Origin of the sequence: Mesorhizobium sp. M5C.F.Ca.ET.164.01.1.1 (genome assembly GCF_004792125.1) — a bacterium.
GTDB classification, from domain to species: Bacteria; Pseudomonadota; Alphaproteobacteria; order Rhizobiales; family Rhizobiaceae; genus Mesorhizobium; species Mesorhizobium wenxiniae.
Map to the genome: position 1 here is coordinate 3,099,486 of NZ_SRTG01000001.1, position 88,155 is coordinate 3,187,640.

The window sequence follows — 88,155 nt, forward strand, 5'->3', positions numbered from 1 at the left end:
GGTCGAGGCCGGCGCCACCCCGAAGGTGGCGCAGGCATATCACGACCGCTTCGTCTGCTACATGGCCGAGCAGGCCAGGGTGCAGCAGATCGCCCTTGCCCGTTCGGTCGAGGCCACTCACGATGACTTGGTCAGGGATTGGGGACCGACCGACAGCGACGGCTTTCACAGGAGATTGGAGGTCGCCAACCGGGCGATGAAGAAGCTCGGCCTGGTCGATGCCTACAAGGCGAAGGGCATCCTTCTGCCTGACGGCGCCTTGACCGATCCGCAGATCGCCAAGGCCTTCCACGCCATCGGCGAGGCGATGTTCAGGGAAGACACGATCGACGGTGGCGCGGCTTTGATCGGCGGCAATCCGTTCAAGCGCAACGCCGCCGGCGAACGCAACCTGACTGACATCTCGGCCCTCGTCCGAAGCGATCCCGTTCGCGCCCGCCGGCTGGCACGCGAGGCCGGCGAAAACCCCGACCTGTGGATACCCAACAACCCACTCTGAACTTGGACCATGATCTCCAGCGAAAACCGGTTCCACTTTTCACTGCGTGGACCTTCGGTTCGGGATCATGGTCTGCCCCACCCAACCTGAAGGAAGACCAAAATGGCAGACGCCTATACCCGTATCGCGGACGCGATCGTTCCGTCCGTCTATGCACAATACTCGTTCGAGGAGCATGTCCAGTCGCTCGAGATCTACCAGGCCGGGATCCTGTTTTCCGACCCGGCCATCGCCTCGAAGCTCTCCATGGGCGGGCGTTCCGTCGACATGCCCGGCTGGAAGGATCTCGGCAACGATCCGTCCGAGCCGGTCAATGACGATCCGGCCGATTCGATCGAGTTGAAGAAGATCGGCGCGCGCCGCGAGGTCGCCGCCCGCAATGTCCGCGCCCAGGCCTGGGGCATTCCGGACCTGACCAGCATCCTCGCCGGCGACGACCCGCAGAAGCTGATCGTGCGCCGCCAGACCGACTATTGGCAGCGCGCCAACAAGCTGACGCTGCTCGGTGTCCTGAAAGGGGTGCTGGCCGACAACCTCGCCAACGATGCGGGCGACCTGGTGCGCGTCACCGGCGCTTCGATCGTCGACACCGACATCATCGAGGCCGCCTATCTGATGGGCGACCGCGCCGACAAGTTCAAGACGATCTGGATGCACTCCAAGCAGATGAAGGCGCTGAAGCTCGCCGACCTCATCGACTATGTGCCGCCGTCCGAGCAGGGCGGGCCGCTGATCCCCTATTACATGGGGCTGCGGGCCGTCGTCGACGACGACATCCCGGTGGCGGCGGGCGTCTACACGGCGTTCATGTTCAAGGACAAGGCAATCCTGTGGAACGAGCTGCCGGTCAACACCGAAGGCGGGCCGCTGGAGTTCGACCGCAAGCCGCGCCAGGGCCATGGCGGCGGCGTCACCGAAATGGTCGGCCGCAGGCATTTCGTCCCGCATGTGCCCGGCACCCGCTTCCTCGACGCCTCCTCGGCCGGCGAATTCGCCACCGACGCCGAGCTGGCGCTGGCGGCGAACTGGGACCGCACCGCGTCGAGCGTCAAGAACATGACGTTCATCGCGCTGAAGACGACCGAGGCCTGATCGGACCGGAAGGGGCGGGGATAAAAGAACTCCCGCCCTTTCTGGACAAGCGGTTCATCGCCGAACCGCTCTATCTCTTTGTTTATGCGCAATTCCGGACGGAAAACCGTTCACACTTTTCCTGGAATTGCTCTAGATCGCCAATGTGGCGAATCTCAACTTCACCCGCTGCGCTGCACCAGAGTGAAACAAGACTTGGGGTTCGCAACATATTCATGTTGCACTTTAATCAATCGCCGTCACCAAATGGTTACAGAAATGGGCGATGCTGCTTTGTCTTGGCAAGGAGGGTAACCATGAACATGACATACAAGGCAGTTCAGGGAGTGCTCCGAAAAGCGGGCATTGTCATAAGCAAAAAGGGCGAAGTTCACCGCATAAACTTCTTCAGCGGTCTGGAAAACACCGCCTACTATACGACAAGTCTTCAGGAAGCCCTCGACCGGGGTTTGGCGATGGCGAGAGGTGCCGGAAGGCTGCAAGCAAGCGCCGTTGCCAAGTCGGCCGAAACAGGGCGGCCGACGAGCGCGCGCGTCGGCTGATGCCGCAGGAATTCGGGCCGCAAGTGATCGCCGCGTTGCGCGGCGATATCGTGAAACTGCAATAGCCACAATGTCAGGTGGCGCACGCCACCAGTTTCCTGCGGTCGCGTTCCGTCGCCACCCACCATCACTCACCCCAAAAAATCCTCAGCCGCTACGAAGTGGCTTTTTGCCGTGGGCCCATGCCTGCTTTTCCGATCCACACAGACGGAGCCTAAAATCATGGCCATCACCCCGCTCGACATCGCCAACATGGCGCTCGGCGTCCTCGACGAGGCGCCAATCGACAGCCTTGATCAGGACGTGAAACCGGCCCGCCTGCTCAATCTGCATTTCGACCTGACCCGCGAGGCAGAGCTGACGAAACACGCCTGGGTGTTCGCAATCCTGGCGGCCGCCGTCGCCGGGTCCGATACCGGCAGTGGCGCGGGCACGCTGAACTTTGCCTATGAGTTGCCGGTGGACTGCCTGCGGCCTTTGCCGCTGACCGATAATGGCGAGCCGGAGGGCGTGCCGATCGCGTGGCGCCAGGAGGCCGGGCTGATCTATTGCGACCGGTCGGGGCCGCGTCTCATTCGCTACGTCGCCAATCTCACCGATCCGAACGACTGGGACGCGCTTTCACCGAAGTGCTGGTTGCAGCGCTCGCCATCAACCGGCGAACGCGAACCCGTGCGTCTGGCGACCACGGCCAACATCCTCCTTCATGGCCTGAAAACCATCGACGGCGTGCCAGGCGAGGTTGGCGACCGCGTGCTGGTCAAGGACCAGTCCGACCCGACGCAGAACGGGATCTACACGGTGAGCGAAGGCGAATGGTTTCGCGCCGCCGATGCCCGCACCGCCCGGACCTCGCAGAAGGGAACGACGGTCCACACCCAGGTCGGGACAGTCAATGCCGACCTGGTGTTTGAATTTACGGCCGATGAGCCGGTATTGGGCAGCGATGCCATCACCATTGCCCCGTTCGTGCCGCCCGACATTGAAGGCGTTGTCGATGAGGTCGGAGCGCTGAAAGATGCGACAGTCACGGCTGCCGACGCCGCCGCCGGCAGCGCGACGACAGCCGCCACGAATGCTGGACTGACAGCCGCCGACCGCATCGCTACCGCCGCCGATGTCGTGGCGGCTGCCGCCTCTGCCGCCGCCTCTGCCGCTTCCGGCCAGATCTATGCCAACACTACGGCGGGACTTGCTGCCGTTGCCGAAGGCGACTTCTTCAACATCGTCGGCGCCGATTACTACTCAGGTATTGAGGTCTACCGGAAAATTGGCGGCGTCGCGGTGCTGCAAAAGACCCTGCCGTCGGTACCTGCCTCGTTCGCGCAGGCCACCGTGCAGGCGCTCGACGCGATGTTGAGCCTCGACAATTCCGGCGTCGCTCTGATTGCCGATACGGCTATCCCGTCGCTGCGGATCAAAGATACAAAGGCGCCGGCAAAGCGTTTCGTCGGGTCGATCACCACAAAGATCACAACCACGCGGACAACGGCCGGCTGGTATTTCGACGCGCTGGGATTGTTGAAGCAGGCGGCCACGAACGTCGCTCGCTTCACCTGCAATTTTGCCACGCAGCAACCGGCCGGCCTGCTTTGCGAGCCGGCGCGGGCAAACCGGTTGCTGCAGAACCGCTCGCTGCGCATCACGCACCATCTGACCGTCACTGCTGGCGCCGGCGTCTTCGCCGATGGTGAGACAGTCAATGCGACAGGCGGCGGTAGCGGCGTCTATCGCGTCGCCAATTCGGCGTCGTCAATCTACGCGTTGTCAGGCGGCGCTGGCGCCATGACCGGGACGCTGACCGGCGCCACCAGCGGCGCTACTAAGACGATTTCTTCGGCGGCCCTGGTGTGGGCCGCGACCAACTTGACGATTGCGCAGGATCAGGTCGGGCTGGACGGTGTTGCCAATTCGGCATCGTCGATCACCGCGACCGCCGCCGACACAATCATCCTGCAGGCGATCACCATTGCGTCCGCGACCTATTTCCAGACGGCTTACATAAAGCGCCTGGTTGGCACCGGTGCGCTCTACATGACTGAAGATGGCGGCGCCACATGGACCGACATCACGCCCGCCGACACCGATTGGTCGAGGAAGAGCATTCCGGTTCAGAACCTCGCCAATCCCAACGTGGGCCTCAAAATTGCCACCAGCGGCGACAGCTTCGCGATCGACTGTGTGCAAAACGAAAATGGTAGCTACGAAATCAGCCCAATGCTGACGACAACTGCGTTCTTCTCGCGCGGTAGCGATTTGCACTCGGTCACACTTTCCAGCCTGCCTTTTGACGTGACGCTCGGCCACTGTTCATTGAAGGCCGAAGCAAGGCTCCAAACAGCACGCAGCGCACAATGGCGCAGATTGATGATGGAACTACAACGAACACCATTGTCGCGTGCCTTTCGTCGATTGGTGGTGCCCAATTGGCCATCACGACTGCGTCGGCTGTGGTGGCCAACGTTCTCCCAGGCGTCGCAGCGGTCGACAAGGTGTGCCGCGTCGCGGCGTCTTGGGGTCCGAATTACGCGCAAGCGGTACTCGATGGCACGCTCGGCATGCAGGACAATGCCCTGACAGTGCCGAGCGGACTGACTACGCTCCGAATCGGCAGCGGCCTTGCTGGCACTGCGTCATTCGGTGGCGTGATCTCCAACCTTGGCTTGGTGCTGCGCACCATGGACGCCACCGAACTGACGGCGGTCTCGAATTTCGGCCTGCCCGGCAGCGAACCGGCGATTGACATTGCGCCCAATGACGGCCGCATCCTCGACAGCGATTACGCGGGGACGTTGACCGCGACCGCTCAGCAGGTGAGCGGTGTGCGCCCGATCTCCTTCGGCAACTATCAATACGCCAATCCCGGTTGGCGTCGGCGCTTCCGCACGCGGTCGAGATCGCTGGTGTTACATTTCCAGAACCTCAATCTCGTCAGCGGCAGTTACAACGGCAAGGGCGCTATCTACGTTGATGGTGTGCTGAAGACCTATTTCACGTCGCCGCAGGCGCTGGGCAAGTTCCTCGTCAGGCTGGACTTTTCCTCAAATGCCGACCGCGAGATCGAAATCGTCATGCCGCACTCGGCGGCCATCGCGCATCTTGGCGTAACGACCTATGGCGCCCCGATCACGGCGCCAACCTCCAGGGCCGCGCTGCCGCGTGCTGCCTTCCTCGGGGACAGCCGCTTTCAGGGCTTCAACGCTACGGGCATCGACAAAACGTGGATGGAGATACTCTGCCGCGCCAAGGGGTGGCAGCATATCAATCTTGGATATGGCTCATCGGGCGTGACTTCCGCTTGGGGAACGGATCTCGTCAACGCCAACCCGGATGTTGCCTTTGTCATGTTCGACTATAACAACCGCTCCGCGCAGACCTCTCTTCTCGGTTTCAAGAACTCTTACAAGACGCTGATCACCAACTTCCGGGCGGTCAAGCCGACAACCAAGCTCTACGCGGTCACGTCTAACTGGATCGATACGGCACAGGACGCGCTGCCGCTGAAGATAGCAGATTACCGCCAGGCCACGGCGGACGCGCTGACGGAGGTGGCCGACGCCAACAACATTCTGATCGACGGTCTGACGCTGACCGCCAATAGCACCGCCTCGATCGGCGACGGCATCCACCCGAACGATGTCGGCGAGGCCGAGTGGGCGGCAGACATCGCGCCGCTGGTGAGCGTGTAGTGGAACTGCTCTGGACAGCATTTTTGGGCTATGGCACGCTCGGCGTAAGCGGGGGTTATCTGGAGGGATGACCCAATGGCCGATGCCGACAGTATTATTGCTATCTATGACGACTACTACACTGACGGGAAGGTAGCCACAAAACGAGAGATAGCATCCAAGCAATCGGTCAGGCACATCGATGCGATCATCCAGGAACAGTCTTTTGATAAGGTGCTCGACATCGGGGCCGGCGAAGGCGCCGTGCTACACAAGCTGAACAAGAAGGGGCTCGGAAAGACCCTTGGAGCTGTGGAGATATCAACCAGCGGCGTCGAGGCGATCAGGGCCAGGAAAATCGCGAATCTAGCCAGCCTGGACATCTTCGACGGCTATCATATCCCCCATCCCGACAAGTCGTTCGATCTCGGTCTCGCCATCCACGTCGTCGAACATGTCGAGCACGAACGGATGTTTTTGATGGAGGCGGCGAGGGTCTGCAAGAAGCTCTACATCGAGGTGCCGCTGGAGCATACGAGAAACCTCAATCGCGCCATTCGGATGTCCGGGCCGTATGGGCACATCAATTTCTACACGCCGTTGACGTTCGAAAATCTGCTGAAGACTTCTGGTCTCAAGGTTGAGAGGCAAATGACTTTCGCCCATGACCTTGCTTATGAGCAGCACCTGGCCGGCCGATCAAAAGGATGGGTGAAATACAAGTTGCGGACCGAATTTCTCAGGTTCGCGCCCAAGACTGCGGTGCGGAACATGGCGTACATGGCCGGCGCGCTCTGCAGCACTAAATAGTTAATTCTGAAACGTCGCGGACCTTCTTAGCAGGAACGCCGGCAACGACCGTGAAGGGCTCCACGTCCTTCGTGACTACAGACGCTGCGCCGACGACCGCGCCCTTGCCGATCGTGACGCCTTTCAGGATTGTCACGCCAAAGCCGATCCAGACATTCTCCTCGATCGTGACCGGCGCGATGCCGACACCCGACCAGTTTTTTTTGCCCTGATGCCAGTCCGCGATGTCGTTGGCTCGCTGCTTCCAATCCAGGGAATGCGAGTTGTGGTCAACGATCGTCGTACCCCATGAAATAACGACGTCATCGCCGATCCTGATGTGCTCGGCGGCGACTAGGTGGCTCTTGCCGATGAAGCAGCGGCGGCCGATCGTGATTTGGGCTGCCGACCGGTCAAACGAGAAACGGCAGTTGATGATACCGTCCTCGCCGATCGAGTGATGGCCACGGCGGGCAGTGCGGACGCTCTGAATGGCCATCTTCGTGCCGGCGCCGACATTGACGCCCGCTAGGTATTGCAGGAAGCGCGGCACAAAAGGCATGTCAGTGTGTTCCGTATCGTATCTGTTGCTGCCTCTCGGCGACCTGCGATCCGTCGCAGACAATGAGGTTGTGGCATTTGCGCACGAAGCACCCTTCAATGCTGCCCGCGCATAGCGCTCATCGTCGGTTTCCACCATTGGCGCAGGGATGCGCCGATCGCTTGGAGCCGGAAAGCGCTGAGGGTTTATGGCACCGGCAGGTCAGTTCTCATCGTCAGGGGCAGATCCGTTGGACCGCCCACCATTTGCGGCAAGCATCTCCGCTTTGCAAGCGTGATGGTGAGGTGTTCACGCTCTAATTCGTTTGGCTCGACACGGCCCCTGGCAACGAGCCTGTGCAAGTAGCGTTCCGCCAACCGCAGGTAGACTTATACCGAGCGGCTCCGACTGTCAGCCGACAATTCGGCGGCGTCTGCCGGCGCATCTGGCTGCCGGTCGAGTTGGCTTTGTGCATGGATTGAAAGACTTAGAGCGTCCTTGCGCGTCCAAAAAGACACGTCCAACTCCAAGTGGTGCAGGCGAAATGGCTATGGCTAATGACGGCTGTCTTGCGACTTGTCGTGAGGCTGGCTGTTCGACCACCAGACAAAATACAGCGAACCTACCTTCATGACCGGCACGCGGCGCTCGCGTTCGCGCACCCGCAATTCACGATAGACTTTCATCTTGAGGGTGCCACCCGGCAATTTGATACGCACTGCCACCGGTTCAAACTCCCGCCGTGCAACGCAACGATGATGTGCAATGCAGCAAGTAGAGAACTTCCCCAAGGGAAGAGTCAACAGCCGATGGGCACGTTTTGACTGTTTCCGGAGGATTGAGCGCAGGCGCCTGATGACGTTCAGGGCGTCAAGGCGTTGCCCGGGGTCGGTCAGGATCGTCCGGTGCACCCGGCGGGTCGTTCAAGGGACGCTGGCGGTTCGACCACCAGGTGAAATACAGCGAACCCATCCTCAGAACCGGTATCCGGCGGGCGCGCTCGCGCTCGCGCAACTCCCGATACATCTTCACCTTCAAGGTGCCGCCCGGCAACTTGATACGAACCGCCATCAGCCCAACCCCCATTGTGCAGCGCAGCAATTAGAGAGCTTCCGCGGCGGAAGAGTCAACAGCCGGTCATTGACTATTTTAGGGGCTATCTTCTGGGACTGTTTCCAGAAGGGTCGGTGCGGCTCGGGATCATCGTTTTGGCGGGCGCCCTGACGGCGACATGCTGCTCGGCCACCAGACGATGAAGTAATTTCCGACCTGCCAGACCGGAACTTCGCGCTTCTGTTCGCGGCGGCGCAGCTCGTCTTTCGTCTTGATCTTCAAGGTCCCGCCCGGAAGCCTGATCCTTATTGTCACGTCCGCACCCTGTGTCCCACAAGGTACGAACGGTTCATGGGAGCAGTTTCATCCCGGCTAAGCAATTTCGGATCAGGCAGCAAGACGGATCGAGCTGTTTTCAAATGGTCGACACCGTCACTTGAAGAAATCCGCCATGCCCCGGATGGCCAGGAACGCATAGAGGATCGGCCCGGCGACCAGCCCGCAATAGAGGCACAGGATCGCTGCCAGCGCCACAAGCAAGGGCTTGTCGCGGCCGACCGCGCATAGCTCGGCCTTCACCGTCCAGCGCGCCGTTCCTTCATCTTGCGACATGGGCCGCTGTCCTCCCGATCTCCGCTCTTGGGCTCATTTCACACAGTCGGTTGCAAACATCAACCTGCCCGCGACCTGGGCGGAAAGGACAACACCATGGATACCACGTTCAAGGGCGCCGCCAGGCGCCTGGACGACCTCGATCTGCCAAAACTTGGCGCCAGGATCGGCGTCGGCGAGGATGAGATCCACGCCTTTCTCGACGTCGAGACCGGCGGGCATGGCTTCGACGCCCATGGCCGGCCGATCATCCTGTTCGAGCCGCATGTCTTTTTCCGCAACCTGTCGGGGGCGAAGCGGGCGCAAGCAGTCGCGGGCCGGACTTGCCTATGTCAGGTGGGGCGAAAAGCCTTATCCCCGGGACAGCTATCCGCGCCTGAAAGCGGCTATCGCGATCGACGAGACGGCGGCGCTCAGATCGGCGTCGTGGGGGCTCGGCCAGGTTCTCGGCGAGAATTTCAAGGCGGCCGGCTTCCCCACCGTGCAGGCCATGGTCGAAGCCATGATGGAGGACGAGGCGCTGCAGCTGGCGGCGGCGGTCAATTTCATCGCCGCCAACCGGCTCGACGGCAAATTGCGCAAGCATGATTGGGCCGGCTTTGCCAAGGGCTACAACGGCGCATCCTTTGGGAAGAACGCCTACGATATCAGGCTTGCCGACGCGTTCCGCAAATGGTCTGGGATCAGGGACACGCCGTGGCCGCCCGCTGCCCCAGCACAGCCTCCAGCGCCGGTTCCGATCCCGCAGGCTCCGCAGCTGAACGGTTCCCCGACTTCGGAGGCAGAGCCGGGCAGGGCTGGAGTCCGGCCCGGACCGTTGCCCGGATTCTGGGCCGCGGTCCTGGCTCCGCTGGTCGCCGCAATCCTCTCCTTGTTTCGAAAGGTAAAGCCATGACGTGGTTCAATACCAATGCCGCGCACAATCTGATCAATGTGCTGATCCTGCTGCTTACTGGCCTGGTCGGCTTCGACTGGACGATGTTCGGCATCGACGCGGCCCTGGCGCTCAAGATCACCGGGGTGCTGACCCTGCTCAAGATCCTGATGAATGTCGTGCGCGACGGCGTCGCCGGCCTCGTCAGAAGACAGCCCGCCGTGGAGGGCAATTGAGATGTGGGTGCTTTCCATGCTGAGCGCGCTCGCCGGCAACAAGGCGATCATGGCGATCTTCGCAGCACTCGTCGGCGGCATCGGCCTCTTTGTCGCCGGCGGCATCAGCCGGGCCAAGAAGGATACGGCCAGGCGAGCGGCGGAAAAACTCGCCGCCGCGCAGGATCGCCTCGAAATGGACCGCGAGGCCACCGATGCCGAACGCGCGGCGCGCGACCTGCCGGACGAAGCCGCACGGCGGGAGGCGATGCGATGGGCAAGGCACTGATGATCGGTCTGCTGCTCGGGGGCCTGTTGCTCGCCGGATGCACAACGCCGGCTTCGCCGGCGCGTCAGGTCTGGTGCGACCACAATCAGGCGCGGCGTCCGTCCGCCCTCGTCGTCGCCGCGATGTCGCGGCCCGAGCTCGACGAGGTGAATGCCTACAACGCGAAGGGCGCCAGATGGTGCGGGTGGACGCCGTGATGATACAGGAGTTTCTCGATGCTCTCGGCATCAAGGCGCCGGTGGTGGTCGCCGGCCTTTCCGGCGGCATTTTGCGAGCCTTGTCGCGCCACCGCTACAAGGTCCGCGAGATGGTGGCGTCGCCGATCTGCGGCGCGCTGGCGGCGGCCTACCTGACATTGCCAGTGGTGCATTATATCCGCGCCGGCCTGCCGATTCCGTCGCCTGGCGACGACACCACGACGCTGGCCGCGGCGTTCCTCATCGGCGTCTCGGCGATGTGGATTTCGGATATCGTCTTCGAGGTGGTGGTGAGGCGGTTCAAGCCGGAGAAGGAGGAGTGAGATCGCGCCTGTCTTATTGCGCCGCAGTAACAGCCTCTTTTGGGAGACGCTGCTCCGGGTGAAGGTGGGGTGAAGGTGCGGAACCACGGGCGACGGTGCGCGTTACGCACGACCCTTGTGAGGATGCACCATGCCAGCTCGCCCAATCGTCTCGACAGCCGCAGCGATCCTGCTCGGCGCCACAAGCGCGGCTTACGCCCGGCCGGATGCGCGCACCATGACATGCGAACAGACGCAGCAGCTGATCCAGAGCCGGCGCGCGGTCGTCCTGACCACCGGCCGCAACACCTATGATCGATATGTCCGCCAATACGGCAATGAGTGCGACTGGCCCGACGTGCCTGTCGCCTCCTATGTCCGGACGCTTGACGGTCAATGTCGGGTCCATCGATGCGAGGAACCGGTTTTCGATTTCCCAGACTGAGAAGCAGCCGGCCTCTGATCCAAGGTCTGTTCGCGCGACGTCTCTTCGCGCGACATCGAGGGGGCCGATGCCCAAAAGCGCGTCGCGTTCGACAGACCTCACGCGACGCGCTTTAGGCTGTTGATTTATGCATGTCGTTATCGCAAAACCGCTGCACACTTTTGCGCGACATGCATTAGAAGCCGAAGAACTGCCAGCCGATCAGATATCCAAGCGCGACGACCACCAGGGGAAACAAGGCGGGCGCCAGCCGGCTGAGGGCGGAGCTCCTTGCCGGTTCCTTCGGGGCATTCCTGACGGCGTTTCCGAGATTCTTGGTCATGATCCAATATAGTAGCAGTCGCTGATTAACGATTCCACAACATGCTGCGCTGCTCCGGAAGCGGGGCGGTTTTCGCGTCTTCCATGGAACTCGTCGCTCTTGCCGCTCAACTATCGTGTCGGTCGAATAGCAACGGAGATCATGAATTTGCAGGGCGTTTCCTTGAACCAGCATGGAGTCGGGCGTGTTGCCGCATGCGGGAACCAATCGCTGCCAATTGCTTTGGCAAGGAGACGATCCTTCGCAGGAAAGGAGTTCGACATGAAACCTTTCGCATTCTTGCCAAGCACGTTGATGCTGGGCGCACTGATGTTATCGGCCTCGGTTGCCGCCCAGACGGATAGCCAGACACAAGACCAGGCGCCTGCCCAGTCCGGCCCCTGCCAGGCCCAGCCGCAGAACGGCCAGCACCAGAAGCCGCCCGTCAACAACGGTGCCGGCGACAGCCTGACCGACACGCTTGATCCCTGCAACGGCGTGCTGCAGCCGCCGCCGACCGGCGATCAAGGCATGGCCGCACCGCCGCCGGACCAAGGGAAGACACCGGTGCTCAAGCCCGGCGAGGTGCCGGCGCAGCCGCCGAACCAGTAGCCCGTACCCGCCGTCCCGCCGCGGTTCGCAGGCATTCCGCTTGCGGCCGGAACATTAGTTCTTGCTAATTGTTCTTATCGAAGCAGTCGATATCACCCCCCTCCGGTATCGCTGCTGATCGGGAGATCCGATCGGCCCGCGTGCCTGCGGACAGGAACGCGGGCCACTGCGATTTCTCCCAGCAACGCACCAAGGCGGCACCAATGCGGCGATCGATCAGCCGCCGCTCACGGAACAACAAGGTTGCGTGGGCGTTTTGTAACGTGGGCCTGCCGTTCCCGCCAATGGAAGGCGGAGCCCGCTAACCAGACAGGAGAAGACGATGAAAATCCACCTTGTTCCTGCCGCGGCCGGGCTGGCTATGCTCGCCGGTATCGGCGTGGCCACCGCAGACCAGGTGATTATCACGCCCGAGCAGCAAACAGTCGTCCGCGAATATGTGCAGAGGCACCCGCTGGCGTCGATCAGCCTTCTGGGAGTGGAGCTCAATGTCGGTTCCACTTTGCCCGAAACGGTTGAACTTCACCCGATCGAGGTTCCCGACGTCGAATACAGATACGTGGTCGTCGACGATCGCACCGTGCTGGTCGATCCCGGCACCCGCAGGATCGTGCAGGTCATCGACTGACCTTCACCCGCCGCTCTCTCGGGAAGACGCAAGAGGGAGCGGCGGCTCGCCGGCAGGCCGCCGGCCGTTGATCGTCTGTGGCGGGAAGGAGCTTCCATGTTGCCGCATGTCGAGTCACGCAATGTGGCCGCATCTGTCGACAAGCTGCTTGCTGAACGGAGCACTGCACTGTTGTCGATGAAGGAGTTGATTGCAGCGGTGCGTGAGCGAACAGGAACGGAGCGCTCGGACGCGGATCTGGCGGGGCTGATCACCAAAAAAGCGGCACTTCTCGGTGTCGCGGTTCTGTCCGACTAGGGCTGAAGCCGCCCAAGACGCCGATCGAAATTTCAGCTAAAAGTTGTCGCTCACGGAATTGAGCCGATGGAGGCAACAGTGACGGACGACAGGCAGGAACGCATTCGCCAACGGGCCCACGCGATCTGGGAGCAGGCCGGCCGGCCCGACGGCGCGCACCAGCAGCACTGGGATCAGGCCACAGCCGAGATCGACGGTGAGGAGAGCAGGCCGAAAGCGAAGGGTCCCGCGACCGGAAAGGCCACCAAGCCAAAAGCTGTCCGACCGCGCAAGAGTTCAGCAAGCTAGAACATAGCGCTTCGGTAACACAGCGTTTCGGCCGCGGACGAAACTCTGTCCATGCCGCGGCCGAAAGCGCAAGTCCCTGAAATCGATCTCGGCTACTTGCCGCAGTGGTTGTCGTTGACGGTCGGTGAACCCGTGCCGGGAGCCTTGTTCATTGCATCCGGCATCGCGCCCTGCGGGCCTATAGGGCAGTTACGATCGGCATTAGAATTCAAGTCGTCAGGGCCCGCAATAATGCTACCCGTAGTCCCGGGATCGACGGCATTCGGCTCAGCGAGGTTCGGATCGACCGGGGCAGGGTCGGTGACGACGCTTCTGTCGTTGCCGGGACCCATGTCAGCGTCTGGGTCGCTGGTATTCTGGGCCATCGCAGAGGTGGCCAGACCGGCGGCGAGTACGGACGCTGCGAGAATCTTCGTAAGCATGAGTTTTCTCCATTTTTCTCGGTTGTCGCCACATTTACGACTATAGAAAAAACCGCTCGGGGGTGGTGAAGGTTCTCACATAATTCCAGCCTGCGACGAACCGTTCGCGATCAGCAAAGCAATCCTTGCCCCGGTATGGGGAACTCAAAAGCGTGCTGGCCACGAGCCGTTGACATGACTGCCATGTCACGGTATTGAACAGGACTATACAGGTCTACTGAACAGGTATTCCATGGCCCGTCGCACGGCTCTGTCGACTCCCGGTACGGGCAAGCCCGAACGGATCGCCACCGTCCTCGAACACGAAATCCGCTCCGGCGTGCTCGGCTTCGGCGACCGCTTGCAGAGCGAGAACGAGCTCGTCCAGCGCTTTTCCGTCAGCCGCAACACCATCCGCAAGGGTCTCGAGGAACTGTCGAGCCGCGGGCTGATCACCACCAAGGTCGGCATCGGCTCGTTCGTCACCTTCGACGGCATGCCGGTCGACGACGCCGTCGGCTGGTCGCGGGCGCTGGCCAATGCCGGCGCCAATGCCGACACGCGCACGCTCAGGCTCGAAGTCATGCAGGATGCCGAACTCGCTGCTAGACTGGGCGTCGAAAGCCCGTTCTTTATCGCCGTTGACCGGGTGCGCAGCAACGCCGATGACGGCCACGCCATCTCGATCGAGCGCAGCCGCTTGCCGCTGTCGCCCGAGCTGGAGGACGTGCCGCTGCGCGGCCTGCGCGAGGGCTCGCTGCACCAGACGCTGCGAGGGGCGGGGCTCGTCCCCGATCACGGCGAGGAGTGGGTCGATATCGAGATGCTGAGCGCCGAGGACGCGGCCATTCTCGATTGCGCGCCCGGCGCGCCGTTCCTGCGCACGCGGCGGTTGACGCGCGCGGCCGATGGCCGCGCCATCGAATTTGTCACCAGCCTTCTCAATCCGGCGCATTTTGCACTTCACCTGGAGTTCTGAGTATGGACACGGCCGAGGCGATCGACCGGGCGATGGGCGCGCTTATCGGCGGTGCGCTGGGCGATGCGCTCGGCATGCCGACGCAGTTGTTGTCGCCGGCCCGCATCGCCGAGCTCTACGGCCACGTCGAGGATTTCGTCGCGCCCGTCGCCGACCATCCAGTGTCGAAAGGCCTGGCCGCCGGCACTGTTACCGACGACACCGAACAGGCACTGCTGCTCGGCCGTATTCTGGTTGTTTCAGGCAATGGCTTCGATCACACGCGCTGGGTCAATGCGCTGCTCGACTGGGAGCGCGAGGTCAAGGCACGCGGCAGCTACGACCTGCTCGGGCCTTCGACCAAGCGCGCCATCGACGCCATCAATGACGGCGTGCCGGCCGAGGAGGCGGGGCGCAGCGGCGACACCAATGGCGCGGCGATGCGGATCGCGCCGGTTGGCATCATGATGCAGCCGGAGCCGCTAGACGCGCTGGTCGCCAAGGTGGCGGAAACCTGCCGCGCCACGCACAACACATCGATCGCCATTGCTTCGGCCGCCGCCGTCGCTGCCGCCGTCAGCCGCGGCGTTGCCGGCGGCGACTGGCGCGCCGCCGCAGATCGTGCCGTCATGGCGGCCAAGCGCGGCGCAGAACTCGGTCACTGGATCACCGGTGGCGACATTGCCGCACGCATTGAGTGGGCGAGGGGCCTCGTCCGCGGCAAGGCTGTCACGGAGGCGATCCGGCTGATCGTCGATCTGGTCGGGACCGGGGTCGCCAGCCAGGAATCGATTCCGGCGGCCTTCGCGGTGCTGGAAATCGCCGGCGGCGATCCTTGGCGGGCGGCCGTCATCAGCGCCAATCTCGGTGGCGACACCGACACAATCGGCGCCATTGCCGCCGGCATGGCAGGCGCCTGCGCCGGCTTTTCCCGATTGCCGCAGGAACACATCAACCGGCTCAAAGGCCTCGACATTGCGCAGGTGCGCGGGCTCGCCGCCGACCTGGTCGCGGCGCGGATGGCGAAAAGCAGTTCCGGCAAGGATGCGGCGGCATGAGCGAGCGTCTCCTCCATATGGGCAGCGTGGTGGTCGACTATGTCTACCGCATCGACGCCTTGCCGGGGCCCGGCACCGAGAAAACCGCATTGAGCTTTGCCCAGGTCGCCGGCGGCGGCTTCAACATGATGGTCGCGGCCAGCCGCACCGGTATGAAAGTGGCGTTCGGCGGCCAACTCGGCAGCGGACCGAATGGTGACTTCCTGCGTGCCGCCCTTTCGGCGGAAGGCATCGCAACGCTGACCCCGGCATCCACCATGATGGACAGCGGCAATTGCGTCGCCATGATCAGCGGCGACGCCGAGCGCACCTTCGTGTCATGGCCTGGTGCCGAGAGTGTGCTCAGCCCCGGCATGATGGCGCCCGTCCGGGTTGCGCCGGGGGATTGGGTGTTCGCCTCCGGCTACACGCTGAGCTATGTCGGCAGCCGCGATGCACTGGCCGACTGGATCGAGGCGCTGCCGGCGGAAATTCCCTTTGTCTTCGATCCGACTCCGGTCGTATCAGACATCCCGCGCACCATTCTCGACCGGGTGCTGGCGCGCACGAGCTGGCTGAGCTGCAACATCGTAGAAGCGGCCGAGATCGCCGGCCCCGGCGGCGTCGAGGCTATTGCTGCCCGGCTTCTTTCCAATCACTGTCCGAGCGCCGAGGGGGTCGTGATCCGCGCCGGGGCAAAAGGCTGCTTCGTGCGGCTGGCTGACGGCACCGCGCAGGCCGTGCCCGGTTTTAAGGTCGCCGCCGTCGATACCAACGGCGCCGGCGACACCCATATCGGCGCCTTCGTCAGCGCGCTTTCGCGCGGCGTGCCGCCCTTCGAAGCGGCGCGCTACGCCAATGCGGCGGCGGCGGTCTCGGTCACCCGCCATGGCGGGTCGTCGGCGCCGATCGACCAGGAGATCCAGACATTCCTCGGCCATCACGATCGACTGACGACCGTGCATGGCCGGAAGCAAGAGGCCCATTTCTGACAGCCTAAATGACGTAACAAGCTCCACTAACCGGGCAAACAATGAGAGGAACGAACATGCGCATGTCCAAACTGACTGCTTTTCTGACGGCGACTGCCGTCTTCACCTCCGCGCTCACGCTGGCCGCCACTGCCGCCGAAGTGCATGTGCTCAACTGGAAGGGCTACGGGGCCGACGAGCCCTGGGCCATCGCGGCCTTCGAGAAGGCGACCGGCAACAAGGTCGTCAACGACTTCTTCAATTCCGAACAGGAAATGCTGACCAAGCTCAGGACCAATCCCGGTCTCTACGACGTCGTCATGATCAACGCCGCCTTCAACGACCAGGCCATGGCGGAAAAACTGATCCAGCCGATCGATGTCTCGAAGATCCCCAACTATGCCGATATCAGCCCGGACAAGGCAAACTCGCCGATGCTCGCCCGCGACGGCAAGGTCTATGGCGTGCCATGGGTGTGGGGCTTGACCGCGCTCGCCATCAACGAGAAATCCTTCGATACGCCGCCGACCAGCATCACCGAAATGTGGAACGAAGCCCATAAGGGCCGCGTCGTCATCCGCGACGATGCTGTCGAAGCGGTCCAGTTCGGCGCCATCGCCACCGGCCAGAACATCAACGACATCAAGGATATAGAGGCGGTCAAGGCGAAGCTGACCTCGCTCATGCCGCAGATCAAGACATTCTGGAGCTCGGAGAACGATTGGAACCAGATGGTCGCCTCCAACCAGATCGACATCGGCACCTACTGGAGCGGTTCGGCCGACCGCGCCAAGACGCATTTCAAGCTGCCGGTCTCGCTGGTCATCCCGCAGGAAGGCGCCGTCGCCTGGCTCGACGCCTTTTCCATTCCGGTCGGCTCCAAGAATGTCGCCGGCGCCGAGGCGTTCATCAACTACATGATCGATCCCAGCTTCTACGTTGAATGGGTCACCAAGGTCGGCGCGCCGGTCTCGGCCAACACCAAGGCGGTTGCAGCGCTTCCCGAAGATGCGTTCAACCGAAAGGTGATGGGCGATCCCGATGTCGCCAAGCGCATCCAGTTCCAGGCGCCGATCACCGATGCGCAGCGCGAGGCCTATCTGGCGCTGTGGCAAGAGCTCAAGGTCAGCGTGAAGTAGCGGGCGGGCTTTCGGGGATAGGCATATGGCGGAACAGGTCGCGACCGGTTCGAGGAGCGGATTGCGATCGGCTTTGCCCCTGCTTCTGCCGGCTTATCTGTGGCTGACGGTGGCGATCTTCCTGCCGCTGTCGGCCATGGTCTTCTTCTCCTTCATGACCGAGCTGCCGCTGTCGGGGAAGGCGTGGTCGTTCACGCTGGAGAACTACGCCCCCTTCTTCTCAGAGCGGCTGTATTTGACGCTGCTGCTGGCGTCGCTCAGGCTCGGGCTTGAGGTGACGCTGTGGTGCGTCGTCATCGGCTTTCCCGCAGCCTATGTGCTGGCCAAGGTGCTGAAAGGGCGCAGCCGCGAGGCGATCTTCCTGCTCGTCATCCTGCCGTTCTGGTCGAACGGGCTGGTGCGCATCTTCTCCTGGGCGATGGTGCTGCGCGAGGGCGGCATTCTCGACACCGCGCTCAACGCCGTGCTGCCGTTCAAGATCAACATCGACCTGATGTATTCGTATCCGGCCGTCATCGTCGGGCTGGTGCATTCCTACGTGCCCTACATGGTGCTGACCTGTTACCTCACGCTACAGGCCATCGACGACTCCCTGATCGAGGCAGGGCGCTCGCTCGGCGCCTCAAGGCTGCAGATGCTGAGGCGGGTGATCATCCCGCTGTCGATGCCGGGGCTGGTGGCGGGCGCAGCGCTGATCTTCGTGCCCGTCGTCGGCTCCTTCATGGAGCCGCGTATCCTCGGCGGGCGCACCGGCACCTTCTACGGAACGGTCATCGAGGATCAGTTCGTCGCCGTCTTCAACTGGCCGCTGGGCGCAGCGCTGTCCTTCATCCTGCTGGCCGTCGTCCTGGTCATTCTTGCGCTGACATCGCCGGTGCTCAGGAGGGCCGCCTGATGGCGACGACCCGTATCCTCGAATGGCTTGGCCGGCTCTACATCTGGCTGCTGCTCGCCTTCCTCTATCTCCCGATCGTCATCATGGCGCTGATGTCGTTCAACGTCTCGCCCTTCTACCAATTGCCGTTCGAATGGACGACTGAATGGTACGCGTCGCTGTGGCAGAACGACCAGCTGATCTCCGCAACCTGGAACAGCATAGAGATCGCCGTCATCACCACCATCCTTTGCACCGCGCTCGGCACGGCGGCGTCGCTGGCGCTCTATCGCTACGAATTTCGCGGGAAGAAATTCCTGCAAGCGCTGCTGTTTCCGCCGATCGCCATTCCGTGGCTGATCACCGGCACGGCGATGCTGATCTTCTTCTTCGGCGTCGGCATCGGGCGTGGTCTGTTCGCAATCCTGCTCGGCCATGTGGCGCTGGCACTGCCCTATGTCATCGTCGTCGTCTCGGCACGGCTGCAGACCTTTGCGCCGGAACTGGAAGAGGCGGCGCGATCGCTCGGCGCCAACCAGTGGCAGGTGACGCGGCGCGTGACGTTGCCCTGGATCATGCCGGGCGTCATCGCCGGCGGGCTGTTCGCCTTTGCCGTATCGTTCGACCAGTTCGTGGTGTCCTACTTCCTGTCGACGCCGGGTCAGACAACTTTGCCGGTCGAGATCTACGCCGCGATCCGCAAGGGTTTCACGCCCGAGATCAACGCGGTCTCGACGATCATCATCGTCGTCTCGATGGCGCTGATGCTGCTTACGGCACGTTTCTTCAAATTCGGCGGAGAGAAATAATGGCCGGCGTTCAGGTATCGAATTTGTCGCGCAATTTCGGGGCGCACAAGGCACTGGATGACGTCTCCATCGATTTTGCCGACGGTGGTTTCTATGCACTGCTTGGGCCCTCGGGCAGCGGCAAGACCACGCTGCTGCGGCAGATCGCGGGCTTCGATTTCCCTGACTCGGGCCGGATCGCGATCGGCGGCGTGAGCGTCGAGCGGGTGCCGGTCGAGAGGCGGCGCATCGGCATGGTGTTTCAGAACTATGCGCTGTTTCCCAATATGAGCGTGGCCGACAATGTCGCCTTCGGCCTGTCGGTGCGTGGCGAAGCCAAGGCAACTATTGCAAGCGAGGTGCAGCGCGCGCTCGATCTGGTACAACTCAGGAAGCTCGGCGACCGCCGGCCGCACCAGCTGTCCGGCGGTCAGCGCCAGCGGGTTGCGCTGGCCCGCGCCATCGTCACCAAGCCGCGTGTGCTTTTGCTCGACGAACCACTGGGCGCGCTCGACAAGGCGCTGCGGGTCGACATGCAGATCGAACTGAAGCGTATCCAGCGCGAGATCGGCATCACCACCATCTTCGTCACCCACGACCAGGAAGAAGCGCTCACGATGAGCGACCGCATCGGTATCCTGCGCGATGGCCGGCTGGTGCAGGAAGGGCCGCCGGAGGAGATCTACCACAGCCCGAAAAGCGAATTCGCCGCCACCTTCCTCGGCGATGCCAACATCTTTCGCGGCGAGACCACAGGCGTCGGTATCCGGCTGCCCGACGGCACGGCGATCGCCGCCCGGGCAGGGGCGACGCTTGCCGCCGGCGCCAAGGCCAGCTGCGCGGTGCGGCCCGAACGCATCCGCATCGCCATCGATTCCGGAAGCGCGGACCAGGCCAATAGCAATGTGCTCCGTGGCCAAGTCTCCAAGCGTATCTTCGCCGGCAACAACAGTACCTATTTCGTCGAACGCGACGGCCAGACGCTCAAGGTCATCGTGCAGAACACCGGCGCTGACAGGCTGGCGGAAGGCCAGGAGGTGCTGCTGCACTGGTCGCCGAAGAGTACGGTGCTGATCGCCGCGAACTGATCTTGCCAGGCGGACTGCAATCAGTGAGAGCATGGTCGGGCATAGAAAGCGGAACACCCGATGACGCTTGAACTGACGGCGGGCGACCAGTCGATGCTGCAGGGCGAGAACGGCCCGGCCGTGGCCGCAGCGATGAAGATCCTGGTCGCTTTTTCGAAGGCGGTCGGCGCGCGCAAGCTGCTGGATATTGCCGGTGCCCATATCGACGGCTGCCTCTATCACGGCCAGGCCGGCCTCGATTTCGTCGAGAGGCTGGTCGAGGGCGGTGGCAGCGTTCGGGTGCCCACCACATTGAATGTCGGTTCGTTCGACCTCATCCATCCCGGCCTGGTGAAGATGCCGGCCGCCGAAGAAGTGCCGGCGCGGCGGCTGATGAAGGCGCATCTGGAGCTCGGCTGTCAGGCGACCTTCACCTGCGCGCCCTATCAGACGCGGTTCCGGCCGGCTTTCGGCGAGCAGATCGCCTGGGGCGAGTCCAACGCCATCGTCTTTGCCAATTCGGTGATTGGAGCGCGGACCAATCGCTATGGTGATTTCATCGATTTGTGCTGCGCGATAACCGGGCGGGCGCCGACCTGGGGGCTGCATTTGAGCGAAAACCGGCGCGGCCGGATCCTGTTCGAGCTGACCGGTTCTTTCGAGCCTACCGACTCGCTGTTCGTTGGCGTCGGGCTGATCATCGGGCAGGCGAGTGGCGACCGCATCCCGGTGATATCGGGCCTGCCGCAGCCGCGCGACGAGGACCAGCTGAAGGCGCTGGGTGCGGCGGCGGCAACGACGGGCGCGGTGGCACTGTTTCATGCGGTCGGCATCACGCCGGAAGCAAAGACGCTCGACGAGGCGTTTCGCGGCAAGGCGCCGGAGGAGACGATCCGGATCTCTCGCGCCGACATTGATCATGCGCTGGCCAGGCTGTCCAGCGTCCCCGACGGTGCGCCGCTTGCGGCCGTATCGCTCGGCACGCCACATTTTTCCCATCACGAGTGGATGCGCCTGCTGCCGATGCTGCGCCATATCGCGCCGGGCAGGGGCATCCCGATCTATGTCAACACCGGGCGCGCGACGCTGACGCGGCTTCAGGACGAGGGCGAGCTGGAGAGTGTGAAGGCGTTCAACCTCATTCCAGTGACCGATACCTGCACCTATGTCACCACCATCATCGAGCGCCTCGACGGCGTGGTGATGACCAACTCCGGCAAATGGGCGCATTACGCCCCCGGCAATATCGGCGTCTCGGTAGCGTTCGGCGAGATGGAGGACTGCATCCGCTCGGCAGCGGTCGGGCACGTCGTGAGGGGTGCGCCATGAGTGAACAGGAAAGTCGAGCCCTGAAAAGTCGAGCCCTGGACAGAGTTGGCAGGTTCCAGCTTGCCGGCGAGGCACAAGGCCCGGCGCTGGTGCTGTCGCAAGCGCTCAGTTTCTGGGGCGGCCTGGACATCGAGACGGGCGACATCATCGACCGTTCGCATCCTGGTCTTGGCCAAAATGTCGCTGCCAAGATCCTGGTGATGGCTTCCGGGCGGGGATCTTCGTCCTCGTCCTCGGTTCTGGCCGAGGCGATCCGCAGGGGCACGGCGCCGGCCGGCATTATCCTGCAGCGGCCCGACCCGATCCTGGCCGTCGGCGCCATCGTCGCCGAGTTTCTCTACGATGTCAGCATGCCGCTGGTCGTCTGCGACATATCAGGCATTGTTTCCGGCGACCGGATCGCGATCGGCCTTGGCGAGAATGCGCAAGCGATCGTGAGCAGGATCCAGCCGGCCATCGGTCCTGCCGCGCCACGTCGCCAATAGGCCGCAGCCAGCGTCTCGTCGCGGCCAAGGCCTAGCGTGCCGCGCCAGTGTTCGCGAACGATCCTCGCGGCAGCCGCTTCCGCCGCGAACCAGCCGAATGCCGAACCGTTTGGCATGCGGAGGCGATCCCGGTCCCCCTCGTCCCGAAGACAACAGCCCGGTCGGCATCGAGCTCAAGATTACCCTGATCGCCACAGCCCCACAGCCCCACTTTCTGGCGCGACCTCTCTTATCCCGGAACTTCCGTTCAGATCTCCGGGATGCTTTCCCTGAAGATCACCTGCAGCCTTGGCTGGTGCAGTTCGTAGGGCAAGCCCCTGACCGCATGGGTCAAGGTGTTGAGCGCTTCGCGGGCCTCGACGCGCGGATTCTGGTCGATGACCGCGTCGAGCGTGCCGTCGAGCAGAAGCTCCTTGGTGCCTTCCGTCAGCTCATGGCCGAGAAACACGGTCGACAGTGCCCGCCCTCGTTCCCTGAGCGCCCGGGCGATGCCGGTGTTGCCGGCGCCGACATTGTAGATCGCGGCCAGGTCCGGGTGCCGGTCCAGCAGGGCGGAGGCCTCCGAATAGGCCTTTTCCCGATCGTCGAGCATCTCGCGCATCTCGACGATCTGCAGATTGGGCGAGTCTTCCGTCAGGATGTGGCGGAACCCCATCTCGCGTTCCTCATGACCGCGATAGGAGAGCGAGCCGGCGAACAGCGCAACCTTGCCCGGCCGATCGGCGCTCACGAAGCGATTGAGCAGATAGCCGGCGAGCCGGCCAGCGGCACGATTGTCGATGCCGATATAGGCAACCCTCGGCACGTGCAGGATGTCTGACGCAATAGTGACGACCTTGACGCCGCTGGCCGACAGCGAGCGGATCGCCTCGCGGACGGTCGGATGGTCGAGTGCGATGACACCCACGCCTCGCGTCTGGCCGTGCAAGTCCTGCAGCAGGCGGGCGAGCCTGTCGGGATTGAAGCCTTCAATCGTGGCGACGCGCACATCGAGGTCCGGTCGCGACTGCGCTTGCGCCTCGATATGCCGGTGCAGCATCTTGATGAAGGAATTGGTGCCGGCGGGCAGCGCGAAGTCGAGCCGCATGACATCGCCGCGCAGCGCGTTGCGCGTGGTCGGGCCGTTCGAATTTTCAGCGATGTAGCCAAGCCGCTGCGCAGTCTCCAGCACGACTTCGCGGGTGCGCGCCCTGACCCCGGCGCGGTTGTTGAGCACACGGTCGACCGTGGCGGCTGAAACGCCGGCTTCCCGGGCTATGTCAGTCAGGGTGGACCGCACTGTCGATCACCTCATGCTTGTGCGCTACAGGCGCATCAAAAATCGCGGATTGACGGATCGGACGACGGCTTCATCCCCATCCGCGATTCTGATGGGAAATGATGTATCCGGCCTTGGCCGATGCGCAAGCCGGTGGGCTACACCAAATCGTCGAGCCGTGTCCAAAAAAGATCGGCGCGGCACACGGTCCCCTCAAATTCAAGCAGTGAGTGCGGTGTGATGATGTTGGTGGACGGCATTTTTCCTCCCCTTGCGGTAGTATGATGTATTTTGAGTATTTATGATGTTGACAGCCTTCCCATAGTGCCGTCAATATCCATCATGGGCCGTGGAGGAACAAGGCCCGAGGGAGGACTTCCAATGTCTGATATTATCCGCATGTCGCGGCGCCGTTTGCTGGCGTCCGGTGGAAAGGCGGCCGTGCTTGTTGCCGCCGCAGGTATCGCACCGAAATTCATCCGTCCCAGCCGCGCCTATGCAGCCGATGCGCTCGCGCCGGGCATGATCGGCGGCCCGACGGGCTTCGACGGCTCAGAGCGTTATCAGTATGGGCCTGATACGCCGGAAGGCCGCGCCGTCGAGGCGGCAAAGGCGATGAAGGGCGCCGGCAAGGCGCCTGCCAAAATCGTGCTCGGCCTGTCCGACGGCTCGATCGGCCAGTTGACGCAGCCATTTCCTGCCGGCGCGCCCTCGATCAAGGACTTGTGGGAAAAGGAGACCGGCATTCCGCTCGAGATCGTCGGCGTGCCGAATGGCCAGGAGTTCACCAAGACGATGCAGGACATCTCCACCAAGGGTGGGGCCTATGACATCTACGCGGTGGAATGGAACCGTCTCGGCGATCTCGCCGAAACCGGCGGCATACTGAAGCTCGACGACTTTGTCGCCCAGTACAAGCCGGAATGGGATGATCCCGAGCGCGGCTATGTCAACGGCGCCAAGGGCGTCTCGCTGCTCAATCAGTATCGCGGCTCGACCTATGGCGTGTCGCTGGATGGCGATTTCCAGACCTGGGTCTACCGCATCGACCTGTTCGGCGACGCGGCCGAGAAGAAAGTCTTCTCCGACAAATACGGCTACGAGCTGGCGCCGCCGAAGACCTGGAAGCAGCATGACGAGATCGCGGCCTTCTTCCAGCGCCCGGACAAGGGCCTGTTCGGCTCAACCGATCTGCGCAACCAGGGCTGGGGCTACACCAACTGGTATCAGCGTTATGTCTCAATGGCTTCGCCAAATCAGTTCCTGTTCGACGACACCGGCAAGCCGCTGATCAATTCGGAGCAAGGCATAGCTGCGACCAACGAGTACATCGCCTCTCTGGCCCATCATTCGCCGGACGCGATCTCCTGGGGCTGGCCGGAGCAGTACGGCAATTTCGCCAAGGGCGGCGCCGCCATGACCTGCGCCTTCTCCAACCTGCCGAAATTCCTCGACAATGCCGGCAATAAGGATTCGCAGGTCACCGGCAAGATCGGCTCGATGCTGACGCCCGGCCGCGAGATCGACGGGAAGCTGATCAGCCGTTCGGTGCTGTGGCTGAACCTCTCGGCTTCGGTCTCCTCGCAGGCCAAGAATCCGGAGGCCTGTTACCTGTTCCTGCAGTGGCTGGGATCGAGCCGGATCTATGCCTGGATGACCGCCAATCCGGGCGGCTATTTCGATCCGTTCCGGCTGTCGGATTTCTCCGACCCGCTGGTCCGCCAGACCTATCACGCCTACCACATGGATGTGGTACGCGAGACGGTCGCCCGCACCGTGCCGACCATCAACTATCCGGGCGCCACCGCCTTTCACAATGCGCTGGACGAGAACCTCGTCGCCGCGTTGACCAAGGCCAAGACCGCTGAGCAGGCGATGGCTGACACGGAAGCCGAGTGGAAGAAGATCGCGCGGCGCACCGGCGAGGAAAAGCTTCTCGAAGCCATCAAGACCAACAAGGAGGCATGGCCCACCGTTCTAGATCCGATCAGCTGATCCTTGTCTCAGGATCCAATGAGAGGGGAGGAGTGATTGCTCTTCCCTTCCGCAAAAGATGACCCCAGCAAAGCTGCAAGATGAAGCGTTCAGTTCCCTTCGAGATATTCCGCTATGCCGCGATCTTTGCGGCCATGGCGGTGACGCTGGTGCCGATCCTGTGGATGGTATCGATGGCCTTCAAGCCGATCGCCGAATGGTCGGCGACCGGCGCCGACCTGACCTGGTGGCCGAAGAACCCGACGCTCAGCAATTTCCGGTTCGTCTTCGGGGAATCGACCAACAATCTGATAGTCGCGCTCGACCGCACCGCGCTGAAACCGATCCTGTCGTCGCTGCTGTCGGCCACGTTCGGCACGGTGATCGCCATGTCGGCCGGCACGGCCGCAGCCTATGGACTGTCGCGCTTCGGCTCTAACCAGAACCTGCCGCTGGCGCTGATCCAGCTTCGCCTGTTTCCGCCGATGGCGGTGATGACCCCGGTGATGATCATGTGGGCCTTCCTCAATTTCACCGACAGCTGGTGGGGACTGTCGCTGATCTACGGCATCGTCACGCTACCTTTCGCCTTCTGGCTGATGAAGACCTTCTTCGACGACATGCCGCGCGAGATCGAGGAAGCGGCGCTGGTTGAGGGCTGTTCGCGGTGGCGCGTCTTCACCCGCATCACGTTGCCGATGATGCGCGCACCGCTGGCCAGCGCCGCGCTGTTCGTCTTCATTCTCAACTGGTCGGACTATCTGATCGCGCTGCTTCTGACGACGCGCGAATGGGTGACGGTCCCCGTCTACATGGCGTCGTTGTCGTCCTCGATGACCGGGCAGCTCTATGGCGCCAAGGCAGCGCTTGGCCTCATTGCAGCGGTGCCGCCGGTCATCATGGGCATCGCCATCCAGCGCCATCTGGTGCGCGGGCTGACCTTTGGGGCGCTCAAGCAATGAGCGCGGTGACTGCGACGATTTCGGAGGACGTGATGAAGACCGTCCAGGCAAAGCCGGCCTTGCGGGACGAAGGGGCAAAGCTCGGCTTCCGGCTGACGCTGCCGGCGCAGATCCTGGTGCTGTTCATCGCCGTCTTCCCGCTGCTCATGCAGCTCTATATCAGCCTGACCGACTGGTCGCCGCTGTCCGGCCTCGGCTGGTGGAACGCCTGGTCGCTGTGGAACAATTTCGCCAACTACACCGACCTTGCCGCCGACACGCGCTTCTGGAGCGCGCTGAAGCGCACGGCCATCGTCATGATCATCTGCGTGCCTGCGGAATTCCTGCTCGGCCTCGCGCTCGCCACGCTGTTTGCCGACGAGTTTCCGGGCAAGCGGGTATTCTATTCGATCCTGCTAATGCCGATGATGGTGGTGCCGGCGGTGGCCGGCTACATGTTCTTCATGCTGTTCCAGTCGGGCGGCCCGGTCAACGACATCCTGTCGGCGCTATCAGGCTTTCCCGTTACCATCGCCTGGCTTTCGGACCCGACGCTGGCGCTCATCGCCGTCATGGTCGCCGACATCTGGCAGTGGACACCACTGATGTTCCTCATCCTGCTTGCGGGCCTGGTGGGCGTGCCCGAGGACCAGATCAAGGCGGCGACGCTGCTCGGCGCCAATCCCTGGCAGCGCTTCGTCACCATCCTGTTGCCGAAGATGAAGACGATCATCATCATCGCGCTGGCGATCCGGGTGATCGAGAACTTCAAGATCTTCGACACGCTCTACATCATGACCGGCGGCGGTCCCGGCGTCGCAACCGAGACGATCTCCGTCTACATCTACAAGCTCACCACCCAGGACCTGATCTGGGGCTATGTCGCGGCGATCGCGCTGGCCATCCTGATCGTGCTGTCCATCGCAGCGGTATTTGCCATGAAGCGCATGGCGCGGGCGCGGGAGGTGCTGGCATGAGCGCCATCCATCTGCAGAATCTGGTCAAGAAGTTCGGCGACTTCACCGCGCTGAAGACGATGGATCTGGCCATCGCCGACGGCGAGTTCATGGCGCTGCTCGGGCCGTCAGGCTGCGGCAAGTCGACGACCATGAACATGATCGCCGGCATGGAGGAGCCGACCAGCGGCAAGATCCTGTTCGGCGAGCGCGACATGACCGGCGTGCCGATGGGACGGCGCGGCGTCGGCTTCGTCTTCCAGAACTACGCGATCTTCACCCATATGACAGTGTGGCAAAACCTCGCCTACGGCCCGAAAATGCGCGGCGCGCCAAAGGCCGAGATCGAACGTCGCGTCGGAGCCATTGCCGAGAAGCTGCAATTGACGCCGCTGCTCGACCGCAAGGCCGACGGGCTGTCGGTCAACATATTGCAACGCGTGGCCATCGGCCGTTCGGCGATCATGGAGCCGGCGATCTTCCTGCTCGACGAGCCGCTGTCCAATGTCGATGCCGCGTTCCGCGCGGTGATGCGGACCGAGCTGAAGCAGTTGCAGCGGCAGTTCCGGCAGACCATGGTCTACGTCACCCACGATCAGCTCGAAGCGATGACCATGGCCGACCGCATTGCGGTGATGGATCATGGCGTGCTGCAGCAGGTCGGCACGCCGCTCGAGGTCTACAACGATCCGGCCAATGTCTTCGTCGCCCGCTTCATCGGTGCACCGGGCATGAACCTGCTCAAGGGCAGGCCGGCGGAAAGCGATCGTGGCCTTGTCATCGACCTCGGCCCGCTCGGCGTCACGCCGCCGTTGCCAGCCGAAGTCACTGCCGCGGTGCGGGGCTCGCACGGCGACGTGCTTTACGGTTTCCGCCCGGAACAGGCGACGCTGGTCGAAGGCGGCCGCGGTCTCTCCTTGCCGGTGACCTTCGTCGAGCGCATCGGCGCGCGCACCATCGTCCATCTCGGTCAGAGCGAGAGCGCGGTAAAGGCGGTGTTTGACAATGGGGTCGGGCTGGCGATCGGGCAGACAGCAGTCGTCGCACCGGCCGCGCAGTCGGTGCGCGTCTTCGACGCCGCCACCGGCCTTGCCATGAAAGCGGGCTGAGACCATGGCCGATATCGTTTTCCGCAATGTGACGAAACGCTATGGCGCCACGCTCGCCGTCGACGATGCCTCGTTCACGGTCAACGACAATGAGTTCTTCTGCTTCTTCGGTCCGCCGCTGTCGGGCAAGTCGACGGTGCTGCGTCTGGTGCTCGGCTTGGAAACGCCTGACTCGGGCGAGATCCTGATCGGCGGCAGTCCGGTCAATACAATGTCGCCGGCCGAGCGCAACATCGCCATGGTGTTCCAGAACCTGGCGCTGTTTCCGCATATGAGCGCGCGCGACAATGTCCGCTTCCCCTTGGTCGAACGCCGGGTCGCCGAGGCCGAAATCGAAAAGCGTGTCGCCGACGTCGCGGCCAAGCTGCATATCGGCCACATCCTGCACAAGCCGCCGTCGCAGCTTTCCGGTGGCGAGCGGCAGCGCGTGGCGATCGCCCGCGCGCTGGTGCGCGATCCCAATGCCTATCTGATGGACGATCCGATCTCGGCGCTCGACGCCAGGCTGCGCGAGGAGACGCGCGTCGAGCTGAAGCGCATCCAGCGCGAGCTCGGCAAGACGCTGATCTATGTCACGCACGACCAGGAAGAGGCGATGTCGGTTGCCGACCGCATCGCCATCCTGGAGAACGGCAGGATCAGGCAGATCGGCGCGCCGGCCGAGATCTATGACCGGCCGGCGAGCACTTATGTGGCGCGGCTGCTCGGTTCGCCGATGATGAATATCTTGAAGTCGCTGCGCGGCGAGGGCGGCGTCGAGGCGGCTGAAGGCACGATCCGTATCGCGGACAAGGCTGCTCCGGCCGATGCCGTCGAGATCGGGCTCAGGCCGGAAGACATCAAGGTGCGGGCCTGGTCGGATGGGGAAATATCGGAGGGTGGAGTCTCAGATGGGCGCGCGGGCCGCCCGGCGCGAGTGTTCGAGGTCGAGCCGCTCGGCGGCTATACCGTGGTGACACTCGCTGCCGGGCAGGCGCGCCTCAGGGCACTGCTGCGCGGCCAGCCGGATATCAGGCCGGACGCGATGGTGGCGATATCCTGCGAGCCCGGCCGCGTGCATTATTTCGGCCAAAGCGGGGCAGCACTGGGACGATGACAGCGGCCGCAAGAAACGAGCTTCGGGAGAAAGACATGACGAGCAAAGACTTCGAGCCGGACGTTAAAGTCCGCACCAGGGAGTACAAAATCGGCTGTGTCGGCGCCGGCATGATCATGGCCGAATGCCATCTTGCCGCTTACAAGGACGCCGGCTTTCCGGTGGTGGCGATCGCCTCGCGGACCAAAGCCAGTGCCGAGAAGGTCGCCAGGCGTTGGGAGATCCCGACCGTCCACGACACGCCGGAACAATTGATCGAGGACGAAAACGTCGAGATCATCGACCTTGCCTTTCCGCCGGACCAGCAGCCGGCGCTGATCCGCCATGCGCTGAAGCAGAAGCACATCAAGGCGGTCCTGGCGCAGAAGCCGCTGGCGCTGTCGCTCAAGGATGCGATCGAGTTGCGCGACGAGGCGGCCAAGGCGGGCAAGATCCTCTCGGTCAACCAGAACATGCGCTACGATCAGTCGATGCGCGTGCTGAAGCAGATCATGGACAGCGGCGCGCTCGGCGACATCGTCTTCGCGCAGATCGACATGCATGCGATCCCCCACTGGCAGACCTTCCTCGAGGACTACGACCGGCTGACGCTTGCCAATATGAGCGTCCACCATCTCGACGTGCTGCGTTTTCTGTTCGGCGATCCCGACGAGATCACGACGCTGACCCGCAAAGATCCGCGCACGCGCTTCGACCATTCGGACGGCATCACCGTTTCGACGCTGCGGTTCCCGTCCGGCGTCCTCGCCGTTTCGCTGGAGGATGTCTGGTCCGGTCCGCGCCAGGAGGGCTACAAGGACGACCAGCACATCAATTGGCGCGTCGACGGCACAAAGGGCGTCGCCAAGGGCACGATCGGCTGGCCGACGGGCGCTGCCTCGACGCTGACCTATGCTTCGACCGAGACCACCGGGGGCGAATGGATGACGCCCAACTGGGACACGATGTGGTTCCCGCATGCCTTCATCGGCGTGATGGAGCAGCTCCAGCACGCGGTGAAGACCGGCACGCCGCCGGCGCTGTCCGTCGCCGACAACATCAAGACCATGGCGCTGATCGAAGCCGGCTATCGCTCGATCGACGAGGGCCGCACGGTCAAGCTTTCCGAAATCTCGACGCACTCAATCAACTGAATCGCTTACAGGGAGGACTTCACATCATGATGCAGGCAGGTATTTTCACGGGCTATTTCCCGTACAGTCTCAAGGAAACCGCGCAGAAGATCCGCGCGCTCGATTTCAACACGGTGCAGCTCGACCTCCATTTTAAGGATGTTGACCTGTCGGCCGGGCAGATCACCAAGGAAAAGGCCCGGACTGTTCGCGACACCTTCCGCGACCAGAATCTGCCGGTGTGCTGCGTGTCAGGCTACACCAACATCATCCATCCGGACATAGGCGAGCGCGATAGGCGTGTCGGCTATCTCAAGGAGATCATCCGCAATGCGCGCGATTTCGGCTCGCCTTACGTGATCTCGGAAACCGGCACCTACAACACCGAGTCCGATTGGGTGCATCATCCCAAGAACAAGACCGAGGAAGGGTTCGAGGAATGCCGCAAGGTCATCGCCGACCTTGCCCAGACCGCATACGACCACGGCGCGGTCTTCCTGCTCGAAACCTATGTCAACAATGTCGTCGGCTCGGTCGAGGAGACGGTGAAGATGTTCGCGCAGGTCGACCATCCCGGCCTCGGCCTTTTGATGGACCCGACCAACTATTTCGAGACGCACAACATCGACCGCATGGACCAGATCCTGAACCAGGTATTCGACACGCTGACCGACAAGATCAGAATAGCCCATGCCAAGGACGTCAAGCGCTCGGGCGGTGACAAGTCGGAGAAGCACGCCGACATCGGCGACGAGGACGCGCTGGAGAGCCACACTTTCCGCGGTGTCGGCGAGATCGAGCTACCGGCGCCAGGCCTCGGTTCGCTGAACTACGACCTCTATCTCAGGCGGCTGGCCGAAAAGCACCCGAACATCCCGGTTATCATCGAGCATCTTTCGGAAGATGACGTGCCGCGCGCCAAGAAATTCCTCGACGGCAAGTTCCGCGCCAACGGGCTGTGACGGCACGGTTCGGCTACCAAAGAGGGAGGAAGAGAAATGTTGAAATTCGTGTCGAAAATCGCCGTTGCCGCGACCGTGCTCGCCGGCGTGACCATGGGCTCGGCGCTGGCGCAGGATGCTCAAAAGACGTTCTACCTGCTGTCGCATGGCGGCCCATCGGATGCCTTCTGGCTCGACTGGAATGCCGGCGCCACCAAGGCCTGCGACCAGCTCAAGGTGACCTGCAATATCTCCTTCAGCGGCGGCGACATGGCGGCGCAGAAGGAAGCGTTCAACTCGGCGCTCGCCGCCGAGCCCGACGGCATCGCCACCACCTCGGCGCAGCCAGGCCTGTGGACCGAGGAGGTCAAGGCGGCCAAGGCCGCCGGCATCCCGATCGTGTTCTTCAACACCGACGATCCGGCGACCGGACGGCAGGCCTATGTCGGCGCTGACCTCAAGGAGGCCGGCGCCATCTGGGCAAAATACCTGGTCGACCACAAGATGGTGAAGCAGGGCGACAAGGTGTTCCTGCCGGTCGAAGTGCCGGGAGCCAGCTACCAGCAGCTCGAGACCGAAGGCATCGCCAGCGTGTTCGATCCGCTCGGCATCAAATACGACGTCGTCGATTGCGGCACCGATCCGGCCGGTATCATCGCCAAGATGACCGACTATATGGTGGCCAACAATCCGCCGGCGATCATCGCGCTCGGCGATTCCGTGGCGGCCAGCATCAAGCAGGTGTTCGACGGCGCTGGCGTGCCGGCTGGCAAAATCCCGGTCGTCGGCTGGGGCAATTCGAAGGAAACAGCCGAATCCGTCAAGGCCGGGTTCGTCAACGCAGCGGCCTGGCAGTTCCCTTCGGCACAGGGCTTCATGCCGGTTGCATTGCTCGGGCTCGCCGCCTCGGGTGAGCCGATCGGCTACGACATCCACACGTTCAGCCTCTACGACGCCTCGAGCGTCGAACCGATCCTGAAACTCTACAACAAGTGATGGAAACTGACGCCCGCCGCGCAGGCGGCGGGCGTCACCCTGAGATATGGTCCAAGCAGTCATGACAATCGCCGCAGAAGAGGAAATGCCGCGCTCCAAACGCAGGTCGAGCCTGATCCGCTCGCCGCAATTCTCTTCGCTCGTCATCCTGATTGTCCTGCTGGCGGTGTTCGCCGTTGCCGATGCCAACTTCCTGTCGCCGCTCAACATCTCCAATATGATGGCGTTCCTGCCCGAACTCGGCATCATCGCGCTCGGCATGACGCTGCTTCTTACGGCGGGCGAGTTCGACCTTTCGGTCGGAGCCGTGTTCGGGTTGGCGCCGGTCGTGGTCATGCTTCTGGTGCAGAACGGCGGATTTGACATCGGCATCGCGCTGCTTGTCGGCCTGCTGCTCTGCATAGCGATCGGTGCGGTCAACGGGCTGATCGTCACCAAGATCGGCATCTCCTCCTTCCTGGTCACGCTGTCGATGCTGCTCGTGGTGCGCGGGGCTGCGCTCTACATCACGCAAGGCTTTCCGCTGAAATCCTGGGACCAGCCAGGCCTTTTCGTGACGCTGCTGGCCGGCAGCTTCAATATCGGAACGTTCCGTTTCTATACATCCTTGTGGTGGTTCATCGGCCTGTCGCTGCTGGCGATCTACGTCCTGCACTACGCCAAGCTCGGCAACTGGATAAGCGCCATCGGCTCGAACCGTAACGCTGCCGTGGCGCGCGGCGTGCCGGCCGATGCGGTCAAGGTCGGGCTGTTCATCCTGACGTCCGCGCTGGCCGGTCTCGCCGGCATGATCAGCGCGTTCCGCATCTCTGCCGCGTCACCGGTGGCCGGCACCGGCTATGAACTCGAAGTGATCGCTATGGTGGTGGTTGGCGGCACGGCGCTGACCGGCGGGCGCGGCACGATCCTGGGCACGATCGTCGGCGCGCTGATGCTGCGCAGCATCCGCAACGGCATCGTGCTGATCGGCGTGCCGGGGCTCGCCTACAACATCTTCGTCGGCGTCATCATCCTTGCCATGCTCATCCTGCACGCTTTGCTGCAGAAGAACGCCGCCAGGAGCTGACAATGGAAGTGCTTCGGTTGCAGAATCTGCAAAAGTCCTTCGGCAGCGTCCGCGCCCTGAAGAGCGCATCGTTCACACTCAATGAAGGTGAAGTGGTGGCCTTGCTCGGCGACAACGGCGCCGGCAAGTCCACCCTCATCAAGGCGATCTCCGGCGTGTTTCCCGTCGACCGCGGCGACATCTATGTGCGCGGCCAGAAAGTCTCGATCCGCTCGACGCGCGACGCGATGGATCTCGGCATCGAAACCATCCACCAGGACACGTCGCTGGCGCCGGACCTGAGCATCGCGCGCAATCTCTTTCTCGGTCGCGAGCCGGTCAATCTGAAATGGCTGGGCTTGTTCGCGCCGCTCGACCTCGCCAAGCTGCGCGACGCCGCCGCGGCTCTGCTGAAGCGCGTCGGTATTTCGAAAAAGCTCGACGCCGATGCGCTGGTCAGCACGCTTTCGGGCGGCGAGCGCCAGTCGATCGCCATTTCACGGGCGATGCAGTTCGCCGCCAAGGTCATCATCCTCGACGAGCCGACCAATAATCTCGGCGTCGAGGAAACACACGGCGTGCTGCGCTTCGTCAAGGAGGTGCGCGCGGCCGGCCATTCGGTGCTTTTGATCACCCACAACATCCATCACGTCTTTCAGGTCGCCGACCGCATTATCGTCATGCGCCGCGGCGAGATCGTTGCCGAGCAGACGGTCGCCGATACCGATCTGTTGACGGTGGAAAGCATCATTACCGGCGCCGATATGTCGGCCCTGCTCAAGGAGACGAGAGCGAAGTGAAGGAACTGGCCGTCACATGGTAGAGCTTTACGGCAAGACGCTGTCGCGCCGGCAGGTTTCGGAACGATCCGGCATGCTGTCGCAATTCGCCGGCGTGCGGCTGATGACGCTTGGCGACGGCGTGGAGCGCGGGATCCGCATGCTCGAATTCCGCACCGGCTCCGGCCTGCGTTTCACCGCGCTGGTCGATCGGGCGCTCGATATCGCCGATTGCGACTTCAAGGGCCAGGCGATCGGCTGGCATTCGCCGAGCGGCTTCCGCCATCCCGGTCTGCACGAGTACGAAGGTGAGGAGGGGTTGGCCTGGGCCCGGTCGTTTTCCGGCCTGCTGCTGACCTGTGGCCTCGACCATATCCTGTTCATGGATGAAGTGCCGGCCGACACCTACAATTATCCGCCGAAAAAGACGGTGCGCCATTCGCTGCATGGCCGCATCAGCACCATTCCGGCGCGCCTGACCGGTTACGGCGAGACCTGGGACGGCGACCGCTGCGTGCTGTGGGCCGAAGGCATCGTGCAGCAATCGACTGTGTTCGGCGAGGATCTGCATCTGCTGCGGCGGATCGAAGCCGATGTCGGCGGCAACGAGATCCGGCTTTGGGACCGGGTCGTCAATCACGGGTTCAGCCGGACGCCGCATATGTATTTTTACCACATCAATGTCGGCCATCCGCTGCTCGACGAGGGGTCTCGCTATCTGGCGCCGATCCGTGACGTTGTGTGGGCCGGGCATGCCGGCGAGCGCTACGAGGCGCAGAAGGTCGGCTACGGCACAGTGCCGGCGCCGCAATTGGGTTTCAAAGAGCAGGTCTGGCAGCACGAGCTTGGCGCTAACGGCGCCGGGGAAGTGCCGGTGGCGGTGGTCAACGACCGTCTTGGCCTTGGGCTGGAAGTCGTGACCCGCAAGGATCAGTTGCCTTGTGCCTATGAGTGGCAGAGTTTCCAGGCAGGGCACTATGCGCTGGGCATCGAGCCGTCGACGCATCATGTGCTCGGCAATCTGGCTGCGCGCGAACGCGGCGAGATGATCTGGCTGGAGCATGGCGAGAGCCGCTCCTACGATGCGGTGTTCCGGGTTCTCGATGGCACCGGCGACATCGCTGCCGCTGAAAGCCGGATCGCGGCGATCGCCCGGCAACCGCAACAGGATTATCCGCTGCCGTCGGGCAATTTTCCGGTGCTCGGAGGCAGGTCGCGATGATGGCGAAGAGGATGCGAAACACCAGTTGGGAGGCTGAGTCCGGTCGGAGCGGGGAGGGCTCTCGGGCCATCAGGATTTGGAGGTCACAATGGCTGGCACAGTGAAGCGCGACTACAGCCTGGTCGGCGAGAGCACACGCAGGGCGATCGAGACGGGGCTGGCTTCGGCCGAGTGGTATCACACCGACGTCTCCCGCAAGGCGATCAAGGAGTTGATGCAACGGTCGGATGGACCGGCGATCCGCGACACGATCATCTGGATCGTCGCCATCCTGGGTTCAGCTGCCGGCGGCATTTATTTCTGGGGCACCTGGTGGTGCGTGCCGTTCTTCTTCGTCTATGGCGTGCTCTACGGCTCCTCCAGCGACTCGCGCTGGCACGAATGTGGTCATGGCACTGCCTTCCGAACGCGCTGGATGAATGATGTGGTCTACCAGATCGCCAGCTTCATGCTGATGCGCAATCCGGTGACCTGGCGCTGGAGCCATGCCAGACACCACACCGATACGATCATCGTCGGACGCGATGCCGAGATTGCCGTGATGCGCCCGCCGGACCTCTTGCGTGCGGCGCTCGCTTTCACCGGTATCCTCGATTTTCGCTATTCGCTTCCGGCGCTGGTACGCCAAGCGTTCGGCAAGCTGACGCCCGACGAGAAAAGCTACGTCCCCGAGATGGAACAGCACAAGGCCGTCATCGCCGCGCGCTGGCATGTCGCCATCTATATCGCCACGATTGCGCTCGCCCTCACCATGCGGTCATGGGTGCCGCTGGTGCTCATCGGCGTGCCGCGCCTGTACGGCACCTGGCATATGGTGCTGACCGGCCTGCTGCAGCACATCGGCCTGGCCGACAATGTGGTCGACCACCGGCTCAACACCCGTACCGTGTACATGAACCCGATCAGCCGGTTCATCTACTGGAACATGAACTACCATGTGGAGCATCACATGTTCCCGATGGTGCCCTATCACGCGCTGCCCAGGCTGCACGAGTTGATCAAGCACGATCTGCCTGAGCCGAACCCGTCAATATGGCATGCTTATCGCGAGGTCTGGCCGGTCCTGCTCAGGCAGCTCAAGTACGAGGACTATTTCCTCAAGCGCGAGCTGCCGCCGACGGCGCGGCCCTATCGTGGCGAGTTCCACGGGGTGAACATGTCGGCGGCGGCGGAATAGACCCTGCGCACCGCCGCAATGCGGAAATTTCAGGAGAAATAGAGATGGCCGATTGGGTCGAAGCGTGCGCTGTGGACGATGTCGAAGAAGAGGATGTCATCCGCTTCGACCATAGCGGCCGCACCTTCGCGATCTACCGTTCCCCTGATGACGAATTCTTCGCCACAGACGGGTTTTGCACGCATGAGAAGGCCCACCTGGCCGACGGGCTTGTCATGGACGACATCATCGAGTGCCCGAAGCACAATGGCCGCTTCAATTACAAGACCGGCCAGGCCAAAGGGGCTCCCGTCTGCATCAATCTGCAGACCTATCCGGTCAAGATCGAAGCTGGCAAGGTGATGATCCAGATCTAGAGCATGATCCCGAACCGGAGGTCCGCGTCAGCGAAAAGTGGGAACCGGTTCTTGCTTCGCTGACCTTCGGTTCGGAAAAGATCATGCTAATCGAAACCTGACCCGCTTCAATACACGCAACAAAGGGACCAAAATCGATGACCCGTAAAAGACCCACGATCGCCGATCTGCGCGCCATGAAGGGCAAGCGGCAACTGACCATGCTGCGCGTGTTGACGATGGACGAGGCCGAAGCCGCCGAACGGGCGGGGATCGACATCGTCTCGGTGCCGCCGGAATTGGTGCTCAACCCGCAATATCGCGATGCCGCGCCCAGCCTGTTCACCATGCCGGGCGACAATTTCTACGAGATCGGCACGGCCGACGACTTTGTCCGCTGGGCGTTCCGGCTCTACAAGGCGAGTGCCGACGCGGTCTATTGCAGCGCCGGCTTTGCCACCGTTAAGCGCCTTGCCGACGACGCGATACCGGTGATCGGCCATGTCGGCCTGATCCCGTCGCGCGCCACCTGGACCGGCGGCTTCAAGGCCGTCGGCAAGACCGCCGACAGCGCCATGCAGATTTTCGAGGCAGTCAAGCAGTACGAGGCCGCAGGCGCGGTCGGCGCCGAGATCGAAGTGGTGCCGGTCGAGGTGGCCAAGGCGATTTCGGAGCGGACCTCGCTGATCATGCTGTCGATGGGGGCGGGCACCGGCTGCGACGCGCAATATTTGTTCGCCGACGATATCCTTGGCCAGAACCGTGGCCACATGCCTCGCCATTCCAAGGTCTACCGCAATTTCGCCGCCGAATATGACCGCCTGCAGGCGGAACGCGTGGCTGCTTTCTCCGAATATGTCGCCGACGTGAACAGCCTGGCCTATCCCGAAGACAAGCATGTGGTGCATATGGACCCGGACCAACTCGGTCTGTTCATGGAGAAAATCGACGCCGGATGAAACGCGTCAGCTAGGACCTGCTCGACAACATCGTCAGCCGGCAAATGCGACGGCCGGCGCTATGGCAGCCATGTTCCGGTAGCCAGCGCAGCGTAAAGCGCCTCCGCGTCAATACCTAGCGCTCTGTCTTCCTTGAGCGGCGCGACGAGGGCACGCACGGCTGCGTGAATTCCCGCTGTGCCCGGGGCCAGCGTCAGCCCGTCGCGCAAGTCTACGGCCTGTGCGGCCGCCATCAGTTCGAAGGCGATCAGTCGCTGCCACAGTACGATCATGTCGCCGCATTTCGAAACGGCCAGCGGAGCTTGCGTCGCATGGTCCTCGACACCCTCCGAGACCGGCAGGAAGTCGAGCATCACCGGGTTGGCCTTGTGGCGGATGGCGGCGAGAATGGCGGTCACTGTCTTTTGCAGCGGCACGAAGCCAGCCGAAGCGCCGCCGACCGGCGACAGGTATTTGGGCAGGCCGTTGCGGCCTGAGCTGGTGAGCTGGATGAAGCGGGCAGTACAAGCAGCCGCACATTGAGCGATGGCAAGGCCAAGCGTCTCGAAGGCAAGCGACAGCGACGGGGTGTGGAAATTGCCGGTCGACAGCACCATGGCGTCGTCGCCCAGCACCAGCGGGTTGTCGGCGGCGGCGTTGAGCTCGATCTCGACGGCTTGCCTGGCCTGATCGATTGCCTGTAGCAGCGCGCCATGGATCGACGGCATGCAGCGGATCGATAGGGGGTCCTGCAAGGTGGCCGGTGCCGGCGTCTCGTCGCGTGCCAGCAGATCGCGCAAGCCCTTTGCAGCCTGCTGCTGGCCAGCGGCCGGTCGCGCTGCCTGCAAGCGCGGATCGAGGATCGTCTGGTTGGCGCCGATACCTTCGATGGTCAGCGCACCCGCCTGCTGCTGTTGTGCGAAGGCGGACAATGCGTTGGCCACCGCTAGCGCCCCGCTGCCGGCGGACACCGCCGAGGCGCTAATCAGCGACAGCCCGTCCTTGGGAGCGAGGCTGACGGAGGCGAGGCGCGCCATTGCCAGCGCCTTGGCCGCCGGCATGCGGCGGCCTTGAAAGTCGGCTTCGCCGTCGCCGGTCAGCATGCGGCCGAGCGTTGCCATCAGCACCAGGTCGCTGTCGCCGATCGAGCCCAGCGACGGCATCACCGGATGCACGCCGGCATTGAGCGCGTCGATGAGTGCGACGAAGACCTCCAACGAAATGCCCGAACCGCCGGCCGAAAACATCGCCGCGCGGGCAAGCATCGTCGCGCGCACGATGTCTTGCGGCAGCGCGTCTCCCACCGCGCCGCTCCGGCCTTCCAGCAACTGGCGCTGGAAGGCGCTGGCGTCGCCGCTGACCGATACGCCGAGATTGGCGCCGAGCCCGGTGTTGAGCCCATAGATCGGCTGACCAGAAGCGGCGGCGCGGTCGAGCACCTTGCGCGCTCTGTCCAGCCTGTCGATGACAATGGATGCCACTTCCACCTTGCGTCCGTCGCGGGCAACCGCCGCGACATCCTCGACGCTAACGCCGGCTCCGGTGAGGACGAGCGCACTCATGCGAAACGCAGCCGCTGGCCGATGCCTTGCGCCTGCGCCTTGGCCAGCATCGCCTTACCCAGCGCGATATCGGAGAGCGACAGGCCGCGATGCCAGAACAGGATCGTTTCGTCGTCGCTCTGGCGCCCCGGCTTGAGGCCGGCGGCGATCTGGCCAAGTTCGGCGTGCAGCGTCTGCTCGCTCAGGCGTCCGGTCTCGACATGGGCGCGCAGCGAGCCGAATTTGCCGCCCTTGCACTGGCCCCAATCGTCGACGACGATCTTTGCCATGATGTCGGTCAACGACAGCTCCACCGCGCTCATCGTGCCGTAGGGCATCACCAGCCCGCCGGGCTTGATCCATGCGGTCTTCAGCAGCGGCTGCGGCTCCGGCAGCCGCGAGGCCTCGACGACGATGTCGGCGCCCTCGACGCAAGCGCGCCAGTCGGCGACCGCCGTGACCTTCTTGCCGAGATCGGCGGACAGCTTGGCGGCAAAGCTGTCGCGACTTTCCGGCCGGCGCGAATGCACGCGGATCTCGTCGAAGTCGAAGAGATGGTCGAGGAGGCGCACGTTCCAGTAGGCCGTGCCGCGCGCGCCGACATGGCCGAGAACCTTCGACGTTTTTTTCGCCAGATGTTTCGCGCCGATGGCGGTGACGGCACCGGTGCGCATGTCGGTGATCACGGTGGCGTCGAGGATGGCGCGCGGCGTGCCGGTGCGCGGATCGAACAGGTTGAGAATGCCGAATTCTGAAGGCAGGCCGTGCAGGTAGTTGTCCACATAATCTCCGACGATCTTGACTCCCGCCGCATCGAGCGGCGCGACGTAGCCGCGCAGGACGTTGAAATGGCCGTTGAAGGACGGGTCCGGCTCGAGATGGACGCGCGGCTCGATCACGGTCTGGCCGTTGCCCTGCGCCACCAGCCCGGCCTCGACCGCTTCGACGATTTCCGCGTCTGTCATATCAAGCGTTTCAATGTCGAGGGCGTTCAGATAGTCGATGTAGATGGGCTTCATGCGCAGATTGGTCCTGATGAAGAGGGGTTCTGGTCAGAAGAGGCGAAACGAAATCGCGAAGTGTCAAAGGCTGGTTCGATGGGGCCAGTCATCGCATAACAGGTCGCGATACGACACGAAAGTTTGTTGGTCCATGTCCTAGACGGTGCCGCCAAAATGCTGTTCAGACCGAAGCGTCTTCGATTTGCCGGACAATTGCCTGGTTCTCAGTGGCCGGGAAAAACTTTCTCGCACAGTTCTGCGCATGACCGCTATTCCCGAAAACAAAGCCTTGCCCGAACCGCTACGGCAGGCGCGGGGGCGCTGATCGTCGCCGTCGCCTTCTTCATGCAGCTTCTGGATTCGACGATCATCGCCTATGGCGTCTGTCCTGTGTCGGTGACAAAGAAAAACTATTTGCGCAGCCGTGCATTAGCGACGTCTGTTCGCACGAAGAATCAAACGTTTGACGTGAAGGAGCAAAGGGAAACGCCGCGCTACACCGGCCGATATACCTTCTCCGCCGTACTCCAGAAGATGTCGGCCTCTGCCGCCCCGCCATGTCTGCCCACCGCGTCGCGGTGCGCGTTGATCAGTTCGGCGTGGCTGGTCCATAGCTTTTCGATCGGGAAGTTCGAGCCGAACATCAGATGGTCGCTGCCGAGGATGTCGATCACGTTGTCGACGATATAGGCGACCAGCGCCGGGTCGTTGCGGTGGACGAAGGTGCCGAGGCCGGACAACTTGGCATAGAGGTTGGGCGCCGCCGACAGCGTGCGCAGCCCGGCCTTCCACGCCTCGGTCGTCTCCGGCTCCATGCCGGTCAGCATGCCGGCATGGGTCAGGACGAAATTGGTCTCAGGATTCTCGCAGACAAGCGTCAGCCCGTCCTTCATCTGGGCGGGGAAAAGCTGCAGATCGAAGGACAGGCCGTAGTCTTTCAGCCGCGCCACATTGGCCCGCACTTTCGGGTCGATCACCTGATCCGGTGCTGCGGCGAAGCGGAAGGCCGGCGTTTCGTGCCAGTGCAGCTGCATGCGCACACCGCGCAGCAGGGGGTACTTGATCAGCCGGTCGATCTGGGGCCTGATATCGTCCACTGTCATGTCGGCATAGCCGACGATGGCATGCGGCCAGCCGGTCTCGTCGGCTGTCTTCTGCAGGAAGGCGACCTCGGTCTCGAAATCCTCCTTGGCCCAGTTGGTCTGGACATAGACCGCCTTCTCGACGCCTGAGCCTTGCTGATCGGCCAGGAATTCCTCGATCGGATAGTCGCGGCGGATCGGTTCATAGGGTCCGAAGATCCGCGGCACCATCGGGCCGACCAGCCATGGCTGGTCCTTTTGGCGCCAGATGTGGAAGTGTGCGTCGATCGCCTTCTGCATCATGATACCCTTTTCCAGATGGCTGAGGCCGCCGGGGCAGGGCGGGCTAGCGACAGGATGAAATCGGTTAGATCGGCGATCGATGAGCCATCGACCAGATCGTCGAGCACAGGCAGGATGGCGCGAAGCGCTGCCGTGGCCGGCTGGAAACGCGGATCGCCGGCCAGCGGTGTCGCCAGCGAAAGCCGGAAGGCGCGGGCACTCAGCCGGCGCATCGCCGTTTCCAGCTCGGCATGGTCGCCGCGCTCCAGCGCATCCGACAGGATGATGACCGCCGCCCCGCGCGCGAAAGCGGAAAAGCGCGGCACCGACAGGAAGGCGAGCAGCGTCGGCCCCATGCGGGTGCCGCCATCCCAGTCGTCGACCAGTGCTGCCACGTGGGCTAGCGCCTGGTCGCGGTCGCGTATGCGCAACGCCGTCGTGATGCGGTTCAGCCGCGTGCCGAAGGTGAAAATTTCCGCCCGGTCCGCGCCTTGCACCGCGGCGTGCGCCAGTTTGAGATAGTCCGATGTATGCAGCTTCATCGAGCCCGAGACGTCGATCAGGATCAGCAGCTTGCGCGGCACGGTCTGCCGGCGGCGCAGCAACGGCGAGGGGACATCGCCATCGGCGCTAACGATTTCGCGGAGTGAACGGCGCAGATCGAGCTTGCCACGCACGTGCGTGCGCACGGTGCGAAAGGAGCGGCGGGCGGGCAAAGCGGTAGCGAGCTTGCGGCGGAAGGCGGCAAGCCCGTCGCCGTCGCGCCGGAAGTCGCGGGCGCTCAACTGTTCGGCGCCAGACGATAGCTCGCCGCCTTCCTCCTGGTGCGCCACCTCGATCTCTTCATCGCTGGTGCCGCCGTCGTCCTTGATGCGGGTTTCCTCGTCGGCCTCGCCCTCGACCACGGCCGCGGTGTTGCCGTAAAAATGGCTTTGGAAATGCGCCTCGAATTCGTCGCGGCGGTCCGGCGGCGGCGCCAGCGTGGCAAGCGCGGCTTCGTGGATATCGACCATCGAGCGCGGGCCAAGCAGCGTCACCGCCTGCATGAAGCCGGAGATTTGCTCTGGAGCGATCAAAAAGCCGAAGCGGCGCAGCAGCCGGCCAAAGCCGAGGAGAGGTGCAGCCGCCCGCGGCAAGGTCTCCTCTCCCCGTTCACGGGGAGAGGATGCCGGCAGGCAGGTGAGGGGCGGCGTCGACATTCGCGTTTGGCGCTGCCCCTCATCCGCCCCTTCGGGGCACCTTCTCCCCGTGAACGGGGCGAAGGGGTCGTTGACGCCACCCGTCACGCCAGTGCCTCCTCGACGATCCGGCCAAGCTCGGGGGCGATATAGGACAGGTCTTCCTCGTCCTTGATCAGCACGCCAATGGCGCGGCGGAACGCTTCCGGCCAAGGAGTGCCGCCCTTTTCGAGGATCGTCGCGGCGTTCGCCCATTCGACCGCTTCGGCGATGCCCGGCGGTTTGGCCAGCGGGCGGGCGCGGATATCGTGCACGGCAGAAGCCACCGCACGCGCCGTGGCCTCTGCGACGTCACCGGCACGGAGCATGATGATGGCGGCCTCGCGCTCGGCGTCAGGATAGGTGATCCAGTGATAGACGCAGCGGCGGCGCAGCGCCTCGGCCAACTCGCGCGTGCGGTTCGAAGTCAGGATGACGATCGGCTGCGCCTTGGCACGGATGGTGCCGCGCTCGGGAATGCTGATCTGGAAATCGGAAAGGAATTCCAAGAGCAGCGCTTCGAACTCATGATCCGAACGGTCAATCTCGTCGACCAGCAGCACGCGCTTTTCCGGGGCCTTCAGCACCTGCAGCAGCGGCCGCGCGATCAGGAAACGGTCGTCATAGATGTCGACCTCATGCTCGCCGGCGTGGCGGATGGCGAGCAGCTGGCGCTGATAGTTCCATTCGTAGAGCGCATGCGCGGCGTCGATGCCCTCATAGCATTGCAACCGCACCAGATCGCGCCCGAGCAGTTCGGCTGTCGCCTTCGCCGCCTCGGTCTTGCCGACGCCGGGCGCGCCTTCGAGCAGCAACGGCTTGCCCAGCCTTATCGCCAGGAAGACGGCAGTCGCCAGGCTTTCATCGGCCAGATAGTGCGAGGCGGCGAGGTGCGACGCCACCGCCTCCGGCGAGGTCGCGACAGTCTCGGCGCTTCTCTTGGGCATTTCCAGCACTCAGTTCGCGGCGCCGGCTTGCGCCTTCAGCGCGCGCAGGATGCGTTCCGGCGTGATCGGCAGCGCGTCGATGCGCACGCCGACTGCGTCGAAGACGGCATTGGCGACCGCAGGGATTTGGGGGTTGGCGCACATTTCGCCCGGCCCCTTGGCGCCGTACGGGCCGTCGGCCGATGGCCGTTCCAGCACGATGATCTCGGTTTGCGCAAGATCGCCCGGTCCCGGCATCAGATACTGGTTGAAGTCGATGCCGCCATGATCGCGATTGGGATAATATGGTTCGGTCGTCTCGTAGAGCGCATGGCTGATGCCCATCCACGAGCCGCCGACGAGCTGCTGCTCGACCATTTTCGGGTTCAGCGCGCGGCCGATCTCGAAGACGTTCTTGACGGTCAGCACGGTGACCTCGCCGGTCTCGTCGTCGACCTCGACCTCTGCCACCGTGCAGGCGTGGGCGTAGCAGGTCGACGGCTTCATCGCGCCGGTTTCTTTCTCGGGATAGGAGCGGGGGATCAAAAACATGCCGCGACCGGAAATCGAGCGGCCGCGCTTGAAGTGAGCCGACAGCGCGACATCGAAGATCGAAATCGATCTTTGCGGCGCGCCCTTGACCAGGATGTTGCCTTGGCCGTCGGTCTCGAGGTCCGACGCATTCACTTCCAATTCCTCGGCCGCCACTTCCAGCATCACCTGGCGGGCTTCCCTGGCCGCCTGGATAACGGCGTTGCCGGCGCGGTGGGTGCCGCGCGAGGCGAAGGTGCCCATGCAGTGCGGGCCGGTGTCGGTGTCGGCGGTATCGACGACGACGCGGTCGGTCGGCACGCCGATCGTCTCGGCGCAGATCTGCGCCATGATCTGCTTCATGCCCTGGCCGAGATCGACGCTCGACAGCGTCACCATGAAATTGCCGGTCGGTGTCGAATGGACCAGCGCCTGGGTCGGGTCGCCGCCGAGATTCATGCCGGTTGGATAGTTGATCGCGGCGACGCCGCGTCCACGCCTGATCGCCATCTCAAGCTCCCTTCGCGTAGGACGACATCGCCATGAACTTCTCCGCCACCGGCCAGTTGGCGGCGCGCGAGGCTTCCTGCATGCACTCGATCAGCGCAGCGCCCTCGGTCGGCTGGCGGTGTGCCTTCATGTCGCCGTCGCGATAGGCGTTAATGAAGCGGAATTCGAGCGGATCCATGCCGATCAGCCGGGCGAGCTTGTCCATCTGCACCTCCAGCGCGAAATCGCCGATGGTGACGCCGAAGCCGCGCATGGCGGAGGAGGGCGTGCGGTTGGTGTAGACGCAGTAGGTGTCGATCCAGACATTCGGGATCGTATAGGGGCCGGGATAGTGGCCAGCGCCTTTCTGCGAGCCATAGGGCGAGTGGCGCGAATAGGCGCCGGCATCGGTGTAGCCGGTGACCTTGCGGGCGACGATACGGCCGTCCTTCATGACGCCGTCCTTGATGACGACCTTTTCGGCGGCGCGCGGCGAGGAGATCTGCATCTCCTCCTCGCGGCTGTAGATGAAGGAGACCGGCCGCCCGGTCAGCTTGGCGCCGAGGATGGCGATCGGCTCGACGATGACGTCGACCTTGCCGCCAAAACCGCCGCCGACGGTGCCGCCGACGAAATGCAGCCTGTTGCCAGGCATCTGCAGGATGATCGAGGCGTTGTCGAGGGTGAAGAACATCGCCTGCGTGTTGGTGTAGCAGGTGAAGCGGTCATTGCCCTCCGGCGCGACGATACAGCCGGTCGTCTCGGTCGGCGCGTGTTCGATCGGCGAGGATTGGTAGGTCTGTTCGAGCACGTGATCGGCCCCGGCGAAGCCGGCCTCGACATCGCCGAAGCGCACCTTGCGGCATTCGCCGCTGTCATAGAGGTAATAGTTCCGGCCGTGATATTCGTTCACTATCGGCGCGCCGGGCTTCAGCGCCTCCGCCATGTCGAAGACTGCCGGCAGCACCTCGTAATCGACCTTGACCTTGGCCGCCGCTTCCTGCGCGGCACGCTCGGTCTCGGCCAGCACCGCCACCACGGCCTCGCCTTTCCAGCGCACCTTGCCGTCGGCCAGAACCGTCTCGTCTTCCGGCCCGATCTGGATCAGGATCAGGATGGTGTAGACATTGTGCGGCACATCCTTGGCGGTCAGCACCTTGACGACGCCCGGATGTTTCTCGGCCTCTGAAGTGTCGATGCTGCTGATGCGGGCGTGATGATGCGGGCTGCGCACCATCTTCAGATGCAGCATGCCGGGAAAATTGCGGTCGGCGAAATAGGCGGTCTTGCCGGTGACGTGACTGGGGGAATCCGAGCGCGGCCTGGGCTGGCCGATCTCGTGCAGATCGTCCTTGCGCTGGTCGGCGAAGTAGCTCTTGCGGAGTTCCATCTTTTTGACTCCCCTCAAGCCGCGTTCTGCGAATTGGATCGCGCGGCGGTCAGCACAGCCTGGATGATCGGCTCGTAGCCGGTGCAGCGGCAGATATTGCCCGACAGCGCCTCGACCACCTCGTCGCGGCTGGGGTTCGGCGTGTGGTCGAGCAGCACCTTGGCGGCCATGATCATGCCCGTCGTGCAGAAGCCGCATTGGGTGGCGAAGGCGTCGAGGAAGGCCCGCTGCAGCGGATGCAGAACGCCGCCTTCCGAAAGCCCCGATGTCGTGGTGATGGCCGCACCGTTGCAGGTTTCGGCCAGCGTCAGGCAGGAGAGCCGGAGCTCACCGTCGATGATGACCGAGCAGGCGCCGCATGTGCCTTGATGGCAGCCGCCTTTCGGTGAGGTGTCGCCGATCTTGTCGCGCAGTGCGTTGAGCAGCGTCGTGCCGCTATCGATGAATTCGGCCTTCTCCGCGCCGTTGAGCGTGAGCTGAACCGGGACCTTTGCCATGTTTCCTCCTTGCGCGCCTGCTCCCGGGCAAGCGCGCTCCCTGGATGTTTCAGCCGAGTAGCAGCCGGCCGAGATGGACCGGCAGGACTTCGTTGCGATACCAGGCACTGGCGATCGGATCGGTAACAGGCGAGGTGCCGTCGCCGGCCGCAGCAAGCGCCGGCGCGATGCCATCGCAGGTGAGCGTCCTGCCGAACAGCGCCTTCTCCGCCGCCGTCGCACGCATCGGCCGGTCGGCCATGCAGCCAAGCGATATCCGTGCCGAAGACACGGTTCCGTCCGGTGCCTGTTCCAACACGGCGGCGATGCTCAGCACCGAGACGCCCTTCGGCTTGATCCTCGACACTTTCAAGAAGCGAAAGCCTTCCGCCGGAAGCGTAAATCCAACTGCGGTGATGATGGCGTGGTTGCTTTCGCGTTTTGCCAGGAAGGTTTCGATCGGTAGCTCGCCGTCGTCGATATTAACGGTTGCGTCCAGTGCCAGCAGCGCCACGGTGAAGTCGCCATAGGGCGCCGGGGCGAAGAGATTGCCGCCGACGGTCGCCATGTTGCGGATCGCCGGGCCGCCGACGGCGCGCGCCGCGTGGCTGAGGGAAGACAGATCCGGGTGACGGGCGATCGCCGCCATGGTCACTGAAGCGCCGATGCGGACCTTGCCGCCGGAAACGGTGATCGCCGACAGCGCCGGGTCGGTCGACCTGATTAGGCTGGAGACCGAGACATCGCCTTCATTGGCGGCGCGCACGACCAGCGTGCCGCCGCCGAGATATCGGGTACCGGCGGCTTTCAGCGCCGCATTCGCGTCCTTGAGCGTCGAGAAAGTCTGCAGTGCAAGCGCCATGGAACGGTCCCTTTGCTCAACTTTGGCCAGCGAAATGACTTTTCAAAGCGTTGAAGCCGCCTTGGAAGACGTTGTCGCCCATGCCCTCGGCCAGCTTGTCGGCTTCTTCCGGGGGAGCGTCGAAGCTGGCGGTCCATTCGGCATAGGTGCGGTCGCCATCGGTCACCCGCCGCAGCTGCAGCGTCGCCTTGTGGTTGGTCAGCGGCTGCGGTGTCTCCAGGATGGAGTAGCTGACGAGGAAATTGCCGTCGGAGAAGTCGAGCAGCTTTTCGCGGATGCGGGCGCCGCTGGCGAGCTGAAAGTTGCGCACGCAGCCGATCGTGCCGGGATCCTTGCCGTCCTCGATATGGCTTTCGACCATACGCGGATGCCAGCTCGGCAGGCCGTTGAAGTCGCGTATGCGCGCCCAAACCTTTTCGACGGGCGCGTCGATGACGCTGGAGATGGTAACTTTCGCCATATGGTCGTTCCCTTGCAAGCATGTATGTCGCGAGGGTAGGACGGCGGGCCCGGCGGCGCTTATCAATACGTCTTGAACGCCTATCAAATAGTCTGAAAAACGGCTGCCAGGCGGCTCAGGAAATGGCCCGCGCCGCCTCGCGATAGAGTGTCGGCGGAACGCCGACATGATCGCGGAAGAAGCGTGAGAAATTGCCCTGGGTGGTGAAGCCGAGATTGCAGGCGACCGAGATCAGCGGCTCCTGCGACCACTGCAACTGCCGCACGGCTTCCTCCATGCGCAGCGTGTTCCAGTAGACGTTGGGCGTCAGATTGGTCTGCTCCTTGAACAGCGCGAAGAAATGCGGCCGCGAAAGGCCGACGCTGCGTGCCACATCGTCGAAGCAGATACGCTCGCAGACATTGGCCTTCATCAGCTGGATCGCCTTGCGGACACGGAAATCCTGCATGGTGTGGACGCGGGCGCGTGCTACTTGCGGTGCCGAGGCGTCGGCGGCGTCGAGCACGCTGTCGATGAAGCGCTCGATCTCGTAATTGGCGATGTCGTCGATGCTCTCATTGTCGCTGAGATGGTCGAGAAGGTTGGCTGCCGCCTTGTACAGCCAGGGCTCCAGCGTGATCGCCGGTGCTGAAAATAGCGGCGCGGAAGACGGCAGGTCGCGACGCCGGCGCGCCCAGTCCGGATCGATGTAGAAGGCGAGGAACAAGCCGGGCCGGCCGTCGCTGGACAAAGCGTGGCTGTGCGGCTGGAAGGAATTGATGCCGGCGGCGGTGCCGGGCCCAAGCCGCACCGTTTCGCGACCGATGGTCATCTCGCCGGCCGTGCCTTCCAGCCAGATGATGATATGCGCCTCGACATGGGCATGGGTGACGAAGTCGCTGGCGACGTTCAGGACAGAGACATGTCCGAACCGGCCCCAGTAGAGCCTGATCGCTTCCGTCATGGGTATATCCTCCCGCAGGCGACTGGCCTCCCTTCGCCTGCAATTGGGATAGTGCGGCTCAGTCCGGGCCTGCGTCAAGGCACATGCGCACGCCTGGGGCCCGTCATGGGCCGTACCGGCCGATTTTCAGACTGAGCGATAGCAAGGGAAACGAATAGCGTTCGTCACCCCCCGGTCTATTCGTTGCGCCTGAAATTGCGGAGCCGGTCGAACAGGACCGCCAGCAGAATGGCGCCGCCGATGAACACGCCTTGCCAGAAGGCATTGATGCCGAGCAGGCCGAGACTGTTGCGGATCACTTCGATCAGCGCCGCGCCAACGACGGCGCCAAAGGCCGTGCCCATGCCGCCGGCCAGGTTGGCGCCACCGATGACGGTCGCGGCGATGACCTGAAGCTCCATGCCGTTGCCGAGATTGGTGGTGACGGCGCCAAGCCAGCCGGTCTGGATGATGCCGGCGATACCGGCCGCCAGCGCCGAGATCATATAGACCGCGACCTTGATCTGGCGCACCGGAACGCCGGTCAGCGTCGCCGCATGCTCGTTGCCGCCGATGGCGAAGATGTGCCGGCCGAATTTCGTCCAGCGCAGGACGAAGCCGGTGATCAGTGCCAGCACGATCGTGTAGAGCACCGGATTGGCGATGCCGAACACAAAGGCGCCGCCGCCCAGCGCCAGAAGCTTGTCGTGATCCGGCCCGAACTGGAAGACGACGGTGTTGTTGGAGGCGACCATGGCAAGGCTGCGCGCAATCGACAGCATGCCGAGCGTCACCACGAAGGGCGGAAAGCCGAGATAGGCTATCAAGATACCGTTGAAGGCGCCGATGATCAGCGCTGTCGCGATTGCAGCGGCAATGCCGATCTCGATGCCGTAGCCGGCATGCATGGTCACCGCCAGCACCATCGAACACAGGCAAAGCACCGAACCGACCGAAAGGTCGATGCCGCCGGTGATGATGACGAAGGTCATGCCCAGCGCGACGATGGCGACGAAGGTGACGTTACGGGTGATGTTGTAGAGGTTCTTCGTCGTGGCGAAGGAATCCGTGGCGACGGACAGGAACAGACAGGCGAGGATGACCGCGATCACCACCCAGAAAGTCTGGCTGGCAAACACCCTGGTCAGCAAAGTGTGCTGTTTCTGCGCGATCGTCTGGTCAAGAGTTACTGCCATCGTCGACCTTTATCTGCTTGCGTGGTGAACCGCTGACATCAAACCTGTTCGATGGCGCCGGTGATGAGCCCGGTGACTTCCTCGGGCGAACTCGACGCGATCGTCTTGTCGGCAACCTTGCGGCCGCGCCGCATCACGATGACGCGGTCGGCCACGTCAAAGACGTCGGGCATGCGGTGACTGATCAGCACGACCGCTATGCCCTGGTCGCGCAAATGGCGGATCAGGTTCAGCACCTCGGCGACCTGGCGAACCGAGATCGCCGCCGTCGGCTCGTCCATCAGCACGATCTTGGCTTGCGAAAGCATGGTGCGGGCGATCGCCACCGCTTGCCGCTGGCCGCCCGACATCTGCTTGACCAAGTCGCGCGGGCGGGTTTCGGATTTCAGCACGGCAAAAATCTGGCCGGCGCGCTTGTACATCGCGGCATAGTCGAGGATGCGAAACGGCCCGACGCCGCGGCGCAGCTCGCGCCCGAGATAGACGTTGGCGGCGGCCGTCAGATTGTTGCACAGCGCCAGATCCTGATGGACGATCTCGATGCCGTGCTGGCGCGCCTCCACCGGCTTGTGCAGGATCAGCTCCTTGCCGTCCATCTGCATCGTGCCGTGGCTCGGGCGGAAATTGCCGGCGATCATCTTGACCAGCGTCGACTTGCCGGCGCCGTTATCGCCCATCAGGCCGACCACCTGTCCGGCCTCGATCGACAGCGAAACGTCGTTGACGGCCTGGATGGCGCCGAAATGTTTCGAGATGTTGGCGAGTTCGAGAACCGACACCAGACTGCTTCCTCCCCGTGCTTCCGGCCAGCGGTTCTGCCGCTGCCTCGCTCTTCCCAGCTCCTCCCGGGAGCAGCGCTTTCGCCCATTTACGCACATGCCCCCTTGCCGTCAACAGCGGCTTCTTTCGAAAAATCCGTTTTGTAGGACAAATAGCAATTGACGTTGGTCGCAAGCCGATATTAGCTAAGCGTCGGAGGAGATTATGCCGATCTCCTGTTCCGGTGCGCCGGCGGAATCGGCGGAGGGTTTATCGGTCGAGGATCTGGCAGCGTCCGTACCGCGCTGGTCTGCGGCTGCATCTGGAAATACTTATCGGCCCGGCTTGGCGACAAGAGCGCTCGCGAAACGAACCTCTGTCATCGCGCATCCGGGCTGGTCTGTGTGGCGGGCACGCCGTGTCCGTCTGTTTCAAGGGAGGACTGAAATGAGGAAATCACTATTGCTCGCTGCCGTCGCCATGCTGGCGTTGGGCGCCGGGCCGGCTATGGCCAAGAAACAGCTCGTCATCGTGGTGAAGGGGCTCGACAATCCGTTCTTCGAGGCCATCAACCAGGGTTGCCAGAAATGGAACTCGGAAAACGCCAACTCGGAGTATGAATGCTTCTACACCGGCCCGGCGTCGACCTCGGATGAGGCCGGCGAAGCCCAGATCGTTCAGGACATGCTGAGCAAGCCGGACACAGTGGCGATGGCCATTTCGCCGTCCAACGCGCCGCTGATCGCGCAAACGATCAAAAGCGCCAATCCGTCGATCCCGATCATGACGCTCGACGCCGACCTCAGCAAGGAAGATGCGGCGCTGCGCAAGACCTATCTCGGCACCGACAACTACCTGATGGGCTACAAGATCGGTGAGTACATCAAGAAGGGCAAGCCGGAGGGTGGCAAGATCTGCACCATTGAGGGCAATCCGGCGGCTGACAATATCCTGCGGCGCGCCCAGGGCATGCGCGACGCGCTTTCCGGCCAGAAGGATCTCCCGGCGCTCGCCGGCGAGGGCGGCTGGACCGAGGTCGCCGGCTGCCCGGTGTTCACCAATGACGACGGCGCCAAGGGCGTGCAGGCGATGACCGATATCCTCGCCGCCAATCCCGATCTCGACGCTTTCGGCATCATGGGCGGCTGGCCGCTGTTCGGCGCGCCGCAGCCCTATCGCGACTTGTTCAAGCCGATGGCCGATAAGATCGCCAAGAACGAGTTCGTCATCGGTGCGGCCGATACGATCGGTGACGAGGTGGCCATTGCCAAGGAGGGTCTGGTGACCGCACTGGTCGGCCAGCGGCCGTTCGAGATGGGCTACAAGGCACCTTCGGTGATGATCGACCTGATCGAAGGCAAGCCCGTCGCCGATCCGGTCTTCACCGGTCTCGACGAGTGCACCAAGGACACGGTCGATACCTGCATCCAGAAGTAGGTTCGCAGTTTTCGGGGCGTCCGATCGACGGACGCCCCGTCACACCGGTTCACGAAAACGTACGAGGTGACAGTGCTGGGGCGATAAGCTCCTGCTTTGTCGCGCCTTGAGTTCAGCCTGTGCCGGGGAACATGGATGTCGGACGCAAGAACGAGGAAGCGACCCACCAACGTCAAGGCACCGGCTGCCCGTCCGGCCAGCGCGCGCCGTGCCGACGCGGCGCTGATCCCCGGATCGAGCGTGCATGCGTCGCTGGCCAACGAGATCGGCCTCAGGATCGTGCGCGGCGACTATCCGCCGGGAGCCATCCTGCCCAACGAGGCCAAATGGTCCGAGACCTTCAACGTCAGCCGCTCGGCGGTTCGCGAGGCGATCAAGATGCTGATGGCCAAGAGCCTGCTGGCTTCACGCCCCAAGATCGGCAGCTGGGTCGAGCCGAAGGAGCGCTGGAACCTGCTCGATCGCGACGTGCTGGCCTGGTACGCGACGTCGCCCGACCGCGAAGTGTTCCTCAGAACCGTGCAGGAGTTCCGTCATATTATCGAGCCGGAAGCCAGCGCCTTTGCCGCGATCCGGCGTAGCGACGAGCAGATGGCCGAGATCAGCCAGGCCTGCCGTGAGATGGGGGAGGCGGCGACGCTGCCCGAGCGCACCCGCGCCGACACGCGTTTTCATCTCGCCATCCTGCGGGCCTCGGGCAACGACCTCCTGGTACCGCTCGGCGTGCTGATCGAATCGGCGCTCGACCACCTCTTCGTTTTTGTCACGCGCGAAACCAGCGACCAGCCTCGGGCGCAGGCGCTGCATGAGGCGATCGAGAAGAACATCCGGCTCCAGCGGCCGGCTGCAGCCCGTACCGCAGTGCACAGACTGCTCGCCAATACCGACGACGTTATCGGGCGGTCGCGGCGCTGATTCATGCCCAACGTTGGCGCTGCCCCTTATCCGGCTGCCGCCGGGGAGAAGGGTCTGGCCGCAAACAGTCGGCGAATGCGTCCTTCTCCCCGTCACTATACCGGGAGAAGTGCCCGGTAGCGGTGCCAGGCTTGATCAAAAACGGCGGGCGGCAGCCTCAAGTCGTCTGTTTCTTCCCATCTTTCGTCGGTGTCAGGTCGACGCCGTTGACCTTGCCGATATGCGTCGCCAGCATCGGCACATATTGATCGGCCGGCCCAGCGGCGAATGCGCCGGCGAATGCGTTCTTCGTGGCATTGCCAAGCGGGTTGGCGATGCCGGCAGCACCCGCCATCGATTCGAGATAGGTGAGGTCCTTGAAGGCGTTGGCGATGGTGAATTTGTGCGCATCGCGGTCGCCTTCCAGCGTCCAGCGCATGAAGGTCTGGTAGAAGCCGCAATCCATGCGGCCGTTGCGGATGACGCTGTCGAAACGCGGCGGCGAGATGCCGACCTTCTCAGCCAGCGCCAGCGCCTCGGAATAGATCGCCGCATAACCCAGCGAAATAAAATTGTTGAGCAGCTTCATGCGGTGGCCGTCGCCGGTGTCGCCGATATGGACGATACGTCCGGCCCAGGTGTCGAGCACCGGCTTTAGCCGGGCAAAGACCGCGTCCGACGCGCCGACCATGGCGTCGAGCGTGCCTTCCCACGCCTCCTTCGGCGTGCGGCTCAGCGGGGCATCGACATAGTCGACGCCGAGCGGCTTGAGTTCGGCGGCAAGCGTTACCGTCGAGGTGGGATCCGAGGTCGAGCAATCGACGACCGCCGAACCCTTCTTCAGGCCTTCTTTGAGGCCGCCTGGCCCGCGGATGATAGCTTCAACCTCGCGCGAGCCGGTGACGCAGATGAAGACGATATCAGATGCCGCCGCAACGTCGCGCGAGGTCGCGGCTTCCTTCGCACCCCGGCCGAGCAGGTCTTCCGCCGGAGCACGGTTCTTTCGCCCGAGAAACGTCAGGGAATAGCCCTTATCGATGATGTTCTTCGCGATCCCGTGCCCCATCAAGCCAAGTCCGATGAAGCCGATCTTTTCGCTCGCGGCAGTCGTGTTCATGTCGTGTCGTCCTGTGTTGCTGATATCCGATGACGGCGCTGCACTTTGGCAGGCGAATTGTTGAAGCGGGTTTTTGCCGCAGGCGGTTGGCAGGCGATTGCGGAATGCCATATTGTCTGACAATACACATGAATTCCAGGGAATGTGGAGAGCAAAATGACGAAGCGGATCATGTTTACCGGCGGCAGCGGCAAGGCCGGGCGTCATGTCGTGCAGTATCTGGTCGAGCAGGGATGCCAGGTGCTCAACATCGACACCAAGCCGCTCGACAATCCCAAGGTGCGCACGCTGATCACCGACATCACCGACAGCGGGCAGGTGTTCAATGCGCTGTCGAGCTATATGGGCCTGCATGAATTCGACCCGTCGCTGCGCGCGCAGCCGGTCGATGCTGTGGTGCACTTCGCGGCAGTCCCGCGCATCATGATCACGCCCGACAACGAGGTGTTCCGCATCAACGCTCTCGGCACCTACAATGTCATTGAGGCGGCAGTGAAGCTCGGCATCCGCAAGGTGGTGATCGCTTCCAGCGAGACGACCTATGGGCTGGTCTTCGCCAACGAGCCGCGCGATCCGACACATTTCCCGCTTGACGAGGCGTACGATGTCGATCCGATGGATAGCTACGCGCTGTCGAAGATCGTCAACGAGAAGACGGCGCGCGCCTTCGCGCTGCGCAGCGGCATGGACATCTATGCCTTGCGCATCGGCAACGTCATCGAGCCACATGAATATTCGCTGTTCCCGAAATGGTTCGCCGATCCGGGTTTCCGCAAGCGGATCGCCTGGAGCTACATCGACGCGCGCGACCTCGGCCAGATCACGCTGTGCGCCATCGAAAAGGACGGGCTCGGCTATCAGGTGTTCAACGCCGCCAATGACGACACCTCGTCCGATCTGCCGACGGCTGAACTCTTGAAGCGGTTTTATCCCGGCGTGCCGGTCAAGGTTGAGCTCGGCGAATACGAGACGCTGCTTTCGAACCGCAAGGCGCGGGATGTGCTCGGGTTCCGCCCGGAACACAGCTGGCGGAAATACGTCAAGGCGGCATGACGGGGTCGATGCATCCGGACTGATCTGTGCAAGGCGGCCGGGTTTCCAACCCGGCGCCTTTTCCCGTGCTTGACAGCTTTCGGAATCCGGACTTTGTGAGCACATGCGGGACGGCAAGCCGAATAAGGGAAAAACACGGGCCAAGGCGGCGGCCGCCGAGCGCGCGGCAGTCGTTCGCCGTGCCGATGCGGCGCGGATGCCTGGATCGAGCGTGCATGCGTCGCTGGCCAATGAGATTGGTCTCAGGATCGTGCGCGGCGACTATCCGCCGGGCACCATCCTGCCCAATGAAGCGAAATGGTCGGAGACCTTCGACGTCAGTCGCTCGGCGGTGCGCGAAGCGATCAAGATGCTGATGGCCAAGAGCCTGCTGGCCTCGCGCCCGAAGATCGGCAGCTGGGTCGAACCAAAAGAGCGCTGGAACCTGCTCGATCGCGACGTGCTGGCCTGGTACGCGACATCGCCCGACCGCGAGGTGTTCCTGAAAACGGTGCAGGAATTCCGCCACATCATCGAGCCGGAAGCGACCGCCTTTGCCGCGATGCGGCGCACAGACGAGCAGATGGCCGAGATCAGCCAAGCCTGCCGGGAGATGGGCCAAGCGACGACGCTGCAGGAGCGCACACGTGCCGACACCCGTTTTCACCTCGCCATCCTGCGCGCCTCGGGCAACGACCTCCTTGTGCCGCTCGGCGTGCTGATCGAATCGGCATTCGATCATCTGTTCGCCTATACGACGCGGGAACTGGACGATTTGCAGCACGCCCAGAAGCTGCACGAGGCGATCGAAAGGAACATCCGCCTGCAGCGGCCGGATGCGGCGCGCAACGCGGTCCGCAAGCTGTTGGCCAACACCGACGGCGTCATCAAGTCGAGGTAATTCGATCCTCTAATCTTCTCTCGGGCGACCAAAGGCGGCGCGCAGTTCGTCCTTGGCATCCTCCAGCACTTTCTTCTGCTTGGCCGGCAGGTTCTTGCCGGCACGGTTGATGTAGAAATTCAGCATCGACATGGCAGACTGGAACGGCTCGGCCTTGCGCCGGTCGCTGTGCTCGGCCGATCGCTTCAGCGAGGCTGCGATCTTCTTGGGGTCGTGTGATTCGAAGATATGTTCCTCGAGGTCCAGCGCATCGCTGTGCTCGGTCACCTCGGCCGACCATTTCCTTTTCGCGGTCATAACAAACTCCTTCCATTGGTGCGTTGATGGAAAACTCCGGGACGGCAGCCCCTGTTCCACCTCAGCTTACATCCCTGGAACCACGGATTTGAGGGATGTGGCGCTGCACGGCGTCGCCAATGTGCCGGTAGTGATGTCGAACCGGTCGATTTCGCAGAACCCCGACAGGAAACGCCTTGACCACAACCGTCTCCAGCCAGGCAAGCAGCCCCGGCATCGACAGCGCCTATGCCTGGATGCGGCTCGGCATTTCGGTGCTGCTGGCGACCATCGGCGGCGTCGGCATGTGGGCGGTGGTCGTGGTGCTGCCCGCCGTGCAGGCCGAATTCGGCGTCGATCGCGCCGCCGCGTCGATGCCCTATACCGCGACCATGGTCGGCTTCGCAGCCGGAAATGTGCTGGTCGGCCGCGCCATCGACCGCATGGGCTACTGGATCCCGGCGCTCATTGCCTCGGTGGCGCTCGGCGCCGGTTTCCTGCTGGCGTCGCTGACCACTTCGATCCTGCAGTTCACCCTTGTCCAGGGGCTTTTGATCGGCGTCGGCACGTCGGCGATTTTCGGGCCGCTGATCGCCGACATCTCGCACTGGTTCAACCGCCGCCGCGGCGTCGCGGTGACGGCTGCCGCCGCCGGCAACTATCTCGCCGGGGCGATCTGGCCGTTGGCGATGCCCTTTGTCATGCAGGCCGAAGGCTGGCGTTTCACCTATGCCGCGATCGGCATCGTCTGCCTCGCGACCATGGTACCGCTGATCCTGCTGCTCAGGCGTGGCGCACCACGTGCCGCCGCTCCCGGTTCGCCCGGCAGCCGGCCCGTCCAGCCGATCTCATTGTCACCGGCAGCCCTGCAGGTGCTGCTCGTCGTCGCCGGCCTTGGCTGCTGCGTGGCGATGTCGATGCCTCAGGTCCATATCGTCGCCTATTGCATGGACCTCGGCTACGGCGTTGCGCGAGGCGCCGACATGCTGTCGATCATGCTGGCGGCGGGAGTCGTCAGCCGGCTGGCGTCCGGTTTGCTTGCCGATCGCATTGGCGGCGTGAAAACCCTGCTGATCGGCTCGGTGCTGCAAGCCCTGTCGCTGTTGTTCTATATCCCCTTCGACGGGCTCGCGTCGCTTTACGTCGTCTCGCTGGTTTTCGGCCTGTCGCAGGGCGGCATCGTGCCTTGCTATGCCATCATCGTGCGCGAATATATGCCCGCCAAAGAGGCCGGCCAACGCGTCGGCATCGTCATGATGGCGACTATCTTCGGCATGGCGGTCGGCGGCTGGATGTCGGGCTGGATCTACGATCTGACCGGCTCCTACGCCGCCGCATTCCTCAACGGCATTGCCTGGAACCTGCTGAACATAGCGGCCATGGTGCTGCTGCTGTGGAAGGCGCGGCGCAGCGCCGCGGCGATGGCCTGAGCACTGACCCCGCTGGCGGGTGGTGTCCGAGTTTGCTCACGACCCCGAGCGGAATGACATTGCGCAATCGTTGGTAGCAAGACCGGCGGTGGCTCCTGTGCCGCGGATGCCGGTCCATGTTCCTGCTTGACTTATACATATCTCGGCGGTTATTGGATTTATCAAATAGCCAGCGAGTTATCGATTGCCATGTCGCAGCCCCACGAGATCCTCTTCAGAACGCTTGCCGATCCGACCCGACGGGCCATTTTCGAGCGACTGTGTCGCTACGGAGACCAGACAGTCGCGGCCCTGACCGCTCGGGCCGGGGTGTCGCAACCGGCCGTGTCAAAGCATCTTGGGGTCCTGAAGCAGGCCGGGTTGGTGCGCGACCGCCACGAAGGCCGCAACACGCACTATAGCGCGGAGCTCGGCGCCTTGGCGCCGCTGATCGACTGGACAAACCAAATGGCTGGGTTCTGGCAAAGCCGGTTCGACAACCTCGAAGATTTGCTCAAAAGGATGGACCAATGACCAATACTGAGACCGAAACGCGCGCCGTCATTGTCGAACGGGAGGTCGCTTTTCCGCCGGAAAAGATCTGGCGCGCGCTCACGCAATCACACCTGATCGAGGAGTGGCTGATGAAGAACGATTTCAAGCCAGACGAGGGGCACCGTTTCAATCTCAGTGCAGATTGGGGGGCGGTCGACTGCCAGGTCCAGGCAGTCGAACCCAACAAGACGCTGTCTTACACGTGGGATACCAAGGATCTCAAAAGTGTCGTCACGTGGACGCTCACCCCTACGAGCACGGGGACCCATCTGCGCATGGAGCAGTTGGGCTTCCGGCCGGATCAGCATCAGTACTACCAGGGTGCCCAATATGGGTGGCAGCGGTTCTTTGCGAACCTGGAGCAGGTCCTGGCGCGGATAGAGTAAGGCGTGCCGGCGCCAACGGGCAATGGCCAACAAGACGTCATCAAATCAAACAAGCTTGCAAGAAGGCTGGCGCCAAGCGGGTCGCCCGATCCGCTTCAGCTCGTCTTCAGAGGAGGTGCTCATGAACCGGAACACGTGGATTCGGCAACTCCACCGCTGGTTGTCGATCATTTTTACGGCGGTCGTCGCTGCCATCTTCATCACCTTGGGCGTAGGTGTCGAGTCCGCCTACTGGGTGTACCTCATGCCGCTGATCCCGATCGCCTTGCTCATGCTCAGCGGTCTCTACTTGTTCGCGTTGCCGTATGCCACGAGGTGGCGCAGCGGACGACGCACGGCATAGAAGCCTGAGCACGGTGGACGACAAGACGCCCGCTCACCACCCACAGCCGAAATTCAAACTGTGGCGCTACCCGAGTTCGGGTAGCTGTCCTGGCCGGTTAGCTTGACAATGGGGTAAGGCTGCGCGACGCCAGACGGGTGCGGCAAGTCGGGTTGGCATGGCGATAGTGGCAAAGACGCTGAACAGCATTTCGTGGCCGCGCTTCGGCGAAGGCGACGCGGTCGGGACAAGGCTGTGACCAAACCGCGCTCGCGCCGCGGCGGCGGCCGTCCGACGATCGCCGATGTCGCGCGTAAGGCCGGTGTCGGCGCCATCACGGTTTCCCGCGCCTTGCGCGAGCCAGGGCGTGTTTCGGAAGATCTGCGCCGCCAGATCCAGGCGGCTGTCGATGAGCTCGGCTATCTGCCCGACCCGAATGCGCGGGCGCTGGCTTCGGCGCGCGCCGAGGTCTTTGGCGTGCTGGTGCCGTCGCTCACCAACAGCGTCTTTGCCGAAGTGCTGCGCGGCATCTATGACAGCCTGTCCGACAGTTCCTACCGTATCCAGCTCGGCAATACCCATTATTCCGGCCTCGAGGAGGAACGACTGCTGCAGGTGTTCGGCCCGCAGCGCCCGGCGGCGCTGATCGTGGCGGGCATCGACCAGACGCCAACGTCGCGAAGACTGCTCGAGACGGCCGGCTGCCCGGTGGTACAGGTCATGGAGACCGGGCCCGATCCGGTTGACATGATGGTCGGCTTCTCGCATTTCGACGGCGGCAAGGCGGCGACGGAGCACATGATCGAAATGGGCTATCGCCGCATCGGCTTCATCGGCGCGCGCATGGACCCGCGCTCGCAGCGTCGTCTGGCAGGGTATCGCGCGGCGATGGAGGCGGCCAGTCTGTTCGACGCGCGGCTGATCACCACCACGCCGGTGCCGTCCAGCGTGACTCTCGGCCGCGAACTGTTTCGTGACGCGCTGGCCAAGGTGCCGATGCTCGACGGGGTTTTCTGCAACAATGACGACATTGCGCTCGGCGTACTGTTCGAGTGCCACCGCGCCTCGATCGCCGTGCCGAAGACGATCGGCATCACAGGCTTCAACGATCTCGACATGATGGAAGTGGCTTTTCCATCGGTCACCAGCATCCGGACGCCTCGCTACGAGATCGGCCGGCTGTCTGTCGCCATGGCGCTCGGGGCGATTGCAGGCAAGCGGCCGCAAGTGCCGGTCGTCGATCTCGGCTTCGAACTCAAGTGCCGCGAGAGCACTGCCCGCTAAAGGCACTGCCCGTTGAAGCGCTTTGCAGGCATCGCGAAATGCCGCTTTACACCGCGTCATGGTAGCGCTACCATTTATCTCTGGGCGAAAACTCGCCAAAAGATCGGAGTCTGTTTATTATACATAAGCGACAGGTAATGCTTGTTTATTATGTATAATATGATAGTTTTTCCTCCGGTTTACTGATTGACGAGGGAGGAGATCGGGTCGGCATTGGCCACCTGAAAGCGCGTAGGCAAGGCGGGAGGTGCCGGGCCGGACGCGAGACGCGTAAGAACGATCAGAAACTGCAACTGGGAGGAATATCGATGATCAAGTCACTCGTTGGTGGCATCGTTGCCGCCACTGCATTCGTTATGCTGAGTTCGTCGGCGCTCGCCGAAGCCGAAATCGTCAAAGGCCCGTCCGCCGAGCCGGACTGCTTCGCGCCGTGGGCGGCCGACACGCAGTTCTTCAAGTTTCCCAAGAAGGAAGGCCCGTACCGCATCGCGCTCGCCAATGGCTACATCGCAAACACCTGGCGCATCCAGATGGTGCAGACGGCGAAGGCCTATGCGGCGCAGCCGGAGGTCGCGGCGAAACTGAAGGAATTCAAGGTCGTCTCGACCGGCGAAGACGTGCCGGCGCAGATTTCGGCGATCAACAACTTCATCGATTCCGGCTATGACGCGATCGTCGTCAACGCGCAGAATCCGACGGCGTTCGGACCGGTCATCAAGCGCGCCAAGGAAGCCGGCGTCGTGCTGGTCGCCTTCGACAACATTCTCGACACCAAGGACGCCATCAACGTCAATGTCGATCAGAAAGGCCTTGGCGAGTTGTGGGCCAACTGGCTGATCAAGCATATTCCCAATGGTGGCAAGATCCTCGAAGTGCGCGGCGTTGCCGGCACCTCGGTCGACACCGACCGCCATAACGGCATCCACGAGGTCCTCGATGCTTCCGGCAAGAAGTGGGAGGTCACCGAAGTCATCGGCAAATGGGACGATGGCGTGGCGCAAAAGGCCTCGGCCGACGCGATCGCCACCAACGGCCCCTTCGACGGCGTCACCGGGCAGGGCGGCGACACCGGCATCGTCCAGGCGATGATCGACGCCAAGCATCCGTTCGTGCCGTTCGGCGGCGAAACGGAGAACGGCTTCCGCAAATTCTGCGCCAAGTTTGCCGCAGACGGGCTGAAATGTTCGTCGGCCGGAACCGGCCCCGCACAGGTGGCGGTCGCCATCAAGACGGCAATCGCAGCGCTCGAAGGCCAGGTCGTCCCGCAAGCGGTGAAGCTGCCGCTGGCGATCGTCGAGGATCCGAACTTCAAAGAAGGCGAGGACTATTTCCCCGACCAGTCCGACAATTTCTTCGTCGGCAACTCTTTCCCGACCTGCGGCATCAATTTCACGGCGCAGGAAATCATGGGCCAGAGCAAGGAAAACCAATAGACTGACCGCTCGGCGCCGCGGGATAATCCCGCGGCGCCGGTCCCGAAGAACAAGCGCCTTGGGAGGGGCCGATGGACGGTGCGGTTCCGCTCTTCCGCATGGAGGGCATATCCAAGCGCTATGGCGGTGTGCGGGCGCTGGAAAAGGCCGAGCTTTCGGTAACTCCAGGCAGCATTCACGCCATCCTCGGCGAAAACGGCGCCGGCAAATCGACGCTGATCAAGGTCATGGCCGGCGTCGTCGCGCCTGACGAAGGCCGCATGATGCTGGACGGAAGCGAGGTGAGCTTCGCTTCGCCGGCCGCGGCCAACCAGGCCGGCATCGTCTGCATTTTCCAGGAACTGTCGCTCGTCCCCGAACTCAGCGTTGCCGACAACATCGTCATTTCCGATCCGCCGAAACGCTTCGGCATGATCGACCGCAAGGCGCAGCGACGCATCGCGGAAGAAGCCCTGGCGCGCGCGGGCGCTGCCGATATCCACCCGCTGGCGCTGGTCAAAGATCTTCCGCTTTCAAGAAGGCAGATGGTCGAGATCGCCAAGGCGCTGGCACGCAAGCCGCGCATCCTGATCCTCGACGAGGCGACCTCGGCGCTGACCGCGGCCGACGTCGCCAAGATTTTCGGCGTGCTGAAGCGGCTGCGCTGGGAAGGGCTGGCGCTGCTCTACATCTCGCATCGCATGAACGAGATCGTCGAGCTTGCCGACCAGTGCACGGTCTTCCGCAACGGCCGCAATGTCGCCAGCTACGCAGCAGGCACAAAGAGCGACAATGAAGTCGTCGAGCTGATGATCGGCCGCGAATACAGCCATATTTTCCCACCGAAGCCGGTGCGCGCGCCGGCCACCGCCGCGCCCGTGCTGGAGGCGCGCAAGCTTTCCTGGACCGACCGGCTGGACAATATCTCGCTGTCGGTCGGCGCAGGCGAGGTCGTCGGCCTCGGCGGTCTCGACGGCCAGGGCCAGCGCGAATTGCTGCTCGCCTTCTTCGGCGTGCTGCGCGGCCTCAGCGGGCAGATATTGATCGACGGCAAACCGGTGGCGATCGCCAGCCCGGCCAAGGCGCGCGGTGACCGGATCGGCATGGCGCTGATCCCGGAAGACCGCAAGACGGAAGGCCTGATGCTGCCGATGACGGTGCGCGAAAACCTCTCCTTCGCCGCACTCGACCGGCTGTCCAGAGCCGGCATCATCGACCGTGCCGCCGAGCAGCGGCTGATCGACGACATGGTGGCTCTGCTGGCGATCAAGACGGCAGGCCTCGACATTCCGGTCGGCGCACTGTCCGGCGGCAACCAGCAGAAGGTCGTCATCGCCAAATGGCTGATGCGGCAGCCACGCATCATCCTGCTCAACGACCCGACGCGGGGCATCGATGTCGGCACCAAGCAGGAACTGTATCAGCTGATGCGCAAGCTTGCCGACCAAGGCGCGGCGATCCTGTTTTACTCGACCGACTATGACGAGCTGATCGGCTGCTGCGACCGGGTGCTGGTGCTCTATGACGGAGCAGTCAAGCGCGAGCTGGTCGGCTCCGAGATCACCGAGCGGGCGCTGATCGCCAGCGCGCTCAACATCCATGGCGAAGAGATGCCTGTTGGCCAAGGAGCGGACGCGTGAAGGACTGGCGCTACTGGCTTGCCGAACAACGCGGAACGCTGCTGGCGTTCGGCATCTTCATCGTGATGTTTACGATCTACACCTCGAACCATCCGGCGGGCTTTACCGCCAATGTCGTGCAGACGGCCTCGAACAAGGGCGTGCTGCTCGCCTTCGTCGCCATGGCGCAGACGCTGGTGGTGATCACCGCCGGCATCGACCTTTCCGTCGGCATGATCTTTCTGCTGACCAACTGCCTGGCCTCATGGCTGGTCATCGGCACCGGCATCGAAACCGCGTTCGGCGTCGTCGCGGTGCTCGGCACCGGGCTGCTGTGCGGGGCGATCAACGGCGCCATCGTCATCTACGGAAGGCTGCAGCCGATCGTCACCACCATCGCCACCGGTGCGGTCTATTTCGGCATCGCGCTGCTGCTTCGGCCGTTCCCGGGCGGCTCGGTCAACGAGGATCTCGCCGACGCGCTGACCGGGCGGCTGTTCGGCGTGGTGCCGGCGAGCTTGGTGGCGCTGCTGGCCGTCGTGCTCGTGGTCTGGGTGCCGTTCAGCCGATCGGTGCTCGGCCGCGCGGCCTATGCCGCGGGATCGTCGGAGACGGCGGCCTACATGTCCGGCGTGCCGATCCGCCGCGGCAAGTTCGCCGCCTATGCGCTCGCCGGCCTGCTGGCCGCGATCGGCGGGCTGTTCCTGACCTTCTTCACCTATACGGGCGAGGCGGCCTATGCCAGCGGCAATGCCTATACGCTGTTCTCGATCGCCGCCGTGGTGCTTGGCGGCGTCTCATTGTTCGGCGGCAAGGGCAGCGCCATCGGCGCCATCTTCGGCGCGCTCGCATTCCGCACCATCGGCGACCTGCTCTTCGTCTTCGATTTCGATCCGCTCTGGCAGCCGCTGTTCCAGGGCGTCATCCTGCTGATCGCCGTCAGCCTCGGCGCCTTCGCCCTGTTCAGGGTCCGCAACCGGCTGGAGTGGTTCCTGTGAGCGAAACGACCATCGGCGGCATCGCCGGCCGCATGCCGAAATTCATCCGCCGCGCTGATCCCGCGGTGCTGACCGCCTTTGCCTGCATCGTGCTGCTGCTGTTTGTCGGCAGCCTCTATTCGCGCAGCTTTCTGTCGCCGGAATATCTGCTGCAGCAGCTCAAGGTGGCCTCGTTTCTCGGCGTCATCGCCACCGGCATGATGCTGGTCATCCTGCTCGGCCAGATCGACCTGTCGGTGCCGTGGTCGGTGGCGGCGGGCGCAATGATGGCCTGTGCGGCCGCCGCCTACGGCCCGGTCGGCGTGGCGCTGGCGATCCCGTTCGGCATTTTCTGCGGTGTCGCGATCGGCGTCGTCAACGGCATCGGCGTCGCTTATCTGCGCATTCCTTCGATGATCATCACGCTCGCCACCAATGCCGTCGCGCAAGGGCTGATGGTGGTCTATACGGGCGGCTTCTCGCCGCAGGATTCGGCAACCCGGGCGATGCGCTATCTGGCGACCGGCTTCGCCATTCCGGGCGTGCCCAACGCCGTCGTCATCTGGGCGCTGATCGGTGCTGCGACGGTCTTCGTGCTGACCCGCACCGGCTTCGGCCGCACGGTCTACGGCATCGGCAACCGCGAGCGCGCCGCCTATCTCTCCGGCATCGACACGCGGCGCGTGGTGCTGATCGCCTTCGCCGTGTCCGGCGGGCTCTCCGCCTTCGGCGGCGTGCTTCTGGCCGGCTATGCCTCCAAGGCGGCGCAGTCGATGGGCGACGCCTATCTCCTGCCGTCGATCGCGGCGGTCGTGCTTGGCGGCACCTCGATCCTCGGCGGCCGCGGTTCCTATCTCGGCACGGTCGCCGGCGTCATCCTGATCACGCTTTTGCAATCCATTCTTTCGGTCATGCAGATGCCGGAGGCGGGGCGGCAGATCATCTACGGCGTCGTCATTGTCGCCATGCTCCTGCTTTACGGCCGCGCGCCGGCCAGCCGCTGACTCGTGGACGAAAAGGCAGCACAAATGCAGAGGGATGCCGTCCGGTCCGCACCGGCCGTCGTGGTGATGGGCGTCGCCGGTTGTGGCAAGTCGGCCGTCGGCGAAGCGCTGGCCGCAGCGTTGGGCGCCATCTTCGTCGAGGGCGACCGGCTGCACCCGCCGGAAAACGTCGCGCGCATGGCAAGAGGCGAGCCGCTGACCGACGCATTGCGGGAAGGCTGGCTCGACGCGATCGGCCGGCGTATTGCCGGATCGGTCGGCGATGGGCAGGGCGTCGTCGCCGCGTGCTCGGCGCTGAAGCGCAGCTACCGCGAGCGTCTGCGCGGCTTTTGCCAGGACATCGTTTTCCTCTATCTGGAAATCGATCCCGCGACCGCAAAGCGGCGTGTCGGCTCCCGCCAGGGCCATTTCATGCCGGCGAGCCTGGTCGACAGCCAGTTCGCCACGCTAGAAGCTCCGGCAGGCGACGAGAACGCATTGACGCTCGATGCGACGCGCCCGATCGCCGACGTTGTCGGCGACGTCGTGAGCCTGTTCGAGGCGAATTCCTGAGCCGGTGCCGGCGCGGATCCGCTTCAGGGGCGCCTGATCAGATCTGCGATGTCAGCTCGACTGGAAAATCGTCATTGTCGGCATCGCGCATCGCGGCGAGGCTGCGATTGTCCAGCACCTCGGCGATCGCCTGGCGCACCTCCAGCATCATATTCCGGACCTGGCATGTCGCCTCGTCGCAATCCTCGCATCGCTGATATTGGGTGCGGCTGGCGCAAGGGATTGGCGCCAGCGGCCCGTCGAGGACACGCACGACGTGGCCGATCTTGATCTCGGAGGCCGGCCGGGCGAGGCGATAGCCGCCTTCCTTGCCCTTGCGGCTCTGGACGAAGCCGGCATTGCGCAATTCGCCCAGAATGGCATCCAGGAATTTCTTCGGGATGTTGTTGGCGACGGCAATGTCGTTGACGAATGCGAGCTGACCGACCGGCAAGCCTGACAGATGCACGAGGGCCTTGAGGCCGTATTTGCCTTTTTTGGTAAGCATGCCCGATTCAGTTCATGAAAACCCCAACCGCCCGCATCTGGCGGTTGTTTGTGTGTAAATCATGACGTTTGGTCGCACGATGCAGTTTCGCGAAAACAAGCCGTCTGATGGCACAGTAGGCACAAACACGTTGATTCTTCGTGACGTTTTGGATGGTGCGCCCGGAAATGCGCGAAATCACCTTTCCTGACCGCGAAAACGAAGAAAGCCGGCAAAGCCGGCTTTCGCTTCAAGTTCGAAGATCGCTTGCTCAGCGGCTGCCATAAGTCTGGTCGAGCAATCCGCCCGCGGCGAAATGCTCGGCCTGGACCTTGGCCCAGCCGCCGAAGACGTCCTCCACCGTCAGCAGGCGGACATCGGGAAACTCAGCCTTGTATTTGGCGGCGACCGCCGCGTCGCGAGCCCTCAGTCCGTTGCGGGCGGCGATGTCCTGGCCCTGCGGCGTGTAGAGGAAGTCGAGATAAGTCCTGGCGAGATCACGCGTGCCATGCTCGTCGGCGACCGTGTCGACAATCGCCACCGGAAACTCCGCCAGCAGGCTGACCGAAGGCGTCACCTGCTCGAACTTGTCATCGCCATACTCCCTGCGGACGCCGCGCGTTTCCGACTCGAAGGTGATCAGCACGTCGCCGATCTCGCGCTGCACGAAGGTGGTGGTCGCGGCGCGCCCGCCGGAGTCGAAGATCGGGACATTGTTGAACAGTTTGGTGACGAATTCCTTCACCTTGGCGTCGTCGCCCTTGAAGGCTTCCTTTGCGTAGGCGGTGGCCGCAAGATAGGTGTAGCGCGCATTACCCGACGTTTTCGGATTGGGGAAGATCACCTGCACGTCGTCGCGCACGAGATCGTTCCAATCCTTGATGTTCTTCGGGTTGCCGGCGCGCACCAGGAAGGACGGCAGCGAATAGAAAGGCGAGGCGTTGTCGGGAAAATCCTTCTGCCAGTCGGCGGAGATAAGACCCTTCGAGACCAGGAAGTCGATGTCGATGACCTGATTGAAGGTGACGACATCGGCGCCGAGGCCCTCGGCGATGGCACGTGCCTGTGCCGACGTCCCGGCATGCGACTGATCGATGGTCACGCCGGGGTGCTCGGCGACGAAGGCCTTGTTCACCTGCGCAAACAGTTCGCGACCGACATCGTAGGACGCGTTCAGCAATTTGTCGGCCGACCAGGCTTGGGAGGATGCCAGGAGGAACAGGCCGGCCAATGTCGCGACGCCAAGCAAAAATCGCTTCATGAAACAAGCTCCCTAAAATATTGCCGTTCATCGAATGCCGAAGAATAGTCGGGCGGTGCCTGACGCGACGAGGCATGCTAGCCGGATCTACGGCGTCGCTGTGAGAAAAAGCGTTGCCGAAACAGCCTATCGCTAGCATTTTCTTCCAAGCGTAGTCATTTCGGTGCGGGTCTGCCATGCCGCCGGTGCTTTTCCAATCACCTTCCTAGTGAGGTGATGAAGTAGATACACAGGTTGTCGATGCCGCTCAGCATGAAAGAGGCGACCACCGTCAGCCCGGATTCACAATCGCCTTGTGGCTAAGCGGCCGGAAAAAGCTTCCAGCGCCGCGGCCTGAACGCCACCCGGCTTTTCTGCGCCGCCGGATGGTCGACGGGCAGCTCAACCTCGACCCGCTGACGCTCGCCGCCAATTTCGAGCTCCACCCGTCTGGTGCCGGCGACGCGGCGGCTGGCGGCGACCGTGCCGGCGATGCAGCCGTTGCATTCGTCTACCAGTTCGACGTCGTGCGGACGGAAGAACAGCGTCGCTTCGCCTTGCGGCGCCTGCGGCGCGGAGAGCCCGATCGGGCGGTCGGCGATCCAGACCAGGCCGTCCTCGACCTTGACGGGAAGCGAGCTCGATTCGCCGATGAAGCCGTAGACGAAGGGCGAGTTCGGCGTGTCGTAGATTTCATCGGCGGTGCCGACCTGCTCGATGCTGCCCTGGCTCATCACCACCACGCGGTCGGCAAGCTCCAGCGCTTCTTCCTGGTCATGGGTGACGAAGACCGTGGTGTGGCCGGTGGCGTCATGGATGTCGCGCAGCCAGCGGCGCAACTCGCGGCGGACTTGGGCGTCGAGCGCGCCGAACGGCTCGTCGAGCAAAAGCACGGCCGGTTCGATCGCCATCGCGCGGGCAAGCGCCACACGCTGGCGCTGGCCGCCCGAAAGCTGCGCCGGATAGCGCTTCTCCAAGCCGGAAAGCTGGACGAGGTCGAGAAGCTCGGATGCACGGCGGCGGATTTCCTGCGCCGACGGACGTGTCGGCCCGTGCCGAACTTTTAAGCCGAAGCCGATATTGTCGGCGACCGTCATATGGCGAAACAGCGCATAATGCTGGAAAACGAAGCCGACATTGCGCTCCTGGATCGACTTTTGCGACGCATCCTCCTCGCCAAAGAAGATCTTTCCTTTCGTCGGCCGCTCCAGCCCGGCTATCAGCCTGAGCAGCGTCGTCTTGCCGGAGCCGGAAGGCCCGAGCAGCGCGATCAGCTCGCCGGACTTGATGTCGAGCGAAACGTCGTGAAGCGCCGGAAACCGTTCAAACTCCTTGCGCACGTTGGCAACGCGAACTTCCATCAACCGTCCCTTTTTTTCAGTGTCCGCGCGTCGCGGCGAGCTCGGCGCCGTAGCGCATCTCGAGAAGTGTTTTCAAGACCAGCGTGACGAGCGCCAGGCCCGCAAGCAGTGAAGCGACGGCGAAGGCGGCTGCGGCATTGTACTCGTTATAAAGGATTTCGACATGCAGCGGCATGGTGTTGGTCAATCCGCGTATGTGGCCCGACACGACGGAGACCGCGCCGAACTCGCCCATGGCGCGGGCATTGCACAACAAGACGCCGTAGAGCAGCCCCCATTTGACGTTGGGCAGCGTCACGTACCAGAACGCCTGCCAGCCATTGGCGCCGAGCGACAGCGCTGCCTCCTCGTCGCCATTGCCCTGTTCCTGCATCAATGGAATCAGTTCGCGGGCGACGAAGGGGAAGGTGACGAAGATGGTGGCGAGCACGATGCCCGGCACGGCAAACAGGATGACGATGCCATGCGCCTTCAGCCAGGCGCCGAGCAGGCCCTGTGCGCCGAACAAAAGCACATAGACCAGGCCGGAAATGACCGGCGAGACCGAAAACGGCAGGTCGATGAGCGTGGTGAGGAAGGCCTTGCCCTTGAACTCGAACTTGGCGATCGCCCAAGCGGCGGAGATGCCGAAGACGACGTTGAGTGGCACCGAGATCGCCGCCACCAGCAGTGTCAGGTGGATCGCCGAGCGCGTGTCTGGGTTGGTCAGCGCCTCCGTATAAGCACTGAGACCTTTTGCGAAGGCTTCGTTGAAGACGACGATCAGCGGCAAGAGCAGGAAAATGCCGAGGAAGGCAAAGGTCACGATCATCAGCACGGCTTTCGCCGGGCGGCTTTCGGTCACTGCCGCCGACTGACTTTCGTGGTGTGGTGCGTAGGATTTGATCTCCGGATCAGCCATAGCGCTTGCGGCTCCACGTCTGCACCAGATTGATGACCAGCAGCATCACGAACGACAAAGCGAGCATGATCGCCGCGATCGCGGTCGCCGCCGCATAATTGTATTCCTCCAGCCGGATGACGATCAGAAGCGGCGCGATCTCGGATTTGTAGGGCAGATTGCCGGCGATGAAGATGACGGAGCCGTACTCGCCGACACCGCGTGCGAAAGCCAGCGCGAAACCGGTGACGATGGCCGGCGCCAGGCCCGGAAGCAGAACCCGGGCGATGGTCTGGAAGCGGTTGGCGCCGAGCGTCGCGGCCACTTCCTCCACCTCCTTGTCGATCTCCTCCATGATCGGCTGGACGGTGCGCACGACGAAGGGCAGGCCGATGAAGATCAGCGCTATGACGATGCCGAGCGGCGTGTAGGCGACCTTGATGCCGAGCGGCGCCAGCAGGCTGCCGAGCCAGCCATTCGGCGCGTAGAGCGTGGTCAGCGCGATGCCGGCCACCGCCGTCGGCAACGCGAAGGGCAGGTCGACCATGGCATCGACGATGCGGCGGCCAGGAAAGTTGTAGCGCACCAGCACCCAGGCGACGATCGTGCCGAAGACGACATTGACCGCGGCGGCAATGAAGGCGGTGCCAAAACTGATTTCAAGCGCGTTGATGGTGCGGCGATCGGTGGCGATCGCCCAGAAATCGGCCCAGCCGAGCGCGGCCGATCGCCAGATCAGCCCCGACAGGGGAATGAGGATGATGAGCGTGAGGTAGGCAAGCGAGAAGCCGAGTGTCAATCCGAAACCCGGAATGACGCTCGGCTGTCTGAACCGCCACCCCGCCTTGGCGGGTGCTGTGGTCATGTCGTCCTGATCTAGAGTCTAGCTTACTGGGTCTACTGGGCCGGCTTATAGATCTGGTCGAATATACCACCATCGCCGAAATGGTAAGGCTGCGCTTTCTTCCAACCGCCAAAAAGTGGATCGTCGATGGTGATCAGCTTGATCTCCGGCAGTTTGGCGAGGTCCTCCGCCGGCACCAGGTCGGGCTTCGACGGGCGATAATGGTTCTTGGCGATCAGCGTCTGGCCTTCCTTGGAGTAGAGGTAGCTCAGATAGGCTTCGGCGACTTTTCGCGTGCCCTTGGCATCGACATTGGCGTCGACCACAGCGACCGGCGGCTCGGCCAGGATCGAGGTCGGCGGGTAGACTATGTCGAAATTGTCGGCGCCGAACTCATCGAGCGCCAGATAGGCCTCGTTTTCCCAGGCCAGCAGCACGTCGCCCAGGCCCTTTTGCGCGAAGGTTACGGTCGCGCCGCGCGCGCCGGTGTCGAGCACCGGGACATGGGCGTAGAGGTTGCCGACGAATTCCTTGGTCTTGGCCTCGTCACCGCCATCCTTGGCGTTGGCGTAGGCCCAGGCGGCGAGGTAGTTCCAGCGTGCGCCGCCCGAGGTCTTGGGGTTCGGGGTGATCACCTGGACGTCGTCCTTGACCAGATCGCCCCAGTCCTGGATGCCCTTCGGGTTGCCTTTGCGGACGAGGAAGACGATGGTCGAGGTGTAGGGCGCCGAATTGTTCTCGAACTTGGTCCGCCAGTCGGGATTGATCTTCTTCGATTTCGAGACGATGGCGTTGATGTCGCCTTCGAGCGCCAAAGTCACCACGTCGGCGTCAAGGCCGTCGATCACGGCGCGGGCCTGTGCGCCCGACCCGCCATGCGATTGCTGGACGGTTACCGTCTCACCGGTCTCGGCCTTCCAGTGGGCGACAAAGGCCTCGTCGAATTGCTTGTACAGCTCACGCGTCGGATCATAGGACACGTTGAGGATGGTGGTATCGGCAAACGCGAAACCGAGTGTTCCGAATTGGACCGATGCAGCGACCAGGGCGCCGAGCAGTTTCCTGAAATGAGGATTGGTCATTTACGCCTCCGTTGATATCGCTTCAAATCTACTGAATTGGTAGAAATTAGATGCACTCAATGTTGCTTTTTTTGTCCGTTCGAAGCAATTTTCCGCCGATCTTCGGCCTTGTGAAGAAATTCTTTCCTCTCGACGCCGGGGTGCCGAATCCGGGCTCAGAAGCGATCTATCTGGAGAAAGGTCGCGCCTCGGCAATGGCTCGATGTGGTCTGGACGCGATTTGCTTCGGAGCGATCAGTGATTTAGTCGGCGGTGAGGGGAAAATCGAAGCGCTGCGTTGGAAACGGCTCGTTTTCCAGCGTGAAATGCCACCATTCGCGGGCATAATTCCTGAAGCCGCCGGCGCGCATGGCCTCGACAAGCCTCTTGCGATTTGCGGTTGCTTCCCCGGCGAGCGGACGGTGCGCCGTTTCGCTCATCGGATCGAAACAGTCGAAGCCGGTGCCGAAATCGAGCGTGTCGGCATCGGGCGCGCCACAGGCCGGTTTCGGAGCGGTGTTGCGGTCGACTCGCGCGATGGCGACATCGACGGTCGAGCCGCGCGAATGCGTCGACAGTTCACCGACATAGCCTTTGGCGATGAGGTCCTTTCGCTTGACCGCCGGATACCATTGCGGGTCGGGTGCTCCGCCTTCCCTCGTCCATTCGCCCATGTCGGAGACGGCGCGCGCAGGGCGGTAGCAGTCAAAGACCACCAGCGTCAGGCCTTTGGCGGCAATCGCTTTCTGGACGCCGGAGAGCGCTTCCGCCGCTCGCCCGGTGAGGATGCATACTGGCGCGTCGTAGCCGGCCGCCTTGCGGCGCAGGAAATTGTCTGTGCGGGCATAGCGGATGTCCTGCCGGATGGTGGGATCGATGTCGGCCAGCCGAACGAAGCCGGCGGGGAGGTCCGCGGAAAGGACAGGGGCGGTAGCGGCAGCCGACAGCAGGGCGCAAAACGCAATGCGCTGAATCGCTTGGCGCATTCTATTCAACGAATACTTTCACGCTGGCCGCGCGCCCGACCGCGTCGATCACGGTCAGGGTCGAATAGCCGGCGCCGTCCGGCTGCCAGGTCGCGCTGCGCCGCCGGTCGATGCCGACCAGCGGCTTGCCATTGGCCAGCCAGCGGAACGGGGCGCGGCCGCCTTGCAGCTTCAGCACAAGCGGCGAGGCCCTGGCGGCGGTGGTGCCGAGATCGACGCGGGCGCCGTCGGGCGGAAAGATGATCGTCGGCGCAGGCTCGGTCGGCGTCGCCTGGACAAGCCCGTCGGCGCCAGAACCGAAACGCTCCAATGTCACCGGCAGATCGTCGCGCCTGGGTCTGGTGACGCCGGCCGGCTGGCCTGGCAGCGGCACGGGAGCCAGGCCGGAGCGGACAAAGCCCTCGAACAGGATCGGTGCGGCCGAGACATAGCCGGACAGGCCAGGCACCGCGCCGGCATCGGGACGGCCGACCCAGACGCCCAGCACGTAGCGCCCGTCGAAGCCGACCGACCAGGCATCGCGGTAGCCGTAGGAGGTGCCGGTCTTGTAGGCGATGCCGCGCCGGGCGGCACCCTCGGGCGGCTTGACGCCCGACAATATGTCGGTGATCTGCCAGTTCGCCTGATCGTCAAGGATGATAGCTGGGGAGCGTTCGGCATTCGCCGGCTCGGTGCCGTCATGCAGCGTGTGTGCCTTGCCGCCATTGGCAAGCCCGACATAGAGCTGGACGAGGTCGCGCAGCGTCACGCCGACGCCGCCAAGGCCGATGGCGAGGCCCGGCGCCTTGTTGACGGGCAGGATCGGCGTGACGCCGGCCTGCCGGAAGCGCGCGAGCAGCCGCGCCGGCCCGACCGCGTCGAGCACACTGATCGCCGGCACGTTGAGCGACAGTTGCAGCGCCTGCCGGATGCTGACGTCGCCCTGGTAGCCCATGTCGAAATTCTTCGGCCGGTAGCCGGAAAAATCCGTCGGACTGTCGTCGATCAGCGTTTCCTGCGCGACCAATCCCTGTTCGAAGGCGAGCCCGTAGATGAACGGTTTCAACGTCGAACCGGGCGAGCGGACTATTCTGGTCATGTCGATCCAGCCGGAGCGGCTGGCGTCGAAATAGTTGGCAGAGCCGACCTCGCCGAGGATGTCACCGGTGCGGGCGTCGGCCAGCACCATGGCGACGGATAGGCGGGGGCCGAGCCTGGCGGCGGCATCCCTGGCCACCTGTTCCAGCCCTTCCTGGACGCTTTTGCGGATCGTCAGTTGTAGCTTCTGGCCGGGGCCGGTCTTGGAAAGCGCCGCGTAGGCGGCGTGAGCGGCGAGCGCCGGCAGCGTGCGGCGGACGCCTGAAACGTCGTCGAGCGCGGCACGTGCGGCCTCGCGCTCGCCGAGCAGGCCCGATGAAACCATGCGCGCCAGCACCCGGTCGCGGGCGGCATGAGCGATTGCGAGGTTGCGGTCGGGCCGGCGCTTTTCTGGCAATTGCGGCAAGGCGACAAGCAGGGCCGCCTCCGAGACCGTCAGCCGCTTCGGCTCCTTGCCGAAATAAGCCAGCGAGGCGGCGCGCACGCCTTCGAGGTTGCCGCCATAGGGCGCCAGCGTCAAATAGCGTTCGAGGATCTCGCGCTTGGTAAGCCGCTGCTCGATCTGTAGGGCGCGCAGCATCTGCTTGATCTTCGAGCCTAGGCTGCGGCTGTCGCGCGGCTCTGCCAGCCGGGCGAGTTGCATCGACAGCGTCGAGCCGCCGGAGACGATACGGCCAGTGTTTAAGAACTGGCCGGCGGCGCGGGCCAGCGCCAGCACGTCGACGCCTTCATGGTCCCAGAAACGCTTGTCCTCGTAAGTCACCAGCATGTCGACGAGCTGCTTGTCGACCTGGTCGAGGCGGGTGGCGAGCCGCCAATAGCCGTCCGGCGTGGCGAAGGCGCGCAACAGCTGGCCGTTGCGGTCCTGAACTTCGGTCGACACGGTGAGTTCGGCCGGCAGCGGCGGCGGAAAGGCGCGGTCGAGCTGCCAAAGCCCGCCCGCGGCGATTGCTGCAAAGCCGGCGAGGGAGGCGGCGGCGATGGCCGAACGGCGCAGGATTTTTCGGGAGAACATGTTCGCCACCATCGGCGCCTTACGGCGCCTTGACCTCCATCATCCCGGTCGCGGTGCGGGCCGAATATTGCGGCCGGTACATGTCCTCGACCGTTGCAGCCGGATGGGCATAGGTGCCCGGCGTCACCGCGCGCACGACATAGGCGAGCGTGAAGTTGCGGTCGCCGTCGCCATCGTTCGGATTGAAGGCCGCGACGAATCGGTCGTCGCGGAATTCGAGATGGGCGGCGTTGGTCTGAGCCAGCCACGAGAAGTTCGACAACTGGGCGCTGGAAACTAGGCCCGGATTGTCGATTTCGAAGCCGGCCGGCAGCAGATCGGTGATCACAAGCCGTGACGGCCACTTGTTCTGCTCGTAGATATTGAGCACGACGACATAGCGTTCGTTCTGGGTCGCCTCCGTGACATTGGCTTCGGTGCCGTCGAGCTTGTAGTAGGTGCGGCCGATGGTGAAGCCGTTGCCGCTGGCCGGCAGCGGCTGGATCGGCGAGGCCACCGTGGTGACGACCGCCTGAAGCGGGTTGCTGCCGGTGTTGGCGACGGTCAGCGGGCTGTTGGCAATGTCGCTCCCGGCGATCTGGTCCGAATACGCGCCGGCATGCGGCGCGCCGTTGATGGTCAGCGCGATCGAATCGTTGCCGGCCTTCAGTGCACGGGCCGCCAGCAGCATCCAGGACTCGTCCTGCGTGCTGGTCCATCTGACGGCGGCGCGTTCCTGCGTCACCCGCTTGATCAACGCCGGCACGATCGTCGGCACCGGCTTCGATTCGGCGGCAAGCGCCAGCATCGCTGCGCCGTCGCGCAGCGGCGAGCCATAATCGGACCTATAGTAGTCATATGCTGAGCTCGAATTGGCCAGTTGCAATGCCGCCTGGAACGTCGCTTCCGAGCGCTGCGTGTCGCCGTAGAGTGCCAGGCCCGCCGCCAATTGGGCAACGGCCATCGGGCTCGTGAAGGCTTCGAGCTGGGTGTCGGCATAGTAGCGCAGATCGCCGATCGAGGCCTTCTTGTTGCGGGCCAGTACATAGAGCGCATAGGCGATCTGGCTGCCGCGATCCTTGACGTCCTGGTCGTAGCCGATTGCGTTTTGCAGATTGCTCAGCGCCTGGTTCATCGCCTGGGTCGGCACGTCGTATTTCTGCTCGCGCGCCCGGGTCAGGAAGTCGGTGACATAGGCGTCGAGCCACAGGTCGCCGGAGCCCGGGCCCCACAGGCCGAAGCTGCCGGCCGAGGCTTGGTAGCTCAGCACCTTGTAGATGGCGTCCTGGATGCGGCCGTGCAGGTCGGCGTCGCTGGCCATGCCGACTCCCGAGGCCATCTCGTTGACATAGAGAAGCGGCATGGCGCGGCTGGTGGTCTGCTCGGCGCAGCCATAGGGGTAGCGGTCGAGCGTCATCAGGAGCGACGGCACGTCGAAGGCCGCCGCCTGCGAAACGCCGACGCTGACCGAAGCGCCGTCGAGCACGCTTGCCGCCAGGAGCTCCTTGTCGACGCGCAGTGACCCGCCATTGCCCTTGAGGTCGACCACCATGCGGGTGGTCACCGGCAATTGCGCCGGGCGCACCGGAACATACAGCGTCTGCTCGACAGCGGTGCCGTCGGCATGGGCGAGCTTGATGGTGATCGAGGCGTTACCCGGCGTTTCAGCGATCAGCGGCACGGTCAGCGTCTGCCGCTTACCCTCGGCGAGCGTCAGCTTTTCGGGCAGGGCGGCACTGCCGGTCGAAAGATTGGCGGTGGTGTTTATCGACAGTGCATAGTCGCCCTCCGGGCCGTCGGCGTCGGTGACGTCGAGCCGCATGACGGCCGAATCTTCAGGCGCCAGGAATCGCGGCAGGCCGGCGGTGATCACCACCGGATCGCGCACGATCACGTCGGACCGGGCATGGCCGACCCCGTCCTTGGTCCAGGAGACGGCCATGACGCGCACGGTGCCGTTGAATTGCGGGATGTCGAAGTCGATCCGCGCCTTGCCGTCGGCGTCGAGCGGGACCGGACCGGAGAAGAAGGCGACCAGCTTTTCGGTCGGCGGGCTGCCTTGCGATTGTATGTTGGCGCCGTCGCCGCCGGTGCGCAGCTTGCCTGACGTGCCCAGCGAGCCGTCGATCAGACGGCCGTAGAGGTCGCGTACCTCAAGGCCGAGCATGCGCTGGCCGAAGAACCAGGTCTCAGGATCCGGCACCTTGTAATTGGTCAGGTTGAGGATGCCGACATCGACGGCCGCGACCATGACATAGGCGTTGGCACCCGGCTGCACGCCGGCCACGGAGACCGGGATCGACAGCTGCTGGCGCGGCATGGTCTTGTCCGGCGGCGTCAGGGTGACGGCGAGCTTCTTGGAACCCGGATCGACCTTCAGCCATTTGACGCCGATGGCGCGCGCCGGCATGCGCGTTTCCTGCGCATCGCCCGGCCTGAACAGCGTTGCCGTGACATAGGCGCCGGCGCCCCAGTCGTCGCCGACCGGGATGTCGATGGTGCTGCCATCTGCCGGCACGCTGGCGGTGACGGTTTTCAAGAGCTTGTCGGCGCCGATGGTGACGAGCAGCTCGCCGGCAAAATGCGGCGACACTTTTAGTTTGGCCACTTCGCCCGCCGCGTAGTTGTCCTTGTCGAGGGCGATTTCGAGGCCGTCAGGCGTTTCGGTTGTGGTGGAGCTGACATACCAGCCGGCGTCGAATTCGTAGCTGGTCGCCGGGCCTTCCGGGTCCGATGTCTCGATCTCAAGCCGATAGCGGCCCCAGTCGACCGGCAGCGAGACGGTGGCATCGCCGTCGGCGGTCAGGTCGACCTGGCCGTTGGCCACCGACTTGGTGAAGGTGACTGGCTCATAGTTCCAGGAATTGCTTGAGCGGTACCATTGGTAATTGCGTTCGACCTTGACCAGCGACCATTGCGCGCCCTGCAGCGCCTCGCGCCTGCCGTCGGGGTCGACCGCAATCAGGCTGAACTTCGCCGTGCCGCCTTGCGGCACCTCGTCGCCGTCGAAATCCGGGCGGATGCCGATCATGTGGCCCTGCGGCCGGACGCCGATGTTGAGCGAGCGCTCGACGGCGCGGCCGCCGGTCTCGCGCATCCTGACCGTAATCTTGGCATCGACGAGTTTGGTGGTCGAGGGCAACTGGTCGGCGGAAACCGGGAAGGTCGCCTTGCCGTCCTCACCGACCACCGGCAGATCGGTGAACGGCGTGACTGACGGTTCCGCCGACTGCTCGTCGGCGAGGCCGAAGGAATAGCCCTTGAAGCGGTCCCAGTCACGGGTGGTCGACAGCGTTAGTTCGCCTTCGAGCGCCAGCCCGGCGGCCGGCGCGCCATAAAGGAAGCGGCCGTCGACGGTGACATTGGCAGTTTCGCCCTGCGCGATCTCCTGCTTGTCGGAGGACAGGTCCAACTCGATGCGATCCGGCACGAAATCCTCGACCAGGAACATCTGGCTGGCGACCGCCGCCTGCTTGGGGTCGGTGTGGATCGCCACCGTCCAGGTGCCGCGCATGGCGTTGGGTTCGAGCGGCAGGTCGACGGCATGGCCGCCGGCCGATGCGCCGTCGCTGACGATGCGGCGGTTCTCGACGCCGTCGGGACGGGTGAAGATGAAGGTCAGCGGCAGGTTCTCGACGGCCTTGGCGGCGCCGTCGCGGGCAAGCGCCGCGACGTGGACGTCCTCGCCGGCGCGGTAGATGCCGCGTTCGGTCCAGGCATAGACGTCGAGTGCGCCCGGCGCCGGACGCCCGGTGACGCCACGATCGGAAAGGTCGAAGCCGGCGCGGCCCATGTCGAGGAAGACGAAGTCGCTGTCACCTTGCTTGGCTGTCAGCACGGCCGGGACCATGCCGCCGTCGCCGCGCGTCAGTCCGGGGTTGAAGACGGCGCGGCCTTCCGCGTCCGTGGTCGCGGTGCCGAGGATTTCGTTGTTCCTGGCGAGCAGCGTCAGTTCAGCACCTGATATCGGCTTGGCGGTTCCGAGCGAACGGGCAAAGACGTTCAGCCCATCCTGTCCGGTATAGGTCGACAGGCCGATATCGGAGACGACGAACCATTGCGTGGCGCGCGAATCATAGTCGTTGTCATTCTCGTCGACCGGTTGCGCGGTCAGCACATAGACGCCGGGCTTGCGCTGCGGCAGTGCTTCGTCGACCGGGAAGGAGGTGGTGACTTCCTTGTTCAGGTCGTTGGCGATGTCGAGCTGGCCTTGCCAGACCGGCTCGCCCATCTGATCGGAAATGTTGGAGATGTCATAGCCGTCAAGCTGGCGCAGGAACTGGTAGCCGGACAGAAGCTGGGTCAGCGAGCGGTCGCCGATGCGATAGAGCTTCATTTCGGCGGCGTTCATGTTGACGGTGACGACCGGAATACCGCGGCGCGCGCCGGCAGGCAGCACGAAGCTGTCGCCGGTGAAACGGGCGGACGGGGCGCGGTCCTGCACATAAATCGACAGCACCACCGGGGTGGTGATCACCTCGCCGATGGCGGCCGGCAGGCCGGGGCGGAAGGTCACGTCGTAATGCTGGCCGTGCTCGAGCCCCTCGACGCAGATCTGCTTATCCTTGGCCTCGACGCCCTTGGAAGCGGCGTTGTCGACGGTGACGAATTGCGAATAGTCGACGCCGGTATTGACCAGATCCTCGGAAAACTGCGCGCAGATGCGCGGCGCACTGGTGTCGGCTTCGACCGTGTGATCGATGACGCGAAAGCCCTTGCGCGCTTTCAAGTCTTCATAATCGGCCTTGACCGCCGGAGAATTGACCAGCGCGAGGCTCGCTTCGTAAGCCTGCAGGGCGGGCCGGGCGAGGTCGCGGCGATCGAGCGCGGCGCCGAGCAGCGCCAGAACGTCGGCGCGCGTCTTGGCGGTGCGCAGCAATTTGTAGGCGTTGAAGCCGGCGGAGGTGGCGTTCGCAGGCAGGGTAGACGCCTCCGCGCTGTTGGCGGTCGGCTGGACGGCGAGCGTTTCCTGCGCCAGTTCGAACCAGAGCTGGCCATCATCGGGCGATACCGAAACCAAAGCCTCGTATTTCTGCATGGCCGAGCGGTGGTCGCCGGTCAGCGACGCCTGTTCGGCCGCTTCCCTCAGAGCCGTCAACCCTTCGGTGGGCTTGGTGTAGGCCGGGCCTGTGAGCCTGTTGCGGTATTGCTGGGCCTGGTCGGCCATCCAGGCGGGGAAGAAGGCGAGGTCCGGCGGCGCGCCGATATCGGGGTCGCCTTCGATGTTGACGACCTTGCCGGCGACGGCGCCGTTGAAGGATTTCAGCGTGTTAAAGTCGGATTTGAGAAAACACCATTTGGCCTTGGGGTTGTACGTGAAGGCGCGACATGCGGGATCGCCGAGACATGTCGTCCTGCACTGGTCGAGGCTGACATTCTGGTCGGATCTGAGATCAAAGCCGAAATAATCGGAATTGTCCGATGTCACCACCCGGCGTGCTTCGGCCGCTTGCGCGACACTGCCCCAGGCGAAAAACAGAAGAAAAAGAGTCGACAGACCACGAGCCACGCGCATTGCCATAACACCCCTCCAGACACTGCTTTGCGTTACGTCCAGACATGTTCAAGCTCAGTCACGCTTGTCAACACGAGAACGCGGCAGGTTCCGCCTGCCAACGGTTTCCTTTCCGGCCAATGACCGGTAGTACCTCCATAGGACAGGGATCACGCATTCTTGCGGCGACGCAGAAGGTGTGAATTCCAAGCCCTGTCCATTTCAGACAATTGGATTGTGGCCCCTTTACGAGCAATTCAGAACTTCATTCCAATTTTAGCTTTGGGAGTTAGGGTAGAGTTGTAATGTCGGCGTATGAAAGGCAGATGTCGGGAGGAACCGCGCCACGGCGCGTGTTTTCGCTCGCCTTGCTTTTCTCCTTGCTATGCTCGACCGCATTGGTTGCCGCGAGCGGAAATGCGGCCGCTTTCGAGATCTTCGGCATCAAGCTGTGGGGATCGTCGGAGGATGAAGACGCCGACATCGTCGATCCGCTGCGCTATGCGGTAACCATAGAGGCGCCCGACGCCGACGAGGATCTCGCCGAGAAGCTCGAAAACGCCTCGGCGCTGAAGGACGACGAAGAACGTCCAGTCTCCGGTTCGCTCGGCCTGCTGGCCAAGGCGCGTGGCGACCGCGATCAGCTTGTCGCCGCACTTTACGCGGACGCCCGCTACGAGGGCGTCGTCACCATCACCATTGAAGGCAAGCCGCTCGACGATTTGCCGCCCGACGCCGAATTTTCGGGTCCGCAGCCGATTCCGGTGGTGATCAACATTGCGATCGGGCCGAAATTCACGCTTGGCGATATTAGGTTGGCGGGCGATGCGGCGGGGCTGGCGGGCGCCGATTTCGGCCTGATCGCCGGCGGCGATGCGGGTTCCGGTGCCGTGCTCAAGGCCGAGGCGTCTATCGTGCGGGCGCTCAAAGAGGAAGGCAGGCCGCTGGCCAAGGTGACGGCCCGCGAGATCGTTGCCGACCACGCTACCTCGACGCTCGACGTGACGCTGACCGTGGCCGCCGGGCCGATTGCCGGCTACGGCGACACCACGGTCGAGGGCACCGAAAAGGTCGACCGCGATTTCACCGAATATATGACCGGCCTGAAGCGCGGCCGCCAATATTCTCCGGAAGAGATCGACGAAGCGCGCGACCGTCTGCTCGGGCTGGAAGTCTTCAACAGCGTGACGCTGAAGGAGGCCGACGGTCTCGACGCCGACGGCAACATCCCGATCGGCGTCGAAGTGAGCGAGCGCAAGCCGCGGTATTTCGGCCTTGGCGGCACCTTCTCCAACACCGAGGGGCTCGGCCTTGAAGGCTATTGGGGCCACCGCAACCTGTTCGGCCGTGCCGAAAAGCTGCGCATCGAGGGCGCAATCAGCGGTATCGGCAGCAATGAGCTGACCGAGCTCAACTACAATGCCGGCATCATGTTCGAAAAGCCGGGTGTGGTCGGGCCGGCGTCGAAATTCTTCGCCGGCGTCAGCACCGTATTAGAGCATCCCGACGCCTACGACCATTTCTCGGTCAAGGGCAACACAGGCCTGTCTTATGAACTCGACAGACAGCAGACGGTTTCCGCGGAAGTCGCGCTCGACTATTCGAAGATCACCGATTCCTTCGGCAAGCACACCTATCTGATCGCCAGCGTTCCGCTGCGATATGTCTTCGACAACCGCGACAGCCGGCTCAACCCGACGACGGGATTCAGGGCGCTGGCCTATGCCGAGCCGAGCTACGACATTTTGAACGGTGCGGCCTTCGTCAAGCTGAGGGGCGAAGGATCGGCCTATCAGTCGCTCGACGCGGCCTCGAAGTTCGTCTTGGCCGAACGTGTCGCCATCGGCTCGATCATCGGTGCCGGCCTTCAGGATGTTCCGGCCGACCGACGCTTCTATTCCGGCGGCGGCGGCTCGGTGCGCGGTTATGCCTATCAGGGCATCGGTCCCAAGGACATCGACGGAGAGCCGACCGGGGGGTTATCCTTCTTCGAGACCTCGGTCGAGATGCGCATCGCCATCACCGACACGATCGGTGTCGTGCCGTTCGTCGATGTCGGCACCGTCTCGACCAATCAATTCCCGGATTTTTCTGGCATGAAGGTCGGCACCGGCGTCGGCCTGCGCTATATTACGCCGTTCGGACCGCTGCGCATCGATGCGGCGGTGCCGCTCAATCGGGGTCCCGATGACCCGCATTTCGGCATCTATGCCGGCATCGGCCAGGCGTTCTGATGACAATGTTCAAGCGCATCCTTCGCATTGTCCTTTACACGCTGCTCATCCTAGTGGCGGCGGTGGTCGGTGCGCTCGTCGTGCTGACCAAGACCGAGCGCGGCCGCGACAATCTCGCCGGCATCATCTCGACCGTGGCGTCAACCGATGACCGGAAGGTCACGGTCAGCGGCATCGACGGCATCTGGTCCGGCGCGCTGACTGTCGATCATGTCGTGCTGGAGGATCGCCAGGGCGCCTGGCTGGTGGCGCGCAAGGTGGCCGTCGACTGGTCGCCGCTGGCGCTTCTGTCGAAAAACTTCAGCGCCGGCCGCATCGCCGCCGATCGCATCGAGCTGGCGCGGCTGCCGGTGGCCGGCACGCAACCGAGCCGGGGTGGCGCCACCACGCTGCCGGTGTCGCTCGACATCAAGCAGATCGACCTGCCAGAAATCGCGCTTGGGCAGGCTCTGGCCGGCAGCGGTATTGCAGAGCTCGCGGCCAAGGGGGCGTTCAAGGCCGACGCGGCGCCATTGGCGCTAGAAACCAGCCTCAACATCACCCGCCACGACGGCAAGCAAGGCAAGGTCGACGCCAACATCCATTTTGCGCCCGCCGACAACAAGCTCGATCTCGATCTGAAGGCATCCGAGCCGGCCGGCGGCATCATCGCCAATCTGCTCAAATTGCCGGATGCGCCGCCGATCAACGTCGTCGTCACCGGCACGGGGCCGGTCGCCAACTGGAGCGGCATCGGTACCTTCGTCGTCGACGGCCAGATCGTCACCCAGCTCACCGGTCGCCGCCAGCTCACCGACAAGGGCAACTATGTCGAGGCAAAGGGCGATGGCGATTTCCAGCGCTTCTTGCCCGACAATCTGAAATCCTTGTTTGCCGGCAAGACCAGTTTCGACCTTGCCGGAACCGCGATCGTGACGGGCGGCGTCGAAGTCGAGCGCGCCAGCATCGACAGCGATGCCGTGCATGGCACGGCCGCGGGCATCATCGACCCCAACGGCGCCAGCGACCTTTCGGTGGAGCTCGCCGCCAAGGGCCCGCCGATCGTACTCAGCCTCGGCACTGCGGCGCAGCCGGTGACCGTCGCGATCACCGGCGCCACGGCCCGCGCGTTCGGCGGCGGCAAGGCGCCGATAGTCGACATCGGCGCGTCTCTGGTCTCGGTGGTGGCGGGCGGCACGCGGGTGGACGATCTGGCGGCTGAAATCCATTCCGACGGCTTCGATATCCAGGACCGCAGCGGACCGGTCACCATCAAGCTTGCGGCCGGCGGCCTGAACACCGACGTGGCGACGCTGGCGCCGCTGGTGACCGGCAGGGTGACCGCTGATCTCACCGGGTCGGTCAGCAAGGACGAGATCGTCGTCGATCAAGGCACGCTGCGCAGCGATGCGCTCAATGCCTCTGTGACGTCCAGGGTGACGCTGGCCGATTTGGCAATGACGCTCAAGATGAATGCCGATGCCGTCTCGACGGCGCTGCCGCCGCAGATCCGCTCGGTTCTCGGCGAGCGTGTGACATTCTCGGCGACAGCGACCCGCGACCCGCAAGGTTCATTTGCCGCCAATGCACTGCAATTCACTTCGGGCTCGCTCAGCGCCAGCGGCACCGCCAGCGCGACGGGCACCGACATCCAGACCGACATCAAGGGCACACTCGGCGACGTTTCGGTGCTGTCGCCGATGGTTGGCGTAGCGGTCGGCGGGGCCGTCGATTTCGCGCTGACGGCGAGCGGCGCGCGCACGGCGCCGGATTTCTCGGTCTCGGCCGACAGCGACAGCCTGACGGCGTCTGGCCGTACGGTCAAGACGATCAAGCTGGCGGCCACCGGCAAGGCCGACATTGCCAATCCCGTCGCCGATGTCTCACTGACCGGGTCCGTTAACGACCAGCCGCTCGATCTCAGGGCATCGTTGGTCACGCGTGACGGAAAGCGTTCCCTCAACGGGTTTAGCCTGTCGCTGGGCGACAACAAGGTCTCGGGCGATCTCGCTCTCGACGACAGCTTGCTGCCGCTCGGCACGCTGACACTCGAAGCGGCCGATATAGGCCCGCTGGCCGCGCTTGCCGGGCAGACGGCGGCAGGCGACGTGCGTGGCACGATCGCCTTCTCGAATGATGGCGGCGCGCCGGCAGTCGCCGTCGATGCGACGAGCGGGTCTATTTCGCGCGGCGATCTGGCGGCGAAGACCATCGCCGTCAACGCGCTGGTCGCCAACTATCTCAAGGCCCCGGCGATCTCTGGCACGATCAAGGCCGATACGGTCACATCGGGAACGACAATCATCAGCGGCATCGATGTCGATCTCACCCGCGACGGCGACTGGACCGGGTTTTCCGGCGGCGCCACCGTCAAGGACATTCCGGCCACGGCCGAAGGCAGGGTGAAGATCGCCGACGGCACGACAAGCGTCGAGATCGCTTCTGGTGACGCGACCATTCGCGGCATCAAGGCAGCGATCGCGCAGCCGTCGACCCTGAGCATTGCCAATGGCACGGCCAGCATCGAGAAGCTGATGCTCGATGTCGGCGGCGGATCGGTGACCGTGTCCGGCACCGCCGGCCCGACGCTCGACCTCGCGGCAGAGTTCTCCGCATTGCCGGCCGCCCTTGCCAATGATTTTTCATCCGGTCTCGACGCCGCGGGCTCGCTCGGCGGAACAGCGAAAGTGACGGGACCGTCGGCAGCCCCCAACATTCGTTTCAATGCGCAGCTCAGCGGCGCTGAGACCAGCCAGACCCGCCAGGCGGGGCTCGGGCCGCTCACCTTCGATGCGGCAGGCAGCTACTCCTCCGCCGGTGGCATTGCCATCGACCACGCGATGCTTGCCGGTAACAAAATTTCCGGCAAGGCCGCCGGCACCATCAACCCGAACGGCGCCAGCGATTTTGCGCTCGACCTCGCCTCGACCGGCCCGAGCCTGCCGATGGCGCTTGGCAGCACCGAGAGCCCGATCAATCTCGAGTTGCAGGCGCTGTCGGTGGAGGTCGCGGGGCAGGGCATGCAGCCGAAGCTCGATATCTCCGCTGTTCTGCCTTCGGCCGCCACCAGTCTAGCTAAGGTCGAGGGGCTCACCCTGGCATTGCACTCGGACGCCTTCGATCTGAAGGGCCGGACAGGGCCGATCTCCGGCACGGTGACGGCGGACAAGATCGGCCTGGACAACCCGACCATCGCGCCGCTGCTCGCCGGCAGGATCACTGCCAAGGTCGCCGGCGATCTCGCTGCCGATACCATCGTCATCGACAGCGGCTCGGTGACAAGCGAGGCACTAGACAGCGGCTTTAATGGAAGGGTCTCGCTGGCCGACGGCGCCATCGATCTCAACCTTAAGGCGGTTGCGGCTTCCGCAGCATTGCCGGCGGCAGTGCGCGGCGTGCTCGCCGAGCGGACGCAGCTCAGCGCGGCACTGAAGCGCGACGCCAATGGCAATATCACCGCCAACGCCATCAGGCTGGTATCAGGTGCATTCAGCGCCGACGGGCAGGCCAGCCTCGCCGACAACAAGGTCAGCGCCGACGTCAAGGGCGCGCTGGCCGACATCTCGCTTCTGTCCGGGGATGCCAAGGGCGCCATAACGTTCGCGCTGAACGCGCAGGGCGCCGGTACAGCGCCGGACCTGTCGCTGACGGTCGACAGCGACCGGCTTTCGGTGGCGGCGCGAGAAATCACAGGGCTAAAGCTCACCGCGACGGGGAAGGGCGACATCGCCAGCCCGGCCGCCGATATCTCGCTCACCGGATCCGTCAATGACGAGCCACTCGATTTCAAGGCGTCGCTGGTAACGCGCCAGGGAAAGCGGTCCATAAACGGACTAAGCCTGTCGCTGGGCGACAACAAAGTTTCGGGCGATCTTGCTCTCGACGATAGATTCCTGCCGCTCGGCACGGTGGCGCTGGATCTGCCCGATATCAGTCCGCTCGCAGCCCTGGCGCTGGAAGAAGCTAACGGCGACGTGCGTGGCACGATCGCCTTCTCGAATGATGGCGGCGCGCCGGCAGTCGTCGTCGATGCGACGAGCGGGTCTATTTCGCGCGGCGATCTGGCGGCGAAGACCATCGCCGTCAACGCGCTGGTCGCCAACTATCTCAAGGCCCCGGCGATCTCTGGCACGATCAAGGCCGATACGGTCACATCGGGAACGACAATCATCAGCGGCATCGATGTCGATCTCACCCGCGACGGCGACTGGACAGGGTTTTCCGGCGGCGCCACCGTCAAGGACATTCCGGCCAGGGCCGAAGGCAGGGTGAAGATCGCCGACGGCACGACAAGCGTCGAGATCGCTTCTGGTGACGCGACCATTCGCGGCATCAAGGCAGCGATCGCGCAGCCGTCGACCCTGAGCATTGCCAATGGCACGGCCAGCATCGAGAAGCTGATGCTCGATGTCGGCGGCGGATCGGTGACCGTGTCCGGCACCGCCGGCCCGACGCTCGACCTCGCGGCAGAGTTCTCCGCATTGCCGGCCGCCCTTGCCAATGATTTTTCATCCGGTCTCGACGCCGCGGGCTCGCTCGGCGGAACAGCGAAAGTGACGGGACCGTCGGCAGCCCCCAACATTCGTTTCAATGCGCAGCTCAGCGGCGCTGAGACCAGCCAGACCCGCCAGGCGGGGCTCGGGCCGCTCACCTTCGATGCGGCAGGCAGCTACTCCTCCGCCGGTGGCATTGCCATCGACCACGCGATGCTTGCCGGTAACAAAATTTCCGGCAAGGCCGCCGGCACCATCAACCCGAACGGCGCCAGCGATTTTGCGCTCGACCTCGCCTCGACCGGCCCGAGCCTGCCGATGGCGCTTGGCAGCACCGAGAGCCCGATCAATCTCGAGTTGCAGGCGCTGTCGGTGGAGGTCGCGGGGCAGGGCATGCAGCCGAAGCTCGATATCTCCGCTGTTCTGCCTTCGGCCGCCACCAGTCTAGCTAAGGTCGAGGGGCTCACCCTGGCATTGCACTCGGACGCCTTCGATCTGAAGGGCCGGACAGGGCCGATCTCCGGCACGGTGACGGCGGACAAGATCGGCCTGGACAACCCGAC

87 protein-coding genes and 2 pseudogenes (1 of these 89 cut by a window edge) are annotated in these 88,155 nt (G+C 63.5%); 56 read left to right on the plus strand and 33 right to left on the minus strand.

Going from position 1 to position 88,155, the window contains the following annotated elements; all coding sequences use genetic code 11:
* The 6 genes from EN807_RS15300 to EN807_RS15325 form a co-directional block, all read left to right on the plus strand.
* Nucleotides 1–499, plus strand: partial view of a hypothetical protein gene (locus tag EN807_RS15300; RefSeq protein ID WP_135935519.1) — the 3' portion only. It extends 410 nt beyond the left edge of the window; the window shows 499 of its 909 coding nt (coding positions 411–909); its start codon lies beyond the left edge, outside the window; the stop codon is at nucleotides 497–499.
* A gap of 102 nt (nucleotides 500–601) precedes the next feature.
* Complete coding sequence (locus tag EN807_RS15305; protein ID WP_135935520.1) at nucleotides 602–1,591, plus strand: Coat protein; 990 nt, start codon at nucleotides 602–604, stop codon at nucleotides 1,589–1,591.
* 296 nt (nucleotides 1,592–1,887) lie between these two features.
* Nucleotides 1,888–2,133 (plus strand): hypothetical protein, encoded by a 246-nt coding sequence (locus EN807_RS15310; protein WP_135935521.1) that lies wholly within the window; start codon nucleotides 1,888–1,890, stop codon nucleotides 2,131–2,133.
* A gap of 222 nt (nucleotides 2,134–2,355) precedes the next feature.
* The gene (locus EN807_RS35530; protein ID WP_246684113.1) at nucleotides 2,356–4,710 is read left to right on the plus strand and encodes a hypothetical protein; all 2,355 of its coding nucleotides are present in this window, start codon (nucleotides 2,356–2,358) and stop codon (nucleotides 4,708–4,710) included.
* Nucleotides 4,692–5,822 carry an SGNH/GDSL hydrolase family protein gene (locus tag EN807_RS15320; protein WP_189522422.1) on the plus strand — a complete coding sequence of 377 codons (1,131 nt, stop codon included), beginning with the start codon at nucleotides 4,692–4,694 and terminating at the stop codon, nucleotides 5,820–5,822. Before EN807_RS35530 ends, EN807_RS15320 begins: the two co-directional genes overlap by 19 nt.
* Nucleotides 5,823–5,897: 75 nt before the next feature.
* Nucleotides 5,898–6,611 (plus strand): class I SAM-dependent methyltransferase, encoded by a 714-nt coding sequence (locus tag EN807_RS15325; RefSeq protein ID WP_135935523.1) that lies wholly within the window; start codon nucleotides 5,898–5,900, stop codon nucleotides 6,609–6,611.
* Here EN807_RS15325 and EN807_RS15330 read toward each other — a convergent pair.
* From EN807_RS15330 to EN807_RS15340, 5 genes are all read right to left on the minus strand, one after another.
* Nucleotides 6,604–7,152, minus strand: a complete 549-nt coding sequence (locus EN807_RS15330; RefSeq protein WP_135935524.1) for an acyltransferase — start codon at nucleotides 7,150–7,152, stop codon at nucleotides 6,604–6,606. The two genes, EN807_RS15325 and EN807_RS15330, sit on opposite strands and share 8 nt — an antisense overlap.
* 533 nt (nucleotides 7,153–7,685) lie before the next feature.
* Complete coding sequence (locus EN807_RS35535; RefSeq protein ID WP_164759521.1) at nucleotides 7,686–7,856, minus strand: hypothetical protein; 171 nt, start codon at nucleotides 7,854–7,856, stop codon at nucleotides 7,686–7,688.
* A 145-nt stretch (nucleotides 7,857–8,001) separates the two neighbouring features.
* Nucleotides 8,002–8,202 (minus strand): hypothetical protein, encoded by a 201-nt coding sequence (locus EN807_RS15335; protein ID WP_135935525.1) that lies wholly within the window; start codon nucleotides 8,200–8,202, stop codon nucleotides 8,002–8,004.
* Between the two features lie 129 nt (nucleotides 8,203–8,331).
* Complete coding sequence (locus tag EN807_RS37420; protein WP_277569140.1) at nucleotides 8,332–8,466, minus strand: hypothetical protein; 135 nt, start codon at nucleotides 8,464–8,466, stop codon at nucleotides 8,332–8,334.
* Nucleotides 8,467–8,616: 150 nt separating this feature from the next.
* Nucleotides 8,617–8,796: a hypothetical protein gene (locus EN807_RS15340; RefSeq protein WP_135935526.1), complete on the minus strand. Its 180-nt coding sequence runs from the start codon at nucleotides 8,794–8,796 to the stop codon at nucleotides 8,617–8,619.
* Between the two features lie 96 nt (nucleotides 8,797–8,892).
* Between EN807_RS15340 and EN807_RS37425 the strand changes: the two are divergent.
* The 7 genes and pseudogenes from EN807_RS37425 to EN807_RS15370 all read left to right on the plus strand — a co-directional run.
* A pseudogene (locus EN807_RS37425) lies at nucleotides 8,893–9,045 on the plus strand (hypothetical protein); the annotation flags it as partial.
* Between the two features lie 16 nt (nucleotides 9,046–9,061).
* Nucleotides 9,062–9,691: an N-acetylmuramidase domain-containing protein gene (locus EN807_RS15345; RefSeq protein WP_281405199.1), complete on the plus strand. Its 630-nt coding sequence runs from the start codon at nucleotides 9,062–9,064 to the stop codon at nucleotides 9,689–9,691.
* The gene (locus tag EN807_RS15350; RefSeq protein WP_029351719.1) at nucleotides 9,688–9,906 is read left to right on the plus strand and encodes a hypothetical protein; all 219 of its coding nucleotides are present in this window, start codon (nucleotides 9,688–9,690) and stop codon (nucleotides 9,904–9,906) included. Before EN807_RS15345 ends, EN807_RS15350 begins: the two co-directional genes overlap by 4 nt.
* A gap of 1 nt (nucleotide 9,907) precedes the next feature.
* Entirely contained in the window at nucleotides 9,908–10,174 is a 267-nt protein-coding gene (locus EN807_RS15355; protein WP_065009808.1) for a hypothetical protein, read from the plus strand.
* A complete protein-coding gene (locus tag EN807_RS15360) occupies nucleotides 10,159–10,371 on the plus strand; it encodes a hypothetical protein (protein WP_135935527.1) in 213 nt (70 codons plus the stop codon). Before EN807_RS15355 ends, EN807_RS15360 begins: the two co-directional genes overlap by 16 nt.
* Nucleotides 10,350–10,694 (plus strand): hypothetical protein, encoded by a 345-nt coding sequence (locus tag EN807_RS15365; protein ID WP_189522423.1) that lies wholly within the window; start codon nucleotides 10,350–10,352, stop codon nucleotides 10,692–10,694. Before EN807_RS15360 ends, EN807_RS15365 begins: the two co-directional genes overlap by 22 nt.
* A 130-nt stretch (nucleotides 10,695–10,824) precedes the next feature.
* On the plus strand, nucleotides 10,825–11,118 hold the full coding sequence (locus tag EN807_RS15370; RefSeq protein WP_135935528.1) for a hypothetical protein: 294 nt from the start codon (nucleotides 10,825–10,827) through the stop codon (nucleotides 11,116–11,118).
* A 175-nt stretch (nucleotides 11,119–11,293) separates the two neighbouring features.
* Here EN807_RS15370 and EN807_RS35540 read toward each other — a convergent pair whose 3' ends face one another.
* Nucleotides 11,294–11,440, minus strand: a complete 147-nt coding sequence (locus EN807_RS35540) for a hypothetical protein (RefSeq protein ID WP_164783693.1) — start codon at nucleotides 11,438–11,440, stop codon at nucleotides 11,294–11,296.
* A 261-nt stretch (nucleotides 11,441–11,701) separates the two neighbouring features.
* Between EN807_RS35540 and EN807_RS15375 the strand changes: the two genes are divergently transcribed.
* From EN807_RS15375 to EN807_RS15390, 4 genes are all read left to right on the plus strand, one after another.
* Nucleotides 11,702–12,031 carry a hypothetical protein gene (locus tag EN807_RS15375; protein WP_135935529.1) on the plus strand — a complete coding sequence of 110 codons (330 nt, stop codon included), beginning with the start codon at nucleotides 11,702–11,704 and terminating at the stop codon, nucleotides 12,029–12,031.
* Between the two features lie 322 nt (nucleotides 12,032–12,353).
* On the plus strand, nucleotides 12,354–12,659 hold the full coding sequence (locus EN807_RS15380) for a DUF1236 domain-containing protein (protein WP_135935530.1): 306 nt from the start codon (nucleotides 12,354–12,356) through the stop codon (nucleotides 12,657–12,659).
* 96 nt (nucleotides 12,660–12,755) lie between these two features.
* Entirely contained in the window at nucleotides 12,756–12,956 is a 201-nt protein-coding gene (locus EN807_RS15385; protein ID WP_127314997.1) for a hypothetical protein, read from the plus strand.
* A 78-nt stretch (nucleotides 12,957–13,034) separates the two neighbouring features.
* Nucleotides 13,035–13,244, plus strand: coding sequence for a DUF2934 domain-containing protein (locus EN807_RS15390; RefSeq protein ID WP_135935531.1), 210 nt, complete (start codon nucleotides 13,035–13,037; stop codon nucleotides 13,242–13,244).
* A gap of 92 nt (nucleotides 13,245–13,336) precedes the next feature.
* Here EN807_RS15390 and EN807_RS15395 read toward each other — a convergent pair whose 3' ends face one another.
* Nucleotides 13,337–13,666, minus strand: a complete 330-nt coding sequence (locus tag EN807_RS15395; protein WP_135935532.1) for a hypothetical protein — start codon at nucleotides 13,664–13,666, stop codon at nucleotides 13,337–13,339.
* Nucleotides 13,667–13,898: 232 nt separating this feature from the next.
* On the opposite strand from EN807_RS15395, the gene EN807_RS15400 reads away from it, so the two are divergent.
* From EN807_RS15400 to EN807_RS15440, 9 genes are read left to right on the plus strand one after another with little or no spacing between them, the layout of a single operon-like run.
* Complete coding sequence (locus tag EN807_RS15400) at nucleotides 13,899–14,624, plus strand: GntR family transcriptional regulator (protein ID WP_065006706.1); 726 nt, start codon at nucleotides 13,899–13,901, stop codon at nucleotides 14,622–14,624.
* Between the two features lie 2 nt (nucleotides 14,625–14,626).
* Complete coding sequence (locus EN807_RS15405) at nucleotides 14,627–15,661, plus strand: ADP-ribosylglycohydrolase family protein (protein WP_189522424.1); 1,035 nt, start codon at nucleotides 14,627–14,629, stop codon at nucleotides 15,659–15,661.
* Entirely contained in the window at nucleotides 15,658–16,632 is a 975-nt protein-coding gene (locus EN807_RS15410; RefSeq protein WP_135935533.1) for a PfkB family carbohydrate kinase, read from the plus strand. Before EN807_RS15405 ends, EN807_RS15410 begins: the two co-directional genes overlap by 4 nt.
* Before the next feature lie 56 nt (nucleotides 16,633–16,688).
* Nucleotides 16,689–17,750: an ABC transporter substrate-binding protein gene (locus EN807_RS15415; RefSeq protein ID WP_135935534.1), complete on the plus strand. Its 1,062-nt coding sequence runs from the start codon at nucleotides 16,689–16,691 to the stop codon at nucleotides 17,748–17,750.
* Nucleotides 17,751–17,775: 25 nt separating this feature from the next.
* Nucleotides 17,776–18,645, plus strand: a complete 870-nt coding sequence (locus tag EN807_RS15420; RefSeq protein WP_135935535.1) for an ABC transporter permease — start codon at nucleotides 17,776–17,778, stop codon at nucleotides 18,643–18,645.
* Nucleotides 18,645–19,433, plus strand: a complete 789-nt coding sequence (locus EN807_RS15425) for an ABC transporter permease (protein ID WP_135935536.1) — start codon at nucleotides 18,645–18,647, stop codon at nucleotides 19,431–19,433. Before EN807_RS15420 ends, EN807_RS15425 begins: the two co-directional genes overlap by 1 nt.
* Complete coding sequence (locus EN807_RS15430; RefSeq protein WP_135935537.1) at nucleotides 19,433–20,500, plus strand: ABC transporter ATP-binding protein; 1,068 nt, start codon at nucleotides 19,433–19,435, stop codon at nucleotides 20,498–20,500. The genes EN807_RS15425 and EN807_RS15430 overlap by 1 nt, the downstream gene beginning before the upstream one ends.
* Nucleotides 20,501–20,560: 60 nt before the next feature.
* Entirely contained in the window at nucleotides 20,561–21,808 is a 1,248-nt protein-coding gene (locus tag EN807_RS15435; protein ID WP_135935538.1) for an aconitase X, read from the plus strand.
* Nucleotides 21,805–22,293: a DUF126 domain-containing protein gene (locus EN807_RS15440; protein ID WP_135935539.1), complete on the plus strand. Its 489-nt coding sequence runs from the start codon at nucleotides 21,805–21,807 to the stop codon at nucleotides 22,291–22,293. Before EN807_RS15435 ends, EN807_RS15440 begins: the two co-directional genes overlap by 4 nt.
* Nucleotides 22,294–22,337: 44 nt before the next feature.
* Here EN807_RS15440 and EN807_RS36570 read toward each other — a convergent pair.
* Both EN807_RS36570 and EN807_RS15450 read right to left on the minus strand, forming a co-directional pair.
* Nucleotides 22,338–22,409, minus strand: a pseudogene (locus EN807_RS36570) (hypothetical protein); the annotation flags it as partial.
* A gap of 131 nt (nucleotides 22,410–22,540) precedes the next feature.
* Nucleotides 22,541–23,572: a LacI family DNA-binding transcriptional regulator gene (locus EN807_RS15450; protein WP_135935540.1), complete on the minus strand. Its 1,032-nt coding sequence runs from the start codon at nucleotides 23,570–23,572 to the stop codon at nucleotides 22,541–22,543.
* Nucleotides 23,573–23,932: 360 nt separating this feature from the next.
* Between EN807_RS15450 and EN807_RS15455 the strand changes: the two genes are divergently transcribed.
* The 14 genes from EN807_RS15455 (at nucleotide 23,933) to EN807_RS15520 (ending at nucleotide 38,193) form a co-directional block, all read left to right on the plus strand.
* The gene (locus tag EN807_RS15455) at nucleotides 23,933–25,546 is read left to right on the plus strand and encodes an extracellular solute-binding protein (protein WP_135935541.1); all 1,614 of its coding nucleotides are present in this window, start codon (nucleotides 23,933–23,935) and stop codon (nucleotides 25,544–25,546) included.
* A gap of 80 nt (nucleotides 25,547–25,626) precedes the next feature.
* Nucleotides 25,627–26,487, plus strand: a complete 861-nt coding sequence (locus EN807_RS15460) for a carbohydrate ABC transporter permease (protein ID WP_135935542.1) — start codon at nucleotides 25,627–25,629, stop codon at nucleotides 26,485–26,487.
* The gene (locus tag EN807_RS15465; RefSeq protein WP_135935543.1) at nucleotides 26,484–27,443 is read left to right on the plus strand and encodes a sugar ABC transporter permease; all 960 of its coding nucleotides are present in this window, start codon (nucleotides 26,484–26,486) and stop codon (nucleotides 27,441–27,443) included. Before EN807_RS15460 ends, EN807_RS15465 begins: the two co-directional genes overlap by 4 nt.
* Nucleotides 27,440–28,531: an ABC transporter ATP-binding protein gene (locus tag EN807_RS15470; RefSeq protein ID WP_135935544.1), complete on the plus strand. Its 1,092-nt coding sequence runs from the start codon at nucleotides 27,440–27,442 to the stop codon at nucleotides 28,529–28,531. The genes EN807_RS15465 and EN807_RS15470 overlap by 4 nt, the downstream gene beginning before the upstream one ends.
* Nucleotides 28,532–28,535: 4 nt before the next feature.
* Entirely contained in the window at nucleotides 28,536–29,627 is a 1,092-nt protein-coding gene (locus EN807_RS15475) for an ABC transporter ATP-binding protein (RefSeq protein ID WP_135935545.1), read from the plus strand.
* Nucleotides 29,628–29,662: 35 nt separating this feature from the next.
* Nucleotides 29,663–30,760 (plus strand): Gfo/Idh/MocA family oxidoreductase, encoded by a 1,098-nt coding sequence (locus EN807_RS15480; RefSeq protein WP_135935546.1) that lies wholly within the window; start codon nucleotides 29,663–29,665, stop codon nucleotides 30,758–30,760.
* A 26-nt stretch (nucleotides 30,761–30,786) separates the two neighbouring features.
* A complete protein-coding gene (locus EN807_RS15485) occupies nucleotides 30,787–31,701 on the plus strand; it encodes a sugar phosphate isomerase/epimerase (RefSeq protein WP_135935547.1) in 915 nt (304 codons plus the stop codon).
* A gap of 36 nt (nucleotides 31,702–31,737) precedes the next feature.
* On the plus strand, nucleotides 31,738–32,676 hold the full coding sequence (locus tag EN807_RS15490) for a substrate-binding domain-containing protein (RefSeq protein ID WP_135935548.1): 939 nt from the start codon (nucleotides 31,738–31,740) through the stop codon (nucleotides 32,674–32,676).
* A gap of 61 nt (nucleotides 32,677–32,737) precedes the next feature.
* On the plus strand, nucleotides 32,738–33,742 hold the full coding sequence (locus tag EN807_RS15495) for an ABC transporter permease (protein WP_246684115.1): 1,005 nt from the start codon (nucleotides 32,738–32,740) through the stop codon (nucleotides 33,740–33,742).
* The gene (locus tag EN807_RS15500; protein WP_189522471.1) at nucleotides 33,739–34,521 is read left to right on the plus strand and encodes an ATP-binding cassette domain-containing protein; all 783 of its coding nucleotides are present in this window, start codon (nucleotides 33,739–33,741) and stop codon (nucleotides 34,519–34,521) included. The genes EN807_RS15495 and EN807_RS15500 overlap by 4 nt, the downstream gene beginning before the upstream one ends.
* 16 nt (nucleotides 34,522–34,537) lie before the next feature.
* Nucleotides 34,538–35,722, plus strand: a complete 1,185-nt coding sequence (locus tag EN807_RS15505; protein ID WP_127314978.1) for an aldose 1-epimerase family protein — start codon at nucleotides 34,538–34,540, stop codon at nucleotides 35,720–35,722.
* A gap of 88 nt (nucleotides 35,723–35,810) precedes the next feature.
* Nucleotides 35,811–36,899 (plus strand): fatty acid desaturase family protein, encoded by a 1,089-nt coding sequence (locus tag EN807_RS15510; RefSeq protein WP_135935551.1) that lies wholly within the window; start codon nucleotides 35,811–35,813, stop codon nucleotides 36,897–36,899.
* Nucleotides 36,900–36,943: 44 nt separating this feature from the next.
* The gene (locus tag EN807_RS15515; RefSeq protein WP_135935552.1) at nucleotides 36,944–37,255 is read left to right on the plus strand and encodes a MocE family 2Fe-2S type ferredoxin; all 312 of its coding nucleotides are present in this window, start codon (nucleotides 36,944–36,946) and stop codon (nucleotides 37,253–37,255) included.
* 137 nt (nucleotides 37,256–37,392) lie between these two features.
* The gene (locus tag EN807_RS15520) at nucleotides 37,393–38,193 is read left to right on the plus strand and encodes a 3-methyl-2-oxobutanoate hydroxymethyltransferase (protein WP_135935553.1); all 801 of its coding nucleotides are present in this window, start codon (nucleotides 37,393–37,395) and stop codon (nucleotides 38,191–38,193) included.
* A gap of 59 nt (nucleotides 38,194–38,252) precedes the next feature.
* Here EN807_RS15520 and hutH read toward each other — a convergent pair whose 3' ends face one another.
* The 13 genes from hutH to EN807_RS15585 form a co-directional block, all read right to left on the minus strand.
* The gene (hutH, locus tag EN807_RS15525; protein WP_135935554.1) at nucleotides 38,253–39,734 is read right to left on the minus strand and encodes a histidine ammonia-lyase; all 1,482 of its coding nucleotides are present in this window, start codon (nucleotides 39,732–39,734) and stop codon (nucleotides 38,253–38,255) included.
* Nucleotides 39,731–40,732 (minus strand): ornithine cyclodeaminase family protein, encoded by a 1,002-nt coding sequence (locus tag EN807_RS15530; RefSeq protein WP_135935555.1) that lies wholly within the window; start codon nucleotides 40,730–40,732, stop codon nucleotides 39,731–39,733. Before EN807_RS15530 ends, hutH begins: the two co-directional genes overlap by 4 nt.
* Nucleotides 40,733–41,208: 476 nt before the next feature.
* Complete coding sequence (locus EN807_RS15535; RefSeq protein WP_189522472.1) at nucleotides 41,209–42,096, minus strand: amidohydrolase; 888 nt, start codon at nucleotides 42,094–42,096, stop codon at nucleotides 41,209–41,211.
* Entirely contained in the window at nucleotides 42,096–43,277 is a 1,182-nt protein-coding gene (locus EN807_RS15540; protein WP_135935557.1) for a VWA domain-containing protein, read from the minus strand. Before EN807_RS15540 ends, EN807_RS15535 begins: the two co-directional genes overlap by 1 nt.
* 83 nt (nucleotides 43,278–43,360) lie before the next feature.
* Nucleotides 43,361–44,242: a MoxR family ATPase gene (locus EN807_RS15545; RefSeq protein WP_135935558.1), complete on the minus strand. Its 882-nt coding sequence runs from the start codon at nucleotides 44,240–44,242 to the stop codon at nucleotides 43,361–43,363.
* A 9-nt stretch (nucleotides 44,243–44,251) separates the two neighbouring features.
* Nucleotides 44,252–45,262, minus strand: a complete 1,011-nt coding sequence (locus EN807_RS37430) for a molybdopterin cofactor-binding domain-containing protein (RefSeq protein WP_135935559.1) — start codon at nucleotides 45,260–45,262, stop codon at nucleotides 44,252–44,254.
* A gap of 1 nt (nucleotide 45,263) precedes the next feature.
* Nucleotides 45,264–46,631 (minus strand): xanthine dehydrogenase family protein molybdopterin-binding subunit, encoded by a 1,368-nt coding sequence (locus EN807_RS37435; RefSeq protein WP_135935560.1) that lies wholly within the window; start codon nucleotides 46,629–46,631, stop codon nucleotides 45,264–45,266.
* Between the two features lie 14 nt (nucleotides 46,632–46,645).
* Nucleotides 46,646–47,128: a (2Fe-2S)-binding protein gene (locus EN807_RS15560; protein ID WP_135935561.1), complete on the minus strand. Its 483-nt coding sequence runs from the start codon at nucleotides 47,126–47,128 to the stop codon at nucleotides 46,646–46,648.
* 49 nt (nucleotides 47,129–47,177) lie between these two features.
* The gene (locus tag EN807_RS15565; protein ID WP_135935562.1) at nucleotides 47,178–47,969 is read right to left on the minus strand and encodes an FAD binding domain-containing protein; all 792 of its coding nucleotides are present in this window, start codon (nucleotides 47,967–47,969) and stop codon (nucleotides 47,178–47,180) included.
* A gap of 16 nt (nucleotides 47,970–47,985) precedes the next feature.
* Nucleotides 47,986–48,429, minus strand: coding sequence for an SRPBCC family protein (locus tag EN807_RS15570; protein ID WP_135935563.1), 444 nt, complete (start codon nucleotides 48,427–48,429; stop codon nucleotides 47,986–47,988).
* Between the two features lie 115 nt (nucleotides 48,430–48,544).
* The gene (locus EN807_RS15575; RefSeq protein WP_127314963.1) at nucleotides 48,545–49,372 is read right to left on the minus strand and encodes an AraC family transcriptional regulator; all 828 of its coding nucleotides are present in this window, start codon (nucleotides 49,370–49,372) and stop codon (nucleotides 48,545–48,547) included.
* 176 nt (nucleotides 49,373–49,548) lie between these two features.
* Nucleotides 49,549–50,547 carry an ABC transporter permease gene (locus EN807_RS15580; protein ID WP_127314962.1) on the minus strand — a complete coding sequence of 333 codons (999 nt, stop codon included), beginning with the start codon at nucleotides 50,545–50,547 and terminating at the stop codon, nucleotides 49,549–49,551.
* 38 nt (nucleotides 50,548–50,585) lie between these two features.
* The gene (locus EN807_RS15585) at nucleotides 50,586–51,326 is read right to left on the minus strand and encodes an ATP-binding cassette domain-containing protein (RefSeq protein ID WP_029351636.1); all 741 of its coding nucleotides are present in this window, start codon (nucleotides 51,324–51,326) and stop codon (nucleotides 50,586–50,588) included.
* Between the two features lie 427 nt (nucleotides 51,327–51,753).
* Between EN807_RS15585 and EN807_RS15590 the strand changes: the two genes are divergently transcribed.
* Nucleotides 51,754–52,743, plus strand: a complete 990-nt coding sequence (locus EN807_RS15590; protein WP_135935564.1) for a sugar-binding protein — start codon at nucleotides 51,754–51,756, stop codon at nucleotides 52,741–52,743.
* A gap of 135 nt (nucleotides 52,744–52,878) precedes the next feature.
* Entirely contained in the window at nucleotides 52,879–53,658 is a 780-nt protein-coding gene (locus EN807_RS15595; protein WP_135935565.1) for a FadR/GntR family transcriptional regulator, read from the plus strand.
* Nucleotides 53,659–53,815: 157 nt separating this feature from the next.
* Here the strand turns inward: EN807_RS15595 and EN807_RS15600 are convergent, their stop codons facing one another.
* A complete protein-coding gene (locus EN807_RS15600; RefSeq protein WP_135935566.1) occupies nucleotides 53,816–54,754 on the minus strand; it encodes an NAD(P)-dependent oxidoreductase in 939 nt (312 codons plus the stop codon).
* Between the two features lie 156 nt (nucleotides 54,755–54,910).
* On the opposite strand from EN807_RS15600, the gene EN807_RS15605 reads away from it, so the two are divergent.
* Both EN807_RS15605 and EN807_RS15610 read left to right on the plus strand, forming a co-directional pair.
* Entirely contained in the window at nucleotides 54,911–55,807 is an 897-nt protein-coding gene (locus EN807_RS15605) for an NAD(P)-dependent oxidoreductase (RefSeq protein ID WP_135935567.1), read from the plus strand.
* 103 nt (nucleotides 55,808–55,910) lie between these two features.
* A complete protein-coding gene (locus EN807_RS15610; RefSeq protein WP_135935568.1) occupies nucleotides 55,911–56,687 on the plus strand; it encodes a FadR/GntR family transcriptional regulator in 777 nt (258 codons plus the stop codon).
* A gap of 9 nt (nucleotides 56,688–56,696) precedes the next feature.
* Here the strand turns inward: EN807_RS15610 and EN807_RS15615 are convergent, their stop codons facing one another.
* A complete protein-coding gene (locus EN807_RS15615) occupies nucleotides 56,697–56,984 on the minus strand; it encodes a DUF3175 domain-containing protein (RefSeq protein ID WP_127314957.1) in 288 nt (95 codons plus the stop codon).
* 236 nt (nucleotides 56,985–57,220) lie between these two features.
* On the opposite strand from EN807_RS15615, the gene EN807_RS15620 reads away from it, so the two are divergent.
* The 10 genes from EN807_RS15620 (at nucleotide 57,221) to EN807_RS15665 (ending at nucleotide 66,483) form a co-directional block, all read left to right on the plus strand.
* The gene (locus EN807_RS15620; protein WP_135935896.1) at nucleotides 57,221–58,393 is read left to right on the plus strand and encodes an MFS transporter; all 1,173 of its coding nucleotides are present in this window, start codon (nucleotides 57,221–57,223) and stop codon (nucleotides 58,391–58,393) included.
* Nucleotides 58,394–58,582: 189 nt separating this feature from the next.
* Entirely contained in the window at nucleotides 58,583–58,906 is a 324-nt protein-coding gene (locus EN807_RS15625; protein ID WP_135935569.1) for a metalloregulator ArsR/SmtB family transcription factor, read from the plus strand.
* Nucleotides 58,903–59,313, plus strand: coding sequence for an SRPBCC domain-containing protein (locus EN807_RS15630; RefSeq protein WP_135935570.1), 411 nt, complete (start codon nucleotides 58,903–58,905; stop codon nucleotides 59,311–59,313). The genes EN807_RS15625 and EN807_RS15630 overlap by 4 nt, the downstream gene beginning before the upstream one ends.
* Before the next feature lie 121 nt (nucleotides 59,314–59,434).
* On the plus strand, nucleotides 59,435–59,656 hold the full coding sequence (locus EN807_RS15635; protein ID WP_135935897.1) for a hypothetical protein: 222 nt from the start codon (nucleotides 59,435–59,437) through the stop codon (nucleotides 59,654–59,656).
* Nucleotides 59,657–59,890: 234 nt separating this feature from the next.
* The gene (locus EN807_RS15640) at nucleotides 59,891–60,919 is read left to right on the plus strand and encodes a LacI family DNA-binding transcriptional regulator (protein ID WP_135935571.1); all 1,029 of its coding nucleotides are present in this window, start codon (nucleotides 59,891–59,893) and stop codon (nucleotides 60,917–60,919) included.
* A gap of 308 nt (nucleotides 60,920–61,227) precedes the next feature.
* Nucleotides 61,228–62,352, plus strand: a complete 1,125-nt coding sequence (locus EN807_RS15645) for a sugar ABC transporter substrate-binding protein (RefSeq protein WP_135935572.1) — start codon at nucleotides 61,228–61,230, stop codon at nucleotides 62,350–62,352.
* Between the two features lie 71 nt (nucleotides 62,353–62,423).
* On the plus strand, nucleotides 62,424–63,971 hold the full coding sequence (locus EN807_RS15650) for a sugar ABC transporter ATP-binding protein (protein WP_135935573.1): 1,548 nt from the start codon (nucleotides 62,424–62,426) through the stop codon (nucleotides 63,969–63,971).
* A complete protein-coding gene (locus EN807_RS15655; RefSeq protein WP_029351610.1) occupies nucleotides 63,968–64,948 on the plus strand; it encodes an ABC transporter permease in 981 nt (326 codons plus the stop codon). The genes EN807_RS15650 and EN807_RS15655 overlap by 4 nt, the downstream gene beginning before the upstream one ends.
* A complete protein-coding gene (locus EN807_RS15660; protein WP_135935574.1) occupies nucleotides 64,945–65,931 on the plus strand; it encodes an ABC transporter permease in 987 nt (328 codons plus the stop codon). The genes EN807_RS15655 and EN807_RS15660 overlap by 4 nt, the downstream gene beginning before the upstream one ends.
* Before the next feature lie 24 nt (nucleotides 65,932–65,955).
* On the plus strand, nucleotides 65,956–66,483 hold the full coding sequence (locus EN807_RS15665) for a gluconokinase (protein WP_135935575.1): 528 nt from the start codon (nucleotides 65,956–65,958) through the stop codon (nucleotides 66,481–66,483).
* Nucleotides 66,484–66,520: 37 nt separating this feature from the next.
* On the opposite strand, the gene EN807_RS15670 is transcribed toward EN807_RS15665, so the two are convergent.
* From EN807_RS15670 to EN807_RS15710, 9 genes are all read right to left on the minus strand, one after another.
* Complete coding sequence (locus EN807_RS15670; RefSeq protein WP_029351604.1) at nucleotides 66,521–66,970, minus strand: Rrf2 family transcriptional regulator; 450 nt, start codon at nucleotides 66,968–66,970, stop codon at nucleotides 66,521–66,523.
* Between the two features lie 250 nt (nucleotides 66,971–67,220).
* Complete coding sequence (locus EN807_RS15675) at nucleotides 67,221–68,210, minus strand: sulfate ABC transporter substrate-binding protein (protein ID WP_135935576.1); 990 nt, start codon at nucleotides 68,208–68,210, stop codon at nucleotides 67,221–67,223.
* Between the two features lie 299 nt (nucleotides 68,211–68,509).
* Complete coding sequence (locus EN807_RS15680) at nucleotides 68,510–69,550, minus strand: sulfate/molybdate ABC transporter ATP-binding protein (RefSeq protein ID WP_135935577.1); 1,041 nt, start codon at nucleotides 69,548–69,550, stop codon at nucleotides 68,510–68,512.
* A gap of 16 nt (nucleotides 69,551–69,566) precedes the next feature.
* Entirely contained in the window at nucleotides 69,567–70,451 is an 885-nt protein-coding gene (cysW, locus tag EN807_RS15685) for a sulfate ABC transporter permease subunit CysW (RefSeq protein ID WP_029351598.1), read from the minus strand.
* Nucleotides 70,444–71,295: a sulfate ABC transporter permease subunit CysT gene (gene cysT / locus EN807_RS15690; RefSeq protein WP_127314946.1), complete on the minus strand. Its 852-nt coding sequence runs from the start codon at nucleotides 71,293–71,295 to the stop codon at nucleotides 70,444–70,446. Before cysT ends, cysW begins: the two co-directional genes overlap by 8 nt.
* 32 nt (nucleotides 71,296–71,327) lie before the next feature.
* Nucleotides 71,328–72,356 carry a sulfate ABC transporter substrate-binding protein gene (locus tag EN807_RS15695; RefSeq protein ID WP_135935578.1) on the minus strand — a complete coding sequence of 343 codons (1,029 nt, stop codon included), beginning with the start codon at nucleotides 72,354–72,356 and terminating at the stop codon, nucleotides 71,328–71,330.
* Between the two features lie 242 nt (nucleotides 72,357–72,598).
* Nucleotides 72,599–73,321: a M15 family metallopeptidase gene (locus tag EN807_RS15700; RefSeq protein ID WP_135935579.1), complete on the minus strand. Its 723-nt coding sequence runs from the start codon at nucleotides 73,319–73,321 to the stop codon at nucleotides 72,599–72,601.
* Between the two features lies 1 nt (nucleotide 73,322).
* Nucleotides 73,323–75,413 carry a penicillin-binding protein 1C gene (gene pbpC / locus EN807_RS15705; protein WP_135935580.1) on the minus strand — a complete coding sequence of 697 codons (2,091 nt, stop codon included), beginning with the start codon at nucleotides 75,411–75,413 and terminating at the stop codon, nucleotides 73,323–73,325.
* A gap of 19 nt (nucleotides 75,414–75,432) precedes the next feature.
* The gene (locus EN807_RS15710; protein WP_135935581.1) at nucleotides 75,433–80,913 is read right to left on the minus strand and encodes an alpha-2-macroglobulin family protein; all 5,481 of its coding nucleotides are present in this window, start codon (nucleotides 80,911–80,913) and stop codon (nucleotides 75,433–75,435) included.
* Nucleotides 80,914–81,191: 278 nt separating this feature from the next.
* Between EN807_RS15710 and EN807_RS15715 the strand changes: the two genes are divergently transcribed.
* Together EN807_RS15715 and EN807_RS15720 are read left to right on the plus strand one after the other, a co-directional pair.
* Nucleotides 81,192–83,120: an autotransporter assembly complex family protein gene (locus EN807_RS15715; protein ID WP_135935582.1), complete on the plus strand. Its 1,929-nt coding sequence runs from the start codon at nucleotides 81,192–81,194 to the stop codon at nucleotides 83,118–83,120.
* Nucleotides 83,120–88,155 (plus strand): translocation/assembly module TamB (locus tag EN807_RS15720; protein ID WP_246684117.1); only part of this gene is annotated, 5,036 nt, incomplete at its 3' end. The genes EN807_RS15715 and EN807_RS15720, both read left to right, overlap by 1 nt.

Excerpts from the sequence above, each read along its gene's own strand:
- EN807_RS15305 (WP_135935520.1), top strand. The coding sequence starts at position 602 with ATGGCAGACGCCTATACCCGTATCGCGGACGCGATCGTTCCGTCCGTC.
- EN807_RS15310 (WP_135935521.1), top strand. The coding sequence starts at position 1,888 with ATGAACATGACATACAAGGCAGTTCAGGGAGTGCTCCGAAAAGCGGGC.
- EN807_RS35530 (WP_246684113.1), top strand. The coding sequence starts at position 2,356 with ATGGCCATCACCCCGCTCGACATCGCCAACATGGCGCTCGGCGTCCTC.
- EN807_RS15320 (WP_189522422.1), top strand. The coding sequence starts at position 4,692 with ATGCAGGACAATGCCCTGACAGTGCCGAGCGGACTGACTACGCTCCGA.
- EN807_RS15325 (WP_135935523.1), top strand. The coding sequence starts at position 5,898 with ATGGCCGATGCCGACAGTATTATTGCTATCTATGACGACTACTACACT.
- EN807_RS15330 (WP_135935524.1), bottom strand. The coding sequence starts at position 7,152 with ATGCCTTTTGTGCCGCGCTTCCTGCAATACCTAGCGGGCGTCAATGTC.
- EN807_RS15335 (WP_135935525.1), bottom strand. The coding sequence starts at position 8,202 with ATGGCGGTTCGTATCAAGTTGCCGGGCGGCACCTTGAAGGTGAAGATG.
- EN807_RS15340 (WP_135935526.1), bottom strand. The coding sequence starts at position 8,796 with ATGTCGCAAGATGAAGGAACGGCGCGCTGGACGGTGAAGGCCGAGCTA.
- EN807_RS15345 (WP_281405199.1), top strand. The coding sequence starts at position 9,062 with ATGTCTTTTTCCGCAACCTGTCGGGGGCGAAGCGGGCGCAAGCAGTCG.
- EN807_RS15350 (WP_029351719.1), top strand. The coding sequence starts at position 9,688 with ATGACGTGGTTCAATACCAATGCCGCGCACAATCTGATCAATGTGCTG.
- EN807_RS15355 (WP_065009808.1), top strand. The coding sequence starts at position 9,908 with ATGTGGGTGCTTTCCATGCTGAGCGCGCTCGCCGGCAACAAGGCGATC.
- EN807_RS15360 (WP_135935527.1), top strand. The coding sequence starts at position 10,159 with ATGGGCAAGGCACTGATGATCGGTCTGCTGCTCGGGGGCCTGTTGCTC.
- EN807_RS15365 (WP_189522423.1), top strand. The coding sequence starts at position 10,350 with ATGGTGCGGGTGGACGCCGTGATGATACAGGAGTTTCTCGATGCTCTC.
- EN807_RS15370 (WP_135935528.1), top strand. The coding sequence starts at position 10,825 with ATGCCAGCTCGCCCAATCGTCTCGACAGCCGCAGCGATCCTGCTCGGC.
- EN807_RS35540 (WP_164783693.1), bottom strand. The coding sequence starts at position 11,440 with ATGACCAAGAATCTCGGAAACGCCGTCAGGAATGCCCCGAAGGAACCG.
- EN807_RS15375 (WP_135935529.1), top strand. The coding sequence starts at position 11,702 with ATGAAACCTTTCGCATTCTTGCCAAGCACGTTGATGCTGGGCGCACTG.
- EN807_RS15380 (WP_135935530.1), top strand. The coding sequence starts at position 12,354 with ATGAAAATCCACCTTGTTCCTGCCGCGGCCGGGCTGGCTATGCTCGCC.
- EN807_RS15385 (WP_127314997.1), top strand. The coding sequence starts at position 12,756 with ATGTTGCCGCATGTCGAGTCACGCAATGTGGCCGCATCTGTCGACAAG.
- EN807_RS15395 (WP_135935532.1), bottom strand. The coding sequence starts at position 13,666 with ATGCTTACGAAGATTCTCGCAGCGTCCGTACTCGCCGCCGGTCTGGCC.
- EN807_RS15400 (WP_065006706.1), top strand. The coding sequence starts at position 13,899 with ATGGCCCGTCGCACGGCTCTGTCGACTCCCGGTACGGGCAAGCCCGAA.
- EN807_RS15405 (WP_189522424.1), top strand. The coding sequence starts at position 14,627 with ATGGACACGGCCGAGGCGATCGACCGGGCGATGGGCGCGCTTATCGGC.
- EN807_RS15410 (WP_135935533.1), top strand. The coding sequence starts at position 15,658 with ATGAGCGAGCGTCTCCTCCATATGGGCAGCGTGGTGGTCGACTATGTC.
- EN807_RS15415 (WP_135935534.1), top strand. The coding sequence starts at position 16,689 with ATGCGCATGTCCAAACTGACTGCTTTTCTGACGGCGACTGCCGTCTTC.
- EN807_RS15420 (WP_135935535.1), top strand. The coding sequence starts at position 17,776 with ATGGCGGAACAGGTCGCGACCGGTTCGAGGAGCGGATTGCGATCGGCT.
- EN807_RS15425 (WP_135935536.1), top strand. The coding sequence starts at position 18,645 with ATGGCGACGACCCGTATCCTCGAATGGCTTGGCCGGCTCTACATCTGG.
- EN807_RS15430 (WP_135935537.1), top strand. The coding sequence starts at position 19,433 with ATGGCCGGCGTTCAGGTATCGAATTTGTCGCGCAATTTCGGGGCGCAC.
- EN807_RS15435 (WP_135935538.1), top strand. The coding sequence starts at position 20,561 with ATGACGCTTGAACTGACGGCGGGCGACCAGTCGATGCTGCAGGGCGAG.
- EN807_RS15440 (WP_135935539.1), top strand. The coding sequence starts at position 21,805 with ATGAGTGAACAGGAAAGTCGAGCCCTGAAAAGTCGAGCCCTGGACAGA.
- EN807_RS15455 (WP_135935541.1), top strand. The coding sequence starts at position 23,933 with ATGTCTGATATTATCCGCATGTCGCGGCGCCGTTTGCTGGCGTCCGGT.
- EN807_RS15460 (WP_135935542.1), top strand. The coding sequence starts at position 25,627 with ATGAAGCGTTCAGTTCCCTTCGAGATATTCCGCTATGCCGCGATCTTT.
- EN807_RS15465 (WP_135935543.1), top strand. The coding sequence starts at position 26,484 with ATGAGCGCGGTGACTGCGACGATTTCGGAGGACGTGATGAAGACCGTC.
- EN807_RS15470 (WP_135935544.1), top strand. The coding sequence starts at position 27,440 with ATGAGCGCCATCCATCTGCAGAATCTGGTCAAGAAGTTCGGCGACTTC.
- EN807_RS15475 (WP_135935545.1), top strand. The coding sequence starts at position 28,536 with ATGGCCGATATCGTTTTCCGCAATGTGACGAAACGCTATGGCGCCACG.
- EN807_RS15480 (WP_135935546.1), top strand. The coding sequence starts at position 29,663 with ATGACGAGCAAAGACTTCGAGCCGGACGTTAAAGTCCGCACCAGGGAG.
- EN807_RS15485 (WP_135935547.1), top strand. The coding sequence starts at position 30,787 with ATGATGCAGGCAGGTATTTTCACGGGCTATTTCCCGTACAGTCTCAAG.
- EN807_RS15490 (WP_135935548.1), top strand. The coding sequence starts at position 31,738 with ATGTTGAAATTCGTGTCGAAAATCGCCGTTGCCGCGACCGTGCTCGCC.
- EN807_RS15495 (WP_246684115.1), top strand. The coding sequence starts at position 32,738 with ATGACAATCGCCGCAGAAGAGGAAATGCCGCGCTCCAAACGCAGGTCG.
- EN807_RS15505 (WP_127314978.1), top strand. The coding sequence starts at position 34,538 with ATGGTAGAGCTTTACGGCAAGACGCTGTCGCGCCGGCAGGTTTCGGAA.
- EN807_RS15510 (WP_135935551.1), top strand. The coding sequence starts at position 35,811 with ATGGCTGGCACAGTGAAGCGCGACTACAGCCTGGTCGGCGAGAGCACA.
- EN807_RS15515 (WP_135935552.1), top strand. The coding sequence starts at position 36,944 with ATGGCCGATTGGGTCGAAGCGTGCGCTGTGGACGATGTCGAAGAAGAG.
- EN807_RS15520 (WP_135935553.1), top strand. The coding sequence starts at position 37,393 with ATGACCCGTAAAAGACCCACGATCGCCGATCTGCGCGCCATGAAGGGC.
- hutH (WP_135935554.1), bottom strand. The coding sequence starts at position 39,734 with ATGAGTGCGCTCGTCCTCACCGGAGCCGGCGTTAGCGTCGAGGATGTC.
- EN807_RS15530 (WP_135935555.1), bottom strand. The coding sequence starts at position 40,732 with ATGAAGCCCATCTACATCGACTATCTGAACGCCCTCGACATTGAAACG.
- EN807_RS15535 (WP_189522472.1), bottom strand. The coding sequence starts at position 42,096 with ATGCAGAAGGCGATCGACGCACACTTCCACATCTGGCGCCAAAAGGAC.
- EN807_RS15540 (WP_135935557.1), bottom strand. The coding sequence starts at position 43,277 with ATGTCGACGCCGCCCCTCACCTGCCTGCCGGCATCCTCTCCCCGTGAA.
- EN807_RS15545 (WP_135935558.1), bottom strand. The coding sequence starts at position 44,242 with ATGCCCAAGAGAAGCGCCGAGACTGTCGCGACCTCGCCGGAGGCGGTG.
- EN807_RS37430 (WP_135935559.1), bottom strand. The coding sequence starts at position 45,262 with ATGGCGATCAGGCGTGGACGCGGCGTCGCCGCGATCAACTATCCAACC.
- EN807_RS37435 (WP_135935560.1), bottom strand. The coding sequence starts at position 46,631 with ATGGAACTCCGCAAGAGCTACTTCGCCGACCAGCGCAAGGACGATCTG.
- EN807_RS15560 (WP_135935561.1), bottom strand. The coding sequence starts at position 47,128 with ATGGCAAAGGTCCCGGTTCAGCTCACGCTCAACGGCGCGGAGAAGGCC.
- EN807_RS15565 (WP_135935562.1), bottom strand. The coding sequence starts at position 47,969 with ATGGCGCTTGCACTGCAGACTTTCTCGACGCTCAAGGACGCGAATGCG.
- EN807_RS15570 (WP_135935563.1), bottom strand. The coding sequence starts at position 48,429 with ATGGCGAAAGTTACCATCTCCAGCGTCATCGACGCGCCCGTCGAAAAG.
- EN807_RS15575 (WP_127314963.1), bottom strand. The coding sequence starts at position 49,372 with ATGACGGAAGCGATCAGGCTCTACTGGGGCCGGTTCGGACATGTCTCT.
- EN807_RS15580 (WP_127314962.1), bottom strand. The coding sequence starts at position 50,547 with ATGGCAGTAACTCTTGACCAGACGATCGCGCAGAAACAGCACACTTTG.
- EN807_RS15590 (WP_135935564.1), top strand. The coding sequence starts at position 51,754 with ATGAGGAAATCACTATTGCTCGCTGCCGTCGCCATGCTGGCGTTGGGC.
- EN807_RS15595 (WP_135935565.1), top strand. The coding sequence starts at position 52,879 with ATGTCGGACGCAAGAACGAGGAAGCGACCCACCAACGTCAAGGCACCG.
- EN807_RS15600 (WP_135935566.1), bottom strand. The coding sequence starts at position 54,754 with ATGAACACGACTGCCGCGAGCGAAAAGATCGGCTTCATCGGACTTGGC.
- EN807_RS15605 (WP_135935567.1), top strand. The coding sequence starts at position 54,911 with ATGACGAAGCGGATCATGTTTACCGGCGGCAGCGGCAAGGCCGGGCGT.
- EN807_RS15610 (WP_135935568.1), top strand. The coding sequence starts at position 55,911 with ATGCGGGACGGCAAGCCGAATAAGGGAAAAACACGGGCCAAGGCGGCG.
- EN807_RS15615 (WP_127314957.1), bottom strand. The coding sequence starts at position 56,984 with ATGACCGCGAAAAGGAAATGGTCGGCCGAGGTGACCGAGCACAGCGAT.
- EN807_RS15620 (WP_135935896.1), top strand. The coding sequence starts at position 57,221 with ATGCGGCTCGGCATTTCGGTGCTGCTGGCGACCATCGGCGGCGTCGGC.
- EN807_RS15625 (WP_135935569.1), top strand. The coding sequence starts at position 58,583 with ATGTCGCAGCCCCACGAGATCCTCTTCAGAACGCTTGCCGATCCGACC.
- EN807_RS15630 (WP_135935570.1), top strand. The coding sequence starts at position 58,903 with ATGACCAATACTGAGACCGAAACGCGCGCCGTCATTGTCGAACGGGAG.
- EN807_RS15635 (WP_135935897.1), top strand. The coding sequence starts at position 59,435 with ATGAACCGGAACACGTGGATTCGGCAACTCCACCGCTGGTTGTCGATC.
- EN807_RS15645 (WP_135935572.1), top strand. The coding sequence starts at position 61,228 with ATGATCAAGTCACTCGTTGGTGGCATCGTTGCCGCCACTGCATTCGTT.
- EN807_RS15650 (WP_135935573.1), top strand. The coding sequence starts at position 62,424 with ATGGACGGTGCGGTTCCGCTCTTCCGCATGGAGGGCATATCCAAGCGC.
- EN807_RS15665 (WP_135935575.1), top strand. The coding sequence starts at position 65,956 with ATGCAGAGGGATGCCGTCCGGTCCGCACCGGCCGTCGTGGTGATGGGC.
- EN807_RS15670 (WP_029351604.1), bottom strand. The coding sequence starts at position 66,970 with ATGCTTACCAAAAAAGGCAAATACGGCCTCAAGGCCCTCGTGCATCTG.
- EN807_RS15675 (WP_135935576.1), bottom strand. The coding sequence starts at position 68,210 with ATGAAGCGATTTTTGCTTGGCGTCGCGACATTGGCCGGCCTGTTCCTC.
- EN807_RS15680 (WP_135935577.1), bottom strand. The coding sequence starts at position 69,550 with ATGGAAGTTCGCGTTGCCAACGTGCGCAAGGAGTTTGAACGGTTTCCG.
- cysW (WP_029351598.1), bottom strand. The coding sequence starts at position 70,451 with ATGGCTGATCCGGAGATCAAATCCTACGCACCACACCACGAAAGTCAG.
- cysT (WP_127314946.1), bottom strand. The coding sequence starts at position 71,295 with ATGACCACAGCACCCGCCAAGGCGGGGTGGCGGTTCAGACAGCCGAGC.
- EN807_RS15695 (WP_135935578.1), bottom strand. The coding sequence starts at position 72,356 with ATGACCAATCCTCATTTCAGGAAACTGCTCGGCGCCCTGGTCGCTGCA.
- EN807_RS15700 (WP_135935579.1), bottom strand. The coding sequence starts at position 73,321 with ATGCGCCAAGCGATTCAGCGCATTGCGTTTTGCGCCCTGCTGTCGGCT.
- pbpC (WP_135935580.1), bottom strand. The coding sequence starts at position 75,413 with ATGTTCTCCCGAAAAATCCTGCGCCGTTCGGCCATCGCCGCCGCCTCC.
- EN807_RS15710 (WP_135935581.1), bottom strand. The coding sequence starts at position 80,913 with ATGGCAATGCGCGTGGCTCGTGGTCTGTCGACTCTTTTTCTTCTGTTT.
- EN807_RS15715 (WP_135935582.1), top strand. The coding sequence starts at position 81,192 with ATGTCGGCGTATGAAAGGCAGATGTCGGGAGGAACCGCGCCACGGCGC.